The organism is Alishewanella agri BL06 (assembly GCF_000272005.1).
GTDB lineage: Bacteria > Pseudomonadota > Gammaproteobacteria > Enterobacterales > Alteromonadaceae > Alishewanella > Alishewanella agri.
Map to the genome: position 1 here is coordinate 229159 of NZ_AKKU01000026.1, position 114733 is coordinate 343891.

Genomic DNA, 114733 nt, shown 5'->3' on the forward strand with positions numbered 1-114733 from the left:
AAGAAAAGTATGTGGTGCATGTGTTTACTGACCCCAGTTGTGGCTATTGCCGCAAGTTACATCAGGAAATGAAAGATTATCTGAATGCGGGTATTACCGTGCGCTATCTGGCGTTTCCGCGGGCCGGTGTCGCATCGGAAACCGGTTTACAAATGCAGCATATCTGGTGCGCCAAAGATAAAAATGGCGCTATGGATAATGCCAAGACTGATAAAACGGTAGCTAAAGCTATGTGTCAGAATCCGGTCGCCAGTCAGTATGCATTGGCGCAGTTCTTTGGCATTAATGGTACCCCAGCGGTGATATTGCCAGATGGCAGCCTGATCCCGGGCTATATGCCGGTAGCGGCGATGCTGCAACAACTGAACACCGGAGAGTAACACCTTGCAGGTAAAACAGATCAGCCGCCGGACACTGCCGGCGCAATCTGCATCAATACTGGATCCGGCACTGCACCCGGTGCTCAGTCGTCTGTATCTGAGCCGTGGCGTCAGCTGTGCCAGTGAGCTACAACGTCAGGCTTCAGCGTTACTGCCTTTTACGCAACTAAAAGATATCGACCGCGCCAGCGCCCTGCTGGTGGCGGCGTTGACCAGCCAGCAACGTATTGTGATTGTTGGCGACTTTGATGCCGATGGTGCGACCAGCACCGCTGTGCTGATGAGTGGTTTAAAGGCCTTTGGCTTTAAGTATCTGGAATATCTGGTACCGAACCGCTTTGAATACGGCTATGGCTTAACGCCGGAGCTGGCTGAAATTGTTGTAGCACAGGGCGCTGAGCTGATTATTACCGTTGATAACGGCATCTCGGCGATTGAAGGCGTGGCATTGGCAAAACGTGCCGGTGTCAAAGTGCTGGTCACTGACCATCACTTACCGGGCAATACGCTCCCGGATGCCGATGCTATCGTTAACCCGAATCAGCCTGGCTGTAACTTCCCAAGTAAGGCGCTGGCCGGTGTTGGTGTGGCGTTTTACTTATTGCTGGCATTACGTTCGACCTTACGTGACCAGGGCTATTTTGCCGCACAGGGGCTTACCGAGCCCAATGTCGCAGAATTACTGGACTTAGTGGCACTCGGTACTGTCGCCGATGTGGTGCCGCTGGATGCCAATAACCGCATTTTGGTATATCAGGGTTTGATGCGTATTCGCGCCGGTAAATGCCGGCCCGGTATTCAGGCGCTGATTGATGTCGCCAATCGTGATGCGGCCAAACTGACCGCCAGTGATTTTGGTTTTGCACTGGGGCCACGCCTGAATGCCGCTGGCCGGTTGGATGATATGTCGCTTGGCATCAGTTGTTTACTGGCGCCAAACTTAGGTTTAGCGCGCCAATATGCCGCCGAGCTGGATAACCTGAACGCCGAGCGGCGCAGTATCGAACAAAGTATGCAGCAGGAAGCGCAGGCACTGCTGAGCCAGCTCTCCTTTGATGGCAGCAACTTACCGGAAACCTTATGTTTATACCGGCACGACTGGCATCAGGGCGTAATTGGTATTCTGGCCGGTCGCATTAAAGAGCAGTTTCACCGGCCGACCATCGCTTTTGCCAAGGGCGATAACGGCGAGTTAAAAGGCTCGGCGCGTTCAATTAATGGTTTTCATATTCGCGACGTACTGGATGAAATTGCGACCCAGTATCCGGGGTTGATTAAAAAATTTGGCGGCCATGCGATGGCGGCCGGCTTAACCATTAGTGAAGACAAGCTCGAGACCTTTGCGCTGGCATTTAACCTGACAGCAAAAAAATACCTGACAGCGGAGCAACTAACCGCCATGGTGTTAACCGACGGCGAGCTGGAAGCAGAGTGTTTTGAGCTCAGTTTTGCTCAGTTGCTGCAAAATGCCGGGCCCTGGGGGCAGGCCTTTCCGGAGCCGGTGTTTGATGGCGAGTTTCAGCTGTTAAGCCAGAAGATGCTGGCCGATCGGCATTTAAAAATGCTGCTAAAAGGCCCCGGCGGCAAGCTGGTTGATGCGATCTGGTTTAATGCCGATAACAAAGCCTGGCCTAATGTGAATATTCAGCGGGTACGGCTGGCCTACCAGCTGGATATTAACGAATATCGCGAACAACAAAGCCTGCAGCTGATCGTGCGGTATATGGAAGGACTGTAAGCAAACCTCAACAAGCCCTGGTTGAAGATTGCTGTTAAAAACTGCCCGTAGCGGCAGTTTTTTTGTTATAATCCGCGCCAATTTTTTTATCGTCCTACAGGTCGGTTTATCCCATGTTTGAAGTGAATCCGGTATATAACAGCATCAAAGATCTGACTGAACGCACTAATGTGCTTCGGGGGTATCTTTGACTACGATGGCAAAAAAGAACGCTTAGAAGAAGTCTCGCGCGAGTTAGAAGACTCCGCTATCTGGAATACTCCTGACAAAGCCCAGGCGCTGGGCAAAGAGCGCTCGGCGCTGGAGCAGGTGGTGGGTACTATCGACAAGCTGGACCAGGGCCTGGAAGATGTGCAGGGCTTGCTGGAACTGGCGGTTGAAGCCGAAGATGAAGCGACCTTTGAAGAAGCCAAAGCTGAGCTGGCCGATCTGGAGAAACAACTGGCGCTGTTGGAATTCCGCCGTATGTTCTCTGGCAAACATGATCAGAACGACTGCTATCTGGATATTCAGGCTGGCTCCGGTGGTACCGAAGCGCAGGACTGGGCCAGTATGCTGATGCGGATGTATCTGCGTTGGGGTGAAGATAAAGGCTTTAAACCTGAGCTGTACGAAGTGACCGACGGTGACGTCGCGGGCATTAAAGGCTGTACCATCAAGTTTACCGGTGAATACGCCTACGGTTGGCTACGTACCGAAACCGGCGTACACCGCCTGGTGCGTAAGAGCCCGTTTGACTCCGGTAACCGCCGCCATACGTCTTTTGCCTCGGTATTTGTGTCGCCGGAAATCGATGACGATATCGAAATCGAAATTAACCCGGCAGACTTACGTATTGATACCTATCGCGCCTCAGGTGCAGGTGGTCAGCACGTTAACCGGACCGATTCAGCGGTACGGATCACGCACTTACCGACCAATATTGTAGTGCAGTGTCAGAATGACCGCTCGCAGCATAAAAACCGCGACAATGCCTATAAGCAACTGCGCGCCAAGCTGTACGAGTTTGAGCTGCAAAAGCAAAATGCCGAAAAGCAGGCGCTGGAAGATACCAAGTCGGATATCGGCTGGGGCAGCCAGATCCGCTCTTATGTACTGGACGACTCGCGCATTAAAGACTTGCGTACCGGGGTAGAAACCCGCAATACCCAGTCGGTGCTGGATGGCGATCTGGACAAATTTATCGAAGCCAGCTTAAAAGCCGGTTTGTAATTTTTTAACTCACTCAGGAATCAACAAATGTCTGAACAGCATAACCAACATGAAGAAATTCAGGATGTTAACAAACTGATTGCTGAGCGAAAACATAAGCTGGCGGCGATTCGCGAACAGGGCATTGCCTTCCCGAATGATTTTCGCCGGGCGCATATCTCTGATGAAATTCATGCCAAGTACGATGCGTTAAGCAAAGAAGAGCTGGAAGCCAACAAGGTAGAAGTGAGCCTGGGTGGCCGGATGATGACCCGCCGTATTATGGGTAAAGCCAGCTTCTGTACGCTGCAGGATATGGGCGGCAAGTTTCAGGTGTATGTGGCGCGCGACAGCCTGCCGGAAGGCCTGTATAACGACCAGTTTAAAAAATGGGACCTGGGCGATATCCTCGGCGTAAAAGGTTACTTATTTAAAACCCAAACTGGTGAGCTGACAGTATGGGCAACGGAAATCCGCTTATTAACCAAAGCACTGCGCCCACTGCCAGACAAATTCCACGGTTTAACTGATAACGAAGCGCGTTACCGCCAGCGTTATCTGGATCTGATCTCAAACGAGCAATCTCGCAAAACCTTTTTGGTACGCAGCAAAACTGTGGCCTATATCCGCCGTTTCTTTAACGAGCATGGCTTTTTAGAAGTCGAAACGCCAATGCTGCAAGCCATTCCGGGCGGTGCCTCGGCACGGCCGTTTGAAACCCACCATAATGCGCTGGATATGCAAATGTTCCTGCGTATTGCCCCTGAGCTGTATTTAAAGCGGCTGGTGGTTGGCGGTTTTGAGAAGGTATTTGAGTTAAACCGTAACTTCCGTAACGAAGGCGTGTCGACCCGGCATAACCCGGAATTCACTATGCTGGAATTCTACTGGGCCTATGCCGACTATAACGACTTAATGGATTTAACTGAAAAGTTATTCCGTGGCTTAGCGCTGGACGTACTGGGCAGCACTGAAGTGCCGTATCAGGGCGAGGTGTTTGACTTTGGTAAGCCGTTTGCGCGGATGTCGGTGACAGAGTCGATCCTGCATTACAACCCGTCAATTACCAAAGAGCAGTTGGCGACCCGTGAGTCGGTGGCTGAGCTGGCGAAATCGCTGGGCATTGAAGTAAAAGCCAACTATGGCCATGGTCGTATTTTAATGGAAGTGTTTGACGAGCTGGTAGAAACCAAGCTGCGCCATCCAACCTTTATTACCGAATACCCGGCTGAGGTATCACCGCTGGCGCGGCGTAACGACGATAACCCGGAGATCACCGACCGCTTTGAATTCTTTATCGGTGGTCGTGAGCTGGGCAACGGTTTTAGCGAGCTGAACGATGCTGAAGATCAGGCCGAGCGCTTCCGCGAGCAGGTCGCGCAAAAAGACGCTGGTGATGATGAAGCCATGTTCTACGATGAAGACTTTGTTACCGCGCTGGAGCACGGTTTACCGCCAACAGCAGGTCAGGGTATCGGTATCGACCGCTTAGTGATGTTGCTGGCCGATGCCGCTTCAATCCGCGATGTGATCCTGTTCCCGCATATGCGTTTACATCACGATAAGTAAGCCTTAGGCGCCCAGGCGCGCTATCCGGTCTTCGGCACAGTGGCTGTCGAAGACCGTTCTCCTTCCTTGCAGCTTAGTTTTAATTAGTCTAATCTCAGTCAGTTAGCGTTCAGCAGCTTAGTGTAATGTTAGTTGTTGCTGTTGCAGATTCTGTTATTAACTACAAGGATATCGAAATGCAAAATAAGCTAATTACAGCGGCGTTACTCGCCAGCAGCCTGACGTTGGGTTTGGGTCAGGTATCGGCAGGTGTGGTCAGCTCTGAGCAAATGCTTGCCAGCCAGCAACACCACTACAACAAGCAGCAGGTATTGTCGTTTTTGGATACGGCCGAAGTGCAGCAAAAACTGGTGCAACTGGGTGTTAGCCAGCAAGACGCAGAGCAACGTATCGCCAATATGACCGATGCGGAGTTGGCAGCGCTGAATAGCCAGTTACATGAAATGCCGGCGGGTGGTGTCGTGGGTACTATCGTCACCGTGCTGGTGGTTGTGGCAGTGTTGGATCTTATGGGTCTGACCGACGTTTATCCCTTTATCCGTCCTATCCGCTCCAGGTAATGTCGGCACAAATCGCAGCGGCCAGCCTAAAGGCTGGCCTCTTGCTATTACTGCTGCTGTTATCAGGGTGCCAAAGCCCACCGCAAAGCCGGCAACTGCTGGCAGAGCCACCGGCCATCAGCCGTCAGGCCTTGCTTAGCGCAGTGCCCTTTTATCCACAGCAAGACTATTTTTGTGGCCCAACCACGCTCTCAGAAGTGGCTGCTTACTATGGGGTAGAGCACAGCGCCGATAGTATCGCCGGTCTGACTTTTACGCCGGGACTGCAGGGCAGCCTGCAAATTGAAATGGCCGCTGCCAGCCGCCAACTGGGCTTTGTCGCTTATGAACAGCGCGGCAGTTTACGTCAGTTGCTACAGCTAATTGACGAGAAAATCCCGGTAATTGTGCTGCAAAACAATGGTCTTAGCTGGTTGCCACAATGGCACTACGCCGTTGTTATTGGCTATGATTTGGATCGGCGCGAGATGATTTTGCATAGCGGTCTCAGCGCCGAATACCGGCTTCCGCTGGCTACCTTTGAGCGCACCTGGCAAAGAGCTAACTATTGGCTACTGGCGATGTTGCCACCCGGGCGCACCAGCGCGCTGCTGGACCCCTTTCTTTATACCCGAGCCTGTCAGGATCTATTGCAAACCCGGCAAACTGCAGCTGGTGTTACGGCGCTCATCAGCGCTACCCAGCAGTGGCCGGATTACTGGCTGCCGTATTTTTTACTCGGTAATCACTTTTTAGCACCAGCACCGGCCGAGGCCGCCATTTGGTTTGCTAAGGGCCTGCCGCTGGCGAAACAGCAACCGGCCTATTTAAATAATTACGCTTTGGTATTGAGTGAGCTGGGCTGCAAAGCGCAGGCGCTGAAACTGATCAAAGCTGCGCGGCAGCTGGCGCCTGACGATGCCAATATTCAGGATAGTGAGCAACAAATTAACGCTCAGACGACAACAACGAGCTGTAGTGTGACTCACTAGCTACCACATCATCGCGGTCAATTGCCATCGACCGCCGCCTGCAGGCTACTGGTCGCAGTAGGGCAGAGCAGATTGAACCGGCAGGCACAGTACTGCGTTTATTGCGCTAATATTGCCTTACTATTGTGCACTAGCGAATAACCTATCCAGGGAGAGCTCTATGCCACGTTTAACCGCCGCCGACTTTAGCCCGGAATTACTTGAGCTGTATGATTTTTATGTGCATGGCAAATTAAGCCGGCGTGATTTTTTAGAGCGGGCGGCTAAATTTGCTGTTGGCTCCATGACGGCGGTTGCGCTTTTGTCCGCACTAACCCCGAATTATGCACTGGCACAGCAGATCTCCTTTAACGATCCTGAGATTATTGCCAGCTATATCCGTTACCCATCACCCAATGGGCATGGTGAGGTGCGCGCCTACCTGGTGCGTCCTGCCAAGCTGGAGCAGCCTGCGCCAGCCGTGCTGGTGGTGCATGAAAACCGAGGTCTGAACCCTTATATCGAAGATGTGGCGCGGCGGGTAGCCAAAGCCGGCTATGTGGCGCTGGCGCCGGATGGTTTAAGCTCGGTCGGCGGTTATCCGGGCAATGATGACGAGGGCAGGGCCTTGCAGCGTCAGGTTGATCCACAAAAACTGTTAAACGATTTCTTTGCTGCACTTGAGTTTTTACTGGCCAGCGAGCTGACCACCGATAAAGTCGGCATCACCGGTTTTTGTTATGGCGGCGGTGTCTGTAATGCGGCGGCTGTTGCTTATCCGGAACTGGCCTGTGCGGTACCTTTTTATGGCCGGCAGGCCGATCCGGCGGCGGTAGCGCCAATCAAGGCGCCGTTGCAGTATCATTTTGCGGAGAACGACCCCAGAGTCAACGAAACCTGGCCGGCGGTAGAAGCAGCACTTAAAGCCGCTAATAAAACCTTCGAAGCCCATTTCTATCCCGGCACTTATCATGGCTTTCATAACGACTCGACACCCCGTTACGATGAAGCCGCTGCTAAACTCGCCTGGCAACGCACCCTGGATTGGTTTGCCCGCTATCTAAAAACCTAGCCCAGCACCACGACTCCGGTACGCTTGCCGTACCGGAGTCGGTCCTGCGATGGTAAGAAAACCACCTAACCCAAAGTTACACCACACCACGACTCCGGTATGCCTGTCGTACCGGAGTCGATCCTGCGATAGTAAGAAAACCCCCTAACCCAAAGCTACACCACACCACGACTCCGGTATGCCTGTCGTACCGGAGTCGGTCCTGCGATGGTAAGAAAACCCCCTAACCCAAAGCTACACCACACCACGACTCCGGTATGCTTGTCGTACCGGAGTCGCTCCTGCGATAGTAAGAAAAACACCAAACTCAAAACTACACCGCACCACGACTCCGGTATGCTTGTCGTACCGGAGTCGCTCCTGCGATAGCGAGAAAAACACTAAACGCAAGGCTACACCGCATCACGACTCCGGTATGCTTGTCGTACCGGAGTCGCTCCTGCGATAGTGACAGGAACACCAAACCTAAGGGGCAACACCCGAAGCGGTATAAGCCTCTGTCCCCCACAATGGCACTGTCGATAAGCCATGCTTAAAGCTGCCCGAGGTTTCCTTTGTCGAATAAGACAGATACATCAGGGTTTGATTCTGCGCATCGTAGATACGGCGGATTTTCATACTTTTAAAAAATACACTTTTCGATTTAGTGAACAGCACTTCACCGTTTTTGCTTTTATCGATTTTAGCAATCATCTCAGCGGTAATGGGGCCGGTTTGCCGGCAAGAGATGGCACTGTCAGAAGGATCCGAAAAATCCAGATTAGCCTCAATACTGGATACGTGGCAGGTTACGCCGCTAACGATAGGATCAGTAAACGCATCCAGTTTGATATCCTTGGTGGTAAAGAGCCCCAACGATACATCTCCCACTTCATTTCTGTTACAACCCGTCAGGGTCAGTGTTAGTAGCAGTAAAACGCAACCTGATATGCGCATTCCAGACTCCTTAGTTTGCTTTGCCGGCTGCTGCCAGCCCAGTGGTTAGTGGCAATAATAGCGCAATTGGTGGTTTTGCAGCAGAACGCCCAGGCCCCTAGTGGCGACAACAGCCGTTTGTTATAGCTCGGCTATGTGTGACAACGTTTCTGGATGACGCTGTACTAACTTTAAAAGGGTAACAGCTTGACCATTTGGCACACTACGACCTTGTTCCCAGTTTTCTAATGTGCGCGAAGACGTATGAAGTAGCCTCGCGAAGACGCCACGGGACATATTAAACTGCTCTCGAATACTCACGATTTCATCTGGTGAGATATTCAACTCACCCGTAGCATTCACATGATGTGTTTTTAGGGTCAACTTACCTTCTGAATGCTGTTTAGCCTCAACAAGAGCTGAGCTTAACTCTGCAAATAAATCACGAGTGCTCATTGCGCCACGCCTCCATAAAAGCCATTAATTGTTTTCTTTGAATTGCATTTAAATCGGACATTTCATTTTTGCCGTAAATGGTTAGCAAATAAAAACGCCTTTTTTCATCGAGAAAGTAATAAATAATCCGTGAACCACCGCGTTTTCCTTTACCTTTGCTGGCAACTCGAATTTTGCGCAAACCGCCAGTACCTTGAATCACATCACCCAAGTGTGGGTTTAACATTAATTCAGCTTGAAAGAGCCTATACTCATCATCACTGAGGTATTCATCTCGGTGCTTTTCAAAAATTGTTGATTCGATAAATACACTTTTCATTAAAAAAGTGTACGCAAATAACGTACAGATGGCAAGTGTCAGGTTGCGACTCCGGTACGGCAAGCATACCGGAGTCGGGGGCCGAGCATAGCGGAGTCGGGGGCCGGGAGCTGCATTGGGTCTGGCGTATTAAGCTATCTGAAGATCCGTGCATCAAAACTAAATTCAAGTTTTTCGGCTTTGGCGAGGATAGCAGGTAGCAGCGGATGCCGTGGATTGATCAGGTAGTTACGATCTCGCGGCGAAATACTTGAGGGGACCTGGAGTGCGGCGAACTCGGGGTTTTCGGCGTTAAGAAATTGATCGCCAATCAGTTGCGTCTGTTCCGGCGCCGGTATTGCCCGCCAGTTAGGTGGCAGAACTGAATTGTCCAACGGGATAATCAGCTCGTCGGGTAACTCAATGCGGTAAAGATCGTATTGCTGAATCACCTCAGGGTCGTGATTAAGGTGTACAAAAACTTCCAGGATACAAAGCGATTCAGATGCAGCGAAATACAGCGCCGCTGTGCCTTTTGAGTTCCAGCGCCCGCCAAATAATTTTGCGCCTTGCGGATTGAAGGGCGCCTCGGCGAACTTTTTTTGGGTCAGCCGGTACAGTTGCATCAAGAAAACACGCCGTGTTCGAGCCGGCCGATTAACTCTTTAACCGTTTCAAAATCGACAGTGGTCGCAATCATATCTAAGGGCCGCTTGCCATTCAGGCCATACACACTTTCACGTAACCAGGCGAGAGCGCGTTGTTCATTGCCAAAAAGCTCGGTCGCTAGTTTGATCAGCAGCGCCAGGCGGTACATAACGTCACTTTCCTGAGTGTTGAAACGTTCTCCATTTTTCAGGCGGCGCTTAATCGTGCTGATTGGGATCAGGGTAACATGGTGAAACTCGGTTTGTGACAACCGGGCTTTCGCCAGAATGTTACGATAGACCTCTGGTTTAAAGCCTTGATGAATAGCGACATTTTTTGACGTTGCCTCATCTTCTATACCAAGGCTATACCAAAAATTCGGTTGGTACAGCGGTGTGGGTTTAAAGCTTTTCACTGCGCTGACAGTCATCATTGAGCCCTTTTTGGTTCATATGGCCTTTTAAAGATAGCCCATATGGGCCAGTAGTGCAATTTTTAATGATTATCCCCCTTGCTTTTATACTGTGCGCCACCTAGTATAGGTAACTGTGTGGCGCACAGTATGCGATACACAGTATCAGGAGCAAAAGATGACGCAATCGCAACTGGACAAAATTCGGCTGGAACTGCGCCGCGGGGTGCTGGTTTTGGCGGTGCTGGCGTCGCTGAAAGAGGCGCATTATGGCTATTCGCTGCGCAAACAACTTAACGACAACGGTATTGAGATTGATGAAGGCACCCTGTATCCGCTGATCCGCCGTCTGGCAGAGCAGGGGTTACTCGACAGTGAATGGCAGCAAGGCGAAGGGCGGGAGCGGCGTTATTACCAGCTGTCTGCCAGCGGCCACAGCTTGCTTGGGCAGTTAACCGATGAATGGCAACAGCTTAATGGCGCCCTGAGTAACTTACTGGGTGTAAAGCCAGAGGAGACAGCATAATGGATTTAGTAACACGTTATATTGCTGCGGTGCAGCGCGAGTTACCCGAGGATAAACGCGATGAAATTGGCCGTGAACTGAATGCCAATATCCGCGATCAGCTGGATGCGCTGACGGAGCAAAAAGGTGAGCTTAGCGACGACGACAGTGCTGCCGTGCTGCTACAAATGGGGCATCCACGTGATGTAGCCCAGCAATTTGTGCCGCCGCAGCCGTTAATCAGCTTAAGTTATATGCCGGTGTACCGCTATACCCTGTATATGGTGCTGGGGATTTTGTTTGTCCTGCAAATTATCGCCAGTACCAGCGCCTGGTTGCACAGTCAGTTTGGTTTGCTGCTGTATCTGAAAAGCATTGCCAGTGGCTTTATCGGCGATGCCTGTCTGGCGTTTACTGCGATTACTGTGACCTATATGTTGTTATCGCGGGAGCCGACTGCAGCGGCTAAAGCAACACCGAACTGGCATCCGCGGCAGTTACCGGCGGTGGGGCCGGGCTGGCAGACGATTTCGCTGCAGAATATTTTTACCGATCTTGGCACCTATGCCTTTTTGTTGGTGATGATCTGGTATCCGCTTTGGTTTACCCCTGAGCAGTTGGAGGCGCAGCGTATCAGTCTGGCTGAACCGGCACGGCAGTTTCTCACCTGGTGTACACCGGTGTTGCTGGCCGGCATAGTGCTGAATATCGGGCAACTAAAACAACGCTTCTGGAATCGCCCGCTGCTGATCGCGAATGTGACGCTAAATAGCGCGCTGGTGCTGATTTTGCTGTATCTGGCTGTCAGTGGGCCGTTACTGGAGATCAACATGGCAGCCTTGCCCTATGTTTTTGAATGGGATTCTCTGCAGCGCACCATAGTGGTAACGCTGTTGATTACTGCCTGTTTTCCGGGATATGAATTGGTACGGGATCTGCTGCGGTTAAAGCGTCTGGCCAGAGCCTAAATATCCTGCGAGGAGCAGAGGCTGAATGCAGGTTCAGCCTCTGGCTTGTTAGTTAGTGCTACCGGTGTTGCTTAATACTGCCGGCTACGTTTGTTATCACGCACCAGCCACCAAATCAGGTAACCCAGGATCACCAGGGGTAATACGGTGAATAACAAAGTCAGGCCGATACCAATGACCGCACCGACCAGACCAATTAATAAGCCAAAGATGGTCGCAGCAATAGCGATTAAGCTTGGTAAGCAGTAAATACCCACGGCGACTAATAAAATAATAACGATTGTTCTGTTCATACTAAGATCCTTTTGTTCGAGCTATTGATTCAGGTTAGCTTAAGGTAATCAAACAGTATGCCAATAATATAGTTGTTAAATATCAATTGTTTAAGTTGTGCCATTTATCGCTGTAGAGATTTTAGACCACCTGCCTTAGCGAATTTAACCAATTAGTAGTGAAAATCTTTATCAGAGCAGGCAGTCAGTCAGCGGCAGGGCCAGCATCTGCGTTTGTGATGGCGGTAAAGTCTGGGCTGTTATGGTAAAAATAAAAACGGGCTGCAGTAAGCAGCCCGTTCCGGAGGTTGTAGGATGGTACTGTCAGAGCTTGTTAATCTGCTCTTTTAGCTGATAGGACTTGTCGGTAACAATACTCTCCAAAGTGCCCACCCGTTCCTTCAGTTTGGCAATTTCTGCCTGTAAGGCTTCGATATCAGCCTTGCCGGCTTTGCCTTTGGTTTTCATATGCGTTTCGTAGGCTGCGTAACCCAGGCCACCAATAATGGCGATAGCGGCAATTTCAAATGGACCCATTATTATCTCCTTGCTGTTTTTTTTGTAAGGAAAAGCAAGCACGATGCCATTATTTTAAGCTACTGATTAATATCAGATTGCTTTATATTCTGTGATAGTGCTTAGTGTAATATTCAAATATTTAGTCAGTTTAAACATAGTCTAGTGGTAAAATTGGCCAAAGAAAGTGAATTTTTGTAAGGCTTTATGACAGACGAACAGTGGATGCGCCATGCCATGCTACTGGCGCAGCGGGCGGAACAACTGGGTGAAGTGCCGGTTGGGGCGGTATTGGTCAAAGATCAGCAGATCGTTGCTGAAGGTTGGAACCAGATGATTAGCCTGAATGATCCCTCAGCGCATGCTGAGATGCTGGCAATTCGTCAGGCCGGCCAGAAGTTAGCCAATTACCGGCTGTTAGACTGCACGCTCTATGTCACGCTGGAGCCCTGCAGTATGTGTGCCGGGGTATTAGTACATAGCCGGATCGCACGCTTGGTATTCGGTGCCAGTGACTATAAGACGGGGGCGGCTGGCTCTGTACTGGATTTGGTGCGGTATCCGCAGTTTAATCATCAGCTTGAGGTCACGTCAGGGGTGTTAGCAGAGGAGTGTGCTACCATGCTGTCGGCGTTTTTTCAGCGCCGGCGGGCAGAGAAAAAACAGCTCAAACAGCAGGGGATTCAGCCAGATGCCGAAAGTAAGTTAAAAAACACCGACGGCGGTGATGTACTTTTTTAATCTGCAAATTACGCTTAATGCGGCGGCGGCTGGATGCCACATCCAACATCCGGCGGCGACGTTTTAACGCCGGCTTTTTCTTTTTTAGCATAGATTTATCCTGTTGTTTACCATGTTGTGAATAATATGGGCAGGGCCGGCGGGCTGCAAGCACCCCGGATGAATTTATTGTGACAGGGGCGGCGCGTCAGCAACTTGCTCCGTCTGTTCGACCAGTCGTTGCCGTTGTTGTTCCAGCTTTTGTTCCAGTTGTTGCCGCTCGTCTACTCCTACCAGGGTATCGTAATAGCGACGGATATTTTCAACATAGAGCGCGGCTTCATCGCCACGGGCAAAACCAAAGCGGGTATGTTGATACACCGATTTTTTGCGTAGCAGCGGTAAGCGTTGTTTTACTTCCAGCCATTTATCCGGATCGGCACCATCACGCTGCGTCAGACGACGGGCATCTTCCAGATGGCCCCAGCCAATATTGTACGACGCCAGGGCAAACCAAAGCCGGTCCGGCATCGGGATCCGCTCCGGAATACGGGTTAACAGCATTTGCAGATAACGGCTACCACCGTCGATACTCTGCTCAGGGTCAATACGGCTTTGTACGCCCATCTGCTGCGCGGTTGGCATGGTTAGCATCATCAGGCCACGCACCCCGGTGGGGCTGCGGGCTTTCGGATTCCAGTGCGATTCCTGATAACTCAAGGCGGCCAGTAAACGCCAATCCAGCTCACCGGCATACTCCATAAACCAGGATTTAAATTTTGGCAGCGTATCGTCAATGGCGCGGATAAAACGGATGGTATCGACGTAATCGAACTGTTCTACATGGCCAAAATACCGATCTTCCAGCGTCACCAAATCGCCGTTTTGATACACGTGGCCAAAGTATTCGATTAGCACGCTAAACAGGCTGTCGTCCAGGGTTTTGGGCAGTAACCAGCCCACCGGTAAGTTTTCGCTGACGGTAAAGCCAATCGTCAGCTGTGGGAATAAACGGCGGTTAACTGCCAGCTGATTAGAGTCTGTCAGCGTATAGTTGATACTGCCATCGACCACTTTTTGCAGTAGCTCGTCGGCATCCAGCTCCGGATCTTCCTGATAGCTCAGCCCCGGAATCTCTGCACTGAGTCGTTTCAGGGTTTCCGCATGGCTACTGTGAGCGGAGACAATCACTGGCTCAGTCAGGTCGGTTAATTGTTGCGGCCAGTTGTTGCCCTGGCGAAACACCAGCAGTTCGTTAATCCAGCGGTAGGCTGGCGCCGCCCGGAATTTTTGGGTGCGCTCCGGGGTGAGTGTCAGGCCGCCGGCAATAAAATCAACCTGACCATTTTTCAGCTTGGTTTGTAAATCATCTAAATCGAAGCTGGGGAACAGTTGCAGTTCAACGCCTAAGCGGTCGGCCAGCCCCTTAGCCAACTCATACTCAAAGCCGGTAGGGCCATCGACACCAATATAGTAACTGGTCGGGCCATGCAGGATGCCAACCCGTAATTGACCGCGCTGATAAATGTCAGCCAGCTGATTTGTTTGCTCTGGCAATGGCTTAGAGCAGGCCAGTAACAGCAAGCTCAGGCAAAGCACAGACCATAATCGCAGCATAATCAGTTCCGGTTGAGACGACTTTGCGATGTTACCGCAAACTTCTTGGCGGGAGCCAGACTTTTCACATATCACTTAGCGCGAATTTTCTTTATAATGTGGCGCCTTTTTAGGTTCCACTGTCGTTCAACCAACGGAAAATAGCCTATGTTGATCCTGCGTGGTGCACCTGCACTGTCCGAATTCCGAATTCAAAAGTTACTCGATCTTTGTGCCCAGCAAAATTTACCGGTTAACGGTATCTATGCCGAATATATGCATTTTGCTGATTTATCGGCACCACTTAGCAGCGAACAGCGCCAGGTGCTGGATCAACTGTTAACCTACGGCCCGAGCATTGCCAGCCACCAACCCAGCGGTTTGTTGCTGTTAGTGACACCACGCCCCGGCACTATTTCTCCCTGGTCTTCCAAAGCCACCGACATTGCCCGCAACTGTAACCTGCCAACGGTAAAACGCTTAGAGCGTGGTATTGCCTATTATGTTGACGCCGTAGCCTTAACTGCGGCTCAGCAGCAACAACTGGCCAGCCTGTTACATGATCGGATGATGGAAGCGGTGTTTACCGAGTTGGAGCAGGCTGCCGCGCTGTTTGCGCAGGCCGAGCCGGGTACTTTAAGCTCGGTGGATATTCTAAGCGGTGGCCGTGCGGCGCTGGAACAGGCCAACCAGACGATGGGTCTGGCCTTAGCCGATGATGAAATTGATTATCTGGTCAGCAATTTTCAGCAGCTCGGTCGCAACCCGAACGACATTGAACTCTATATGTTTGCGCAGGCCAACTCTGAGCACTGCCGGCACAAGATTTTTAACGCCGACTGGACCATCGATGGCGTAAAACAGCCTAAATCGCTGTTTAAAATGATTAAAAATACCTTCGAGCAAACACCGGATTATGTGTTATCAGCCTATAAAGATAATGCTGCGGTGATGGTTGGCTCTGAAGCCGGTCGTTTCTTCCCGACGCCGGATGGCCGCGAGTATCAGTATCATCATGAGCCAATCCATGTGCTGATGAAGGTCGAAACCCATAACCACCCCACGGCGATTTCGCCTTATCCGGGCGCGGCAACCGGCTCGGGCGGCGAAATCCGTGACGAGGGTGCCACCGGCGTGGGCTCTAAGCCCAAAGCGGGCTTAGTGGGTTTCTCGGTGTCTAACCTGCGTATTCCGGGCTTTGTCCAGCCATGGGAAAGTGATTTTGGTAAGCCGGAGCGCATTGTTACCGCACTGGACATTATGCTGGAAGGCCCACTGGGTGGCGCCGCCTTTAACAACGAATTTGGTCGTCCGGCGATCAACGGTTATTTCCGTACCTACGAAGAAAAGGTGCACAGCCATAACGGCGAAGAAGTTCGTGGTTACCATAAGCCGATTATGATTGCCGGTGGTCTGGGTAATATCCGCGAAGAGCATGTCCAAAAAGGCGATTTGCCGGTGGGTGCCAAGCTGGTGGTATTAGGCGGCCCGGCGATGAATATCGGTCTTGGCGGTGGTGCGGCGTCTTCGATGGCGTCAGGCCAGTCGAATGAAGATCTGGACTTTGCTTCGGTACAGCGCGATAACCCGGAAATTGAACGCCGTTGTCAGGAAGTGATTGACCGCTGCTGGCAGCTGGGCCAGGACAACCCTATCGTCTTTATTCATGACGTTGGTGCCGGCGGTTTATCGAATGCCTTCCCGGAGCTGGTAAACGACGGCGGTGTTGGTGGTAAGTTCGAGCTGCGTAATGTACCGAATGATGAGCCTGGCATGTCGCCGCTGCAAATCTGGTGTAACGAATCGCAGGAGCGTTATGTGATGGCGATCCCGGCCGACAAAATGCCGGTATTCGAAGCCATTTGTAAACGTGAACGTGCCCCTTATGCGGTAGTGGGTGAAGCCACCGCCGAACAGCATTTAACGCTGAGCGACAGCTACTTTGGCAATACGCCGATTGATCTGCCGTTAAACGTGTTACTGGGCAAGGCGCCAAAAATGCACCGCGAAGTGCAAAGCTTAAAAGCGCCGGCTAAGCCTTTAGACCGCTCTGCTATTACGCTTGCCGATGCGGCTGAGCGTTTATTACGCTTGCCGACCATTGCCGAGAAAACCTTCCTGGTAACCATTGGTGATCGTACGGTAACGGGTTTGGTTGCGCGCGATCAGATGGTGGGCCCCTGGCAGGTGCCGGTGGCGAACTGTGGTGTTACTGCGGCCAGTTATGATACCTACCATGGCGAAGCGATGGCGATGGGTGAGCGGACGCCGGTTGCCTTGCTGGACTTTGCTGCCTCAGCCCGTCTGGCCGTAGCGGAAGCGATTACCAATATTGCTGCCACAGATATTGGCGACTTAAACCGGATTAAACTTTCTGCCAACTGGATGGCCGCCGCCGGTCACCCGGGCGAAGATGCCGGTTTATATGCGGCAGTAAAAGCGGTCGGCGAAGAGCTGTGTCCGGCACTAAAAGTGACGATCCCGGTGGGCAAAGACTCGATGTCAATGAAAACCCGCTGGCAACAGGATGGTGAAGATAAGGCCGTTACCGCGCCTATGTCGCTGATTATCACCGCCTTTGCCCGGGTAGAAGATATCCGTAAAACCGTGACGCCACAGCTGCGCACGGATAAAGGTGCCAGCTCCCTGTTGTTAATTGATCTGGGGCAGGGCGCTAACCGCTTAGGCGGCTCGTGTTTAGCTCAGGTGTATAAGCAACTGGGCGATCAGCCTGCTGATCTGGATAGCCCACAGCTACTGATTAACTTCTTTAATGCCATGCAGCAGCTGACGCGCGAGCAGAAATTGCTGGCCTACCATGATCGCTCGGACGGTGGTTTATTTGTCACCCTGGCCGAGATGGCCTTTGCCGGTAAAGCCGGTATCGCCGCCGATATCAGCGCTCTGGGTAGCGATGCGCTGGCGGCGTTATTCAGCGAAGAGCTGGGTGCGGTGCTGCAGGTTGCCGACAGGGAACTGGCTTATGTCCAGCAGGTGCTGGCAACACATAACCTGGCAGACTTAAGTCATGTTGTAGGTAAAGTTGAACAAAGCGATCGTTTTGTGATCAGCCAGCAGGGCACAGTGGTATTTAACGATAGCCGCAGCCGTCTGCGCACCGTCTGGGCCGAAACGACTTATCAGATGCAGAGCCTGCGCGATAACCCGGCGGGCGCCAAGCAGGAGTTTGACGCCAAGGCCGATCAGCTGGATCCGGGCTTGCACGCCAAACTGACCTTTGATCCGAATGCCGATATTGCCGCGCCGATGATTTTAAAAGGCGCTGCACCCAGGATCGCGATTCTGCGCGAGCAGGGCGTTAACTCGCAGCTGGAAATGGCCGCTGCCTTTAACCGTGCCGGCTTTAGCGCCGTTGACGTGCATATGAGCGATATTCTGAGCGGTCAGGTGTCGTTAAAAGACTTTAACGGTTTAGCAGCCTGTGGTGGCTTCTCTTACGGTGACGTGTTAGGGGCCGGTGAAGGCTGGGCCAAGTCAGTGCTGTTTAACGAGCAGGCACGCAAAGAGTTCCAGACCTTCTTTGAACGGCAATCTACCTTTGCGCTGGGTGTTTGTAACGGTTGTCAGATGATGTCGAATCTGAAGAGTCTGATCCCGGGGGCTGATTTATGGCCACACTTTGTGCGCAATAAATCTGAGCGTTTTGAAGCCCGCTTCAGCCTGGTAGAAGTGCAGCAAAGCCCGTCGCTGTTCTTTAGCGGTATGGCTGGCTCGCGGATGCCGATTGCGGTATCGCACGGTGAAGGTCATGCCGAGTTTGCCTCTCAAGCTGCCTTTGCGGCTGCCAACCAAAGCGGCACTGTGGCACTGCGTTTTGTTGATAACTATGGTCAGGTTACCGAGCAGTATCCGGCAAACCCGAATGGTTCAGTGGCCGGTATTACCGCGCTGACTACTACCGATGGCCGGGTCACCATTATGATGCCACACCCGGAGCGGGTATTCCGCACCGTGGCCAATTCCTGGCATCCGGATGACTGGCAGGAAGACAGCCCCTGGATGCGGATGTTCCGCAATGCCCGGGTCTGGTTAGGTTAATTCCTAACACCACCCAATAAAAAACCTGCTGCGGCAGGTTTTTTATTGGGTGCTTTTCCCGTTGTCACGAACTAGCTATCACGGCATCACTACTGGTTTTTTTCTTCCACGAACAAGGAGCGGATCCAACCAAAACCGATATTAACGAGCCCAGCCAGGGTGTCTGCCTTTGCCGAGGGTTCCGCCTGATTAATCGCAGTTGGCGACTGCGTCTGAGATTGCTTGGCATTGTTGATCGCGCCGTCAAAGAAATCATCGGCGCCTTGTTGGGCGCTGTAAGTGCTACAGGCGCTAATCATTAAGCTAAAGGCAACGGCAGCTATAGTGGTGATTTTTTTGGTGTTGTGCAAACTTAATCCTTGTCAGTAAATAGTCGCGCATTGTTAAATTATTAGGGCAATTTGTCCAGGGTGTTGACTATCGTATCTGCTGCGACGTGCTCGCCCAGCAGCTCTGCCAGAAGGCGTAACTGCAGGTCGATGTCTCCATAATATAGAGTGGTGGTCCATTTATTCAGCTTAGGATCATGCGGTACGATGATGTATTCATATGGAAAGCGGTTCAACTCTCTACTGCTTGGGACTCGCTGAATGGTCAGTGGGCCAAGCTGCCGGCGTAGTTTGATCTTCTCCGCTACCAGCTCGGCTCTTTGTCGATCTGTTGTTTCTTGATTGAAATACTGTCTCGCCTGAGCAGCATTAAAAGCGCCAAGTTTGTGTATTTGGTCAAGCCCGGATAAATCACCGCTATGGTAGTCGATAATAAGTTGCAGCACGGGTTCACTGGCCGGGATAACTAACATTACCCTGCTATCGTTAAACGCCACCTCAGCTTGGGTGTTAGTGGTCATAATGTAACATACCAAAATGCAGGCAAAGGCTGTTGTTAGTTTTTTCATTCTGAACTCTGCTAGTGATAGATAAAAAACCCTAAAACCCGGGAAAACAGGTTTTAGTGCGTAATTAACGTCTATAAAGTGATGTGAATTTTTTTGGCAGATAACAAAACTCAGCCTTAACACTCCGTTACAGGCTGTTTGTCAGCATCTGATTAAGATCCCGGTCACCCGCGCGCGGACTTATCGATACGCAGCCGGTTGATGCATTACACTGCTGACCTCTAATCCTAAACATACTACCGTGCACATAGAGCCCGGTGCGTTTTAGTTGATGTACCATATTTGATAACATCGACTCGGTTTTGAAATCACGGCCAATCACCTGAATCACTTCAATATCATAAGCCTCCTGCAATTCTGCGACTTGCTCAATGTTATCAGGTTGCTTTGATAGCAATGCGATGCTTTGCTGTAAATACGGGCGGGACTCGTGATGGCCAACTCTTACCAGCTGTTTAAAGAGGTTAGCGGCGCCGCTGATGTCCTGATTTGCAATTTCTCCGGTCAGTTGCAAACGTGCCAGCAAAAATACCGCATCAAGCAGCTGCTTTTCACTGGCGGCTTGCAGTAATGTCAGCCCTTCTTGTTGAATAGCAGGATCCGGACTGGCGAGTTTCGGCAACGCGGTTTTATAAAGCGCCGGGGCATAACCGGCTTTCACCGCACTTTGTAACAATTCAGCGGCTTTGGCCGGGTCGGCTTCAACTACAAATCCCTGCCGATACCATTCTGACAGCAAAAATAATGCCGGCGGATGGCGCCGGTTAACGGCGCGGTTTAGCATCTGTAACGCCCGCTTTGGATCCGCTTCGCGGCCATCACCGGTGGCATAGATCATACTGAGTAAGGTAGCAGCTTCCAGACTGCCGTAACGAGCCAGATAATGTAACTGCTTGATATCCTTTTCACAGCGTCCATCCAGGCATGCTAGTTTAACCGTATTGGCAGATTGAACATGGGCTTGCGCTGGTACCAAACTGATCCCGCTTAACAGTAAACTGCTCAGAAATAAAGTGGCCAGCTTCATCGATTCATCCTGAAATATCGTGAGAGTACTTTCAGCCTAGTACCTGAAAATTAAACTTTAAATTATCATTTTGTTCACAAATTTTCACTTGTCGTACCAACAGGGAAAAGTTTTACGCAGTATTTTGCTTGCCTGAAAGGGCTTCACTAAGGTGGTAGCAGTCTTGAGCAAGGCTGGTCTGGTTTAGACCGTCGCCTGTTGTTGCGCAAGAGCGGCTTGGGATAAAAAACATTGCCGGGCCTGATTACGGCCTTGTTCTTTCGCCTCATAGAGCAGTTGATCGGCCTGATGCATCAGTTGGCCACTTTGATAGCCGCTGGCCGGATAGTTTAGGGTGACAATACCGATCGACGCTGTGACTACTGCAAAGGGCGAGTTCTGATGAGGGATGGCTAAGGCTGCCAGCTTGTCAGGTAATTGCAACAAAGAGCTGGGTATATCAGCGCTATGTTGTTCAACCAGAATAAACTCTTCGCCGCCAAAACGTACCACCAGCAGCTTAGGATCGGCAGAGAGCAGCCGGGATAGGCGTACCAAAACCAGATCACCATCCAGATGACCATAGAAGTCGTTGTAGCGTTTAAAGTAATCGATATCCAACAACCCCAGGGATAATTGCTGATCTGCCGGCAACTGCTGGAGTTTTTGCTGCAGGCGTTGTTCGAAGCTACGCCGGTTAAGCAAACCGGTTAATTGATCGGTTTCGGCTTTTTGTTGTTCCAGCCTTACCGTTTTAAACTGGCTGCGTAACAAGCGGTCGAATTGCCGCTGCCAGCTCAGGCAAAGCAAGGTTGTTACCACCAGATAAAAGACGGACCAGCCGGTATCAATAGCAGTGCAATATTTCAGGAATAACACTGCGGCGGCCAGTTGTAACCACAATAAGATTTTTTGTTGTAAGTTAAAAATCGGAATGGCGGCAATGGCGAAAGCCACGACCATAGGGCCACCTTCACCTAATTTGCCGTAGTAGAGTGATGAACCATAAAAAGTGATACTTAATAATAAGATAACCAGGGCTGAGATCCCAAGCCAACCCTGTAACCACTGCTCAGCGTTGAGTGTTTTATTCGCCAGAGCATAAAGTAAAATCAGGCCGGCCGCTGTATAGCGTGACAGATTACCCAGGCTGTACCAGCTGTCGCCAACCAGAATATCTGTGATCGAAAACAACAGCATTAATGCCACACAGACTAATGCCAGCCGCTGCGCAATATGGCGGGTACTGGCAACCAGATACAGCCGGAATTCCGCCTCGCTGGCCGGGTCCAGATAGGATAAAGATGGAAAATAGTTTTTAATCAGCTGCATAAGCAAAAGTACCCTGAGTTGCACTAAGCTTAGCAGCTAAAATTGGACCTAGAGCAAACCTTTTAGAAAAGCCACTACGCTGCGTCCGAGCGCACTTAAGGCATAACCGCCTTCCAGCATGGCGACGATACGGCCCTGGCAGTGTTTGTCGGCCAGTTGTTTAAGTTCAGTGGCAATCCACTGGTAGTCTTCTTCGCGCAACATAAAATGCGCCATCTCGTCTTCGGCATGGCCGTCAAAGCCGGCGGAGATTAAAATCAGCTGTGGCGCAAAACGATCAATAGCGGGTAGCCAGTGCTGTTTTACCTGTTCCCGCCAGGCGGTGCCGCGACAGCCACCGGCCAGTGGCAGATTGATAATATGTTCGTTATTTGTCTCAGCGCCAGTGTAGGGATACAGCGGATGTTCAAACGAGGAGCAAAATAGCACCCGTGGTTCATGTTGAAAGATATCCTCGGTACCGTTGCCATGATGTACGTCAAAATCGACGATGGCAATTCGGCTGAGCTGGTACTGGTTCAAGGCGTGCTCGGCCGCGATCGCAATATTATTTAGCAGGCAAAAACCCATTGCCTGCTCACGCGTTGCATGGTGGCCAGGCGGGCGTACCGCACAAAATGCCTGTTCATTAGTGCCCGCCATTACCTGATCGACGGCATTGATCCCGCTACCAGCAGCATGCAGGGCCGCGTTCAGGCTTTTGGGCCCCATCACGGTGTCAGGATCGAGCCAGATATGGCCTTCTCGTGGCGCTTTGGCAAACAGCTCGTCAACATAAAGTTTGCCATGTGCCAGATATAGCGCTTCTTTTGTGGCCGGGCTGGCGTCGCGCTGCATCACCACATACTCCATACCAGAGCGGATCAGCTGGTCATTAATGGCCGATAAGCGCTCCGGACATTCCGGATGGTCAACGCCATTTTCATGGTAATAACAGCTGGGGTGGCTGAAAATAGTAATAGGCATCAGCACTCTCCTGCCGGGGTTAAATCCAGTTTTAAAAAGGCTTCAGAGGGCTCGTCACTGCGCAGGCGCACAAAGCCGGCGTTTTCAAATACTCTGAGCATAGGTTTGTTTTCTGCCCGTACATAGGCCTGCATTGAGCTTAAGCCACGAATACGGGCCACATTGATCATTTCTGCCAGCAGCCGTTTGGCCATGCCTTTGCCCTGAAATTTTTCGCGGGTGACAAAGGCAACTTCGCAGCTATTCTGGCTTTCAATCAGGTAATAACGGCCGACGGCCTGAATTTCCACCACTGAGCCTTTTTGCTTAACGATACACAGCGCCAGATCTTTCGATTGATCGACGCTAACCAAAGTACAGGACTTCTCGCGGCTCATTTGCGTCGGCACGGAGTTGTAGCGCATTTGCAGTGTTTCTTTGGTGTGGGAGTAGAAAAACTCCTGCAAACGCCGCTCATCTGACGGATTAAGCGGGCGTAAATCAAAGCTTTCGCCGTTAACGGTCAGCTCTTTAAAACCCACAGGTCCCAGCTCCGGCACTTCGACCGGGGTTTGTACCTGATAATGCGGTACCCAATAATGCTTGCGCACTTCAGCTAACAGCTGATTACGGAACTTTGGATGGGCGACCCGGATCAGTTCCAGCGCCCGCTCGCGGATACTTTTGCCGCGCAGTGAGGCGACGCCAAATTCAGTGACCACATAATGCACATGTGCGCGGCTGGTGACCACGCCGGCGCCTTCCCGGATATGCGGCACGATCCGGGAAATTGAGCCGCTTTTGGCGGTAGAGGGCAGGGCAATAATGGGTTTACCACCGTTACTCATTGAGGCGCCGCGGCTAAAGTCAACCTGACCACCGACGCCACTATAAAACTGATGACCGATTGAATCTGACACCACCTGCCCGGTCAGATCCACTTCGATGGCACTGTTAATTGAGACCATGCGCTCGTTGCGGGCAATGTTGCTGGGCGAATTGACATACTCACTGGGATAGAAGCCGATATGCGGGTTTTGATGCACAAAGTCGTACAGCTGTTTGGTGCCGATACAAAAACTGGTGACGCTTTTACCGGGATGAAAGGTTTTACGCCTGTTATTGATTACGCCTTTTTTAATCAGTTCCAGTACACCGTCGGTCATCAGTTCAGTATGCAGCCCCAGATCTTTATGATTACTCAGGTAGCGGGTGACGGCTTCGCAAATTTTACCAACGCCGAGTTGGATGGTGGCGCCATCTTCAACCAGCAGAGAAACATACTGGCCGATCCGCTCGGTGCGCGGATCCAGCTCAGTCGGTTGCACTTCCGGCAGGGCCTGCTCGGCATAAAAAAAGGCGTCGATATCCTCTTTATGGATAAAAGACTGGCCGTAAGTGATGGGCATCGCCGGATTAACCTGCGCAATCACTGTTTTTGCAGCTTTGGCAGCGGCCGCAATCACATCGACGGCGACGCCCAACGAATGATAACCGTGCTCATCGGCCGGGCTGACCATAATCAGGGCGGCATCCAGCGGTAGGACGCCGTCGGTAAACAGCGCCGGAATATCGGTCATAAAGCAGGGCGTATAATCCGCACGACCTTCGGCGACGGCCTGACGCACAGTGTTGCCACCAATAAAAAAAGTATTCACTTTAAAGCGGTGTTGGAATTCCGGTCTGGCCCATTTGTTGTCAGACAGGGTGACCAGCTGCACGATTTCGATATCGTGCAGGCTTTTCGCGTTAGCAATCAGATCATCGATCAGCAGCGTTGGCACTGCGGCATGGGAACCGATAAAAATCCGGTTACCGGATTTGAGTAACTGTTGCCAGTTCAGATTGGAGACAGGGCTTGGCATAGCGACTCCGGCTATTGAACATTCTTTGACACTCTAATCCAGAAGCCGGAGCGGGGAAAGCCCCGACTTTGGTCGGAGCGCCCTGAAAAATACCGTCAACACCGAAATGTTGACGGCAAAGGGCAAGATAAAACTTACAGTGTCCAGCGCAGGCCGATCATCGCCACCAGTGGGTCGATGGCGACATCGACGCTTTGCACCGTGTTGCCATTCACCCGGACATGCGCCTTGGTGTCGATATCGATTTTGCTGATCATCAGGTGGACACCCAGGTTATCAGCCAGTTTGATATTGACGCCGGCTTGCGCCGCCAGGCCCCAGGAGTTTTTCAGTTTAATACTAACCGGGTCATTAGCGCCGGCTGCACCCAGTGCGACTAGTGTCGTTTTCAGTTCCTGGTCGGCTTCGGTGTTAAAGAAGTTGGTATAGTTCACGCCCAGCCCCAGAAATGGCTGAATATTGCTATTGCCGACATCAAAATAGTATTGGCCTAACAGCGTCGGGGGTAAATGTTTGGTTTTACCAATTTTCAGGCCGTCGATAGCGCCATCGCCACTGATTTTATGGCTAAAAGGCGTGGCCGCAATTAACTGTACACCCCAATTTTGCGTTAGCTTGTAGTCGAAAGTCAGGCCGAGCTGTGTATTGCTATTGACCTTAACGCCGGTCGAACCGGCGGGTAAACCGGCAACGGTCTCTACCACATTCAGGTTGCCGCTACTGTCGTCTGGCATCACGCTAATGGCACCAACGTTGACCGAAAATTCAGCCATGGCCGGTGCAGCCAATAAACCTAAACCCAGAGTAACTGCAGATAACATGGTTTTCATTTGATTCTCCCATTGAGTAGTTGCCGCCATTTTGCGCGTTGCAGCGACATTTACTTTGGGCTGGATCAAAAAAGCCCGCTCAGTTGCGGGCCTTTTGTCAGAAGTATTGTTCCATATCAACAAAGAGGTAGGGCGTGTTGACGTTTGCTGCTTGTTTTTGCAGCCGTTTGGCTGGTGTTTATACAAGGCAGAGCTTGTGATGTGTAGTTATTCTACATGAACAAGCGATAACGCAGTAGAAACGCCAGCCAAACGCTGCCCGAAGGGTTCGCGCTGGCGGTGCTTTGCTCTTTGGGGCCTGCATGGATGCAGGTCAGGGGCGAGAGCAGGACGCGGTAGCTTCACTCGTCACTTATTTAGAATAACTAAACTGCGTTCCTCGTTTCGCGATCAAAGCACCGCCAGTGCGAACAAAATCTGAGCAGCAAACGTCAACACGCCCTAGCACGATGTTACTGCATTTGCTCGCGCCGCGACTCAAATCTGGCTGAGCGTTCCGAGACTGAACGCTGTGCCTGGGCAGGGCGCTGCTCGGCTGCAGGTCTTGATACGGTCTGCATCCGTTGTTCAGCCTGAGGGCGTTGGTATTGAACCCGTTGCGGCTCTGGCTGTGGCCGGCTGACGGGTTGTACCCGCTGCTCAGGTTGTTGACGCTGATACTGTACCCGCTGCGTCTCTGGTTGTGGCCGGCTGACGGGTTGTACCCGCTGCTCAGGTTGCTGGCGCTGATACTGCACGCGTTGCGTCTCTGGCTGTGGCCGGCTGACAGGTTGTACCCGCTGCTCAGGTTGCTGGCGCTGATACTGCACGCGTTGCGTCTCTGGTTGCGGCCGGCTGACCGGCTGCACCTGTTGCTCAGGGCGTTGCCGCTGATACTGTACCCGCTCGGTTTCGCGTTGTGGCCGCTGCGGCCGTTGTGCTGTCTCCGCTGGCTGGATCGGCTGGATCCGTTGCTCGTTTTCTGCCCACTGCTCAGCTATCCGGCCGCGTGGTGCCGGTTCAGGCCGGTTGCTTTGTTCAAACCGCTGTGGTCGCTGTTCTGTGTTACGTTCAGCATATTGCTGCTGGCGGTTTGATGGCCGCAGATTGCTGTCTCTGGGAATAAAGCGATCTGACTGTGGCCGCTGCGCTTGTTGCCGCTCTGCCCGCCACTGTTCGCGGCTTCTTTGGTTATAGCGGTCATCATAGTTACGTGGCCGGTCAGGACGATGCTGATAGTCGGGTTTATCCCGCAAATAGCTGTGCCGGTAGTGCACACCACGCCGGTGGTATTGGTCATGACTCCAGCGTGGCGCATCATGGAAGTGATGGCGTCTTGGATAATAACGCGGCGGTTTGTGATAGTAATGGTGATGTACTATGACATGATGGCGATGCCAGTCGAAGATACTGAAATAAAAAGACGGACGGATCCGGAAACCCGAGCTCCAGTAAAAACTGACCTGACTGCGATAGCCATGGGGCTCATACCAGTATACCGGTGGATAGGCTGGCCACCACCAGTTACCATACACTACACGGGTGTCATAATAAGGTACATAAATGACTTCGCGGCGGGCCGGCTCTATCACGATAACTTCGCGTTCCCGTTCGACCACCACATGCTCCATCTTATTTAGCGTGCCCTGAGCATAGGCACGCTGGCGCAGACGCTGAATACTGGCCATTAATCCCGGTTCATCGGCCAGAAAGGTTTCGCCTAGCCGTTGAGTCCAATCCAGGTCGTCATTTAAACGCTGGATTAATTGTGGAAACGCGACCAGTGCCTGCACGCTGGGATCCCAATCCTGACTCTGGGCAGCATCCACAGCATCCTCACCGGCTAAATTGGGATTTTGCTCTAACCAACGCGCGGCCTGCACAATCTCCAATGGATAGGTTGAGGCAATTAACACATGGGTTAGCACTGAATCCGGATAGAGGGCAATCGGTGCCAGCATCTGGTCCAGCTCGGCCTCGGTATTGCTGCTGGTACGGCTTTGCGCCTGGCTGGCGCATGCCGTCAGTAACAGTAGCAGCGCCGCCAGCAGTAATTGCGAAATCTGACGTTGTATCGACATAGCGTACTCCTTACTACTGGCGGGATCTGGTGGTTTCCAGCTGCCGGCAGCGGTGTGGACATTAAGTATACAACTTATAGGCTGGTGGGGCTGAATCGCAGCTGAACTTTACCGGATCTTTACACTCGCTACCAGTGTCCGGCTTACTCGAGATAGCGGGCGCGCTTTTGCACTTTAACCTGGGTTAAATCCACCAGTACCAGGCCATCAATACAATCGGCAAAATCCGGATCGGTACCAAAGGCCAGAAACTTTACACCACCCGGCTCACACAGTTCGCTGTACTGTTTATAGAGGGTGGGTATACTCACGCCCATATTGGCCAGTAAATGTTTAAGCTGCACAAAGTCTGCCGCATAATCCTGACCGGTAAAATGTTGCTGCAGCTGTTGTAACATCGGCTGCGGCAGTTGATAGGGTTGATTGGACACCGCCCGTTGTTGCTCATCCTGAAAATACAGCGAGTAAAAATAAACCATCAGATCCCGCGCTGCCTGTGGGTAGCTATTCGATAAACTGACGCCGCCAAACAGATACCTGATATCCGGCGATTGTTTTAAGTAGGCACCGATACCAACCCAGAGATAGTCGAGGCTACGTTTGCCCCAGTAACGGGGTTGTACAAAGCTGCGGCCAAGTTCCAGCCCCTGTGCCAGATAAGGCTGCATGTGACTGCTGAACTGAAACAACGAAGCGGTATAAAGTCCGGTCTGTCCATGTTCGGCGATGACCTTGGCGGTCTTAGCAAAACGATAAGCCCCGACGATCTCCAGATCATCTTTATCCCATAAAATCAGATGCTCATAGTGACTATCAAAGCGGTCGATATCCCGGCGCAGGCCGCTGCCCTCGCCAACGGCACGAAAAGCCAGTTCCCGCAGCCGGCCAATTTCGCGCATGATGGGCGAACTTTGCTGATGCTGATAAAGGTATATTTTTTTGCCGTCACTGGTGTCGCCCAATAGCTGACACTGTTCTATCGCTCTTTTTAATACTGCGCGCTCCTCCGGATGTGCAACGGCACTCTGGGTTTTAAACAGTGGGCTTTTGTCCTTTGCCAGCCGGTACAGATGCTTTTTGAATAGCTTGACCTTGGCCGGTAGCTCCAGCTGTAAACCATTGAAGCTTTCAAACGGAATTAATTCACCAATCCGCATCCCAATCGACTTGCGCCGCTGTTTAAACATTTCCTTGACCAGCAATGCGGTTGCCAGCGGCTTGTAAACTAATGACGCGCTATAAAACAAAGCAGAATTGCGACCATCGATATAGATCGGTAACACCGGTGCTTTATTCTGCGTCGCAAAACGTAAAAAGCCGCTATGCCATTTGCCATCGCGGATACCGTTTGGTTTCAGACGGGAAACTTCGCCGGCCGGAAATAAGATCAGCGCACCTTCCGCCGCCAGATGGGCACCGATAGCGTCTAAGCGTCGCCGCTCAGTGCCGCCACTCATATTATTAACCGGCAGCAGCAGTGAATGCAGTGGCGGTAATGCCATCAGTAACTGATTGGCCAGAACTTTCACGTCGGGCCGGATTTCGCTGACCAACTTCAACAGTGCCAGGCCATCAAGTGAGCCAATCGGATGGTTGGCGATAATCACCACCCGGCCACTGCTGGGGATCCGTTCCAGCTCGTTATCGCGAACGGCATAACTGAAGTTAAAGTAATCCAACACCTGTTCGACAAACTCTAATCCCTGCAAATGCGGGTAGCGCTCAGCAAAGCGCTGAAAATCCTGTTCATGTAACAGGTAGCTCAGTAGGGATTTCACCGGGCGATATAACCAGCTTTGCTGATCGACCTGTGGCAGTTGTTGTTGGATCATTTGTTCGACATTCAGCATGGCGTTAACTCCTGAAAACGATTGCTGAAGATGAGCCTAAGCGCTTTGCATGACAGCTGTTTGGCAATTTTATGGCAGTTTAACGACAGCCACGCCGCGGCTGTTTTGTGCTAAGGTAAGCGCCTGCCACTACGTCGGAGTATGCCGTGACTATTGCCCTGATTATCCCTGACCGTAAACTTGAAGATTTACAACAACGCCTGCGTGCCGCGCTGCCAGGCGTAGCAATTGAGATCTGGCCGCAGCTGTCCGATCCGGCTGCGGTGACCTTTGCAGTACTTTGGAAACAACCGGCGGGAATACTGGCACAGTTACCGAATTTAAAGGCATTACAAAGTTACGGTGCCGGGATCGACAGCATAGTAACGGATCCGGATTTACCGGCTTTACCGCTGGCTCGGGTGGTTGATCCGGCCTTAACCGAGTCAATGTTGCGTTATCTGGCGGGTATCGAAAGTTATTATCGTTTACGCCTGGACCAATTTAACCGCCAGCAGCAGCAAGCGTTGTGGAAGCCGAAAAGTCCACGCACGCTGCAAACACTTTGTGTACTGGGGCTGGGGGAGCTGGGAGCCGCTACTGCGCGATATTTTCAGGCGCAGGGTTATCAGGTAACCGGCTGGTCACGAACTGTAAAAGATATTCCGGGTATCCGCTGCTTTGCGGGGGCAGATGGCCTGGCGCCAGCCTTGCAACAGGCTGATCTGGTGATCTGTTTATTACCTTTAACGCCGGCAACGACACAGCTACTGGATCAGCAGGTGTTAGCGCTGATGAAACCTGGCGTGATTTTAATTAACGTGGCCCGTGGCGCTATTATTGATGATCAGGCGCTGCTGGCGGCGCTAGAGTCCGGGCAGGTACAGGCTGCTTGCCTGGATGTATTCAGACAGGAGCCGTTACCCGCAACGGATCCTTACTGGCATCATCCGGCAGTGACGATAACACCACATATCTCCGCGGTCACCCGGGTCGAGTCGGTCGTGGCACAAATTGCCGAGAATTATCGCCGGGCGGAGCAGGGCCTGCCTTTACTTAACCAGGTTGACCTGCAACAGGGATACTAACTGTTTAAAATTACAGCGTTGCCAGAGGGTTACGAACTGATTACACTATTTTTCGTCGCAGGTAGTTGACCGCTTATCTCATGGTAACCGGCAGCTGTGACAAATAATAACAAGAATAGTGTTGAGGTTGGTTTATGAGTAAAGCGTCCAATCGTGGTTTTGGCTTTACCACACTTGCTGTAGCAGTGCTGTTGTTGGCTTTGTCAGCATTTCTGACCCGGGCAGAGGCATTTTGCTGGGTATGCTAAAAACTAAGGGCCGCAGTTGCGGCCCTTAGTTTTTTATCGCTTAGTATGGCGTTCGCGATTTTCGCGTTTTTGTTCCGCATTCTTCTGCAGTAAAACATAGGTCGCGCTATAACCGCCGTGTTGCCGCTGTGCGGTATGTGCCGCCAGCACCACGCTAAACGCCGGTAACCACTTGAACACATAGCTGCGTAAAATAGCCGGGTGCGGCTTGCTGTCGCGGCCCATACCATGTTGGATCAACAGCGTTCGCACGCCGCGTTGATGACAGTCGGTGATAAATTGTTGCAGTGCGCTGCGTGCTTCAACCAGGGGTTTACCCAGTAAATTCAGGGTGGCGTCTAACTGATACTTGCCCAAGCGCAGATTACGGTACACACCCTGTTGTACACCGTCTTTGCAATAGGCAAACACATCGTCGGGTTTCACCAGTTCGACGTATTCCATACTCAGGTAATGTGGATCGTACTCCATTTCCTGTTCAGCGGCTTTACGTCTGGCCTGTTGTGCCAACGTAGGACTGAACTCACCACTGGCTTGCAGCACAGCATCCTGAGATATTGGCTTTACATCAGCCATTTCAGAAAGAAACAGCTCGAGATCATCTTCCTGCATAGCGGTCTCCGCAACTTAAGCTGGTCTGGTTAGCTCTACGTTATACAGAGCTAACTGGCTCAGACCTGAAGACCGCCAAGTATAACGGGAGTCAGGGTGGGACAAAAGCGCCTTATTCAGCTTGTGGTTTCAGGGCGGCCGGAGCTACGTCTGTGTTAGCGGCTTTTTTCCGGGCGGCAGCAAAGCGCAGCAAGTAGTAGGCATTAATCAGCAATACCAACAGGTTTGAGATCACACCTTGTGGAATGGCGATATGGCTGTAATAGACAAATAGCAGGCTACAACCTATTAATGTAGCTAATCTAAGCCAGAACACATCTTTAATAAAAAACGCGCCGATACAGATCGTCAGGCCAACCCAGCTGATAATGTCGTAAATCAAGTTTTCCATCTGCAGGCTCCATATTGCGGCAGGTTAATTGCGCGCATTATGAGCAGTGTGGAGTTTTTACTCAACTGAGGAATATTGTAAGTTTCAGATTAAATTTTTTAATAGATGTAACCCTGCTGTCATAATGCTGACAGCAGGGGGAGGGGGAGGTTATTGACGTAAATCAACGCTGCTATTGGCGATAGCCCGGGTCATAATCAGCCAGGCTTCCAGGTTTTGCCGTAGTGCCGTTGGATCAATTTTATCCAGCGTATCATTGGGTGTATGGTGATAATCAAAGTAATCGGTACCGTCCTGCATCAGTGTTGCTACCGGTACGCCCTGTGCTTTTAAAATTGATACATCAGGACCACCCGAGGCCGTATTCGGGCCCATGCTGATCCCAAGTGGCGCCAGTTTTTGCTGCACCTGGCGGGCAAAATTCAGTGCCTGCTCGCCCATACCGGTATCAAAACGCCAGATCCGGCCAGCGCCAAAGTCAGACTCTGAGGCAAACACATGCTTGTGTAATTCCTGATGATGGCGGGTGGCATAAGCACGGGCGCCAATCAACCCGCCTTCTTCGTTACCAAAGAGCACCACCCGAATAGTGCGCTCGGGCTTTTCCTGCTTTAATAGCGCCGCTGCGGCCATCACGATACCAACACCAGCACCATCGTCCAGCGCCCCGGTACCTTCGTCCCAGGAATCCAGGTGAGCACTAATCAGCACAATTTCATCTGGTCTTTTGCTACCGGTGATTTCGGCAATGACGTTATGGCTGGTTACCTTGCCGGGTAGGTTATTATTCATTTGCAGATTCAGGCTGACTTCCGGGTTGCGGCTGAGGATCTTACTTAATTGCTGCGCGTCAGGTACCGAGATGGCGGCGGCAGGGATCCTTGGTACGCCCTCCTCGTAACGCATTTGGCCGGTATGGGCAAAGCGGTTATTGCTGCTGCCAACCGAGCGGATTAACAGGGCTTTCGCGCCCAGTTTCGCGGCTTCAACCGCACCCCGGGCGCGGCCACCGACCACCTGACCGTAAAAACCACCACGAATATCTTTTTCCAGCGCATGGTTAATAAAGACGATGCGATCTTTGACCTGAGCCGGGTCGGCTGCGATTAGCTCATCCAGCGTATTAAACATCACCACCTGAGCGGCGATACCATCAAAAGGCGTGCCGACTGAGCCACCCAGGGCGGTGAGGACCAGTGCCTGATTAAAAGGCGCGCCCACCCGCAGACTGGCAGCGCCGCGCTCCCAATACAGCATGTCAAAGGGCTCGCGCCAGACTTTATCAAAGCCTAACTGTTTAAAGTGTTGTTCCGCCCATACCACCGAGCGCAAATCGGCTTCGCTGCCGGCTAGTCGCGGACCCACTTCCACCGTTAACGACTCGACCAGGTTATACGCCAGATCTTTATCCAGTGCTAAAGGGGCTGCCTGCACATTCAGGCTAAAAGCTGCTATGATAGTTGAGAACCACAGTTTCATTGTTATTGTTTGCCTTGTGATGATGGTTGTCAGGCAAATTTAACAGCTTTAACGGATTAAACCCAGCTTACGCGGCTAAACCCCATTTTAGCCCGATTAACGGATACAGGAGCTGCCACAGGGATGCAAGGGCTAGAACAAGGAACCATACCAACAGGCCTGACGGCGCTGGTGGTCGATGACACCTTAGCGAGCAGACATTATTTAAAGCAAATCTTACAGTCGCTTGGTGTGTCAGTTGTACATGAGGCCGCAGATGGCGCCAGTGCTGAAGCATTGTTTTTGCAGCAGCACCCGCAACTGGTATTTTTGGATATTCAGCTGCCAGACATCAACGGTAAGGTACTCTTACAACGTTTCCGGCGTGTCGATCAGCAATCGCACATTTTTATGGTATCCGCTTACTCAAGTGTCGATAACCTGAAAGCTGCGGTGGCCGGTGGTGCCAAGGCCTTTGTCGTAAAGCCATTTTCGGCAGAACGAATTTATAGTCTGGTGCAACCTTTGCTCTGATTATTGGTCAGAGTCTGGTCTGAAGCGCTAAGCACTTTGATTTTCAGATTTAACCAGTCAGGTAATGGTAACGACAGATGAATTTAGAGGATATGCTGAAAAATTCAGCGCAAGCTGTGAAGTTGCTAAAAGCAGTTTCGAATGAGCGGCGGCTGATTATTTTATGTCACCTGTTAGAAGGTGAAATGTCGGTAGGTGAGATCAACGAAAAGCTGGATTTAAGTCAGTCAGCCCTTTCGCAGCATTTGGCACTGTTACGAAAGCATAAACTGGTGAAAACCCGCAAAGAAGCACAAACCGTATTTTACCGCCTCAATAGCGCCGAGGCAGAGGCCTTGATTGCGTTGATGCACAAATTGTATTGTTCAGAATAAAGGTTGCTGCGGCAGCCTTTATTTTTGGCCGTTATCAGGGTTTGTTGACCTTTATTATGTAGAATCGCATAAAACAAAAAAGCCAGCTAACGCTGGCTTTTTTGTCGAACTCTGACAGTTAAGCGGCTTTTAACGCTTTAACATGTGCATTTAAGCGAGCTTTATGACGAGCTGCTTTGTTCTTGTGGATCAGACCCTTGGCCGCCATGCGGTCAATTACCGGAACCATTTTGTTGAATGCTTCCTGAGAAGCAACTGCGTCAGCAGTTAACACCGCTGCGTAGGTTTTCTTGATGAAAGTACGCATCATAGAACGTTGACTGGCGTTTTGCTGACGACGTTTTTCTGATTGAATTGCGCGCTTCTTAGCAGACTTAATGTTAGCCAAGGTAACACTCCTAAAAACTAAACCGGACTCTTTAAAGGCCGCATAATATGCCTATTTACTGTGCCATTGTCAAATGCTTTCCGCGAAAAGGCCAGCAATTTAATTGGGATTACCGCTGGTAATTGGCGCCCCGAACAGGTGAAAATAGCGACGCATTATACACAGGAGTTTCAGGTGTCGGGAAAATTATTAAAGTCAGGGCTGATTGTGAGTTTTATGACCCTGATTTCACGGGTATTGGGGCTGGTCCGCGATGTGGTGGTCGCTAATTTTGTCGGCGCCGGTGCGGCGGCCGATGTATTCTTTTTTGCCAACCGCATTCCAAATTTCTTACGTCGTTTATTTGCCGAAGGCGCTTTCTCGCAGGCCTTTGTGCCGGTATTAAGTGAGGTGAAAGCGCAGCATGGCGATGATGCGGTGCGCGAACTGGTGGCAAAAGTCGCCGGCACACTCGGTGTGATTGTCACACTGGTAACCCTATTTGGTGTCATTGCCTCACCGCTACTAGCTCTGCTGTTTGGTATGGGCTGGTTTATCGAATGGCTTAACGATGGCCCGGATGCGCATAAGTTTGAGCTGGCCTCGTTAATGCTGAAAATTACCTTTCCCTACCTGTGGTTTATCACCCTGGTTGCCTTGTCGGGTGCCATTCTAAATACCTATAACCGCTTTGCGGTGGCTGCCTTTACGCCGGTCTTTTTAAATATTGCCATTATCGGTAGTGCGCTCTATCTGGCACCGACGCTGGATGAGCCTGCGCTGGCCCTGGCCTGGGGTGTGTTTATCGGTGGCGTGGTGCAGCTGTTGTTTCAACTGCCGTTTCTGGCCAAAGCCGGTTTGCTGGTGATGCCAAAATGGGGTTGGCGCGATCCGGGCGTGACGAAAATCCGCACCCTGATGTTGCCGGCGCTTTTCGGGGTGTCAGTCAGTCAGATCAACCTGCTGTTGGATACCGTGATCGCGTCGTTTTTATTAACTGGTGCGGTCAGCTGGCTGTATTACTCGGATCGCTTAATTGAATTTCCACTGGGTTTATTCGGTATTGCGATTGCCACTGTTATTCTGCCGAACCTGTCACGCCATCATGCCACCGCCAATGCGGAGCGTTTTTCGCAGACGCTGGATTGGGCGATCCGTTTTGTGGTGATGTTTGGTTTACCGGCGATGCTGGCGCTGATGGTACTGGGCCAGCCCATTATCAGTGTGCTCTTTATGCGCGGCGAATTTACCCAGCAAGATGTGCTGATGGTGTCTTACAGTCTGGTGGCCTATAGCTGTGGTTTGCTCAGCTATATGCTGATTAAAGTATTGGCGCCTGGGTATTATGCGCGGCAGGATATTAAAACCCCGGTAAAAATCGGCATTATTGCTATGGTCGCTAATATGGTGTTTAACCTGATGCTCGCACCGTTTTTAAGTTATGTTGGCTTGGCGCTGGCGACCGCCATGTCGGCCAGTTTAAATGCGTATTTACTGTATCGGGGTTTAAAGCTGGCCGGAATTTATCAGCTTAGCCGGCAAAACTGTTGGTTCTTAGCCAAATTTACGCTTGCTGCGCTGTTAATGGCGGCAACCTTGTGGTGGTTAAGTCCAGAATTGAATGACTGGATTGCCCGGCCACTTACAGTACAAATTCTGTTGTTAAGTAGCCTTTGTGTCGGCGCGGTGCTGCTTTACTTCGCCTTGCTGTTGCTTTTCGGGGTACGTTTGTCGGATTTTAAAGCGAAATCTGTTGCTGAAAGCCGTCACTAATCCGGTTATAATCCGGCGTTTACAGGCACCAGAGGCATTATTGCAGGCATGGAGTTAATTCGCGGTATCCATAATATTCTGCCGCAGCATCAAGGCTGTGTACTGACTATTGGCAATTTTGATGGTGTGCATCTGGGGCATCAGGCGGTGCTGGCAAAGGTGCAGCAGTTAGCGCAGTCACTTAAGCTGCCATCCTGCGTGATGGTATTTGAGCCGCAGCCGCTGGAGCTGTTTGCTGGTAACGCCGCACCAGCGCGCTTAAGCCGCTTTCGCGAGAAATATCAGGCGCTGGCCGCGGTCGGGATTGACCGCATGCTGTGTGTGAATTTTAACCGCAGCTTTGCCGCTCAGGATCCGCAGCAGTTTATCAAAACCCTGTTGCTGGATAAGCTGGGCGTGCGGCATCTGATCGTAGGCGATGATTTTCACTTTGGCAAAAATCGCAGTGGTAATTATGCCTTACTGGCCCAGGCCGCGGCGCAATATGGCTTTGGTTTAAACAGTACTTCCAGTTTAAAACTGGGCGAGCAGCGGGTCAGCAGCACCTTAATTCGTGAAGCGCTGCAGCAAGACCAACTGGACAGAGCCGCCGCCATGCTGGGGCGGCCTTTTACGCTAAGCGGCCGGGTGCGCCATGGCCGTAAGCTGGGGCGGGATCTGGGTTTTCCGACGGCCAATGTCTGGCTTTACCGGCGTAAGCTACCGGTGTCGGGCGTGTATGCTATTACGGCGCATACTTGTTATGGTGTTTTTAACGGTGTCGCCAATATTGGCAACCGACCGACAGTGCAGGGCAGTCGTGAGCAGTTAGAAGCCCATTTATTTGATTTTAATCAGGATTTATATGGCAGCCAGATCCGGGTAGCGCTACGGCATAAACTTCGAGCCGAGCAACGTTTTGCCAGTCTGGATGCATTGCAACAACAAATTGCCGCCGATGTTGCGGCAGCACAACAGTATTTTAGTGAGGCCGCGTCCACGCAGGCCCCGACAACCTAACGGAACCGAAACGGATGAGCGATTACAAGCATACCCTTAACTTACCGGAAACGGCCTTTGCCATGCGCGGTAATCTGGCGCAGCGGGAACCGCAAATGCTGGCCAAGTGGACGCAGGATGATCTCTATGGTCAGATCCGCAGTGCAAAAAAAGGCAAGAAAACCTTTATCCTGCACGATGGCCCGCCCTATGCGAATGGCAATATCCATATCGGTCATGCCGTTAACAAAATTTTGAAAGATATTATTGTTAAAGCCAAAACCCTGTCTGATTTTGATGCGCCCTATGTCCCGGGCTGGGATTGCCATGGCCTGCCGATTGAGCTGGTGGTGGAGAAAAAATACGGCAAGCCGGGTACCAAGCTGACACCGGCGGAGTTTCGTGACAAATGCCGCGAGTATGCGTTAACGCAAATTGACGCCCAGCGCACGGATTTTATCCGTTTAGGCGTACTGGGTGACTGGCACAACCCCTACCGCACCATGGATTATGTGACTGAAGCCAATATTATCCGCAGCCTGGGCAAAATTATCGGCAATGGCCACTTACAACAGGGCTTTAAGCCGGTGCACTGGTGTACCGACTGTGGTTCGGCCTTGGCCGAAGCCGAGGTGGAATATCAGGACAAGGTCTCCCCCGCGATTGATGTGCGCTTTAAGGTACTGGATGACAGCGTCGCCGCTAAGTTTGATCATCCGGCCGGTCATGCCGGGCAGGGCCCGATTTCGGTGGTGATCTGGACCACCACTCCGTGGACTATTCCGGCGAACCGTGCCGTGGCCCTCAACGCTGACTTACAGTACTCGCTGGTGCAGGTTGAGCAAGGCCCGAATGGCGCAGAGCGCTTAATTCTGGCCACTGAGCTGGTGAAAGACGTGATGGCGCGCGCCAATATCGAGCATTACCATGCGCTGGGTTTCTGTCAGGGCGCTGCGCTGGATTTAGTGCAGCTGCAGCATCCGCTGTATGACTTTAGCGTGCCGGTGGTATTAGGCGAACACGTTACGACGGACTCAGGTACCGGCTGTGTGCATACGGCACCGGGTCACGGTCAGGAAGACTTTGTAGTTGGCCAGAAATATGGTCTGGAAGTAGCAAACCCGGTTGGTGCCAACGGTGTCTATCTGCCGGATACGCCGCTGTTTGCCGGGCAGCATGTATTTAAAGCCAATGAAACGGTAGTTGAAGCGTTGAAAGAGGCCGGAGCTTTATTGGTGCATAAAGCCTATAAGCACAGTTATCCGCATTGCTGGCGCCATAAAACGCCGATTATCTTCCGTGCTACACCGCAGTGGTTTATCAGCATGGAGCAACAAGGCCTGCGCCAGACATCATTAGCGGAAATTGAGCAAACCCGCTGGATCCCGGATTGGGGTCAGCAGCGGATTGAAAATATGGTCGCCGGCCGGCCAGACTGGTGTATTTCACGCCAGCGCACCTGGGGCGTACCGATTGCGCTGTTTGTGCGCAAAGATAACAGCGCCTTGCATCCGCGTACGGCTGAACTGATTGAGCAGGTGGCGCATAAAGTTGAGCAGGCGGGGATTCAGGCCTGGTTTGATCTGGATGCTGCTGAGCTGTTGGGCGCGGATGCTGCCGATTACGTTAAGGTTACCGATACCCTGGATGTCTGGTTTGACTCTGGCGTGACCCATGCTGCAGTCGTAGATGCGCGGCCGGAATTTCATGGTGCCGAAATTGACCTGTATTTAGAAGGTTCGGATCAGCACCGTGGCTGGTTTATGTCGTCACTGATGACTGGCGTCAGTATTAAAGGCAAGGCGCCGTATAAACAGGTACTGACACATGGCTTTACCGTCGACGGTGAAGGCCGCAAGATGTCGAAATCACTGGGTAATGTGGTGTCACCGCAGGATGTGATGAACAAACTGGGTGCCGATATTCTGCGCTTATGGGTCGCGACCACGGACTACACCTCGGAGATGACGGTATCGGATGAAATTCTGAACCGAGCTGCAGATAAATACCGCCGTATTCGGAATACCGCGCGCTTCCTGCTGGCCAACCTGAATGGCTTTAACCCGCAAACGGATGCACTGCCATTTAATGAACTGGTTGAGCTGGACCTGTGGGTCGTAAACCGGGCGGCGAAGTTACAACAAGAAATTATCGATGCGTACGATAATTATCAGTTCCATCAGGTAAGTCAGAAACTGATGAATTTCTGTACCGTGGAGCTTGGTAGTTTCTATCTGGATGTGATTAAAGATCGCCAGTATACCGCGCACACCGAGTCCAAAGCCCGCCGCTCCTGCCAGACTGCGCTCTATCATATCGCCCAGGCGATGGTACGCTGGATGGCACCGGTAATGAGCTTTACCGCGCAAGAAATCTGGGAAGCCTTACCGGGCCAGAGCTCGCCTTATGTGTTTACCGATGTTTGGTATCCGGGTTTTGCCAACTTACCGGTAGGTAAATTCAGTGACGCTTTCTGGCAACAGCTGTTAGAAGTTCGCGATGAAGTCAACAAGGTGCTGGAAGCAGCGCGCCGCGAAGAAAAACTCGGCGCCTCTTTACAGGCCGAAGTGACCTTGTTCGCCGGTGCTGAACTGGCGCAAGCGCTGTCACAGCTGGGCGACGAGCTGCGTTTTGTGCTGATTACGTCAACCGCTAAGGTGAGTGCGGAGCAACCGGCTGCCGCTGCGGTGGCCACCGCCATTAAAGGCTTAAGTGTGCTGGTGGAAGCCTCTACCGCCGCCAAGTGCGAGCGCTGCTGGCACCACCGTCACGATGTCGGCGCCGATGCCGCCCATCCGGGCATTTGTTTACGTTGCGTCAGTAACGTAGAAGGTAGCGGTGAACAGCGGGAATTTGCCTGATGCAGTTGTTTAATAATACCGCCTGGCGCTGGTGGTGGCTGATCCTGCTGTTAATCGGTCTGGATCAGCTGACCAAGCAGCTGGTACATCAGAATATGGCCCTGTACGATTCGATTGAATTACTGCCATTTTTTAATCTGACCTATGTGCGTAACTATGGCGCGGCCTTTTCGTTCTTAAGTGACGCCGGTGGCTGGCAGCGCTGGTTCTTTACGATTCTGGCGGTGGTAATCAGCACTGTGATTGCGGTCTGGATGAGCCGGTTACCACGGCAGCAGATTAAGCTGGGGTTGGCATTAAGCCTGGTGTTTGCCGGCGCTATCGGTAATTTAATTGATCGCAGTATCTATGGTTACGTAATAGACTTTTTCCATCTGTATTACCAGACCTGGCATTATCCGGCCTTTAATATTGCCGATTCGGCGATCTGTATTGGCGCCGCCCTGATTATCTGGGACAGTTTTAGCAGTGATTCTGAGGCAAAAAAATGAGCGAAATTCAGGCCAAAAGTACGGTAATCTTCCACTTTGATATCACGCTGGCCGATGGCAGTGCCGCCGAGAGTACCCGGGTGCACAACAAGCCGGCAAAATTACAGATGGGCGATGGCAGCTTATCACCGGCATTTGAAGCCCAGTTATTAGGCATGTCGGCCGGAGAGAAAAAAAGCTTTACCCTGGCCCCGGAAGACGCCTATGGTATGCCGAACCCGGATAATATTTATTACGTTGACCGCAGTAAATTCTCGGCTGATGCGCCGGCTAAAGTTGGTGCCATTATTGGCTTTGCGATGCCGGATGGCTCGGAATTGCCGGGCTTAGTGCGGGACGTGGTAGGCGATTCGGTCACCGTTGATTTTAATCATCCGCTGGCGGGTCAGACTCTGACCTTCAACGTCGAAATTGTGCAGGTAAGCTAAAGATGGATATTTTACTCGCTAACCCGCGGGGCTTTTGTGCCGGTGTTGATCGGGCGATCAGCATTGTAGAACGGGCGCTGGAGCTGTTTCCGCATCCAATCTATGTGCGGCATGAAGTGGTGCACAACAAATTTGTAGTGGACGGTTTACGCCGTCGCGGCGCGGTCTTTGTGGATGAGCTGGACGAAGTGCCGGATAGCCATATTGTGATTTTCAGCGCCCATGGTGTGTCGCAGGCGGTACGTGAAAATGCACGGCAGCGCGGCTTAAAGGTGTTTGATGCCACCTGTCCACTGGTAACTAAGGTACATATGGAAGTGACCCGCGCCAGCCGCAAAGGTACCGAATGTATCCTGATTGGTCATGCTGGTCACCCTGAGGTAGAAGGCACCATGGGCCAGTATGATAATGCTGCAGGTGGTATCTATCTGGTGGAGTCGGTCGAGGATGTCGAAAAACTGCAGGTTAAAAATCCGGCACAGCTGTGCTACAGCAGTCAGACTACCTTGTCGGTAGACGACACCGCTGATGTGATTGATGCGCTGCGCGCTCGTTTTCCGCTGATCGAAGGGCCGCGCAAAGATGATATTTGCTATGCCACCCAGAATCGCCAGGATGCGGTGCGTGAGTTGGCCGCCAAGGCTGAACTGATGCTGGTGGTCGGTGCCAGAAACAGCAGTAACTCCAACCGCTTACGCGAGCTGGCGGAGAAGCTTGGTTGTAAAGCCTATTTAATTGATACCGCCAACGATATTCAGCAAAGCTGGCTCGATGGTATCAGCCGGGTTGCCGTTACCGCCGGTGCTTCTGCACCGGAAATTCTGGTGCAGGATGTGATTAGCCAGCTGAAAATGTGGGGCGGTAAAACGGTGACCGAAACGACCGGCCGCGAAGAGAATGTAGTGTTCGCCATTCCGGCAGAGCTAAGATAACGTCTTCAGACAGGGAGGTCAGCTGATGTTAAACCAGCCAACTCAGGTTAACAGACGCCTCCCTGATTTTCGTAGCCCGGTGCAGTTATTACGGGTGATTGTGTTCACTCAAGGCCTGGCGTTATTGTTAGCCTTCGCGCCATTTTCTATCGACTCTTCGCCTTGGTATCGCCTGGGTTTTATCAGTCTGTTTTTACAGTGGATCGCTTTAATTAGTTGTCTGACATTTAGCTGGTTCACGCCACTGTTAAGCCGGGCGAGTTTTTGGCAGTTGGCGCTGTTGATCCAGGGGATTCTGCTGACTATTACCGCCGGCTGCACGATAATTAGTTTTTGGTATTTTCAGCAATTAGCCCCTACTCTTGAATTACCCGCGTTACTCATTAATAACCTGCTGATTTGTTTTGTGGTGGCCTTACTGGTGATCCAGCTACTGATCATGTCGGATGAACAAAGCAAAAGTATCACCGCGCAAAGCCGGGCTGAACTGATAGCACTGCAGGCCAGGATCCGGCCCCACTTTTTATTTAACACCTTAAATTCTACTGCTGAGCTGGTACACCAGAATGCCGCTGCTGCAGAGCAGGCATTGCTGGATTTAGCGGCATTATTTCGTGCGGCGATGCAAACAGCGGAAACCATCTCTCTGACAGAAGAGTTGGCGCTCTGCCGGCGTTATTTATCGTTAGAGCAATGGCGGTTAGGCGAGCGATTAAAGGTGAATTGGCAGCTGCCAGAGCCAATGCCTGAGTTACAGTTGCCGGCCTTAACCTTGCAACCCCTGCTGGAGAATGCGGTGCTACACGGCATTGAGCCGGCAGCTGCGGGTGGTGAGATCCTGATTAAGATGACGCAGACGGCTCAACAGTTGCAAATCGTCATAACAAACCCTTATCCGCTGCAGGGCAGTCGTCAGCCACACAATGGTATGGCGCTGCAGAATATTCAACAGCGATTGGCCTATGTATTTGCCGAGCAAGCACAAATGGTGATCAAAGACCAAAATCAGCAGTTTAGTGTTACCTTGGTATTGCCGCTGGTCTGGGAACAAAGATGATGAATATTTTAATCGTTGATGATGAGCCGCTGGCCCGCAGCCGGTTGCGGCGCTTACTCGCCGAATGCGCAGTTAATGCAGTGGTAACGGAAGCAGCATCGGCAGAGCAGGCCAGGCAGCTGGCAGCTAGCTTGCAACCGGATCTGGTGCTACTCGACATCTCGATGCCCGGTGAAAGTGGTTTGCAATTGGCAGAGGCCTTTGCCAGTAGCGCGTTGCCACCGGCGTTGATTTTTGTTACCGCTTATCCTGAACATGCCCTGGCGGCGTTTAATGTGCACCCGGTTGATTATTTACTTAAGCCGGTCAGCTTAAGCCAGTTGCAGCGTAGCTTGCAGCGTGCCTGTCAGCTTAATCGTCTCCAGCAACAACCGCCCAAATTGCCGCTGGTCAGTTATCAGCAAGCGGGCTTACAAAAAACGGTACCTCTGACGGAGGTGCTGTTTTTTGCTGCGGAAGACAAATATGTCCGGATGCAACTTACTGAACAGAACATCTTGCTAGATAAAAGCCTGCATCAGCTCGAAGCGGCGTATCCGCAGTTACTACGGATTCACCGCCAAACACTGATTAATCCGCTGTATTTGACGGCTATCCGCCAGCCAGCAACGGGCCCGGCCCTGGCGGAACTTGAGAATGGGAAGTATAAATTACCAATTAGCCGGCGCGCGCTCAGCGCGGTTAAGCACGCCCTGCAATCCTAAGATGACAAAGGTGGGTAATTTCATAACCGCTGGTCAGAAAAATTTACCTTTTATCCGTTACAACTCGCACTAAACTTAATAAATGATATGGTTAATTCAGAGGTTTATATGACATTTTGGAAGCTTATGCAGTACAGATCCGTTAAGCCTGTAAAGCAGTTTGGTTTTACCTTGATCGAAATGATGGTAGTAGTAGTGATCATAGGTATACTAGCCTCGATCGCTTACCCGTCCTATCAAAATTATGTACTGAGATCAGGCAGAACGGATGCCAGAGATGCTTTGCTTAATATTGCGCAGCAGCTCGAACGGCACTATACCCAAAATAATTCTTACACGAGCTATACGCTGGCTTCCACCAGTTCGCAGGCTGGTTTGTATACCATATCACTGACAAAAGCAGCCAATACCTACATAGTCACTGCGGTTCCTGCGACAGGTTCCCGGCAAACCAAAGATACCTGCAGCAGTTTTTCCATTAATCAGGCAGGTGTGAGGACATCCAACCCTGCTACAGGCTGTTGGTAAAAGTTATGAGAAAAAATATCAAAGCTTTTACTTTGGTTGAGTTGATGGTGGCGGTTGCAGTATTGGCAATAGTGCTTGGTATTGCTGCACCATCGTTTCTTGAAATGCTGCGGCAAAATACACTGAGAAGTCAGGCAAATGAATTACTTGGCGTGATGCATTATGCCAGAACGGAAGCAATAAAGCGCCGGGTGAATGTGACGGTAAACCTAACACCTGGCACTGGCTGGAAAGCAGAGGTTATTCAGCCTGGCACAACAACTGTGTTAAGGGCAGTAGATAAAACAGCGACCTCTGTTGCTTTAAATGGCTCTGGAACTATTGCTGTTGTTTTTGATCTTCGCGGTCGGCGCCAGAGTGCCGATAATTGCTTTCAGCTTTCTTATTATGGTAACCAGCGCCAGTTGATAGTGGAAACCGGCGGTGCTTTGAAGATCGAAGCCGGTGCGTGTGGAGGCTCATAATGGTGAAAAAAAGACTAATAACAAGCCACTGTTCGCGAGGTTTCTCGCTGTTAGAAGTGCTTATTGCTGTACTAGTGATAGCCTTCGGTTTATTGGGCATGGCAGCATTACAGCTGAAAACAGTACAGAACAGTCACTCTGCTTTTCAACGAACGCTTGCCAGTGTCATAGCCATGGATGCGTCCGAACGGTTGTGGATTAACCTTGGTGATTCTCCAGCCAAAACGGCAGCCACTATTCAAACGGAATGGTTAACGGCTTGGAATGGCGCCCTACCTGCTGCCAGTACTGCAAGTTCAATCGAAGATCTGGGCGGTGGTAAATGGCGAATCTCGGTGCGTTGGCAAGAAAATCGGCTAGCGGATACTAATGCGGTAGAAACCTTTGTTTATGAAATGGACTTGTATCCATGATGAAAAAAATTACGAGATTGCAAAAACGCTACCTGAGAGGTGTCACTTTAGTCGAGCTGCTGATAGCTCTCACCCTTGGGATAGTGGTGCTGGGTGGTGGAATCCAGATTTTTATCAGTGGGCAACAAGCTTACAACGAAGCCCAACGCTTTAACCGCTTGCAGAGTGACCTCAGTTTGATCACTGACTTACTTGCCAGTGATATTCGAGCAGGAAATATTGTTGCTACGGCACCAAACTTGATTGTTGCGGGTGTCGCCGGGAATACCGAGTACCGTTTGGAAGCCGATAATACCTTGGTCCGTCAAGTTGGCGCTGCAGCGGCAGAAATCCTGTCACAGGACATTATTACTTTTAACAGTAGTTGTATTTCTGTTGGTGGAAACGATTGTCCGACTGCAATTGGGATCAATTTGCAGTTAACGATGAGAGCGACAGACACAAACAATATTGCGTTAAATTTCCGGGTCGGTGTTAGGAATAATATCTTAACTAATAAATTTGAGAGTTAAGAGTGAGGTTTGAAATGAGAGTCTATCAGCGAGGTTCAGTATTAATAGTAAGTTTATTACTGCTATTGATTATTACAATCGTCGGGGTGTCCGGTGTCAGCAACTCAATGCTTGGTGATCGACTTGCATCAAATCAGCGCCAACTTTCCTTGGCTTTCATGGCTGCAGAGAGTGGCTTGGTAAATGCTAAACAATGGTTTGACGATACCAGCAATCTTGCTTCATGGGGAGACACAGCAGCAACTATAGATGGAATTAATGATCTTGCTGTGGCAGGCTCAGTCAATGACTTGAGCTGGCAGATTGAATCAGCGACATTTAATGGGGACGAGGTGACTATTGTCAGCTGCGGTACTGTAGGTGACACAGGTGTTAATAGATGTCTGACGAGTATTTATGTTAAAGCGTCCGGTGGCGGCAATTTAGCTGCGATGAATATTATTGGTAATATTAAGACCTTCGATACTGCCAATAGCAACTCCTTTCAAATAATTGGAGCTAAGGATAATTCGGGTAATGCAATTGGCCCTGCCTTAGCGACCAATACCAAAGCCAATGCTGATTTAATCCTGCAGGATATTAATAATAAAGGCCGGATAGACAACTATATCGGAGGCATTGCGCAGGTCGAATTCGATGATCCTTTTGGCGACCCGGAAAAAATGAATGAATTTATTACAGGCATTAAAAACGAGTGGAGTGCTATGCCGGCAAATGACCCGAGAAAAGGTATAGCGCCGTCCAATATGGGAACGCCTTCAACATCCACTACTCCAGCCGTAATGAAGATCACTTATCATGAAGGTAATTTGGAATTAAAAGGTACATCAAAGGGCGCGGGAATTTTGGTTGTTAAAGGTAATTTGACGATCTCGGGAAATAATATTCAATTCGAGGGGTTAGTTATCGTTACCGGACAGTCATTTGTAATGAAAGGGGGCGGGAGTAGAGATATGTTAGGTGCCCTAGTCTTTGCTAACCCTATTTTAAACTCTAATAGTGAATGGGCCTTTGGTCAGGCGGAAGCCACTTTCGAGTTTGATATCTCAGGTGGTGGTAATGCGTCATTTACCTACGATTCGCAAGTTCTGAAAAAAGCGTGGACAATACTTGGCGATAGTAATATTGCCAAAACCCTATGGCAGGTTGAAGAGAGTGTTAGCGGCAGCGCGTCTGAGAGCAGAATGTATGGTTGGAATGAGTACATTAAAAATTGATATATGGACAGGACTCGCAGTTACATTAAAGTAACAGGAATCAGGCAGTCTAAGTTCGCGTTATAGAGCTAATCAGGTTTAATTGGCAAATTCCTTATCTCTTATGTAAAAAAATAGATAAATATTTTTGACTTTTTTGGTGGTTGATCTATGGTTATTTTCCCAAGGGTAAATAACCGAGGTCACCATGACTCGTCAGCGCGGAGCAACTTTAATTGAAGTACTCATTACGCTACTCATCCTGAAGGTAGGGTTATTAGGCGTATTGGCGACACAATTACAGGCACTGCGTCTGGCTTCTGAGGCGACACAGCGTACCACTGTTGTCGCCTTATCCCGCGATATTCTGCAACAACTGCGCTTTTATCAGCAACCTGTAGCAACACATAACTATCAAGTCTCCGGGGCATTAAATGCTGTTAACTGTTCTGCGGCGGCACCTTGTCAGCATTATAACAGCAAGCAATTTTTAATCCGGCACTGGCAACAACAATGGCTGGCAGATCAGGGCTACGGTTTACTGCTCCAGCCCGCGTTCTGCCTGCACCAGCAACAAGGCAAGTTACAGCTTGAAGCCAGTTGGCAGGCCAGAGTGCAACCGCTATCTGTCGCCCACTCCAGCTGTCAGGCCGGTGCTGGTCGGGGGCTGTTTCATCTGGGCTTACCGGAGTGAGCTATGAGGCGGCATGGAGGCTTCTCACTCACGGAACTGATGATAGCAATGGTGCTGGGTTTATTGCTGTTGGGGTTGACACTAACCGCCTTTAGTTCGCTAAGTGCCTCGTCCAGTCAAAGCCGGCAACTGGCTTTTCTGCAACAAAATGGGCAGTTGGCAATCAACTTGCTATACAACGAACTGCAAAACACCGGCTTTTTTGGTGGCCAGACGCTGGCGGCGATGCAGCGTGCGGTGAGTAACCAGGCCCCACCTGCCGCTGATTGCTTTGTTGATGGCATGGATAGCGGTAGCTTTCCGCATGCCAATTTGGCTTACTTAAATGTATTTGCCGGACAAGCACTTCCTGGCCGGGTATTAAATTGCCTGAATAATCTGGCGCCGCAGACCGAATATATCCAGATTAAAAGAGCCATCGGCGCCGCCGCTACACCGGCAACTATGCGCCATAATCGCTTTTATTTGCTCCCGGACTGGCAGCAAAGCCGCTTTGTTGATCACACTAACGTGCCCGCCACAGTAGATACAGTCTACCCTTACCAGCATTTGGTGCTGTATATCCAGTTACAACGTCAGGCTGGTGAAGATGTGCCGGTATTAATGCGCAAACGGTTAATCAGAAATAGTGCCGGACATGCCAGTATCAGTACAGATTCGATGTTAGATGGGGTAGAGCGCCTACATTTTGAGTTTCTGATTGATAGTGATCTGGATGGCGTACCCGATTATCTGCTGTCTACTGCTGAAATGACGGCCTCGCATTGGTTACAGCAGGAAAGTCGCATTCTGGGTTTGAGGTTTTATGTACTGATGCGGACTTTGACACCGGATCGACGTTATCGCAATGACCGTTTATATCAGATGGGTAAGCATAGTTTTCAGGCGCCAGGTGATCATTACCGCAGATTACTACTCAGTGGCGCAGTAAAGTTTGATCTTACGGCTGAGCCGGCAGGTTAATCTGAGCAGTAAAGGTTCACACATCCTATATGAGGTACTGATACATCAGTTAATTTAGTTACTGAAACTACGGAGGAGCTATGAGAGAGCGAGGAATGGTTTTACTCAGTGCACTGTTGTTTTTAGTGGTTATGTTATTAGTGGTGGCCAGTAATCTGGTTTTAAGTCAGTTAAGCCTGAAATCGGCACAAACAGCCCAACAGCAATTACAATTGGAATTTCGCACACTGGAGCAGCATTTAAAGCAGCTCAATGGCCTGGCGCCAGACGAAGTCCCGGAAAGTACGCTGGCCTTACCTTCCTGTCCCGGTATTTATGCGGCTTGGTCGGATGCGACACTACAGTGCGATTTAATGTTAATCGAAACCAGTGAACAGACCAGGCAGCCGCCGGCGTTTACCCGATATAACAGTCTGTTATTACGCAAACAGCTGAAATTATCGGAGCCTGCACCATGAAAGCTTTATTATTGCTTCTGACGTTGTTCAGTCCCGTGGTTGCGGCCTGGTGCCCGTTACTGCCGAATCATCCGGTAAGAGTTACCATTAATCATGCCGAGCAAAAGCGTCAGGCTGACGCTTATATCCGTACGCTTGCTGTCGACGCTCTGCGGTTACAGCTGGTGGCTGCTGATACTGGCTATGATCTCTCGGGGCTGGATTTATCTGCAGCGGGCATCCAGGGCTCTATCCAAGCCAGACCACTAGCTGAAGATGCCAATCTGGACGGTGCAGCAGACCATTTCTGGTTAGTGACCAGCACCGGCGAGGTTTGGCGTGTGCCATGGCAGCAAAGCCAGTTTGGACAGCCGTTATTGATGGCCGATTTATCCGATGCCGGGTTGCATTTTCATACCGCAGTTACCCTGATTCGTGCCCGTTTACCGTCTCAGTTAGCTCCGATGTCCTGGCAAAATTTGGAACAGCATCAACTACTGCTACTCGGTACTGAGCCTGACAGTGGCCAGGATGTATTGTTTAGCCTGCGTTTTCCGGTTGGCGGGCGGCAACCTTATGTGATGAAAAGTAGCCAACTGGTTGATCGGACGACACTGAGCGATGCAGAGCTGCGCCAGCAATACAGCGCTGCAGATTGGCGGGTGTTATTAAGTGCCGCTGGTTGGAGACTGCGTTTGTCCGGTCGCGTCAGTAGCTTACCTACAGTGATCGCCGGGGTAATTTATGCCCCAGCCATTATCGTAAAAGATGCCAAGAGTTGTCAGTTTGATAAAACAGAACAGCAACTTTATGCGGTACAACTTTATACCGCCAGTCAGATTTATCCCAAACGCAGTTGGGCTATTCCTTATCTGGAGCAAGCGGCCCTGCGCATAAGAGAGCAGCCGGATAAGCGTTTGATCTTAGTGTTGGCCGATGAGCGACAGTCGGTAGCCTTAGTTGACACCCTGTTGAAAATCACCACGGATTGCCATCAATGCACGGCGCCCTTAACACTGGACAAGTTCCCTCTTTGGCAGCGTTTGGCGACCTATCGCGATGAAAGGGGGGCATTCTGATGCGCAGCCGGGGCTTCAGTTTACTGGAAATGTTGGTTACGCTGGCTATTGTCGGCATTCTGATTGCGGTGAGTTATCCATCGTATCAGCAGTATGTGTTAAGAAGCTATCGGGCAGAGGCCGTCACTGCTCTGCTCGAACTGGCAACGAAACAAGAGCAGTGGCTGTTAGAGCAAGGCCGTTATAGCAATCAGCTCACGGATTTAGGTTTCACGCAGCCTGTTACCGCCTCAGGCCGCTTTCGGATCGAGCTGACGCAGGCTGATCCGGCTCAGTTCTTACTCAAGGTAAAAGCGCAGGGTCCACAACTGCAGGATAAAACGTGTTTGCAGTACAGCCTGAATCATTTTGGGCAGCGTAATGTCGGCCTAACTGAGTCTTTAAGTTGCTGGGATTAATAGTAATTTTGATGCCGATTAAGCCGGGCAGGGCTGAGTATAGTGCTGCAAACGACCCCGACCGGCTTGGTTCAGTACCAGCCGGTAATGCCAGTTGAAACGTCCGGGGGGGCAATAATAAAAAGTCCCGTTTTCCAGCGCGTCCAAACTGCCATCCCGCCGAAATTGCAGTTGTTGCCGGTTATAAGTTAGTCGATGGCCGTCAGGTAACCTAGGTAGCTCACGCAGTAATTCAGCCTGTTGATCAACAGGATTAAGCAACATCAGCTTCACGGGATCTTGCTGCCAGTTACCCTGACAGTGGTTAGCCAGCACCGGACAAACGCGGACCGGCTGTTGGCTGCTACTGGCCTGGACGCGAGCGTAATGTAGATGACGGTCGAATTGTTGCAGGTAACTACTGGCACGCTGTTGATGGATAAACTCATCCATCGCCGGTGTAGCGATAGTGATTAAGATCACCAGGATCACCAACGCGATGAGTAATTCGAGTAAGGTCAGGCCTTGTTGCTGCATCACTAGACTCCAATTATTGCTTATTGAAGTCTAGTTCAGACAATTGTTTTGTGAAATAAATGTTATTTATGTTGCTGGGTCGGGCTATAAATGCCGGTTTACTTAATCGTAAACTGTTGGAATAGGCTGGCGCTTATGCTGAGTTTTCAGGTAAATCTGCACCAAACGCTCACTGACGGCAGTGTCGACGGCTTTACCTTCCAGAAAATCATCAATCTGCTGATAGGTCAGACCTAACGCCGTTTCATCTGCTTTTTGTGGCGCCATACACTCCAGATCAGCTGTTGGTGTTTTCTCGACCAGTAATTCCGGTGCACCCAGCTGCCGCGCTAATGCCCGTACCTGACGTTTACTTAAGCCAAACAGCGGTGCTAAATCACAGGCACCATCGCCCCATTTAGTATAAAAACCAGTAATATTCTCGGCCGAATGATCGGTTCCCAGTACCAGGCCGCCCTGCAGCGCTGCAATATGATACTGTGCCACCATCCGACAGCGGGCTTTAACGTTACCTTTAGCAAAATCCTGCTGCGCGTCGCCAGGTAATGGCAGGCCTTCGATCCCCAGCAGCGTACTTTGATGCAATGCATCAGCCGCTGCTTTGATATTTACCGTAACACTCTGGCTTGGTTTAATAAACGACAGGGCCAGCTGAGCTTCGGCTTCGTCCTGTTGCACGCCGTAAGGCAGGCGTACCGCAATAAACTGATAACCTGAACTATGCTGGTTTAATTCATCCACCGCCAGTTGTGCCAGGCGGCCACAGGTCGTGGAGTCAACCCCTCCGCTGATCCCCAGGACCAGTGTTTTTAAACCCGATGCCTGCAGGCGGGTTTTGATAAAGTCGACGCGGCGGCGGATTTCAAATTCAACATCAATCTGCGGCTGTACCCGCATTTCCCGGATTATTGCTTGCTCGATACTCATAGCGGCCTCACTGTTAGTTGCCAATATCTTAACGGATTTAATGCAGAAAGGATCAATAAATTGTCTGCTGACAGCGGCTTTTATCTGGCGCACAAAGGTGCACCGCCGGGTGGATTAAGGTTATACTTCGGCCACCGGCAAGCAAAGCAATGAGTCTTACCATGAAGAAAATTGAAGCGATTATCAAACCCTTTAAACTGGATGATGTGCGCGAGGCACTGGCTGATATCAATATTACCGGTATGACGGTAACCGAAGTGAAAGGTTTTGGCCGGCAAAAAGGCCATACCGAACTCTATCGCGGTGCTGAGTATATGGTTGATTTCCTGCCGAAGGTAAAGTTGGAAATCGTGGTGACCGATGAACAAGTCGAGCGCTGTGTCGAAGCTATTATGAAAACAGCACAAACCGGTCGTATTGGTGATGGTAAGATCTTTGTATTTGAAGTGGAGCGGGTGATCCGGATCCGCACGGGTGAAGAAGACGAAGACGCGATTTAAGCTGGCAGACGTAAATCGCTCTAGTCAAACAAACCTAATTGCGTTGATGTTTTGCGGGCGCGTTGCGCCTTAGGACGGTTGCGACTGGCATGACGCTGAAATACCTGACGTTTTTCCAGTTCAAATGCCTGGCGATGTTGGGCAAGCCATCGGCTTAATCTGGCTCTGGCCGCAGTTACCGCCTGACTGGCCGCCACGACAGGTGCCGGATAATCGCGGCCAATCACACAGCCAAATTGCTGTTGTAAGGTAGTGCTCATCAGCCAGGGCTGGTGTAGCCAGCTATCCGGCACCCGCCGCAGTTCCGGCAACCATTGCCGGATAAACTCGCCCTTCGGATCCTTTTGCATACTCTGCTTTACCGGGTTGTACATCCGGTTCGGATTAATGCCGGTGGTGCCAGCCTGCATTTGGATTTGCGGGTAATGGATGCCTGGCTCATAGTCGACAAAACATTGCGCCAGATGCAGTGCCAGTGGCCGCCAGTGCAGCCACAAATGGTAGCTGGCGAAGGCCACCAGCATGGCGCGGCCGCGAAAGTGCAACCAACCGGTACTCAGTAATGAGCGCATGGCGGCGTCAATCAGCGGATAGCCGGTTTGCCCGCTGGCCCAGGCCTGAAATAACCCCGGTTCAAAAGCGTCTTCACGCAGACCATCAAAACCGCGATGCATATTGCGCACCTCAACTTCCGGCTCATCTTCCAGTTTCTGAATAAAGTGACAATGCCAGCGCAGCCGGCTATAAAAAGCCTGTAAGCCACGTTGCTGCTGTGCCGATGTGCTTTGCTTGCGTTGTCGTTCCGTTTGCTGCTGCAGCTCCCGGATACTGAGCTGGCCATAAGCCAAAAACGGGCTGAGCCGCGAGCAACTTTTTACAGCGCGGGCGGCGAAGGAAATGCCGCCATGGTATTGCTGGCTGCGCTGTTCTAAAAAACTTTGCAATGTGTGTTGTAGTTGCCAGCCATGTTGTCGTTGCTGGCAGGTTGGTAAATCCCGGTTGCGTTTGGGGGCGGTAAGTGGTGCTTGCCAGTTACTGGCACAAATAAAGGGTAAGCTTTGTGGTGTTGGATACAGTCTTTGGCTTAACCAGTTATCGGCTTCGGCAAACCACAGATCACGATTGGGGAGTTTGCGAATCACGGCAAATTGCGGATATTGATGCCAGGGGAGAGCCAGTTCGCTCAGTAAACGCGCCACGGCAAGATCGCGCTGATAACTCCATAAGTTACCGCTTTCCTGATGGCTGTACACTGCGCTGATCGGAAAGCGGGCACAGAGCTCCCGTAATACCCGGGTGGCCGCACCGTAGTAAACTAGTAATGGTTGCCCCAGCGTAGTCAGCTGCTGCTGCAGTGATGTCAGGGCTTCAGCCACAAAAGCCCAGTGCCGCAATGAGACATCGGGTTGCTGCCAGTAATCTGGCTCGACGATATATACCGGTAACACAGCGGTGCCTTGCTTAGCTGCGTGAAATAAGGCGGCATGATCGGTAAGGCGTAAATCGCGTTTAAACCAGAGCAGATGCATGATGGCTTACAGTTCGTCCAGCCAACTGCGCCATTGCGGCAAGAGCCGAGCGTGCGGTGCCGGACGATGTGCAGCTTTACCGGCGGCGCTGATCTGCGGCAGTTTCTGCCGCACAAAATCAGCATTTGGATCGTACCACAGGGCTTGCTTAATCGGATTGAAGGCACGGGCCTCACTGTTACCGACACCGGCAATATAGGCCCAATTGCCCCAGTTGCTGGCACAGTCATAATCCAGTAAGCGCTGTTCAAAGTAAGCGGCACCAAGGCGCCAGTCCAGCTCCAAATCATACATTAAATAACTGGCGGCATTTTGCCGGCCGCGGTTACTCATTAAACCGGTTTGATTTAACAACTGCATATTGGCATCAATAAAGGGGACACCGGTATCGCCAGCGCACCAGGCGGCAAAGCGCTGCTTTTGTGTGGCTGTTAAACGTGGCGAGCTAAAATCGGCAGGGCCGGCAATCCCGTTTTTACTAAACCAGCGGGCCTGGTATTTACGCATTTGCCAGCGAAAGAATTCCCGCCACAGCAGCTCAAACTTCAGCCAATAAGTTGAATCATTGGCTTTGACTTGCTGTTCAAACTGTTCGATTTGCTGCCAGCAGCGCCGTACCGACAAGGTACCCAGGCTGAGCGGGGTGGAAAAGAAGCTGGCGTAGTCTGTACCACAGAGCGCATTGCGACTGTCTTTATAATGCAGGATATGTTGTCCCTGCCAGATAAAGTAGTGCAGCCTGGCATGGGCACTGCCTTCATCCCAGCAGCCTTCACGCCAGGATGTGGCTGCAGTTTGCCCAAGCCATTGTTGCAAAACAGACTGTTGCGATAAGCCCGCTACCTGATCCGGGCTTAGCCAGTTAGCCGCTCGGGTATGTTCCGGTTCCGCTGCAGTCACCAGTAACAGCGGTTCAAGTTTTTTCCGAAAGCTGGTAAAACGATCCGATAAAGTGGCTAAATCTGGCCTTAGCTGTTGCGACAGCAGGCTATTGCCATCAATCAGTTGGAGTTTGACGCTTGCCGGTAAATGCTGCAGCGCCCGGTATTCATCTGGTGCCGTTGGCTCACTGGCCAGTAGTTGCTCTGCGCCTAACTTTAAAGCCAGTTCACATAATTGGCTGTGAGTATCGCCAAAGCGGATAATCAGACCAATTTGTCGCTGTGCCAGCTGTTGCGCCAAATGTTGGATGGCCTGCAGATGAGCTCGTAAACGCAACAAATTACTGCGAAACAGTCCGTACTGGCGGCCAAAATAAGCCTGCTGATCGATAATCACCAGGGCGGCGGCTTTACCGCGTGCCTGACTGAGTAACGGATTATCGTCGACACGCAGGCAGCCGTTGAGGAGTACCAGGCTGGTCATAGTTGTTCAAGCTTTATTAACCACTGCGCAGCCTGCTCGCGGATAGCTTGTTGCTGTTCAGCGTCTTTGTTATGCCAGTTCTTATAGGCGAGTTGCATCCTGGCATTCTGACCAAGTTGTGACTCGTTACGGGCTAAAAAATCCCAATACAAGGCGTTAAAGGGGCAGGCTTTAGCACCTGTTACTGCTTTTACCTGGTAATAGCAGTTTTTACAGTAGTTGCTCATCCGATTGATGTAGGCACCACTGGCAGCATAAGGCTTGGAGGCCAGAATACCGCCGTCGGCAAATAATGCCATGCCAAGAGTATTGGGTAGTTCTACCCACTCATAAGCATCGACATACACGGCAAGATACCAGTCGGTCACCTCGTCAATGGCTAAACCGGCCAGTAAGGCAAAATTGCCGGTAACCATCAGTCGCTGAATATGGTGCGCGTAACCATGCTGCAGGGTTTGACTGATAGCCTGTTGCATGCAGCGCATGTTAGTTTCACCATGCCAGTAGTATCCTGGTAGTGGCGTTTTAGCCTGCAGAAAATTGTGCTGGCTATAGTCGGGCATCAGCAGCCAGTACAAACCGCGGACATACTCACGCCAACCAATAATTTGCCGGATAAAGCCTTCGGCGGCGTTTAAGCTGACGTACTGTTCACGCCAGGCCGCTTCGACTTTTTGACACATCCAGCGTGCATCCAGTAACCCGGCATTTAAATACATCGAGCAGATACTGTGAAACAGAAATGGCTGCTCCAGCAGCATCGCATCCTGATAGTCGCCAAAATTAGCGAGCTGCTGTTCGACAAAGTGCAGAAACGCTTGCCGCGCATCTTTACCTGTCACTGCATAGTGAAATTCGCCGACGCTACCCGGATGATCGTGAAATTCAGTTTCTACCAGCGTCATCACCTGTTGCGTGATCGCATCCGGCGTAAATTGTAGCGGGGGAATTTGCTGCAGATCAGGCGGACAGGCTTTACGATTATCTTTATCGTAGTTCCATTGTCCCCCAACCGGTTGTTGTTTGGCATCCATCAGTAAGCCAGTGTAACGGCGCATCTGCCGGTAGAAAAACTCCATCCGCAATTGCTGACGGTCGGTCGCCCACTGTGCAAACATAGTTTGCGAGCAGATAAAGCGGTCGTCTTCCAGCACTTCCAGCGGCAGTTCGAAGGTGTCACGCCAGCTCAGAATTTCCTGTTGCAGCCGGTATTCGCCACATTCAGTAATCAGCAGTTGTGAGAACGGACGTTGTTGCAGGGCGAAGCGTACTGCGTCGGTCATACTATAAATACCCGGCTGCTCGTCGTAGCTCAGATAACAAACCTCAAAGCCCTGTTGACGCAAGGCTGCGGCAAAATGGCGCATGGCACTGAACAGCAAAATAATTTTATGTTTATGATGTTTCACGTAGCGGGCTTCAGTTTTCACTTCGGCCAGCAGAATAAGATCGTCAGGTTCGGCCTGACGTAAGCCGGCAAGGGCCGGACTTAGTTGATCGCCCAGAATAACAATTAGTTTGCTCATAGCAGCCACTGGTTAGGTAAGTATCGGTACTTACGTGAATGCCCACCTTGTCGATCAGCGGTGGGCATTGCAGTGATATAAAAACTGAGTATGATGTGACACAATAACAATTAAGGAGATCGCAATGTCGTTCAAACTTAGCTCACTGTTAATTCCGGCCTTGCTGGTTAGTACTGCCAGTTTGGCGCAAGCACACCCCAAGCATGCACCAGATACTGAGCCGGAGCAGCAACAGCAGCACTCACATCAGCACGCCCACGAGCATGGCGATGAGCATCAACATGATGACGAATTTACTCAGCTCGGTACTCATGTGCACGGCGCCGCTACTCTGACTATGGTGCTGGAAGGTAATGAGTTGCAGCTGGCGCTACAATCGGCAGCCTTTAATATTGTTGGTTTTGAGCAGGCGCCGAAAACCAGCGAACAAAAGCAGGAAGTGGCGTTAGCGCTGGATAACCTGGCACAAGGCAACTGGTTTAGTGTCAGTAGCGAGGCAAACTGTGAAATTCAGGGCGCGGATGCTAATACCGATTTAACAGAGCCTGGCTACAGCGGTCATGGTGACTTTTATGCCAATGTCAGTTTGCTGTGCCAAAGCCCGGCACGCTTGCATCAGCTTGATCTGAGCTTGTTTAACCTGACGCCGGCACTCGAAAAAATTGACGTGCAATGGGTGCTAAACGGTCAGCAAGGTGCTGCGACGGCAACCTTAAGCAATAGCCGTATCCAGTTTTAAAGGTTACTGAGCTGCAACAACAAAAAAGCCGGCGTCTCAGCCGGCTTTTTGCAAGCATCAACACTGACTACCAGGTATATTCTTCGACTTTATCAGCTTTAATACTGTAAGCCGCATTCGCTAAATCATGTGACATTGCTTCGGTGGTAATGGTACCGGTGATCCAGAACGGGGAGTAAATCATGTCTGCTTTCAGGTTAGAGGCGCCGGTAACATAAATAATCTGGTTTGGTGGCGGTGGCGGTACGTGAATACAAGCACCGAAATAGGGCACCAGAAAGAAACTGGTGACATTCTGCTTGTCGTCAAACTCCAGCGGCACGATAAAGCCCGGGATCTTGACCTTAACATTATTATATTCCGGTTTTACTTTGGCGGATTGCAGAATTTGCTGCCATGCCTGCGCTGTAGGGTCATCACCATTATAGTTATCGTCAAACGGAGACGGCTGGCTGTAGTCATGCGCTACTTCCGGCATTGCCATCAGTGCCTTTAAGTCCTCTTCCGGCATTAAATCAGTCCATTCAATGGTTTTTACTTCAGCCGCTTGCAGGCTGAACGCCAGCATTGCGGTAAGTACCATAGAAAACGCAACAGACAACTTGTTGAACATTGGAGCTTCGCCTCTTAATTAATGCATAATACAGCGGTTTATGTTGCGCTATCATAGCATGCACAAAGGAGTACCTGTGACCACCAAGCCGAAAATTCCTGCGATTGAACTCAAAGATCTGACATTTTGGTATCGCGCTGATGGCTGGCAATTGCATATTCCGGCCCTGTCACTGGCCAGTGGCCAGCACCTGTTTGTCCGGGGTGCTTCTGGTAGTGGTAAAACCACCTTATTAAATTTACTCTGTGGCATTACGGTGCCCAACGCCGGCGAAATTTGGCTTAATGGTCAGGCGCTGCACCAGTTAAGCGCTGCCAAACGCGATAAGTTACGTGCGGCGGATATCGGCGTGGTGTTTCAGCAACTCAATCTGATCCCTTATTTAAGTGTACTGGATAACGTATTGCTACGTGCTGCCTTTGCTAAAGCGCCTGCCGCCGTAATGCAACAACGGGCACAAGACTTGTTAACTGCTTTAGGTTTGCCGGCGTCTTATTGGGCGCAGCCAGCCAGTCAGCTGAGTGTTGGTCAGCAGCAAAGGGTCGCGATTGCCCGCGCCTTGTTAACTCAGCCCACCCTGCTGATTGCCGATGAACCCACTTCTGCGCTGGATGCGGATAATCGCGATGCTTTTATGCAGGTGCTGCTAGCTGAAGCTGATAAAAGCGGTACTACCGTGATTTTTGTCAGCCACGATCAGCAGTTACAACGCTATTTTCATTATCAGTTGGCGATGACTGACTTAGCTAAAGGGGTAGTAGCATGTTAATTAAATTAGCCCGTCTGAGCTTATGGAATCGCCGCGGTACAGCTTTACTGACCCTGTTATCGTTGATTATTAGCCTGGTATTGTTGTTAGGTATCGATCATATTCGTAAAGAAGCCCGCAATAGTTTTACCAATACGGTGTCAGGTACTGATTTGATTGTTGGCGCCCGCTCCGGGCAGCTAAACCTGTTGTTATATTCGGTATTCCGGATTGGTAATGCGACTGCCAATGTCAGCTGGCAAACCTATGAGCGGATCGCGCGCCATCCGCAAATTGCCTGGACTATCCCGTTATCGCTGGGTGATTCGCACCGCGGCTACCGTGTGCTGGGCACTAATCAGAGTTATTTTGAGCATTATCGCTACGCGTCATCGCAGCAGTTGCAATTTGCCGAGGGCGCTGCATTTCAGGGCGTTTACGAAGCTGTGCTGGGTGCCGAGGTGGCGCGGCAGCTCGGTTATACGCTGGGGCAGGAAATTACGCTGGCGCATGGTATTGGTGCGGTCAGCTTTTCTGAACATAAAGATAAACCTTTCACCGTTACAGGTATTTTGGCACCGACAGGTACGCCGGTTGATCAAACCGTGCATGTTAGCCTGGAAGGTATTGAAGCCATTCACCTGGACTGGCAGCAGGGTGCACCGATGCCCGGGCGACAAATCAGTGCTGAACAGGCTCTGGAGATGGATTTAACGCCCAAGGCGATTACAGCTTTTATGGTTGGTTTAAACTCGCGGATGGCAACCTTCGTGGTGCAGCGTCAGGTTAATGAATTCCGTGGAGAGCCGCTAACAGCGATTTTGCCGGGCGTGGCACTGGCTGAACTGTGGCAAATGCTCAGTATGGTGGAGAATATACTGCTGCTAATCACCTTACTGGTGCTGGTGGCAGGGCTGGTAGGTATGATGACAACCTTGCTGGCTTCGATGCGAGAGCGGCAGCGTGAGGTCGCTATTTTGCGCGCCGTCGGCGCCAGCCCCTGGTATCTGTTCTGGTTAATTCAGCTGGAAGTGCTGTTGCTGACCTTAATGGCGATGCTGGGCGCCGCCGGATTATTAGTCGCCGCACTCTGGGGTGTGCAGGACTGGTTGGCCGCAAACTATGGCCTCTTTATCAGTATCAACCCTTTTAGCTGGTATACATTATATTGGGCGGGCGGCATCCTGCTCTCTGCTGCGGTATTAGCCTGTATTCCGGCGCTGGTGGCCTACCGGCGTGCGCTGACTGATGGTTTAAGTATTCGTTTATAAGGATAACAAATGCAGCTTTTTCTGGTTTATTTGGGCGGCACTGCGCCGGGGGCTAATATCGAATTGCATGATGTGCGCTTTGTCGTTGGCAAGCGGATTGAGGATACCTATCCGCAGTTGCGGCAACAATGGTTTGGTACCCAAAAAGGGCTGCATTTAGACAGCTATTTAGCACTGCATAATATTGACGGCTACCAGATCCGTTTATCAACTGCGCCGGTGCAACAGCAAGTAAAGCTGTTTTTTGTCAACTTTGGCGGTTACTACCCGGGTAAAATCGCCGAGCAGCACGATTTTATGCTCTGTGTTGCCGGCTCTGCGGCCGAGGCCAAGACGCGGGCCAAAGCACAGCTACTGACAGATGCTGATAGCCCACATAAGGATGATTTGCTGCAACTGGACGATTGCCTGCAGCTGGAGCAGGCTAGTGGCTACTATATTGAGCTGGTTCCCGGTGGTCAGGCGCAGGCGCTGCGTCCGGATTGGTCGGGTTATGAGGTAATTGGCTAGCGGCACTTTGTTCACCGGTTAGCGTGCGCCATACCCATTGCAGCGTATCGCTCAATTGCAGATTACGTGGCAGGCGCACAACGGTTTGCTCAGCCTGGGCTGGCACCACAAAACTAAAGGCATAGTTTTGTTGTTGGCCCATTCGTAAATCTGTCATGATCACCTGCTCGCCTTGCTGCTCCAACGCATAAAATCCCTGGCTAAAAGCGGCCAGCGTCTGCACATCGGGGTGTAACTGATAACGCTGATACAGCGCCGCGTCCAGCGGATAACGCTGAAAACTGATAGCTGTATTCTTCTCCAGCAGCGAATAAAAGCCTTCGTAGTAGGCATTATCGTCGATTAATAAAATACGCCAGAGCAGAGTATTCAGTGCAGTCGGAACCACCAGGATGCGGCTGTTTTCATGTGCCTGACTTTGCTGCGTCGCCACCTGTAATACATGCTGCTGCGCCGCTACGCCCCATAACAAATAGCAGCAGGAAAACACCAGTGCCGCGGTATTAGCCGCCAGCGCGCGTTTACCGCGCCACAACACCCAAATCAGACCAATTAATAACGGCAGAGTGTAGAGCGGATCGATAATAAAAATACTACCCACCGCAAACGGATAATTACTGAACGGTTGTGCCAGCTGCGTGCCGTAAATGGTCATCGTATCCAGCAGCGGATGAGTTAGCAGCACCAATGCAATGGCAACAAGCCAATGCCGGTACAACGCCATTTCTTTATGTATTTTGCAAATCAGTAGCGCCAATAGCGGCGAGACCAGGCTGAGATAAAACAGTGAATGACTAAAGCCGCGGTGATACACCATATTACTTAGCGCATCGCCATAATCAATAAAGACGTCGAGATCAGGCAGGGTGCCGGCAAAAGCTCCCCACAGCGCCGCTTTTTTTACTGAGCTGCGGCGACCGACTACGGCCACCGCAACGGCTGAGCCCAGCGCAATTTGCGATAATGAATCCATAATAAGACAATACCAGCAAGAAGTTAGCGGATACCTGACATACTTACCTGTGCTAACTGCGCAGCTAAAACCTGCCGCAGTAATTTATAGTCATCGCACAAGGTATGTAGGCTACTATTTACGTCCAGATAATAGGCTGCACGTGAGCCGTTAAGTTCAATAGCGTTACTAATTTGCTGAAATTGAAAGCCTACCCGGTTTAACATTCTGGCCAACGCGGGGGCCACTAAGGCGTAAGCGTGGCTGATGCCTTCGTTAAAAGCCTGCTCCAATGCAGCCAGATAAAGGCCGGCCGCCAAATAACGGTAATGGCTTTGGCTCTGGGTCACCTGCAGCGGATTCAGCTGACTCAGTGCCGGGTTATGGTTTAGTTGTTGGCGCCGAAAATCATTGGCAAGTGCAAGTCGTGATAATTCACAGACACTGTCAAATGCAAAGGCGCTTGGTGCTAAGTCAGGCTTGTTAAAACCAGTTTGGAAATAACGTGTTAAGGGTAGTTTGTCGTCAGGTTGTCGGCAATAGACCATGCGCATCGTACCTGCCAAACTGTCAGTTTGCCGGTGTTGCAGTAAGTAATGCGATGCGCGTGCATCATAATGATCTTGTTCAATGGCGCTGCTATTGGTCGGTTCAAATCCCAATTCTTCACAGTAAACCAGATGCCGTAACCGAAAACACTGTAACTGTTCAGCGGCGGTGAAAGCACGTTTAATCTGAAAATCACGTTGAAACAGCAAAGTCCAATGGCCGTTGTGATGTTGAGCCTGTAGCTTAGACACAACATCATCGTGCAGGCGTAACGCTAAAGTTGCCTGAGAAGTAGAATGCATGGCGCAACCCTGAATAATTCTGAGTTAATTTAATAATTGATGGCAGCTACCCTGCTGCTGCGAGCGAAAATGACGCATTCTCCCTTGTCCTTAACACTATGCAGATTTTGTAAAAAGAGATCAAACTTCCAGATGGCTATTTTCGCGGATTTTGGCGCTAAATAGCGCTAAGATGATGATAAATACTTATAAAATATTTTTACTAGATTTCGCAGCGACTGCATGCCAGATACTCAACGTATCTACCTATAAATCCGGCGGCGAGAATTTTAGGAAATAAAAAAGCGGCGCTAATGCGCCGCTTCTCTAGTTGGTGGAGCTGGCGGGAGTTGAACCCGCGTCCGAAAAACCTACATCGTCGGTACTACATGCTTAGCCAGTTATTTAGTTAACCCTATGAGCGCCAGCTGGCAGGCTATCGTCGGGCGAGCCTGATTGGTTTTAACGTTTTGTCTCCAGGCGAAGACGCGACGCGATCCTGTTAGGGGTGATCTTCCAGAGTCTCAGCTTACAGGCATGCGTGAGGGGAAGAGCTATCTACTGCTTATTAGGCAGCGATTGCGTAAGTTTCGTCGTTTGCGACTATTTAATTGAGGCTTTTTTACGAGGCCTACCTCACCTCGGCATGCACCTAAGAGTTCGTGAATCCCGTCGAATCCAGAATCAGCCCCGAATTCTGTGGAAGTAACACTCACTTTCAGTGTTTGGCTATTGTACGCAGCCTGGTTGCTTTACACAAGCGGGCTTTGTGTTTTAGCCGTTTTCCTGTCGCCCTAATTAGATGGGGCCAGGCGGTAAAAGTTTCAAGAGGACTTTAGTGTTTACTGTGTTTCATCATGCGCTCTTTCTCGCGTGACCAGTCGCGGTCTTTAATATCGTCACGCTTGTCATAGCTTTTCTTACCCTTGGCTAAATGAAACTCCAGCTTTACCCAGCAGGCTTTCCAGTACATGGCGGTGGCGACCAGGGTATAACCTTCGCGCTCTTTCAGGCCAATAAGTTTACTTAGCTCGCGCTTGTGCAGCAGCAATTTGCGGCTGCGCTCGGGATCGCATACTACATGAGTAGAGGCGCTGTTGAGCGGCTGAATCTGTGCGCCGAGTAAAAAGGCTTCACCGTTATGCAAAATAACATAAGAGTCGGACAGGTTTACCTTACCCTCGCGGATACTTTTTAACTCCCAGCCTTGCAGGGCCAGGCCGGCTTCATAGCGGTCTTCTAAAAAGTACTCGTGCCGCGCTTTGCGGTTTTGCGCTATGGTACCGTTTTTGTTTTTGGTTGCTTGTTTTTTGCTCATAATTCGTTGTTTGTCGCAGCTCAGTGTTGGATGTCAGCGATGGCTCATGCCTTGTTGCAGCGCGTTATTCTGTTACAATCGGCGGCGAGTTTAAAGGGGAGTGAGTATGCCACAAATTGAACGCAGTGCGTTGGTTTTTTACAGCGCGCAGCAGATGTATGACCTGGTTAATGCTGTGCCGGATTACCCGCAATTTTTACCCGGCTGTACCAAAGCCACGGTGATCCGCCACACTGAACAGGAAATGGTGGCAAAGCTGGAAGTTTCCAAGGCCGGTATTGGCCAAAGCTTTACTACCCGCAATATTTTATATCCGGCACAGCGGATCGATATGCAGTTGGTCGACGGCCCTTTTAAACGTTTACAGGGCGGCTGGCAGTTTGTGCCGCTAAATGAGCAGGCCTGTAAGGTGATCTTGCAGCTGGAATTTGAATTTTCTAATAAGTTGGTGCAGTTTGCTTTTGGCAAGATTTTTCAGGAGCTAACCGCTGCCATGGTCAATGCCTTTACCCAAAGAGCGAAGCAAGTGTATGGTGAATAACAGCGCGGGTGCCGCCATTTCCGATACCATTACCGTTGAAGTGGCTTATGCTTTACCGGAGCGTCAGGCTTTGCTGACGATTTCTGTTGCCGCGGATACCTGTGTCGAGCAGATTATTCGTCAGTCAGGTATTTTGCAGCAATTTCCACAGATTAATCTGAGCGAACAAAAAGTTGGCGTCTGGAGTCGCACGGTGAAACTAAGCGATACCGTAAAAGATGGCGATCGGATTGAAATCTACCGGCCACTTATCGCTGATCCGAAAGATTTGCGCCGGCGTCGGGCCGAAAAAGCCAAAGAAGAAGGGCGGGCTAATAAGGTAACTGGCGGTCAGGTTTAACATTAAACATTTGAGCAGTACCAGATATAAAAAACAGAAAAGCCGCGATTGCGGCTTTTTTGGTTACTTTTCGTCTGTTACTAAGCGCTATCAGATATCCAGTGGCTTATCAAAATCAGCGTGTTTCTCAAAGTCACCGCTGATATTAACCAGCCGGTCGTCTTTAAACTCCACGACTAAGCGCTTTTCAAAATTATTGCCACGGCCACCTTTCAGGGCATAAAAGTAATGCCAGGTGTCATGGTCAAAGGGGTTGGCGGCCACCGGATTACCCAGTACAAACACCACCTGCTCCTTAGTCATAGCGACCCGCAGCTTGTCGACATCTTTTTGTTCTAAAAAGTTACCCTGCGGAATATCAATCCGGTATACCCAGCTGCTACAGGCGCTAAGGCCCAGTGCCGCAACCAGTACGGCGATTTTTACTACTGCTTTCATAGATGCCATTAATTCAACCTAAGTGTCGCCATCATACCCCAGGATGCGGAAGCAAAAAACCTGTTTCTGAGCGCTGTCTGTTAAAGTATTGCTGACGTATTGTCTGAAGCGGCTTTGCCAAAGAGAGCCTAAGACCGCCTGAAAACAAACAAACTGCAACTCAGACTGAAGGCGTACACAAAAGTTCCCGCGCATTGGCCAAGGCATTGGCACTAATATTCTCACCGGCCAGCAGGCGGGCAATTTCCTGGATCCGCTCATCATCACTGAGCTGGCGCATCCGGGTTTCAGTGGCGATACCATCGGTATATTTCTCAACAAAAAGTTGTTGATGTCCCTGACTGGCAACCTGCGGCAAGTGAGTCACACAGATAATCTGAGTGCTCTGGCCTAACTGGCGTAATAAGCGGCCGACGCCGGCTGCTACCGGGCCGCTGATGCCGACATCCACTTCATCGAAAATCAAGGTAGGGGTTGTGACCTTATCCGCCAGTATTACCTGTACTGCCAGACTGATCCGCGATAATTCACCGCCGGAGGCGACCTTGCTTAAGGCTTGCAGTGGCTGGCCCGGGTTAGTCGATACCTCAAAACTGATCAGATCCAGGCCGTTGGCGCTGGCCTGCTCTAACGGCAAGGTTGAAACATTGATAGCAAAGCGGGCATTGGCCATGCTCAGTTCATGCATATTTTTGCTAATCAGCTCGCTTAGCTCTGATGCAGCCTGCTGGCGGGCGGCCGTTAAAACTGCTGCTGCCTGCTGATATTGGCGACTGGCTTGCTGAATAGCCAGCTCCAGCTCAGTCAGTCGTTGCTCTGAACCGGTTAATTCGGCCAGCTCGGCAGCTAGCTGTTGGTGGCGTTCTGCCAGTTGCTCATTGGCGATCTGATGCTTTCGCGCCAGATTCAGCCACTGTGCCAGCCGCTCGTCGACTTCGGCCAGACGTTCCGGATCCAACTCTACCTTGTCGGCGTAACGGCGCAGTTCACGGCTGGCTTCTTCGGTTTGCAGCAGTGCTTCACTGAGCATTTGCTGTACACCAGCCAGAGCCGGATCCAGTGCTTGTAATTGTTCCAGCTGATAGGTTACCTGAGATAACGCGCGATAAATGCTTTGTTCATCATCATCGTACAGTTGCTGCAGGCATTGCTGGCTTTGCGACAGCAGCATGTTACCGTGCGTCAGCCTGCTATGTTCGGCTTCCAGTTCGCTAAATTCATCAGCCTGTGGCGCAAACTGATCCAGCTCTGCCACCTGATATTCCAGGAGCTGGCGCTGTGCATCGCGTTGCTGCTGTGAATGTTGCAGGGCCTGATGTTCCTGCTGCAGTTGTTGCCAGTAGCGATAGCTTTGCCGGCATTGCTGCTGCAGCTCGCTATTGGCGACATAGGCATCCAGTAACTGACGCTGATAATCAGCCTTTAACAGCAGTTGATGCGCATGCTGGCCGTGGATGGATAGCAGGTATTGCCCCAGTTGCTTTAGTTGCTGCGCCGGTACCTGTACACCATTAATATAACCGCGGGAACGGCCCTCATTACTGACAACGCGCCGCACAATACATTCGTTACCCATCAACAAGTCTTGTTGTTGCAGAAAGTCGCGCGCGGCGGGTAGGGCAGAGATATCAAAGGTGGCAACAATATCGGCTTTATCTGCGCCGGGGCGCACTACTGCGCCGTCGGCCCGTTCGCCGAGACAGAGTGCCAGCGCATCAATAGCAATGGATTTACCGGCACCGGTTTCACCGGTAATGGTTGACATGCCGCTTGCCCAGTCAATTTCCAGCGCGCGGACGATAGCAAAATTACTGATATGAAGATGGCAAAGCATAAAGCACCCGATACTGTTTATAGTTACAGTGTAAATTTATACAGTAAAAGTGACTTTAGCAAGTCGGGTGCTGATTTTTTTTAATACAGCTTGCTGCCCCAGCCCAGTTTATTGCGCAGCACGTGATAGTAGCTATAGCCGGGCGGATGCACCAGCCGTAGCGGGTTAGGGTGTTTGCGGATAGTAATATCATCGCCTGGCATTACGGCCAGAATCACATGGCTATCGCAACTAATTTGCAGATGTGCATCGTTAGTTTCAGCAACTTTCAGCCGGATTTCGCTATTTCCTGACACCACCAGTGGCCGACTACTTAGCGTATGCGGAAACATTGGCACCAGACTCATCGCATCCAGATCCGGAGTCAGAATGGGGCCACCGCCGGATAAAGAATAAGCGGTAGAACCGGTGGGAGTACTGATAATCAGCCCATCTGAGCGTTGGCTGTAGACAAATTCGTTATTGATATAGGCTTCGAATTCAATCATGTGCGCGACTTTGTCGGCGTGCAGTACGGCTTCGTTAACGGCACTATTACTGCTTTTCACACTGCCGTGACGATGCACGGCGATTTCCAACAGGTTACGCTTTTCGGTAACAAAATTACCGGCCAGCACTTCAGTCAGTGGCTCGGCAAAGCTTTCCGGTGCCAAATCGGTTAAAAAGCCCAGATTGCCGCGGTTAACCCCCAGTACGGCGACGTCAAAACGAGCCAGTATCCGCGCTGCACCGAGCATATTACCATCGCCGCCGACAACAATTGCCAGGTCGCAGGTTTTCCCGAGTGTCACCAGGTCCAGTACTTCGGCACCGGCGATCGGCAGGCTTTGTGCTACCCGCTCTTCGACATAGACGCTCAGCCCTTGCTGCTGTAAAAACTGATACAGGCTAAGCAGTGTTTGGTTGGCGCCGCTATGGTGCGGTTTACCAATTAATCCCACTTTGTTAAAGGCAAGACTCATAACGTTTCCGTGTTGAAAGGCCGGTCAAGCACCGGTCAAAAAGCTTTAGCCACCCTGACGGCGGCCAGACTGTTGGCTCAGTATAACGGCTACCGGCTTTAGTGTCCTGAGCTGCTTGAAATTTTTTAGAAAGGCCCCATCATAATCAACAACAGAATGCAGGTGTAGGCGCATGACCGAAACATTAAGCAGAACCGAACTGATTTTAAAACTGATCGTTGAGCAGTATCTGCTGGATGGTTTACCGGTATCCTCAAAAGCGATTGCTGAAAATCAGGCGCTGTCAGTCAGCTCGGCCACGGTGCGCAATACCATGGTGCTGTTGGAACAGCAGGGGCTCATCCGCTCACCGCATACTTCAGCCGGACGAGTTCCGACTACCTCTGGCATCCGCTTATTTATCGATAAAATGTTACAACTGCAACCGATCAGTGATAGCTGGGCCGCCGAAATTAAAAAGCGCCTGGCACCACAGTTGCCGGTGTCATTATTATGCCAGCAAGCCGGGCAGTTATTGGCAAACCTGACCGGTTGTGTGGCGATTATCAGTGCGCCCAAAGCCAGTGGTCGTGAAGTGCGGCAAATTGATTTGGTCCGCCTGGCCAGCGATCGCCTGCTGTTGGTGGTAATAGACGAAGACGGCGATATTTTGCACCGGGTTTTGCAATGTGAGCAAAGTATTGATTCTGCAACCTTAAGCAAGGTGTTGTGCCTGTTAAATGCGGCGTTGTCCGGTGGGCAGTGGCAGGATGGTATTGCCCGCCTGGGTAATTTATTACGCAGTGAAACGGGGCTGGCGCAGGCGCTGTTGCAAAAAGTATTAGGCCAGCTGAGTCTGGATGAATTTATGCAACATCAACCGCTGATTTTTGGTCAGCATCAGTTGTTACTGACACCAGACTATCAGCAAAACCCGGCTTTGCAGCAGGTGGTGCAAATGCTCGAGCATCCGGCCGGCTTAATGCAGCTGTTGGAACTGGTTACTAATGATAACCAACCTAAACTGATTCTGGGTAAAGAGTCGGGCTTTGTCGAGCTGTCACAGCTTAGTGTCATTGCGCAAAGTTACCAGCGGCAGCCGCACCGCTTTATCGCCCTGCTGGGTCCCCGGCGGATGAATTATGCCCGGTTAATCCCCTTGGTTGAGTCCTGCGCCGCCCAGTTAAATTTAAACTTGAATCGGCCAAATTGATCCCCATAATACCCCTACGCTAAATTGGAGTATTGTAACAATGACTGAGCAACACAAGCCTGCAGAAACCCCTGAAGAGCTGAACCAGACTTCCGATAGCCATGCCGATACAGTGGAGCTGTCGTCGGAGCAAACCATTATTACCAAACTGGAAGAAGAACTGGCAAAAACACAGGCACAGCTGGCTGAACAGCATGACCTGATGCTGCGCATTAAAGCCGAAGCGGATAATGCCCGCCGCCGTGCCGCGCTGGATGTGGAAAAGGCGCACAAGTTTGCGCTGGAAAAGTTCGCCTCTGATTTACTCCCTGTGGTGGATAACCTGGAGCGGGCGCTGAACTTTATCAACCGTGAAGATGAAGCGTTCAAAGGTGTCATTGAAGGTATTGAGCTGACGATGAAGAGTTTCCTGGATACGGTTGCAAAATACGGCGTGATCCAGCTGGATCCGGCCGGTCAGCCATTTAATCCGGAGCAACATCAGGCGATGACGATGCAGCCAACTGCCGATTTGCCACCCAATACTGTGACCTTTGTGATGCAAAAGGGCTACGAGTTAAACGGCCGGTTATTGCGTCCGGCGATGGTTGGGGTGTCAAAAGCGCCGGATTAACCGCGTTACATGGTTCCTGCCAAATCTTAGTTTGCAACGCCCGGCCTCTGCCGGGCGTTTTTATAACAGTTCGCGGTAAATATAATCTGCCAGCGGATGTTGCTGCCGCTTTAACTCCCGCACAAATAACTGCGCAATCTTAGCGGCCCCCTGTAGTGTCAGGTGCGTGTTATCAATGGTGCCGTTGGGAAACTTGCTGTAAAGATCAGCCGGGATCTGGATAAAATACGGCTGGCTGCCGGCAGGGCCAGCGTTCGCAATAAAATCACAGCTTAGCTGCTGTAAATCAAAAAAGCTCACGTCAAGTTGCGCTGCGACCTGCGCCGTGGCTTGGGCATAAGCCGCTAGATCTCTTACCAATAAAGCATCACTGTTAAAGTTGCGCCGGCAAATCGAACTTGCCAGTAACGGAGTGGCGTTTTTGGCGCGAATATCCGCCACAAACTGGCGTAAAAACGCCGGATAGTCGCTATCTGCTGCCGCATAGCGCGCCGGATCAGCAATCTTCTGGTCATTATGGCCAAACTGGATCAGCACATAGTCGCCGGCGCCCAGCTCGCTTAACAGCAACTGCCAGCGGCCCTCGTTTAAAAAGCGCCGGGTGCTACGGCCATTCGCAGCATGATTGATAATCGTAAGTTGCGGCAGCATAAAGGCCGGTAGCAACTCGCCCCAACCCCGTTCCGGGTAGGCCGGGTTGATCTTAACCGACATCGTCGAGTCACCGACCAGATGCAGCCGCGCTGGTACCGGGTTGTTGGCGAAACTCTGGGAAGCGAACGACAGGCTTAGCAACAAACACAGGCAAAGGATTAGTCGATTCATGGTTGTTGTTCCAGGAGTTGATACAGACGTGCCAGCTCAGCCTCGGGATCCCAGCGACCGTCAAAGGTCCACTGTGCGGTGATCTGCGCCGCGCTAAGGTTAGCCGGATGCGTAGCCAGATTATCTGCCAGCCACGGATAGCGCGGTGCGCTGTCAGCGCCTTGGCTAAAAACGCTCTGGCTAAAGTAGTAGCGATCGCCCCATAAATTGGCCCGGTCACGTTCCGGTTGTTGCGGATAGGTGTGACGGAAGATTGGCCGGTCAGCCATCTTCGGGCTGTAGCTGTTATTGATCAGATAAAACTGCGCATCGTAGTGGCGGCGGCCCAGCAAAAAGCCGGGTACACCATCGAAGTGCGAATTGACCACCACCAGTTTTTGCGCTGGGTCCAGTTCACCGTCATGCCACAGGGTGGCATAGGCTTTCTGGTTGTAAAAAGTGACGTTGTCAAAAAAAGCCCAGCCACGTGGGCACACCATATCGGTATGGCCTTCGATATAGCAGTTGCGGTGGTAGTACATGCCGTCGGTCTTATTCCACAAACTTAGGGTATCGGCACCGCCGGCAATAATGGCGCAGTCATCAGTAATAATCCGGCTGGCATGCTCAAAGCCACGGATCGCGAACTGATGTTCATGATCGCCGGTTAGTTCACCGTAGCTGTTTTTAATTGTCAGGCCGAGCAGGGCAATGTCGCTGGCGCGGATATTTACCACGGCGCTGCCCCAGTCATCCGGATGGGACGCCAGCCAATTTGTCCGCAGTTCAGCATATTGAATGATGGTCTGAGTGCGGCCCTGACCAACCAGAGCCACCTTATCCCGTGTCAGGTACAGCTTTTCCTGATAGATACCCGGCTTAATCTGAATAATTGCCTGCTCAGCAGTGGCCGGCAGGCTATCCAGTGCCGCCTGAATAGTTTGAAACTGCGCGCTGCCATCCTGTGCGACGCTTAAGCGCAACACATTGCTGGCTAGTGTCATGTTTGGTAGCAAAAGAAAAATCAAAGCTAATAAGACGTTATGCATCAAAGTCTCTCGAACAAGTGCCGAAAAAAGAGCCGGCAGTTGCCGGCTCAAACCACAGGAGAGGGAGAAGTCCTCTCGTACTCCAGGGCCAGCGTGTGCTGCACCCTGCTGCCAGGCAGTTGTTACTGGTTAACCGGGTAGCCCAGAAGTTTTGCCATTTCGACTGCCGCCATAATAAAGGGGCCGTTGGCCTTGGCGTCGTTACGGAATACCGGCTCGCTCATATAGTAGTGGTAGCTGCCATCGCGGCCAAAGCCCAAACCCGCTACCTGCACCGTATTAACCAAACTGACTAAACCATCCGGATGCACCAGCATAAATTCGCGCACTAACCCCTGATAGGCTTTCAGCGCTGTGGCTTTATAGCTCGGTGGCAGATAGCCGTTGTTTATCGCTTTAGCATAGAAATAGGTAAACATGGCGCTACCGGATGACTCCAGATAGTTACCTGTCGCCTCGGGCCGATCCAGAATTTGATACCAGACGCCACTGTCATGCTGAAAGCGCGGCAGGGTTTCGGCTAACTCAGTAATCATCTGCAGCAGTGGTGCCCGCAGCTCGGTCTGTTCGGCGGGGATATAATCCAGCACATCAACCAGCGCCATAGTTAGCCATCCCAGACCGCGGCCCCAGAAATGCGGTGACAAGCCGGTTTCAGGGTTAGCCCAGACCTGCTGTTTCGCTTCATCCCAGGCGTGGAAATACAGACCGGTATTCGGGTCGCGTAAAATATCGCGGGTCAGCTTAAATTCTTTAACGACCTCCGGCAGGCCCTGACCTTGCTCAAACTGACTGGTGTAAAAGGCGTAGAACGGCATGCCCATATAGACGCCATCCAGCCACAGCTGATGCGGATAAATTTGCTTATGCCAGAAGGCGCCATCCTGAGTGCGCGGATGCTCGGCGACCTGACGACGCAGCAACGCCAGCGCCTTGCGCGCCGGTTCATTCGGCTGGCGCAGATAATCGCGCAGCAGCATATTGCCGGTATTCAGGCTATCGATATTGTATTTTTTAAGATCATAAGTGCGGATATCTCCTTCAGGTGTGACAAAGGAGTTAACAACGTCGCTTATCACCTGCTGCCATTCGGCGTTAGGTTTAAGCTGTAGTAAGTCATCATAGGCTTGCAGCAAAAGACCGGTGGTGTATTCAAAGGTTGCCGGACGTTGACGCTCATAATCCCAGCCGCCGTAAGCGTAGTAGGGAGTTTGCCGTACCATCTCACTTTGGGCCAGTAGCTCGCCCCAATACAATGCGTGCTCAGCAGTGAGCGGCGGCTGCAGTTTCGCGGCAGTAGCGGCGGTATGCAGGCGTTGCCGCGGTGTCAAGGTTAATTGTTCGGCTTGTTGCTCAAGGTAGGCAATAAATTCCGCTTCGGTTTTGATGCCGTCTGCTTCACCATCCCAGGCGGCTAAAAAGTAATATTCCAGCTGGCTGCCAGCCGGTTTCATCACGCTGACATGACTATGTTCATCCTCGGTTTGCGCCGTGCGCTGGCCGCGTTTAAACAGCAGTGCCATCCCGAGCTTGCTGTCGGGTGCCGACAGGCTTTGCTGGCCCCAGGTCGCGACATAGGTCCAGGCGTGACCGGTGATCTCCACTTCGCCCTGAATCAGTTTGGTATCCGGCAGTTTTACCAGACCGATAGCAAGGTTATCCAGCTCTTCGGACAGCTGTAACCGGGTATTGACCAGTCGGCTGCCGGCAGTCATCGATAAGTCGGCTGTTAGCGTCACGGTTTTACCGGCAATTTGCCAATCCTGATAGGTTATCTGTAATGCGGAGTAGAGCGGGCCATTTTCAATCACTTTAGCGGTATGTTGGCCAACCCTGGACACACGCTCAACTTTCTGACCATCCCAGTAGCCATAACCACCGGCGCCCAGTGATTGCCCGACTTTCAGCAGATCCATGCCCCAGTCGGCCATTTCATGGTACGACTGATAGCCATCCTGGCCGACATCCTGCAGCACCAGCTGTGGTTTGGTTTTACCAAAGACATCAAAGCCATTACGCCAGTCCAGATAAATCCGATAGCCAACCTGATCCGATTCGATACCTGGGCCTTCATAACGGATCCACTCGGAGTGATCGATATATTGTGACGGCGGTGTCAGCTGCTGCACGTTCTGAAAGGTGCCGCCAATATATTTGGCACCTTGCCATTCGCCACCGACTTTATGCGAAATTTCGGCCTGAGTTTGCGCCCGCAGTTGTAGGGCTGCCAGGGCGGCAGCATCATGTTCAATTTGTAGTTGCAGTTGTTCGGCTGGCTGAAAATCTAAGGCTAAAAACAGCGTATCGCGCTTGCCGTCACCGCTACGATCCAGATGCTGCAGTGGCACCAGCTGGCCAGCGCGACGGGCAACCAGATCCTGCGCCTGCTCAGTGGTTAACCCAAGATCATAGTAACTCAGGTAAACCGGCTGCTGGCTGCGGACAAAGTCAGACGGATTGGCAATCAGTAATTCGGCTACCGCAGGCATGGCGGCCAAAGTTGACGGCTCAGTTGTGCTCTGATTTGCGGCAGGCGGACTGGCAGGTTGACCGCAGGCCGCCAGTAGTAAACTGCTAAGCGTAACAAGAGGAAGAGTTTGCAGAAGACGCTTGTTCACGATAGTTACCCTGTTAAATAGAATTGGCACTTGCCTGTGGGTGATTCGGGCCTTCCGTGGCACGCGAAATGGGTTGCGCCTGAGGTAGGCAGCAGACCGCACTTAAGCGGCAGTGTGCCGCTTAAGTGTCAGATGGGTGCTTAAAACTTATATTGCGCACCCAGGTAGTACTGCCGGCCTGTGGCATGGTAGTAAGTTAAACGGTTGCCGCTGGAATCAACCCACTGATCATCTACTTCGTTGGTCAGGTTCAGCGCTTCAAACGTCAGCTTCCAGTTATCAGTTATCTGATACGACATTGCGGCATCAATATTACGGGTGGCGTTAGTGCCTTCCATATCATTATTATCGCGGCCGATAGCATTAGTCAGATAACGCGCACGATCTGCCAGTGACACCCGGGCAGAGAATTTTTCGTCCTCGTAGTACAGGGTGGCACTACGGGTATTCTCGGACAACCCCTGCAGGTCACGGGTGGCCAGCACCACACCGGTATTATTGATGTAGTCCATCTGGGCTTTAACATAGGTATAGTTACCGATAAAGCCAAAGCGGTTCCAGAATTCCGGCAGGAAGCTAAACGGCATCTGGTACTGCACTTCAAAGCCGTACAGATTACCACCCGGACCATTTAATGGCGTGTTAGTTTGCCATTCAATGTTTTCGTTACAGTCAGTGCCATAGCCCGGGCCTGCATTACAGGCATCGATAGCCGCCTGGATCGGTAAACCGGTTTCAGTAAAGAGTTTGGTTTCCCGTAAGCCCTGCACATAGCTGTCGATATCTTTCCGGAAAACCGCCACACCTAATAAGGACTCATTATCAAAGTACAGCTCTAAACCTAAATCATAGGTTTTGGCTTTGGTCGGCTCCAGCGTTGGGTTACCACCGCTGATTGAGCGTGAGCCGCCCGATACTGAAACGGACACGTTTGGTCTGATACTACCCAAACCAGCACGGGCCATCACTTCAGCATAACCAAAGCGAATTATTACATCGTCCAGTGGTTCGAACACCAGGTTAAGTGATGGCAGGAATTCGTTATAGTCGTGCTCAGCGGTAACCAACTGCTGGGTTGAACCTAAGGTCGCCCAGGCAGTAGAGGATTGATCCGTTTTCACGAAACGACCACCGATATCACCGCGTAGTCCGGTATCACCCAACTCGGTGTCGAATGCCAGCTGCACATAAGCGCCCAGCGTTTTTTCTTCGGCGGAGAAGTTATCGACGCGGCGGAAATCCCGGCTGACCGTAAAGGCACCCGTGTTGCTGTAGATATCGTAACGGGCATCGATAGCGGCCAGATCCGGTACTAACCAGCTGCCATAAGGGCCAACGCCGGCACCGTATTGACGGATCAGATCCGGGCTCATTACCACTCCCGCCGCATTTTCACTTTGCCGGCGTGCTTCGGTCGTTTCAAACTGGAATTTCTTGTAGTGCAAGCCACTGCGCAGTGTTAGTGCTTCGGTTAATACATATTCGACGTTAAAAGCGGCGCTGTCGAAGGTGTTTTCAGCGCCTAATGGCCGTAAACGCACGCTATTCGTGGTCCAGCCATTCGGATCAAACACACCGGCGCCAAACAGCAGCTCTGGATTGTCACGTTTGCTGCCCCGGTAGTCATAACTAAAGGTTTGACCGCCTTTCTCCATAACGACAGTCGTTTGAATCGGGTTATCAAACTCTGATTTCGCCCGGCCGACCATGGCATCAATCTTCAGATTATCAGTTAGCTGATGCTGGCCACTTAGGGTAAATTGTAGGAAATCAGTGGAAAGTTCGTCATAGCGCAGTTCGTTACGGATTAATGCATTTTCAAACGAAGCATAAGTGACGGTGTTGGTGCTATCGATTTCATAGTCCAGCACATTCATCGGCCCGGTTTGACCGTTGCCATTCAGAATACCCTGCATAAAGGCTTCCTGACGGGTCGAATCATCCTTAGAGTACAACACATCCAGATTAAAACGGGTTTCCAGACTGGGGCGGTATTCTAATGCGGTCGCGACACCGGTACGTTTTACATTATGCATATAGGAATCGTAACGCGGTAAGCGCGGCCGGAAGCCATCGTTGATGGCCTGCAGCTCTGCACCGCTGGTTTGACCGCGGTAGCTACCAAAGTCATTAACGTTGTTCCAACGCACGGTAGAGTAACCCTCATCCAGAATGTCGCGCTCTGAAAATGCGGCGGAAATCAGATAACCAAAGGTGCCGTCTTCGTTGATGTTACTAAACAGGAACGAGCCTTTCGGATCCACTTCTTCTGATTTGTCGTTATAACCGGCCTGAATGTTGGCAGCAAAGGTTAAACCATCATAGTCGAACGGACGGGCAGTACGCATATCTACTGTGGCGCCAAGCGACCCCTCCTCGACATTGGCTGAGGCTGTTTTGCGTACTGTCAACTCGTTAAACAAATCAGAAGAAAAGGTATTAAAGTCAAAGCCCCGACCACGGTTAGCCCCACCGATGGCATCTGTACCGCCACTGGTAGATTGTGCTTCCATACCGTTAATTCTTACCCGGGTGAAATCCGGGCCCAGGCCACGCACAGAGATCTGTCGGCCTTCACCGGCTACCCGGCTAATGGCTACCCCCGGAATACGCTGCAGCGATTCGGCCAGGTTCAGATCCGGGAAATCAGCGATATCTTCTGCCTTGATGGTGTCAGTGGCACCGGTTTCAAAGCGTTTCTGGTTTAGGGCGCTGGCCAGACTGCCACGGAAGCTACCGACAACGGAAATCACTTCAATCTGTTCTTCCGCTTTTTGCTGTTCGGTCTGTTCAGCCTGTTCAGTTTGCTGTGCCAGCGCCTGAGCGCTGAATAAGGTTGCCAGACCGGCCAGGGTTAATGCCCGGCAGACTTTACTGGGGCGAAAGGGTGTTCTGCTGTTTACCATCTTGTTCACCTTGTCCTGAGTGTTTATCTGTTGCCAGCTTAACTGGCTATTCTCGTCTTTGTCAGGAACCTATACCCGTTGTCTGTAACCTGACAGCGTAAAAAGCTGTGCGGTTATCGTGCCGGGTATATTGCTCCCCTGTTGATAATTCGGCGACTGTTAAAGCATAGTTGTCTTGTCTACCGGTGGCAAAAAAAGCTTGCAATTTTGTGCCACCGATGGCAAAAAGCTAACACCAAGCAGTAAATCCTGTCAATTAATGATGCAAATTAAATCAGTTTTCGACAGGCGCTTTATGTGGTTTTGTGGTTTAACTTAATGAATTTATTGCGTTTGATTGGTTTTTTAAAATTCAGGTTGTTCCATATTTGAACATTATTCCTGACGATAACACCACAGATGCCGCAGCAACAAACCGACAAAATAGGAGTGACAGATGACGAGCTTATTTACCCTGAGCGGCCAAACGGCCCTGGTTACCGGTGCCAGCCGGGGTTTAGGCCAGGCGATTGCTAAGGCGCTGGCTGCAGCGGGGGCCAAAGTGCTGTGTGCCTGTTCCAACAGCGGTGGCGCAGCCGCAACGGTTGATGCCATTCTGGCCAATGGTGGCCAGGCGCAGGAGTTGGTGGCGGATCTGAGTAACGAACAGGCCGTGCGGGATCTGGCTGCCGCCGCGCTGGCAGCAGGGCCGGTGCAGATCCTGGTGAACTGTGGTGGCACCATTTTCCGGGCGCCGGCACATGAGTTTCCGATGAGCGAGTGGCATAAGGTGATCGCAGTCAATCTGGATGCGGCCTTCTTATTGTCGCAATTGCTGGGCGCCGAGATGATAAAACGCCAGAGCGGTAAGATTATTAATATCGCCTCGATGCTTTCCTACAGTGGTGGCATCACGGTACCGGCCTACACTGCCAGTAAACATGCGATTGCCGGAGTCACCAAAGCGCTGGCCAATGAATGGGCGCAGCATAATATTCAGGTTAATGCGATAGCCCCGGGCTATTTTCGCACCGATAACACCGCCGCGTTACAGGCCGATGCACAGCGCAATGCCGCTATTTTGGGGCGGATCCCGGCCGGGCGCTGGGGTGAGCCGGAAGATTTAGCCGGTGCCGCCGTATTTTTGGCGAGTGCGGCCAGTGAATATGTGAATGGCCATGTGCTGGCCGTCGATGGCGGCTGGCTGGCGCGCTAAAGCGCTAAATCACAAGACAGCCAGAGCGCAGCAACCCATTAAACAGAGGACTAATGATGAGCGTAATTTTTGAAAGCCGTTATCCAACCCACCCGGATGATGTAAAGCGGTACGATACTGAGCAGCTACGGCAGCATTTTCTGGTCGATAACCTGATGCAGCCTGACCAGTTGGTACTGTGCTATACCCATTACGAGCGGGTAATTGTCGGTAGTGCGGTGCCGGTGACTGGTCCGGTACAGCTTGAGACGGTAGCAGCGTTAAAAGCTGACTATTTTTTACAGCGTCGCGAGCTTGGCATTATTAACGTCGGCGGCAGTGGCGTAGTTGAAGTTGATGGCCAGCGTTATCCGCTGCAAAACAAAGAAGCGCTCTATGTGGGTATGGGCGCACGGCAGGTTAGTTTTTACAGCGACAACGCCGCTACCCCGGCTAAGTTTTATCTGAATTCGGCGCCGGCACATCACAGCTATCCGACCAAACATCTGACTATGGATAACTGTACTGTGCTGCAAATGGGGGCCCAGGCGACATCGAATGAACGGGCGATCCACCAGTTAATGATTAATGATGTGGTAGAGACCTGTCAGCTGCAAATGGGCCTGACGGTACTAAAGCCCGGCAGTGTCTGGAATACCATGCCGGCGCACCAGCATGACCGCCGGATGGAAGCCTATTTTTACTTTGATTTAGCGCCGGAGCAGGGCGTTTGTCACTTTATGGGCCAGCCACAGCAAACCCGGCATATTTGGGTCGCCAATGAGCAGGCGGTGGTGTCGCCGGCCTGGTCGATTCACAGCGGCTGCGGTACCAGCAACTACGCCTTTATCTGGGGGATGGCCGGTGAAAATCTGGATTATCACGATATGGATAAGTTTCCGGCCAGCGCCATGCGCTAACGGCAGCAGCCAACGTTAGGCCGGCACAGACCGGCCGACCGGCTACCACAGTAGCCAGCATAGGATTAACAGGGTAACAGTATGAAGAGACGAACACAGCAAAGCCGGATGCGCTGGGTGCTGGCGGCAGCGGCCAGTTTGCTGCTAAGCGCCTGTCAGCCGGAGCAGGAGGTTAAAGTGCTGAGGCTGGCGCATACGCTGGATCAGGAGCATGTGGTGCATAAAGCCATGGCGCTGATGGGCGAGCGGCTGGCGGAATACTCCGGCGGCAGTATGCGGATTGAGATCTACAGTGGTGGTCAGCTCGGTAACGAGCGGGAGCTGGTTGAGTTGCTGCAGATCGGCAGTCTGGCGATGACCAAGGTGTCGGCCAGCCCGCTGGAAGGCTTTGTGCCGGCGATGCAGGTGTTCAGTGTGCCCTATATTTTTGACGATAACGCGCATTTCTGGCGGGTATTGGAAAGCGAGATCGGTCAGGGCTTACTGCAGGAGATCCAGGTTGCCCGTCTGTATGGCCTGGGTTATTACGATGCCGGCAGCCGCAGTTTTTATTCCAGTAATACCCGTATCGATAGCCCGGCCGATTTACGCGGCAAAAAATTCCGGGTGCTTAACAGTCAAACCGCAGTGCGGATGGTGGAAGCACTGGGCGGCGCCGCTACCCCGATTGACTGGGGTGAGCTTTACACTGCCATCCAACAGGGGGTGGTGGACGGCGCCGAGAATAACCCGCCCAGTTTCTATTTATCCCGCCACTATGAGCTGAGTAAATACTTCTCGTTGGATGAACACACCGCGGTACCGGATGTGCTGATTATGAGCCTGCATGTCTGGCAGGATCTGACACCAGAGCAGCAGCAATGGGTGCAGCAGGCCGCTAATGATTCAATTGTCTATCAGCGTGCTGCCTGGCAGCGAGCGTCGGGAGAGGCGCTTAATGCCGTTAAAGCCGCAGGGGTGACGGTTATTTACCCGGATAAAGCCCCCTTCCGTCAGGCGGTCGCGCCCTTCTATCAGCAAATGCTGCAAACCCGTATTGGCCCCTTGCTGGAACAAATTGCGGCCATGCGTGAGGTTAGCCCGGAGGTAAAGGATGACTAAATTATTATTTTGGGTTGATACGGTGCTGAAGTGGTTTCTGGCGCTGCTGATGCTCAGCATCGTGCTGGTGGTTAGCTGGCAGGTGGTATCGCGTTATCTGCTGCAAAGCCCAAGCTCGGTCACCGAAGAGTTGTCGCGTTGCCTGTTGATTTGGATAGGCATGATTGGCGCAGCACTGGCCTATCGTACCGGCGTACATCTGGGGCTGGACATTGTTACCCGGCGCTTTGACGCTGAGTTACAGCGGCGGTTGAATATGTTGCTGACCAGTGCCGTAGTGCTATTTGCGTTGGCAGTGATGGTGGTCGGTGGCGGTAATCTGATGGCGCTGACTTTTGAGTTAAATCAGATGTCAGCAGCACTGGGGATTAAGATGGCCTATATCTACAGCGTGATCCCGCTATCAGGTTTACTTATTGCGTTTTATGGCTGTTGCCAGCTGTATCATCTGGCGCTGCGACAGCCAATGCCACAAGTCGAGGGGCTGCACTAATGGAAATCTCAATTCTGGTTCTGTTGCTGGTCTTTTTCTCACTGCTACTGCTCAATGTCCCTATTTCGTTCTGTATCGGGTTGGCAACGCTGGCCACCATGTTGATCAGTATCGACTTTATGCCGGCGGTCACGACGATGGCGCAGCGGATGGCCGGTGGGATTAACAGCTTTGCGTTACTGGCGATTCCGTTTTTTATTTTGTCCGGTTTGATTATGGGGCGCGGCGGCATTGCCAAGCGGCTGATTGAATGTGCCATGGCATTGATCGGCATGCTGCCGGGCGGCCTGGCACTGGTCAATGTGGTGTCCTGTATGTTCTTTGGCGCCATCTCCGGCTCGGCGGTAGCCGCCACTTCGGCGATCGGCAGCTTTATGCTGCCAGAGATGAAAAAGCAGGGTTATGACGTTAACTTCAGTGCCGCTGTAACCGCTTCTGCGGCGACCACCGGCATGTTAATTCCACCGAGCAATATTCTGATTGTCTATGCCATTGCCAGTGGCGGGGTATCGATTGCCGCGCTCTTTGTGGCCGGCTATTTACCCGGCATTTTGCTCGGCGTGTCGCTGATGCTGGTTTGTGCCGGCTATGCAAAGTTAAAAGGTTATCCGGTCGGTGCCCGTTTGCCGCTGAAATTAGTGGCGCAGAAAGTGGCGGCCGCCTTACCCAGCCTGTTTATGATTTTCCTGGTGATTGGCGGCATTATCGGTGGCATTTTTACCGCCACTGAGGCTGGCGCCATCGCCGTGATCTATTCGTTGATTCTCGCTGTTGGCCTGTACCGTGAAGTGAAAGTCAGTGAGCTGTCGGGTATTTTAATGAAAGCGGCCGAAACCACGGCCATAGTGCTGGCGTTAATTGCGACCTCGTCGGCGATGTCGTGGATCTTGTCTTATGAGCAAATTCCGCAAACCATCAGCGCGGCGATGCTGACCATCAGCGAGAACCCTTTGTTGATCCTGCTGATGATTAACCTGATTTTATTGATTGTCGGTGCCTTTATGGACATGACGCCGGCGGTGTTGATCTTTACCCCAATCTTTTTACCGGTGGCGGTTGAGCTGGGTATGAGCCCGCTGCACTTTGGCATTATGATGGTGTTGAATTTGTCGATTGGTCTGGTATCGCCGCCGGTTGGCAGTGTGCTCTTTGTCAGCTGCGCCATTGCCAAAACGCGGATTGAAGCCATTATCCGGCCGATGTTGCCGCTATATCTGGCAATGTTTGTGGTACTGATGCTGGTAACCTATATTCCAGCGATCAGCGAGTTTTTACCGGCCCTGTTTGGGTTGTAAAAAAACCAAGGAGCAATGCGATGGGTAGTTATGTGATCCCCAATCTGGCTAATGCCTGCCGGGTCTTGGCCCTGGTGGCTGAATCGGAGCAAGGCTTAAGCTTAACCGAGCTGGAGCAACGGCTGGCGGTGCCACGCACGACCACCTTTCGCATTTTACAGACGCTGTGTCAGCAGCAATTGCTGGAAAAGCAGGGTAAGCGCTATCTGGTAGGCGCGGCGCTGTTTAAGATGAGCTGCCAGCTGGTGAGTACTTCTAAACTGAGCCGGGAAGCCTTACCTTTCTTGCAGCGCCTGACACTGGCAACCGGCATGAGTGTGCAATTGGTGCTGCCGCACGCCGAAGGGGCACTGATCACTGAGGTCTGTGATTGCCCAAACCCACTGCGGTTGGCAGCAAGGCCGGGTACGCTGGCCTATTTTAATTGCTCGGCAGCGGGTAAACTATTTCTGGCGTTTTTACATTTCGATGCACTATCTGAGCTGGCTGCGAAGGGCTTGTTTCGGACACAAACGCCACAAAGTATCGTAAGTTGTGCCGATCTTCGCTTAGAATTGCAACGTATATTAGGCCGGGGTTATGCAACGGATGATTTAGAATACCATCCGGATGTACGTTGTTTAGCTGCGCCGATCCGTGATGAACGCGGTATAGTGGTGGCAGCAGTGTCGGTAACAGCACCGGCCACGCTGTTTCCCCGGCAACAGATAGCCGATGTGGCAGCTAAAGTGAAGAAAGCAGCCATAGATATCGGCTTAACCGTATACCGGCCGCAACTGGCGGCCAATCATAAATAACCCGGGATGGTAGAAGAACAGGCTTATGCAGAAACAGTCCACAATCAATGATGTCGCCCGTATTGCCGGTGTCTCCAAACGCACCGTATCCAGGGTTATTAACGGCTCGCTTAGCGTGGGTGAAAGTACCCGTTTAAAAGTTGAGAAAGTGATTAATGAGCTTAAGTACTCGCCGAATGCTCAGGCGCGAGGTCTGGCATCCAGCAGATCTTACCTGCTCGGTTTAATTTACGACAACCCCGATGCCTTATATCTGGATGATGTGCAACGTGGGGTGCTGGAAGTTTGTTCAAATCTGGGCTACGAATTAGTCGTACATCCTTGCCGCTATCAAAGCGAAAGTCTGGTTAATGATTGTCTGCGTTTTATGCGCCGCTCCAAGTTGGATGGCGTGATCGTACTGCCGCCAGTATCTGAATCAGAAACCCTGGCTGCCGCATTGAAAGAATCCGGTAGTCCTTATGTCCGGCTTAGCTCGGTGGCACTGGATAGCCAGGAACATATTGTAGTGTCGGACGATCGTGCGGCTGCAGCTGAGATGGCGCGCTATTTCGCCCAGCTTGGGCATGAAAAAATTGCCTTTATCAGTGGCCCACAGCGTTACAAATCTTCCACCGAGCGGATGGAAGGCTTCCAGCTCGGGCTCTCGGTCTACGGCGTTAAGATTGCACCGGATATGATTCTGGAAGGCAACAACACCTTTGAAACCGGTATAGAGTGTGCCCGGCAATTACTGCAACGTGACGAGCTGCCGACGGCGATTTTTGCCAACAATGACCAGATGGCAGCCGGCGTATTAAAAGTTGCCAACAGTCTGGGGATCAAGGTGCCGGAACAACTTTCGGTAGCGGGTTTTGACGATAATATGCTGGCTTCCCGGATGATTCCGGCCTTGACCACGATTCGCCGGCCGGTGCGACAAATGGCGTTATTGGCGACCACTAAAATGATCATGTCAATTGAGCAGAATCATAAGGCGGCATTAAATGTAGCTTCTAAGGTTGCGCCAACCCTGGTGGTGCGGGAGTCAACCGGCCCATGTAAAACGGCGGTTGTCGCTAACAATGCGGCAGCGCTGGTGGCTGCTCGCCGGAGTTGATGTGGCGTAGCACTAAAAAAGTTGCCAACGGTGGCAATTTTTTTAGTGAAATGCTTGCCACCGGTGGCAAATTGGTTATTATAACAACCAGACCCCGGTAATTGTCGAGCGACTGCCTCGACGTACGCAGTAGGTATTGTTCCCTGTTGCCAACAACAAAGGATACAAGATGACAGATCTGAAGAAACGTAACAGCCTGAAACTTTTTACCGCCGCCTCGGCCAGTCTTAGTCTGTTAAGCGTCAGTGGTTGCCAGAGCGTTACTGCACTGCCTGTTAGTGCCAAAGACGCCGACGACTTGCGGCAGTGGCAGCAGGCCGATCAGATTATTGCTGCCATCAAGCCGGTTAAGTTTCCGGATCGCAGCTTCTCAATTACTGATTTTGGCGCTGCAGCCAAAGCCGGCTTTGATAATACGGCCGCCATTGCTGCGGCTATTGCTGCCTGTGCTGCTGCCGGCGGTGGCCGGGTACTGATCCCGGGCGGCCGTTTTGAAACCGGTGCGATTCATCTGAAATCGAACGTCAATTTACATCTGGCTGATGACACTGTGCTGTCGTTCTATACCGATCGCGAGCATTACCTGCCTTATGTGATGACCCGCTGGGAAGGCGTTGAGTTAATGGGCTATTCGCCGCTGATCTATGCCTATCAGCAGGAAAATATTGCGCTGACGGGTAATGGCATCCTTGAAGGTAATGGTGCGGTAGACGCCTGGTGGCCGTGGAAAGGTCAGTGGGAGCGTCGCAACTGGGATTATGATGCCAGTGTTGATCAAGTGAAAACCCGCTCACCGCTGTTTGAGATGGCTGAACGCGGCGTACCGGTCAGTGAGCGGGTGTTTAACGAAAACTTTTTACGACCACCTTTTATTCAACCTTATGGCTGTAAGCGGGTATTGATTGAAGGAGTGACCATCCGTAATTCGCCGTTCTGGTTAATCAATCCGGTGTTATCGGAAGATGTGATAGTGCGTAATGTCAATTGCATCAGCTATGGCCCGAACTCGGATGGCTGTAACCCGGAGTCCTGCAACAGAGTACTGATTGAAAACTGCCTGTTTGATACCGGCGATGACTGTATCGCGCTGAAGTCCGGTCGCAACAATGACGGCCGTCGCCTGGCAACACCGGTACAAAACGTGGTGATCCAGGATTGTATTATGCGTGCGGGTCATGGTGGCGTGGTGATGGGCAGTGAAATCTCTGGTGGTGCCCGTAATATCTTTGCCCGCCGTTGTCGGATGAGCAGCCCTAATCTGGCGCGTGGTATCCGGATCAAAACCAACTCGGTCCGTGGTGGCCTGATTGAAAATGTCTATATCCGGGATATCGAGATTGGTGAAGTGCGTGACGCTATCGTGATTAACTTCTTCTACGAAGAGGGCGATGCCGGCAACTTTATGCCACAAGTTAATAATTTACATATCAGTAATCTGACGGTGCAAAAGGCGCAGCGGGCTTTTGAGCTGCGCGGCTTCGAACGGGCGCCAATCAGCGGCGTTACCCTGCATCATGTGCAGTTTAACAACACAGCAGCGCTGGGCGTGCTGGAAAACATTGCTGGTATTGATCAGTTAGACGTCAGCCTGAACGGCCGGGCGATTAGCATTTAATTTTTGTTTTTATTGCCACCGCTAGACAAGGTTGGCGCAATACAGGTAACAACAGATGACAACAGAGCAGCAAGCCGGATGCAGTATCCGTTTACCGGAACAAAGCAGTGCAGCCCAGCTGGCGGTATTGCAGGTGCACCAGCGCGATAATGTGCTGGTGGCGTTGCAAGCGCTGCAGGCGGGCGAGCCGTTACCGGCGCCGTTTTCACATCTTAGCGCGCAAACCGCAGTACCGGCCGGGCATAAGCTGGCGCTGACGGCAATCGCGGCCGGTGAGCCGGTGCTGAAATACGGTTTTGCGATTGGCCGAGCCACCCAGCCGATTGCCGCTGGTGAGCATGTGCACTCGCACAATCTGGCGACAGCACTGAGTGGCACCATTGAATACAGCTATACCGGCTGTCAGGCACCGGCGCTGAGTTTTCCGGCTGACTTGCCGCAAAGCTTTCAGGGTTACCGGCGCAGCAACGGTAAGGTGGGTACCCGCAATGAGCTGTGGATTATCAATACGGTGGGCTGTGTCAACCGCGCGGCAATGCGGGTCGCCGAGCAGGCGCGTCAGCACTATGCCGATTTGTTGGCACTTAAAAATATCGACGGTATTCATGCTTTTACCCACCCTTTTGGTTGCTCGCAACTGGGCGATGATCTTGATCATACCCGCCAGTTACTGGCCGGCCTGATCCAACATCCAAACGCCGGTGCGGTGCTGATCCTGGGACTTGGCTGCGAGAACAATCAGTTGGCCAGGCTGCTGCAAGCTTGCCCCGATGTTGATAGCAGCCGCATCCGCGCCTTTAATGCCCAGCAGGTTGAAGATGAAGTGGAGCAGGGCCTGGCTGCAGTGGGGGAATTACTGCAGTTGATGGCCAACGACCAGCGCTCGGCCTGTCCGGTATCAGAGCTGGTACTGGGCATGAAATGCGGTGGCTCGGATGGTTTTAGCGGCCTGACAGCTAACGCCCTGGTAGGACGTACCGCCGATTTGCTGGCCGCGGCTGGCGGCAAGGTGGTGCTGACTGAAACCCCGGAAATGTTTGGCGCCGAGCAGGTGTTTATGGCCCGTGCCGCCAATCAGCAGGTATTTGCCGATCTGGTCACTCTGGTTAATGACTTTAAACAGTACTTTATCGACAACCAGCAACCGGTGTATGAGAACCCGAGCCCGGGCAATAAAGACGGCGGTTTGACCACGTTGGAAGAAAAGTCGCTGGGTGCCATTCAAAAAGGCGGCTCTGCCGTGGTGCAGCAAATTATCCGCTACGGCGAACAAGCGCATGCCGCCGGTCTGACCTTGCTGGAAGGGCCGGGGAATGATGCGGTGTCCTCGACGGCGCTAACGGCAGCCGGTGCCACCTTACTGCTGTTTACTACCGGTCGTGGCACACCGCTGGGCTTCCCGGCACCCACCGTCAAGATCGCATCGAATTCCAATCTGGCGGCGCGTAAGCCGCAATGGATTGACTATGACGCCGGCCAGTTGTTGCAGGTCGGGCAGGATGCGCAGCAGTTTACCGGGCAATTTTTCCGTTATTTGCTGGCGGTGGCCTCGGGCGAGCGCACCCGCAACGAAATTTCTGACAACCGTGAAATCGCTATCTGGAAGAACGGTGTCACGCTTTAACCTATGCTGCGGCCAGGCCGCAGTCAGTATGCTTACAGGATCTTAATTATGGCTCAGACCACGCCTTTAACCTTACATCCGGACCGCTTATTCCCATCCGATCCGCTGGTACGCGATATTGCCCGCCGGCTGTATCAGCAAATCAAGGATCTGCCTATTGTCAGCCCGCATGGTCATACTGATCCGCGTTGGTTTGCCGACGATGCCAACTTTGATAACGCCACGACCTTGCTGCTGCTGCCGGATCACTATGTGTTCCGCATGCTGTATAGCCAGGGGATCAAACTGGAAGAGTTGGGGATCCGGCGTAAGGACGGCGTGGCGGTAGAAACTGATTACCGTAAAATCTTCCGTATTTTTGCCAGGCACTATTATTTGTTTCGCGGCACGCCATCGCGGATCTGGCTGGACAGCGTGTTTCACGATGTGTTTGGCCTTGAGGTCGCGCTGAGCGAAGAGACCGCCGATCACTATTACGACAGTATCAATGCCCAGCTGGTAAAACCGGAATTTAAGCCGCGCGCCTTACTGGATCGCTTTAATATCGAGCTGATTGCTACCACCGAAGGGGCACTGAATGACCTGCGCCACCATGCCAAACTAAAAGGCACCGGCTATGAGCATAAAGTGATTACCACCTTCCGGCCGGATGATGTGGTCGATGCGGATCGTGCGGATTTTGCCGCCAACATCGCCAAACTGGGGGAGTTGACCGGCGAAGATACGCAAAGCTGGCCGGGTTATCTGGCGGCACTGCGAAAAAGACGGGCTTTTTTCCGTGAACATGGCGCGACGGCAACCGATCATGGTCATCCGTCGGCTATTACCGCTGATTTAGCGCCAAGCGAGGCCGCAGCCTTGTTTCAACGTTGTCTGGCCGGTACTGCAACGCCTGCAGAAACCGAGTTATTCCGTGGCCAGATGCTTACCGAGATGGCCGGCATGAGCCTGCAAGATGGCATGACGATGCAAATTCATCCCGGCGCGCACCGCAACCATAATCAGGTGATCTTTGAGCGTTTTGGGCCCGATAAAGGCGCTGATATTCCAAGCCCGACCGAGTTTGTCAGTAACCTGAAACCACTGCTGCAAAAATATGGCAACGAGGCCAGCTTAAACATCATTCTGTTTACGCTGGATGAAACCACCTATGCCCGCGAGCTGGCGCCATTGGCTGGCCATTATCCGGCGTTAAAGCTGGGTCCGGCCTGGTGGTTCCATGATAGCCCGGAGGGCATGCTGCGCTTCCGGCATCAGGTTACCGAAACGGCTGGTTTCTATAACACTGTCGGTTTTAATGACGATACCCGGGCTTTCTTCTCGATCCCGGCCCGGCATGATGTGGCGCGGCGTATTGACTGCCGCTTCCTGGCCGGTTTAGTGGCTGAGCACCGCCTGACCGAAGCAGAAGCCGCCGAGTTGGCCTACCAGCTGACTTATGGCCTGGTGAAACAGGCTTATCAGCTGAAGTAACAGCACTGCCTAACTCAGGGTGACGGTGGCAGGCACTTGCCGGCATACCGTCATCAGGCTTAACGCGAACAGCAGGCAAACTATGACATTATTAAGCAATAACACCCTTGCCAGTTTGGCCGGCAAACTGCCACTGCCCGCCTACCGGCTGGCACCACAGCAACCCGGTATCGGCATAGTGCATCTGGGGCCCGGCGCGTTTTTCCGCGGCCATCAGGCCTATTACACTGATCTGGCACTGCAGCACGGTGGTGACTGGGCGATCAGTGCGGTTTCGATGCGCTCGCCGGATGTCAGTCAGGCGCTGACCCCGCAGGATGGGCTCTATACGCTGGCAGTACTGGATAGCGACACCCGTTATCAGGTGATTGGCAGTGTGCAGGAAGTGCTGATTGCCAGTGAGCGGTATCAGAGTGTACTGGCACGACTCAGCGACGCAGCGACCCGCTATGTCACCCTGACGATTACTGAAAAAGGCTATTGCCTGAATGCGCAGGGCGAACTGGATTTACAGCATCCGCAAATTCAGCAGGATCTGAGCGGCGGCCAACCGGCGGTCACTGCTATCGGCTTGCTGGTTGCCGCCCTAGCAGCCCGCTATGCTAAGAATGTGGCGCCTTTTTGCGTACTCAGTTGCGATAACCTGACCGATAACGGCCATAAGCTACGCAGGGCGCTGATTGGCTTTGCGGCGCAAAAGGCGCCGGCCCTGGCCAACTGGCTGGAGCAGCAACTGATCAGCCCCTGTACCATGGTCGACAGTATTACGCCGGCAACCGACGCTGCGCTGCGTGCTCAGGTCGCGGGGGTACTGGGCGTTAACGACAACTGGCCGATTAAACGCGAAGCCTTTGTGCAGTGGGTAATTGAAGATATTTTACCGGCAGAGCGGCCAGCGTGGCAGCAAGCCGGGGTGATCTATGCCGCCGATGTCAGCGCCTTTGAAAAAGCCAAGTTACGGTTATTAAATGCTCCGCACTCGACACTGGCCTATATCGGTTATCTGCTTGGCTATGAAACCGTGTATGACGCCATGCAGGATAAAACGCTGCTGAATTTACTGCAGCAAATGGTGCAGCAGGAAATTATGCCATCTTTTACCGCACCGGCTGAGCTGGATATTCAGCAGTATAGCCAGGCGATTTTTGCCCGCTTTGAAAACCCGGCGATCCGCCATCTGCTGGCGCAAATCGCCTGGGATGGGTCGCAGAAAATGCCGATGCGTATTCTGCCGGTGATCCGCGATAACCTGGCGGCCGGGCGCAGCATCAGCAAACTGAGCTTTTGTCTGGCAGCTTGGTTCTTATTTATCCGCCGCCGGCTGGCAGAAGGCCAGCCGCTGGTTGACCCCTTAGCCAGCAGCCTGACTGCGGCAGCGTCCACTTGTCGCGGTGAGGCGCAGCATGATGTCGCCCGCTTTCTGGCGATTGAGGCCGTGTTCGGCACTGAGCTGCCAAAGCAAGATACCTTTAGCCAGGCCGTGACTGCGGCCTATCAACAACTGACGACCCTGGTATCCGAACAGCCAGTGGCGCGCGGAGTAGTCTAATGTCGGCGTTATCTCACGTTTTACAAGGCCCAGCCTTATTACCCATTATTCAGGCTGAGGTACCAAGCACTGCAGTAGCTATTGCTCAGGCGATGCAGCAGGGCGGTATTGGTTCGGTCGAGGTGGTACTGCGCACGCCAAAAGCTTTGGATTGTATCAGTGCTATTCGCAGCGCCTTACCTGAGCTGTTGGTGGGCGCCGGTACCATTTTATCGGCGGCGGATGCCCAGGCAGCAAAAGACGCCGGTGCGCAGTTTCTGGTGAGCCCGGCCAGTACGCCCAAACTGTTACAGGCCATGCTGGATACCGGACTGGCGCTGGCGCCGGGGGTATCGACCCCTTCAGAAATTGCGCTGGCACTGGAAATGGGCATTCGTGAACTGAAATTTTTTCCGGCCAATTTATCCGGTGGCAGCGCCATGTTAAAGGCACTGAGCAGTATTTTTCAGCAGGTACGGTTCTGTCCGACCGGCGGCATCAGCCAGCAAAATCTGGCTGAATATCTGGCGTTGCCAAATGTGTTTGTGGTCGGTGGCTCCTGGATCTCGCCGGCCAGCGCCATTGCCAGCGGCGACTGGGCACAGATCACGGCATTGTCGCACCAAGCCTGTAGCCTGGCCCGGCAATTAAAACAGGCGGCATAGGAGAAAGACCATGAGCAAACGTATTGTCATTATGGGCGAGTGCATGGTGGAGCTGTTTCAGCTGGTGGAAAATGTCTATCACCAGGCCTTTGCTGGCGATGTGTTTAATACCGCTGTTTATCTGAAACGCTGTGCTGAGCAACCTATTGAGGTGCAGTTTTTTACTGCGGTCGGTACCGATCTGATTAGCGACAAGCTGGTGCGGGCGGTGGAGCGCGAAAAAATTGATACTCAGCTGATATTACGCAGCAAAACTGCGCGCCCCGGCCTGTATATGATTAATACCGATGCCTTTGGTGAGCGCAGCTTTGTGTACTGGCGCGATACGTCGGCAGCGAAACAGGTGCTGCAACTGGCGAGCAGTCAACAGCGGTTGGCGGAGCTAACGGGAGCAGAGATGTTTTTCTTCTCCGGCATCACGCTGGCCATTTTGAATGACAGCGACCGCGAAGCGCTGTTTGCGCTGGTGGCAGAGTTAAAAGCCAGCGGCAGCCGGATCATCTTTGACCCTAACTACCGACCGGCGCTGTGGCCAACAGCCGAAGCGGCAAAAGCAGCATTTTTGCGTGCCTATGCGTTGGCTGATGTGGCCCTGCCGGGGCTGGATGATCATAAGGTGTTATTTGCCGCCACTTGCACCGAAGAGGTGGTAGCCCAGCTTTCCGCCCTAGGCGTGGAAGAGATCGTGGTGAAAAACGGCAAGGACGGCATCAGTGGTCGTTATCAGGGCCAGGATTTCAGCGCCCTGGCACATCCGGTAAAAAAAGTGGTGGATACTACAGCGGCCGGCGATTCCTTTAACGGCGGTTATCTGGCGGCCCGGCTGGGCGGTATTGCGCCGGCGCAGGCGGTAAAGTTTGCGGCGCGGCTGGCGGGCTTTGTGGTGGAGCATACCGGTGCCATTGTTGGCAAAGAACATTTTAATGGCTTTTGGGCTAAGAACCGGCCATCGCAATTTCGATAACAACAATATTGTGGCGGACAAACCCGCCCGCTAACAATAAGATCTGATCGATCAGACAGTACCCCTACAACCAGGCAAACTTTAATTGAATGGGAGTAAGGTATGAGTATAACGACATTGTTTCCGCAAGCGGCGGAGATCCCGGCAGAGTTTGCCCAGCAGCGGCTACTGGAGCAACGCGACTATCTGTTAAATGGTGAGCTGGTTAGCTGGCCAGGTGAGCTTAGCCCGGTAATCAGCCCGGTACAGCTGCGCCATGGCGATACCCTGACACCGGTATTACTGGGTTATACGCCGCTGCTTGATGCCGAGGCGGCACTGCAGGCATTGGATGGCGCCGTTAAGGCCTATGATCTGGGGCGTGGCGCCTGGCCGAGCATGCCGGTGCTGGAACGGATCAGGCATGTTGAAACTTTTTTAGGCCTGATGCAGCAGCAACGCACCGAGGTGATCCGGTTGCTGATGTGGGAAATTGGTAAGAATTATCCGGATGCGGCCAAAGAGTTTGACCGCACCTGCGATTATATCCGCGATACCATCGCCGCCTTGAAGCAGCAGGATCGGGACGCCAGCCATTTTATTATCGAACAGGGCGCACTGGGCAAGATCCGCCGGGTCCCGGTTGGGGTGGCGCTGTGTATGGGCCCCTTTAACTATCCGCTTAATGAAACCTTTACTACGCTGATCCCGGCACTGATTATGGGTAATACCGTGATCTTTAAACCGGCGAAATATGGTGTGCTGCTGATCCAGCCGTTGTTACGCGCCTTTGCGCAAAGCTTTCCAGCCGGGGTGATTAATATTATTTATGGCCGCGGCCGGGAAACGGTCGGGGTGCTGATGGAAAGCGGCAAGATCGATCTGTTTGCCTTTATCGGCACCAACAAGGGCGCCAGCGATTTAAAACGGATGCACCCTAAGCCGCACCGGCTGCGCGCTGTACTGGGGCTGGATGCGAAAAATCCCGGCATTATTCTCGCGGATGCCGACTTAAAGCGCACTGTCGCTGAGGTCGTCGCCGGCGCCTTGTCGTTTAACGGCCAGCGCTGTACCGCACTAAAAATTCTGTTTGTTGAACGGCCTTTGGCGGCGGCCTTTGTCAAAGCGCTAAGCCAGGCGGTAGATCAGTTGCAGCTGGGCATGCCCTGGCAAGCGGGTGTACAGATCACACCGTTGCCAGAACCCGGTAAAACGGCTTTTCTTACCGCCTTACTCGAAGATGCAATCGCCAATGGTGCTCAGGTACAAAATGCCCAGGGTGGTGTCTGTGCCGGCTCCTTATTTAAGCCGGCGGTGCTGTATCCGGTGAACGCCAGCATGCGGCTCTATCAGGAAGAGCAGTTCGGCCCGCTGGTGCCGGTCGTGCCTTTTGACAGCATCGACGAGGTGATTGACTATGTGGTGAACTCCAACTTTGGCCAGCAGCTGAGTATCTTTGGGCAGGATCCGCGACAGGTCGGCGAGCTGGTCGATATTTTTGCTAATCAGGTTGGCCGGATCAATATTAACGCTCAGTGTCAGCGCGGGCCGGATAGCTTCCCGTTTAACGGCCGCAAAGACTCCGCCGAGGGCACTTTGTCGGTCGTGGATGCGCTGCGGCAGTTTTCCACGCCAACATTAGTCGCGACCAAGTATCAGGATCCGGATGTCGGCTTTGTAAAACAGATTATCCAGCAGCGCGCCTCGCACTTTCTGGCGACGGATTTTTTGTTCTAGGTGAGCTGCCGCAGTTTTGCTAATTGCCGCCGAACCGATTAAGCTGCTGCCAAGCCTGTAACCGTTGGCAGCAGCGCGATCTTTGCTGCTTACCAGCCGCTATACTTTGAGGTTGATATGCAGCCGCAGTTTCTGCACGCCGTACAACAGCTTATTCCTGCTGAGCGCTATTTCGATGATCCGCTCAGCACGCTGGCCTTTGGCACAGATGCCAGTTTTTATCGGTTAACACCTAAGTTGGTACTCAGGGTTGAAAGCGAACAGGAAGTGATCGCCTTATTAAAGCTGGCAGGTCAGTATCAGGTGCCGCTAACCTTTCGCGCGGCGGGCACCAGTTTATCCGGGCAGGCGGTGACGGATTCGGTGTTGTTGGTGCTGGGCGAAAACTGGCAGCAATATCAGATTTTTGAGCTCGGTGAACGGATCCGGCTCGCCCCCGGGGTGATAGGCGCGCAGGCGAATCAATGGCTGGCGCCCTATGGCCGCAAGATTGGCCCGGATCCGGCATCGATTAACAGCTGCAAAATTGGCGGCATCGTCGCCAATAATGCCAGCGGCATGTGCTGTGGTACCGCGCAAAACAGCTTTAATACCCTGCACGGTATGCGTTTGGTGCTCGCTGACGGCACAGTGTTGGATACGGAAGATGCAGCAAGTGTCGCGGCCTTTCGGCAGTCCCATGCGCCACTATTAGCCGAGCTTAGCACCCTGGCCCAGCAAACCTGTGACAATCCCGAACTGCTGGCCAAGATTCGCCATAAATACCGCTTAAAAAATACCATGGGCTTTTCGCTAAATGCTCTGACGGAGTTTAGCGATCCTATCGATATCTTAAGCCACTTAATGGTGGGATCAGAAGGCTGCCTCGGCTTTATTAGCAGTGTTACCTATCAGACGGTGCCGGAGCATCCGCATAAAGCCAGCGCACTCTATGTGTTCCCGGATATTGCCAGTTGCTGTCAGGCGGTAACCTTGCTAAAAGACACGCCGGTGGCGGCTGTTGAGCTGCTGGACCGGCGCAGTTTACGCTCGGTACAACATAAAGCCGGCTTGCCGGCCTGGGTGGCGACCTTGTCAGAGGGGGCAGCGGCACTGCTAATTGAGAGTCGCGCTGCTACAGTGCCGCAGCTGGAGCGTCAGATAGCGACAATACAGCAGCAACTGGCGGCCTTTGAACTGGAACAAAAAGTAGAGTTTACCCGCGAGCCGGCAGTCTGTGAGCAATTGTGGGCGATCCGCAAAGGTACTTTTCCGGCGGTCGGCGCGGTACGCGAAACCGGTACCACGGTGATCATTGAAGATGTCACCTTCCCACTGCCACGCCTGGCAGAAGGGGTATTAGCTTTACAGCGGTTGTTTGATCGTTTTGGTTATCACGAGGCCATTATTTTCGGGCATGCGCTGGAGGGGAATCTGCATTTTGTGTTTACCCAGAGTTTTAACAGCGCCACCGAGATCCAGCGTTATGCTGATTTTATGCGTGAGGTGGCGCAGCTGGTGGCAGTAGAATTTGGTGGCGCGTTAAAGGCTGAGCATGGCACCGGCCGTAATATGGCGCCCTTTGTGGAACTGGAATGGGGTACTGAGGCTTATCAACTGATGTGGCGGATTAAACAGCTATTGGATCCGCAGCATATTCTTAACCCCGAGGTAGTGCTAAGCCGCGATAGTCAGCTGCATCTGAAGCATTTAAAAGCGCTGCCGGCGGCGGATCCTTTGGTTGATAAATGTATTGAATGTGGCTTTTGTGAGCCGGTTTGTCCCTCGCGTAAGCTAACGTTAACGCCGCGCCAGCGCATAGTGGCACAGCGTGAGATCTCACTACTGCAGCAAAGCGGTGAGGATAGCGCGCGCTTAGCCGCGCTGCAGCAAGCCTATCAGTATGCCGGCACCGATACCTGTGCCGCCTGTGGCCTGTGTAGCACGGCCTGTCCGGTGGGTATTAATACCGGCGATCTGACAAGGCAACTGCGTGGCCGTGCCAATCAGCGTTTTCAGGGGCTGGCGAACTTTGCCGCGAGTAAGTTTAGTGTTATCAGCAGCCTTGGCCGCACCGCGCTTAACATCGGCCAGCTCGGCGCCCGTATGTTAGGCCCGGCCATGCCACTTTGGCATCAGGCGATGCCAACTGCGGCCCGCGCCTTTCAGTTACCGGATCAGCCGGATCTGGACTCAGGCTTAATACCGGTATTGTATTTTGGCAGCTGTAGTGGCCGGGTAATGGGGCCGCAGCAGCACAGTCAGGATTTGCGCAGTTTGGCTGAGGTAAGTGCCAACTTACTACAAAAAGCCGGTTATCAGTTATTTCAGCCGCCAAAGCTGGCCCAGCAATGCTGTGGCATGCCGTTTCAGTCCAAGGGGCAATTTGCTGCCGCCAAGCAGCTGCAGCAACAATTGCATCAGTGGTTAATGCAGCACAGTGAGCAGGGCCGGATTGCAGTGTTTTGCGATAGCAGCCCCTGCAGCTTAACTTTACGCGAAGCCTTAGATCCGAGATTGCAGCTGTTTGATAGCATCGACTTTATCTATGACAAGGTTCTGCCGAAGCTAAAGCTGAACAAACAGGCCGCGCCACTGGCGCTGCATATCAGTTGCAGCGCGCAGCAGTTGGAGCAGGGCCGCAAGCTGACTGAACTGGCCGCCGCCTGTACTGAACAGCTGGTGATCCCCGAGGGCATCAGCTGCTGTGGTTTTGCCGGTGACAAGGGCTTTTTCTTACCGGAGCTTAATGCGTCAGCATTGTCTGATTTAGCGCGGCAGGTAAGTAAGTGCTCACGGGGGGTATCCAGCAGCCGCACTTGTGAAATTGGTTTAAGCCGGCACAGTGGCGTCGAGTATCAGCATTTACTGTATTTACTTGATGCACAAAGTGACTAATTGTTTTTGTTATGGCAAGCTGAATTCAGATTAATCTGAATCAGGTGTCGGGTATGCGGGTATTACATGTTGAAGATGATGAAGATATCAGAGCCGTAACCGAAATTGCTCTGGTTCAGCTAAGTGGTTTTCAGGTGCTAAGTTGCGAGTCTGGTCAGCAAGCCCTGACGCAAGCAGAGCGTTTTGCGCCACAGCTAATATTATTAGATGTGATGATGCCGCAAATGGACGGGTTGCAGACGTTGGCAGCGTTACGACAGTTGCCTGGTCTAGCTGGGGTGCCGGTGATTTTTATGACGGCCCGTTTACAAGAAGCCGAGCAGCAGCGCTATTTATCTGCCGGCGCTATTGCGGTGATCGAAAAACCCTTTGATCCCTTAACGCTGGGAACACAGTTACGCGAGCTTTGTCAGACCAAGCTTGCCGACTCCCGGCTGTCAGATGTTTGACCATAAGGTTACAGATCCCTATGCAGTCAGCGGTAAAACCTGAAAATGAAGCAGCGCGTCTGGCTGCGCTCTATGCCAGTGCGCTATTAAATACCTTACCAGAGCCACGTTTTGATCGGCTAACCCGGTTAGTGCAGCAGGCGCTGCATACCCCTATAGTATTGATTTCACTTCTGGATGAAGAGCGGCAATGGTTTAAATCCCGCCAGGGGTTGGATGTTTGCGAAACTGCGCGCGATATTTCATTTTGTGGCCATGCAATTTTAGGCGAGGGAGTATTTCAGATCACTGATGCCTTGGCCGACCCGCGTTTTGCCGATAACCCCCTGGTAACCAGTGCGCCTTTTATCCGCTTTTATGCCGGAGTGCCGTTAAAAGTAGCAGCGCAGCCAATTGGCACTTTATGCATTATTGACTCTGAGCCCCGGACCTTATCAGATGCGGAAACCGCGATGCTGATTGGTTTCGCCGAACTGGTTGAGCAGGAAATTACCGACCGTTTGCATGAACAGGCTCACCTGCAACTGGCGGCAAGTGAGCTGATGTATCGCTCTGTACTCGAGGGTACGCGGATTGGCACCTGGCAATGGAATGTGCAAACTGGTGAGACCGTCTTTAACGAACGCTGGGCCGAGATTATTGGTTATCAGCTGGCCGAGCTGATGCCAATCTCGATTAGCACCTGGCAGCATTTTGCTCACCCTGACGATTTAGCCTTGTCTGCGTCTTTACTAACACAGCATTTTAATGGTGAGCTGGCATTTTATGATTGTAAATGCCGGATGAAACATAAAAATGGCCATTGGGTTTGGGTGCATGACCGCGGCAAAGTGATTTCCTGGACCGCTGATGGTAAGCCGCTAATGATGTATGGCACTCATGCGGATATCACTGAACAAAAACAAGCCGAGCAGGAACTTAAAGCCAGTCGCGATCAGTATCAGGCTCTGGTAAATAATATCCCTGGTATCACTTATCGGTGTTTGGCCGATAGCGATTGGACCATGTTATATATCAGTGGCAGTATCGACCCGTTATCGGGCTATCCGGCAACTGACTTTATCAACAATCAGGTTCGCAGCTACGCCAGCGTTATTCTGGCGGAGGACCGTAACCGGTTGACGAAAATAGTAGAACGGGCGATAGCTGAGCGCCGTAGCTGGCATGTGCAGTATCGGATCACTCATCGCGATGGCAGCGTGCGTTGGGTCGAAGAGCGCGGCACACCCGAGTTTTCAGAACAAGGTGAGCTACGCTATCTGGATGGTTTTATTCTGGATATTAACGCCGAAAAGCAATTAAAACGAAAGTTAATTTCTCTGACCGCACAGCTGCCGGGGGTGGTGTACCAATATCAGCAGTGGCCTGATGGTCGGGCGGCCTTTCCTTATGCCAGTGCGGCTATTGAGCAAATCTATGGCGTGAAACCTGAAGACGTGACGGCAGATGCTTCCAAAGTGTTTGCTGTTATTCACCCTGAGGATATGCCTGCAGTCGTTAACAGTATCCAACAATCGATGTCGACACTGTCACTCTGGCGCTCTGAATATCGGATTGTCAGTAAACAAGGTGACATAGTGTGGCTACTTGGCAGCGCCACACCCGAAAAAATGCCGGATGGCAGCGTGTTATGGCATGGTTATATTCAGGATGTCACCACGACTAAACAACATTACCTGGCGTTGGAGAAAGCCAACCAGGCACTACAGGTGGCACGCGAGCGCCTTGATACCGCCAGTGAACAGGCGCAAATGGGCTTCTGGCAAGCGTCATTAAAAACCGGTGCGCTCTGGTGGTCACCGGTGATCTACCGGATTTTTGGTTTTGACGAAGCTAGTACCGTCCCCAGTGTTGCCTTGTTTAAAAGCACCATTCACCCTGATGATCGGCAAAAAGTGGCCCAGAGTGAACTGCAAGCAGCCCAAACTGGCGTCCATGATGTGATCCATCGGATCATCCGGCCGGATGGCACTATTCGCTGGGTGCATGAAACCGCCAGAATGCTGCCAGAGGCAGAAAACCCGGAGCTGATTATGGTTGGTTCGGTACAGGATATTACCGAGCGCATCAAGTTACAGCAGTTAAAGGATGAGTTTATTTCGACGGTCAGTCATGAGTTAAGAACGCCGCTTACCGTGATAAAAGGTGCTGTTACGCTGTTAAATTCCGGCATGTTGGGCGAGCTAGCCGCACCGGCACAAAAACTGCTGTCAGCAGCCCAGCATAACAGTGAGCGTTTATCACATTTAATCAACGATTTATTAGATATCGAGAAGCTGGTTGCTGGCAAAATGCCTTTTTCTTTTCAACAACTAATCGTTGCAAAAGAGCTGGAGCAGGCGACACAGGCGTTAATACCGTTCGCGGAACAGTATGGCGTTACCCTGCAGTTGGAACCGGTGTTATCCGTTTTGCGCGTCAGGTCCGACGCACTGCGGTTGCAACAAACACTGACTAATCTGCTGTCTAACGCTATTAAGTTTTCTACGTCAGGCAGTAAGGTGCGGCTGCGGGCCTATCAGCACGACAGCCTGGTTCGGTTTGAAGTGCAAGATAGCGGTCAGGGCATCCCGGAAGAGTTCCAACCACAAATCTTTGAACGTTTTGCACAAGCAAAAACACCACAAGGTGAATCTAAAGGTGGCACGGGCTTAGGTTTGGCGATATGTAAAGAATTGGTCGAACAGATGGGCGGTAGTATCGGTTTTAGCTCTTTACCAGCACAAGGCACCACCTTTTATTTCCAACTGCCGGTGGCTGGCAGTGAAAAATAGAGAACACGAATAAGATGATTCCAACAGACAATAACAAAACTGACTTACGAGCTGCATTCAGTCTGGTACGACAACGCTTCGAGCAATCTTTGCCAGCCCGGGCCAGTGCCATGCAGGCCTTGTTGCAAGCGGATGAAACCACCGCTCCGGCGTTAAACCAGCTGATCAGTGAAGCGCATAAGCTGGCCGGCGCCTGTGGCACCTTTGGTTTTGGTTTGTTGGGTAGTCAGGCCAAAATGTTAGAGCAACTGGCCAGGACCATACAGGAAAAACCGGCATCTGAGCAGCGTTATGCATTGCTTAGCTTACAGTCTGCAGTACAAGACTTTTTACAAAGTGTGCAAGAGGCCTTACGCAATAGCTCAGATGCCAGCACAGTAGCGTTATTACAACCCAGGCCGGAGAACAGTATTTGGTTGTTACTGGAAACGCCAGCGTTGATTGCGGAGTTAGATACTCAGTTACGGGCGTTTGGACATCAGGTTCTTATCTTTAATAGTTATGACAGTTGTCTGGAGGCCTTATCGCAGCAAGCGCCTGCCGTATTATTTACAACCATTGCGCTGCAAAATGGCCAGTCGTTGTTTAAACAAAAATTGTTGTTAGATCGCTTAAACCAGCAGCAAAGCCGGCTAATGTTGTATTCGGATCAAGATAACTTTGATTTACGGGTTAAAGCTGCACAGCATAGCGCTGATGCCTTTTTTGTGTCGCCGGTTGATGTACCAAATATGATTGCGACGATCAGCGAGTTATTGGAGCAGACGTTTGGGCAACATGGCCGGGTATTTATTGTTGATGACGATAAATTGCTGGCGGAGCATTACGCGCTGGTACTCAAAGCTGCCGGCATTGAAACCCGGATTTTGCAGCAGGTGACTCAACTTGTACACGAAATACTAAGCTTTCAACCAGATTTAGTACTGATGGATATTTATATGCCGGACTATTCCGGAACTGAACTGGCCGGTGTACTTAGGCAGTATCAATCGCTGAAACGTTTACCCATTGTTTATTTATCCTCCGAAGCAAATAAGCTGCTGCAGATGAAGGCGATGGCGCAAGGCGCCGATGACTTTTTAACTAAGCCTATTTCTGACAATGAGCTGGTGCAGGCAGTTAAAGCCCGGTTACGCCGCAGCCAGCAGATTCGGCTGCTGATTGAAAAAGATGGTTTGACCTCGCTGATTAAGCACAGTGCGATTAAAGAAGCCGCCGCCCTTGAGTTGGAGCGGGCGACCCGCTTCGATAAACCATTGAGTATCGTTATGTTGGATATTGATTATTTTAAAAGTGTTAATGATCAATATGGCCACGCCACTGGCGATATCGTGATTACCGCCCTGGCAACTTTGTTACGCAAAAGAATTCGTAAAACGGATAAAGCCGGCCGTTATGGTGGCGAGGAGTTTATGTTGGTATTGCCCGACTGTAACAGCTTGCAGGCGCGGCAACTTACCGAGAATATTTTGCAAAGTTTCCGGCAATTACAATTTAGTGCTGGCAATTCAGCATTTAGCTGTAGCTTTTCTGCCGGCGTGGCCTCAACCAGTGATAGTAGCTATGCCCATGCGGATGAACTGATTGCAGCGGCGGATACCGCGCTTTACCAGGCTAAGCAGGCTGGCCGGAATCGAGTCTATTAAGGCTGAATTCAGTCAGGCCTGTTAGAGTCGAAGGGGCAATAAGGAGCGTTAAAATGAAATCATTAATGTTAGGTACTTTCTTATTAACGAGTATTTCTTTTCTGGCTCTGGCCGACGACGACCGGCCACCAGCCGATGCATTGAAATTATCTGAGGTGGTGCAAAAGCTGGAGCAGCAGGGCTTCTATCCCATCGTCGATATTGAGTTTGATGATGGCGTTTGGGAAATCGATGCCTACCGTGGCGCAGATAAGCGTGAGTTACAGGTTGATCCGCGTACCGGCAAGGTATTACGCGATCGGGATGATTAATCCACTCTTACAATCCACTTTGGCGTTGCGGGGGTTGGCGGTTATCACCGCCAACCTTAAGTTTTAGTGGTTACAGCTTTTGCAATACTTCGGCGGGTAACGCCAGCTCGTCGTTTCTGTTCACACCTACACCGCGCGTTAAAATGTTCTGCGCGATCTGTTTCGCTTCATCCAGCGAATGCATTTGCGCGGTGCCACACTGATAAATATTCAGTTCCGGAATATCATTCTGACTGGCGACTTTTAACACATCATCCATCGCCGCCTGCCAGGCTTTAGCTACCCGTTGTTCATCCGGTGTACCAATCAGGCTCATATAAAAGCCGGTACGGCAGCCCATAGGCGAAATATCAATAATTTCCACATCCTGGCCATTTAAGTGGTCACGCATAAAACCGGCGAACAGATGCTCCAGCGTGTGAATGCCTTTTTCAGACAGAATTTCTTCATTTGGCACGCAAAAACGTAGATCAAATACGGTAATGGCATCGCCTTTGGGCGTAGTCATTTTTTTAGCAATGCGCACGGCCGGCGCTTTCATAATGGTATGGTCAACAGTAAAACTATCGAGTAATGGCATGTCAAATCCTGTAAGCAACTTAGAGATGGTTTGATTATAGCGCTGGCGGCAGCGGAAAGTTAACCGCTTTTGACCATGACGGCTATAAACAACACAAAATGCATCAAAAGCTAAAATTTTACTTTTGATAACCTTGAATAGATCAGGGCTAATCCCCACTAATCGGTCATCGCAATGTTTCATTGTTCAGAATATAAGTGGAGAGATGTTATGGGTAGAATTATTGGTATTGACTTAGGTACAACCAACTCTTGTGTGGCTATTTTGGATGGTGACAAGCCAAAAGTGCTGGAAAATGCCGAAGGTACACGGACCACGCCTTCCATTATTGCTTACACCGAAGATGGCGAAGTGTTAGTGGGTCAGCCAGCCAAGCGTCAGGCGGTGACTAACCCAAAAAATACCTTATTCGCTATCAAGCGCTTAATTGGTCGTCGTTTTGAAGACGAAGAAGTGCAGCGTGATATCAAAATCATGCCATTCCAAATTGTTAAAGCCGATAATGGTGATGCCTGGGTAGAAGTTAAAGGCAAAAAATTAGCCGCGCCGCAAATTTCAGCGGAAGTGCTGAAAAAGATGAAGAAAACGGCTGAGGATTATCTGGGCGAGCCAGTAACTGCGGCGGTTATCACCGTACCGGCATACTTTAACGATGCTCAGCGTCAGGCGACCAAAGACGCCGGCCGGATTGCCGGTTTAGATGTAAAACGTATTATCAACGAGCCAACTGCTGCGGCACTGGCTTACGGTATGGATAAGAAGAAAGGCGATACCAAGGTTGCGGTATATGACCTGGGTGGTGGTACTTTCGATATTTCTATTATCGAAATTGATGATGTTGATGGCGAGCAAACCTTTGAAGTGTTGGCTACCAATGGTGATACGCACTTAGGTGGTGAAGACTTCGATAACCGCGTGATCAACTATCTGGTTGAAGAATTTAAGAAAGAGCAAGGTATTGACCTGCGTAACGATCCGCTGGCGATGCAGCGTTTAAAAGAAGCCGGTGAAAAAGCCAAAATTGAACTGTCTTCTGCGTCACAAACGGAAGTGAACCTGCCTTATATCACGGCTGATGCCACAGGTCCGAAACACCTGAACATCAAATTAACCCGTGCTAAGCTGGAATCACTGGTCGACGATTTAGTGCAGCGTACTTTAGAGCCGCTGAAAAAAGCGCTGGCTGATGCTGACTTAAGCGTAAGTGACATCAACGAGATTATTTTGGTTGGTGGTCAGACGCGGATGCCAAAAGTACAAGAAGCGGTAACGGCTTTCTTTGGTAAAGAACCACGTAAAGACGTGAACCCGGATGAAGCGGTAGCTGTGGGTGCGGCTATTCAGGGTGCGGTATTATCTGGTGATGTGAAAGACGTTTTACTGTTAGACGTTACGCCTCTGTCACTGGGTATCGAAACCATGGGTAGCGTGATGACCACGCTGATTGAGAAGAACACCACTATCCCGACTAAGAAGTCTCAGGTGTTCTCAACTGCTGATGATAACCAGTCTGCAGTAACTATTCATGTGCTGCAGGGTGAGCGTAAACGCGCCTCTGACAATAAGTCATTAGGTCAGTTTAACTTAGAAGGTATTCGTCCGGGTCGCCGCGGCGAGCCACAAATCGAAGTAACCTTCGATCTGGATGCGGATGGTATTCTGCATGTATCGGCCAAAGACAAAGATACTGGCAAAGAGCAGAAGATCACTATCAAAGCCTCTTCTGGCTTAAGCGAAGAAGAAATCCAGAAAATGGTGCGTGACGCTGAAGCGCATGCTGAAGAAGATAAAAAGTTCGAAGAGCTGGTGCAGGCGCGTAACCAGGCCGATGCCATGGTTCACGCTACCCGTAAGCAAATCGAAGAAGTCGGTTCAGCGTTAGCGGCTAACGACAAAGAAGCTATCGAGACCGCTATTGGCGAGCTGGAAAAAGCCATCAAGGGTAATGATAAGTCAGAGATCGAAGCCAAAACTCAGGCGTTGATCCAGGCTTCTCAGAAACTGATGGAAGCCCAGCAGGCGAAAGGCCAGGCCGGTGACGCTGGCCAGCAAGCCGGTGGCGCTGACGACGTAGTCGATGCGGAATTCGAAGAAGTTAAAGACGACAAAAAGTAATTAACGCTAAAACAGGCTGCAGCTTTGGCTGCAGCCGTTAACTGAGAAATAAGCACAGATCTATGTCCAAGCGTGACTATTATGAAGTACTAGGTGTCGCTAAAGGCGCCGATGATAAAGACATCAAAAAGGCTTATAAACGCCTCGCCATGAAATTTCACCCGGATCGTACCCAGGGTGATAAAGATATGGAAGAGAAGTTTAAAGAAGTACAGGAAGCCTATGAAGTTTTGTCTGACGAGCAGAAGCGGGCAGCCTACGACCGTTACGGCCATGCCGGAGTAGATCCGAATCGTGGTGCCGGTGGTTTTGGTGGCGCCGGTGGTGCCGACTTTGGCGATATCTTTGGCGATGTGTTCGGCGATATCTTTGGTGGTGGCCGCCGCGGTGGTGGTTCGCGCTCGCAACGAGGCGCTGACCTGCGCTACAACCTGGAGTTGTCGCTGGAAGAAGCGGTTAAAGGTAAATCGGTCGATATTAAAGTACCGACCATGGTCAGCTGTGACAGTTGTGATGGTTCAGGCGCCAAAAAAGGCACTTCAGCCAAGAGCTGTCCAACCTGTAACGGTGCCGGTCAGGTTACGATGCGTCAGGGCTTTTTTGCGGTACAGCAAACCTGTCCTACCTGTTCTGGACGTGGCAAAATTATTCCGGATCCCTGCAGCAAGTGTCATGGTGAAGGTCGCGTAGAAAAGACCAAAACGCTGTCGGTTAAGATCCCTGCCGGTGTTGATACTGGGGATCGCATTCGCTTATCTGGCGAAGGTGAAGCCGGCATGCATGGTGCACCTGCGGGTGATCTCTATGTCCAGGTGTCAGTAAAAGCGCACCCGATCTTCCAACGTGATGGCAATAATCTGTACTGTGAAGTGCCGATGAGCTTCGCTACCGCCGCCTTAGGTGGCGAGATTGATGTGCCAACGCTGGATGGCCGCGTTAAGCTGAAGATCCCGGCAGAAACGCAAACTGACAAGATGTTCCGCTTGCGTGGCAAGGGCGTACAGTCGGTGCGTGGCGGCGGTGTCGGTGACCTGGTGTGTAAGGTGGTGATTGAAACCCCGGTTAAGCTATCAGAGCGGCAAAAAGAGCTGCTGCGCCAACTGGATGAAAGTATGACCGGCGAAGGCGAAGCCACACACCGGCCGAAGTCAAAAGGCTTTTTCGATGGTGTGAAAAAATTCTTTGACGATCTAACCAGCTAGTTTGACGGTTTAAACAATGAAATCACAGAAACCACCCGTTTTGGGTGGTTTTTTTATGCTTAAAAGGTACACTTAAGCCACAGTGTTATTGTTTCCAACGGACTGCTTATGTTAAAGAAAATTCTGGTTACTGCGGTATGCGCGCTGTTGCTTGGTTCTTGTGCCGAGTCTCCTACCGGCCGCAAGCAGGTGATGCTATTTGATAACAAGCAATTGAATACTATGGGCGCCCAGACTTTCGAGCAAATGAAGGCGGAGCAAAAGATTAGTAGCGATCCGGCGACTAACCGTTATGTGCAGTGTGTCGCCAATGCTTTATTAAAAGTGACACCAGATGAATACCAGCAATACAACTGGGAAATCGTAGTATTTGATAGCGAGCAGGTAAATGCCTTTGCCTTACCTGGTGGCAAGATGGGCGTTTATACCGGCCTGATAAAAATCGCAGAAACGCCTGCCCAGCTGGCAGCTGTAGTAGGCCATGAAATTGGTCACGTTATGGCCGGGCATAGCAATGAACGCTTATCAACCAATCAGTTTTTACAGCTTGCCTTAGCTCTTGGTGACGCCGGCACTAAAGCTTATGGTGTGCGTTATCAGCAAGAGTTAATGGCGGCGCTGGGGCTGGGGGCTCAGGTTGGCGTAGCCTTACCTTTTAGCCGCACCCATGAAACCGAAGCCGATGTAATAGGTCTGGAATTAATGGCCAAAGCCGGGTTTAATCCTGAAGATTCGGTTGCCTTATGGCGCAATATGGCAGCGGCAGGCAGTGGCGGTGTGCCACAGTTTTTATCCAGCCACCCGGTGCCAGATACCCGCATTCGCACTTTACAGCAAAAAATGCCAGAAGCTGCTACACTTTATCAGCAGCGAAGACAGCAAGGAAATTTGCCAGCTTGCCGCAAGCCTTGATGTCAGTATTTTTTACAGTTTAAATGGTAAAGCAGCTTCTTGAAGCTGCTAGCTGCAAGTGAATCAAAGGCTTGCATATGATGGTGTGATACTTGCATCGTCAACAGTATTATCGATATTGGTTAACCTACGGAAGTTGCTATGCAAGGACATGACCAGAAAGAACAAGATACCGCCAAACTAAATCGGCGTAAGTTTTTAACCCGGGCCGGTGCTGGCTTGGTTATAGCGTCATTACCGGCGAAGTCTGTGTGGGCTGGTTCCAACGGTTTAGCGGGATCAATTATAGCGTCAGGACATGGCTCTGATTTCGCAGGTGGAAAACCGCTGGTGCTAAAATCATCCGGATTTTTCGGTAATTCGGGTGGTGGTTCTAAAGCCAGTTCTGGTTTTGGTATTACGTCAAATTACTTCTGTAATATTTTCCCCGGCAATCCGCTACCTACGATTGCACCAGAAGATCTTCAAAAGGAAGATAAGTCTCTTGAAACGTTGACGATGAGAGATATTCTGCAGACCAACAACCTGAAGTTCCATGGTGATGGTAAGGTCAATCGCTTTATGGCAGCGACCTATATGAACGCAATTTTTCATGGTCAGTTTGGTATTTATTTCCCGGTAATTGGAAGTTCTCCAACGTTTCAAACCCCCCAAGATCTTGCAGAATACTTGTATCTTAACGGCCTAAACAATGGAGAGTTATTTGGTTTAGAATTACAGGAGCTGTTTGCAGCCTATGCCGTCTAGATGGAACCTGGATTAAGTGTTATTGAAGCAGGAAGTCCTTGTTAAAAGTTTTAAGGACGGTTCAGGTATTGTGCTTTTTGACACTAACACCGGTGAAACTATCGGATTTTCGAAGTCTTTTGAAGAGTTGGTCGCTTTGGAGTTAGATCGTCATCTTGAAAAAGAGCTGAAACCCTATGAGTACAAGCTATTTAAAAAGATGCTAACTCAGCAATGAACGCCACTTTGACTCGAATCTGATGACAGAAAATTTTCGTCTGCGACTCCCGCCTTTCAACTTTTCTATTCAATCTGATATCGGATTGGTTAGCGAGAATATCCATAAAATTTACGCTCCAGCGCTGGAAATATTTCGCCCCGTTTATCCTGATTATTGTCTAAGTGTAAAGCAAACTGCCGGGCTACGTAGGTATTGGAAACCTCAAGCCCGATTCCTTGCTGATCAACAGGAGCCTTTTCAACCTTTAACTTTGCAGCAAGGTTACGCAATGTTGGAGTGGGGCATGAATTGGTGTATCGCCAGTCACGAAATGCAATATGTCATTTTACACTCTGCTGTTTTAGCGAAAAATGATAAAGCGATAGTCTTTCCAGCACCACCAGGCTCTGGGAAAAGTACCTTAACAGCCTACCTGGCATTCAATGGCTGGCGTTTGTTATCCGATGAAATGGCGCTGATTTTACCTTACAGTAAGAGGGTTCAACCTTTTGTACGACCAATTTGCCTTAAGAATCAATCCATAAATTTGGCAAAAAAATGGTTTCCGGACGGTGTTTTCTCAACTATTGCATCGGACACTCATAAAGGCGATGTGATTCACCTTTCTCCGCCACTTAACAGTTGGCTGGGTGCTGAACAACAGGCTGAAATTGTTGGAATAGTTTTCCCGCAGTACGTCCCACAAGTTGAATTAGATATTTATTCTCTTAATCAAACTCAGGCATTTATGCAACTTGCACAAAACGCATTTAACTTCGGCGTTATCGGTCGTGAGGGTTTTGAGACTTTAACAACTATTATTGAGCAAGTGCCGGTTTTCGATATTCAGTATAATGATCTGGTTGCGGTAGAGGATTTTTTAACAAACGAGGTGTTGTCTCGTGTCGCTTCGTGAGCTAATAGTGCGAATTTTCGCTCGGCCAGTGCTTGCTTTATCGATTAATGAGCCGCAGTGGGTAGAGATAATTCGTATCTTGCGTCAACAGCAACAACTGGCCCGTTATGCTTACCTATTTCGGCAAGCAGATGTTTTTATGCAGCTGCCTCAGTACGCTCGCCATCATTTGCGCAACGCTGAAATTATTGCTGATAAACAATTACGTCAAGTTAGTTCTGAAGCTATTGAACTTACGAAGTTACTGGCGCCATTGAATGTCAGGCCAGTATTTCTCAAAGGCGCTGCCTATGCATTAATGCGGGAACTGCCGGCCGGAATCGGACGTACCTTTAGCGACCTGGATATTCTGGTTCCCAAAGAACAAATTACAGCAGTAGAGCAACGGCTGTCGGTATTTGGCTTTTTACCTGAGCCGGTGAGTGCTTATGATCAGCATTATTACCGTAAATGGACGCATGAGATCCCACCGTTACGGCATCATAGCCGCGGCACTATTCTGGATATTCATCATAATTTGATCCCCCCCGTTTCGGGCCGGGCACCGGATATTCGCCGTTTCTGGCAGCATCTTGATCTGACGGACGATGGCTATCAGGTACTGAGCTTACCGGCTATGACCTTACATAGTCTGATCCATCTATTTTTTAATGAGGACTTCAAAAAGGGCTTTCGGGATCTGACCGATCTGCATTTGTTATTTGCTGGTTTTAGCGAGCAAGATTGGGAGCAATTGCTGCAACTGGCCGAGCAGACCGGTTTTATGTTTGAATTGATGCTGGCTTGCCGCTATAGCCATTCACTGCTAACTACACCCATTCCTGCTTGGGTGATGCAACAAACTGAGCAGTACCAGCCGTCAAAACTGCGCCTACAGCTACTGGATTTTATCTTCCTGCGATTGTTAAGTCCGCAGCACCCGTTATTAAACACTTATCTGGATCAGCTGGCTGCATTGTTAGCACTGATCCGTGGTCACTGGCTGAAGATGCCGCCGCAGATCCTGCTTGGGCACCTGAGTGTAAAAGCCTTTTGTGCAATCCGAGACGCGTTATTTGGCAAACACCAATTTAGCCCGAAACGACCGGGGTAGTTTGTCGGCGCAGTAAAACCACAGTTAAAGCGATCATCAATAGGATCAAACAATAATAGTTGTATGTGATGACCTGCCACGGCGATAAGCCAAAACTTGCCCCGAGCAGTAAGGCCTGAGCACCATAGGGTACTAATCCCTGACTGATACAGGCAAAGATATCCAGCAAACTGGCGCTGCGCCGTGGGCTGATTTGATGTTGCTGTGCCAGGTTGCGGCTAACATCTCCGGTTAATACTATAGCCACCGTATTATTGGCAATACAGAGGTTGCTGATAAAGGCCAAGGCGGCAATGGCCAGCTGCTGGGCTTTATTGCCGGCAAGTCGCAGCTTAGCGGTAATAGATTGGATTTTATTAGAAATCCACTGTAAACCACCTTGTTGTTTAATAAATTCACTGAGGCTACTTACCAGCATCGCCAACAGAAAGATCTCCTGCACATTAGCAAAACCGGTCGCAATATCCTTACCCAGGTTGCTGATTGCATAATCGGCAAGCAGACTACCCTGCAGCGCAGCCAGGGCGATACCGAGCAGCAATACGACAAACACATTGAGACCTAAGACTGCCAGTACCAGAATGGCGGCATAGGGCAAAATACCCGTCCAGTTATAGGCTTCGGTGCTAATTTGCGGGGCATCTGAAGTCAGTAGGCTATAGGCCAGAATGGTCAGTAAGGCCGCAGGCAACGCAATTTTGATATTTTCTTTAAATTTATCAGCCATATTGGCGCCCTGGGTGCGGGTAGCAGCAATAGTGGTATCTGAGATAATCGATAAGTTATCTCCGAACATAGCGCCACTAAGCAGTACCCCAGCGACAATCGCAGGGTTCAGTTCCGCCTGATTGGCGATGCCCACGGCTATCGGCGCCAGGGCGCCGATGGTCCCCATCGAGGTACCCATAGCAGTAGAAACCAGAGCGGCAATAATAAATAAACCCGGTAAAATAAAAGCAGGTGGAATAATACTTAAACCGGCGTTGACTACGGCATCGACACCACCACTGGCGGTCGCCACGCTGGCGAAGGCGCCGGCTAATAAGTAAATCAGACACATGGTAATAATATTGCTATTACCGGCGCCTTTAATGATCACGTCGATAGATTGCGTCAGAGGGGCGCGATGCAGCCACACAGCCAGTATCAATGCCGGCAGAATGGCGACATGACCAGGCAGTTGGTAGAACGCGTACTCAACATTCTGGCTTTGAAAATACAGGCCACTGCCTAAAAACAGCAGCACAAAACACAGTAATGGCAGTAACGAGCGCTTCGCGCCGGATGTAATGATAGTGTCCACTAGAGCAACCTCAGCAAAATGGCAGCGCAATATATAGATGTCCAGACGTCTTGTCAATCTGGCGTGAATTCAGGCATGTTTAAGTTAGGATTTAGTTAGCTTGCCCCTGTGTTGTTTAACATAGGGTATTTCGACTAAAAAACATACTGTTAGATGATAAGAATCATTATTGACTTAACGCGGAGGCACGGATGGCAGCAAAGCAGATTATTGGTAGCAAGCGATTTCTGCCATTCTTTTTGACCCAGGCGCTGGGCGCCTTTAACGACAATGTCTTTAAAAATGCGCTGATGTTGCTGCTGACCTTTAGCGCGGCCAGTGCTATGCCCTGGAGTGTTGATGTCAGTATGAATCTGGCCGCCGGGCTCTTTATTCTGCCGTTCTTACTGTTTTCAGCTACCGCCGGCACCCTCGCTGATAGTGTTTGTAAAACCCGGCTGATCCGCTGGCTTAAATTACTGGAAATCGGTCTGATGCTATTGGCGGCAGCCGCATTCTTCTTTGAACAATATTTGTGGTTGCTCGGACTGTTGTTTTTGATGGGGAGTCAATCTGCCTTTTTCGGCCCGGTTAAATATGCCATTTTGCCGCAGTTGTTAACTGATCGACAACTATTGGCAGGTAATGCCTGGGTAGAAATGGGAACCTTTATTGCAATTTTGTTGGGTACCATTGTCGGAGGCTTACTGGTTGGTATAGCCAATGCCATGCTGTGGATCGGCAGTTTAGTGGTGTTGTTTGCCGTGTTTGGCTATCTGGCCAGTTTACAGATCCCGGAAGTTGGGGTCGTCGCTGCCGGTCCGCGCTTTCAATTTGCGCCCTGGCGGCAAAGCCTGGAAACCGTCCGCATCAGCTATCAAAACCGTACCCTGTATCTGGCAATTATGGCAATTAGCTGGTTTTGGTTTTTAGGAGCCAGCTATCTGACCCAGTTTCCGAATTTTACCAAAAGCCATTTAGCCGGTGATAACACTGTAGTAACGGCCTTGCTGGTGGCCTTTTCGGTTGGGGTAGGCATAGGTTCGATGCTTTGTGAGCGTTTATCCGGCGAAAAAGTGGAATTGGGGCTGGTGCCCATTGGTTCTATTGGTCTGACGGTATTTGGTATCAGTTTGTATTTTAGTACGCCGGCTGTTATGCCAGCGGAGTTGTTATCACTAACTCAGTTTTTGGCCACTGCCTTTGGCTGGTGGGTACTTTTTGATTTAACTTTGGTCGGTGTTTTTGGCGGGCTCTTTATTGTGCCGCTGTATGCAATGTTACAGCAGCGGGCCGAGCCGGCGCAGCGGGCGAGGATGATCGCCGCCAATAATATTTTTAACGCGCTCTTTATGGTGGTTGCGGCGCTGGCGGGGATGTTATTTCTGGCTGGGTTTGGCTTAAGTATCCCAGAGTATTTTCTGATCCTGGCCATTATGAATGCGGTGGTCGCGCTCTATGTTTACAGCACTGTGCCGGAATTTGTGCTGCGGTTTGTGATTTATCTGCTTAGCCATACTATGTACCGGGTGAAAGCACAGGAGCTGGAACATATTCCCGAGGAGGGGCCGGCGGTACTGGTGGCCAACCATGTTAGCTATGTTGATGCGCTGTTGATTGGCGGTGCAGTACGCCGGCCGGTGCGTTTTGTGATGTATAAAGGGATTTACCAGATTCCGGTGGCGAACTGGCTGTTTAAAGCCGCCAAAACCATCCCAATTTGTGGCAAGCAACAGGACGAGAAGATGTATGAGGCGGCCTTTGCGGCAATTCGACGTGAGCTTTCAGAGGGCAATCTGGTTTGCATTTTCCCGGAAGGACGTTTAACAAAGGATGGTGAGATTGATGCCTTTCGCACCGGCATTGAACGGATTATCGCCGAAACCCCGGTGCCGGTGATTCCGATGGCGCTGCAAGGCCTGTGGGGCTCTTTTTTTAGTCATCATGGCGACGGCGCTTTTAAGTTTAAGGGGCGGTTTTGGTCGAAGATTAAGCTGGTGGTTGGCGAGCCGGTGGCAGCTTCTGCAGTAACCGCAGCGAACCTGGAACAGCAGGTCAGAGCGTTAAGAGGTGCTGAGCGCTAGTCGAAATAAGCAGCAAACAATAGTTAAATGGCCATTTAACTTGATCCGGGATGCCCGAAACCCCATAGCATTGAGACATTTCGTCTGACAGCTATGGAGCTTGTGCATGTTTAACTTTTCCTATCAAAACGCCACTCGTATTGTGTTTGGTAAAGACCAAATCAGTGAACTAGCGCATCTGGTACCCAAAGATAAAAAAGTGCTGCTGATCTACGGCGGCGGTTCGATTAAACGTAACGGTGTGTATCAGCAAGTTGTGAATGCGCTGTCAGGGTTGAGTGTGGTTGAGTTTGCCGGGGTTGAACCCAATCCTGCTTTTGAGACGCTGATGCGGGCGACAACGTTAGTGAAAGAGCAGGGGATTGATTATATTCTGGCAGTTGGGGGTGGCAGTGTCGTTGATGGTGCCAAATTTGTTGCTGCTGCTGCGGTATTCCAAGGCGATCCTTGGGACATTCTGGCTAAAGGTGCCAAGATAACTGCAGCTTTACCGCTTGGCTGCGTTCTTACACTGCCAGCTACCGGCTCTGAGAGCAATGGTAATTCAGTTGTTACCCGCTATGAAACCCAGCAAAAACTGGCCTTTAGCAGTGAGCTGGTGTTCCCGCAATTTGCTATTTTGGATCCGACTGTCACGTACAGTTTGCCACCGAAGCAGGTTGCCAATGGCGTGGTTGATGCTTTTGTGCATGTGATGGAGCAGTATCTGACCTATCCGGTCAATGCACCGGTACAGGACCGTTTTGCTGAAGGCTTACTGCAAACCCTGATTGAAGAGGGCCCGAAAGCGTTGGCGGAACCAGAAAACTATGACGTGCGCGCTAATGTGATGTGGGCCGCGACCATGGCACTGAATGGCCTGATTGGCCAGGGCGTGCCGCAGGATTGGGCCACTCATATGATTGGCCATGAAATTACTGCGCTCTATGGCTTGGATCATGCACAAACCCTGGCGATAGTGTTACCGGCACTGATGCAGCAACAACGCGCCACTAAAGGCGCCAAGTTACTGCAATATGGTCAGCGGGTCTGGCAACTACAGCATCAGGACCAAGAGCGGCTGATTGACGAGGCCATCAGCCACACCCGGCAATTCTTTGAGCGGATGGGCGTACCTACCCGTCTGGCTGACTATGGTATCAAAGCCGATGCCGTCGATAAGCTGGTCGACAAACTGGTGCAGCATAAGATGATTAAGCTCGGTGAACACCGGGATATCACGCCGGAAGTGAGCCGCAGTATCCTGCAACGGGCGCTGTAACTTAGAATAAACAGCCGTTTTTCCTTAAAGACGGCTGTTTTGCTTTTGTAATCTGCCGGCTTTTGGTCTAATAGCGGTCATTAAGAACAATGATTGATTGAAGAGTGCAGAGCATAATATGACCTCAATTGGGATCTTTGGTGCCAATGGCCGTATGGGCCGGGCTTTGGTGACAGTAGCAAAAGAACAGCAATTACAGCTCACAGCAGCCACAGTAAGATCCGGTTCAGAGTTAGTGGGGCTTGATGCCGGCGAACTGGCCGGCTGCGGTAAAATCGGGCTGGCGCTAAGCGCTACTGCCGCCGCGGCAGTGCAGCAAGCTGACGTCTGGGTCGATTTTACCATGCCCGAGCCGATGTTAGCCCAGCTGGCACTCTGCGTGGCTGAACGTAAAGCCATGGTGATTGGCGTCACCGGCTTAACCGATGCCCAGTATCAGCTGATTCAGCAAGCCAGCACGCAGATCCCGATTGTTTGGGCGCCTAATATGAGTGTTGGCGTGAATTTGCTGCTACATCTGGCACAAACCGCTGCCAAGGTAATGGGGAATACGGCGGATATTGAGATTATCGAAGCGCACCACCGTTTTAAAAAGGACTCGCCGTCGGGT

Annotated in this window: 109 protein-coding genes and 1 other RNA gene (2 of these 110 running past the window's edge); 70 read left to right on the forward strand and 40 right to left on the reverse strand. The window is 51.3% G+C overall.

Annotation, left to right across the window (positions count from 1 at the left end; genetic code table 11):
- The 7 genes from dsbC to yghX all read left to right on the forward strand — a co-directional run.
- Positions 1-380, forward strand: the 3' portion of a protein-coding gene (gene dsbC, locus AGRI_RS14675) for a bifunctional protein-disulfide isomerase/oxidoreductase DsbC (protein WP_008985667.1). 352 nt of this gene lie to the left of the window's left edge; 380 of the gene's 732 nt are visible here — the last part of the coding sequence; the start codon falls outside the window, past its left edge; its stop codon occupies positions 378-380.
- A gap of 4 nt (positions 381-384) precedes the next feature.
- Positions 385-2118 carry a single-stranded-DNA-specific exonuclease RecJ gene (gene recJ / locus AGRI_RS14680; RefSeq protein ID WP_008985668.1) on the forward strand — a complete coding sequence of 578 codons (1734 nt, stop codon included), beginning with the start codon at positions 385-387 and terminating at the stop codon, positions 2116-2118.
- Between the two features lie 113 nt (positions 2119-2231).
- Positions 2232-3330 (forward strand): peptide chain release factor 2 gene (gene prfB / locus AGRI_RS14685; protein WP_162098375.1). Its coding sequence is split into 2 segments (ribosomal slippage): positions 2232-2306 and positions 2308-3330, totalling 1098 coding nucleotides; the frame shifts between segments, so codons are not numbered across the junction.
- Between the two features lie 27 nt (positions 3331-3357).
- On the forward strand, positions 3358-4878 hold the full coding sequence (gene lysS, locus AGRI_RS14690; protein WP_008608940.1) for a lysine--tRNA ligase: 1521 nt from the start codon (positions 3358-3360) through the stop codon (positions 4876-4878).
- 176 nt (positions 4879-5054) lie between these two features.
- Positions 5055-5438, forward strand: coding sequence for a PA2779 family protein (locus AGRI_RS14695; RefSeq protein ID WP_040292143.1), 384 nt, complete (start codon positions 5055-5057; stop codon positions 5436-5438).
- Positions 5438-6409: a PA2778 family cysteine peptidase gene (locus tag AGRI_RS14700; protein WP_008985670.1), complete on the forward strand. Its 972-nt coding sequence runs from the start codon at positions 5438-5440 to the stop codon at positions 6407-6409. Before AGRI_RS14695 ends, AGRI_RS14700 begins: the two co-directional genes overlap by 1 nt.
- Before the next feature lie 160 nt (positions 6410-6569).
- Positions 6570-7460 carry a YghX family hydrolase gene (yghX, locus tag AGRI_RS14705; protein ID WP_008985671.1) on the forward strand — a complete coding sequence of 297 codons (891 nt, stop codon included), beginning with the start codon at positions 6570-6572 and terminating at the stop codon, positions 7458-7460.
- A 465-nt stretch (positions 7461-7925) separates the two neighbouring features.
- On the opposite strand, the gene AGRI_RS14710 is transcribed toward yghX, so the two are convergent.
- The 5 genes from AGRI_RS14710 to parS all read right to left on the reverse strand — a co-directional run bounded on the left by AGRI_RS14710 (position 7926) and on the right by parS (position 10210).
- Complete coding sequence (locus tag AGRI_RS14710) at positions 7926-8396, reverse strand: CreA family protein (RefSeq protein WP_008985672.1); 471 nt, start codon at positions 8394-8396, stop codon at positions 7926-7928.
- 120 nt (positions 8397-8516) lie between these two features.
- Positions 8517-8831 (reverse strand): helix-turn-helix domain-containing protein, encoded by a 315-nt coding sequence (locus AGRI_RS14715; RefSeq protein WP_008985673.1) that lies wholly within the window; start codon positions 8829-8831, stop codon positions 8517-8519.
- Positions 8818-9150, reverse strand: a complete 333-nt coding sequence (locus AGRI_RS14720) for a type II toxin-antitoxin system RelE/ParE family toxin (protein ID WP_008985674.1) — start codon at positions 9148-9150, stop codon at positions 8818-8820. The genes AGRI_RS14715 and AGRI_RS14720 overlap by 14 nt, the downstream gene beginning before the upstream one ends.
- 134 nt (positions 9151-9284) lie before the next feature.
- Positions 9285-9755 carry an RES family NAD+ phosphorylase gene (locus tag AGRI_RS14725; RefSeq protein WP_008985675.1) on the reverse strand — a complete coding sequence of 157 codons (471 nt, stop codon included), beginning with the start codon at positions 9753-9755 and terminating at the stop codon, positions 9285-9287.
- Positions 9755-10210: a type II RES/Xre toxin-antitoxin system antitoxin gene (gene parS, locus AGRI_RS14730; RefSeq protein WP_008985676.1), complete on the reverse strand. Its 456-nt coding sequence runs from the start codon at positions 10208-10210 to the stop codon at positions 9755-9757. Before parS ends, AGRI_RS14725 begins: the two co-directional genes overlap by 1 nt.
- A 157-nt stretch (positions 10211-10367) precedes the next feature.
- Here parS and AGRI_RS14735 point away from each other — a divergent pair, with 157 nt between their 5' ends.
- Together AGRI_RS14735 and AGRI_RS14740 are read left to right on the forward strand one after the other, a co-directional pair.
- Positions 10368-10715, forward strand: coding sequence for a PadR family transcriptional regulator (locus tag AGRI_RS14735; protein WP_008608924.1), 348 nt, complete (start codon positions 10368-10370; stop codon positions 10713-10715).
- Positions 10715-11662, forward strand: coding sequence for an HAAS signaling domain-containing protein (locus AGRI_RS14740; RefSeq protein ID WP_008985677.1), 948 nt, complete (start codon positions 10715-10717; stop codon positions 11660-11662). Before AGRI_RS14735 ends, AGRI_RS14740 begins: the two co-directional genes overlap by 1 nt.
- A 71-nt stretch (positions 11663-11733) precedes the next feature.
- On the opposite strand, the gene AGRI_RS14745 is transcribed toward AGRI_RS14740, so the two are convergent.
- Complete coding sequence (locus tag AGRI_RS14745) at positions 11734-11955, reverse strand: hypothetical protein (protein ID WP_008949994.1); 222 nt, start codon at positions 11953-11955, stop codon at positions 11734-11736.
- Positions 11956-12258: 303 nt separating this feature from the next.
- Positions 12259-12471 (reverse strand): coiled-coil domain-containing protein, encoded by a 213-nt coding sequence (locus AGRI_RS14750; RefSeq protein WP_008608921.1) that lies wholly within the window; start codon positions 12469-12471, stop codon positions 12259-12261.
- 186 nt (positions 12472-12657) lie between these two features.
- Here AGRI_RS14750 and tadA point away from each other — a divergent pair, with 186 nt between their 5' ends.
- Positions 12658-13191 (forward strand): tRNA adenosine(34) deaminase TadA, encoded by a 534-nt coding sequence (gene tadA / locus AGRI_RS14755; protein WP_008985678.1) that lies wholly within the window; start codon positions 12658-12660, stop codon positions 13189-13191.
- 165 nt (positions 13192-13356) lie between these two features.
- On the opposite strand, the gene mltF is transcribed toward tadA, so the two are convergent.
- Positions 13357-14787, reverse strand: coding sequence for a membrane-bound lytic murein transglycosylase MltF (gene mltF / locus AGRI_RS14760; RefSeq protein ID WP_008985679.1), 1431 nt, complete (start codon positions 14785-14787; stop codon positions 13357-13359).
- A 147-nt stretch (positions 14788-14934) separates the two neighbouring features.
- Here mltF and purL point away from each other — a divergent pair, with 147 nt between their 5' ends.
- Positions 14935-18825 carry a phosphoribosylformylglycinamidine synthase gene (gene purL, locus AGRI_RS14765; protein ID WP_008985680.1) on the forward strand — a complete coding sequence of 1297 codons (3891 nt, stop codon included), beginning with the start codon at positions 14935-14937 and terminating at the stop codon, positions 18823-18825.
- A gap of 89 nt (positions 18826-18914) precedes the next feature.
- Here the strand turns inward: purL and AGRI_RS14770 are convergent, their stop codons facing one another.
- The 9 genes from AGRI_RS14770 to olsF all read right to left on the reverse strand — a co-directional run bounded on the left by AGRI_RS14770 (position 18915) and on the right by olsF (position 29611).
- Positions 18915-19175 (reverse strand): hypothetical protein, encoded by a 261-nt coding sequence (locus tag AGRI_RS14770; protein ID WP_008985681.1) that lies wholly within the window; start codon positions 19173-19175, stop codon positions 18915-18917.
- A gap of 41 nt (positions 19176-19216) precedes the next feature.
- Positions 19217-19723: a hypothetical protein gene (locus AGRI_RS14775; protein ID WP_008985682.1), complete on the reverse strand. Its 507-nt coding sequence runs from the start codon at positions 19721-19723 to the stop codon at positions 19217-19219.
- A gap of 127 nt (positions 19724-19850) precedes the next feature.
- Positions 19851-20750, reverse strand: a complete 900-nt coding sequence (locus tag AGRI_RS16245; RefSeq protein ID WP_008985683.1) for a tetratricopeptide repeat protein — start codon at positions 20748-20750, stop codon at positions 19851-19853.
- Between the two features lie 183 nt (positions 20751-20933).
- Complete coding sequence (locus AGRI_RS14785; protein ID WP_008985684.1) at positions 20934-22061, reverse strand: diguanylate cyclase domain-containing protein; 1128 nt, start codon at positions 22059-22061, stop codon at positions 20934-20936.
- A gap of 48 nt (positions 22062-22109) precedes the next feature.
- A complete protein-coding gene (locus AGRI_RS14790; RefSeq protein WP_008985685.1) occupies positions 22110-23027 on the reverse strand; it encodes a histone deacetylase family protein in 918 nt (305 codons plus the stop codon).
- On the reverse strand, positions 23027-24871 hold the full coding sequence (locus AGRI_RS14795; RefSeq protein WP_008985686.1) for a bifunctional acetyl-CoA hydrolase/transferase family protein/GNAT family N-acetyltransferase: 1845 nt from the start codon (positions 24869-24871) through the stop codon (positions 23027-23029). The genes AGRI_RS14790 and AGRI_RS14795 overlap by 1 nt, the downstream gene beginning before the upstream one ends.
- Before the next feature lie 134 nt (positions 24872-25005).
- Complete coding sequence (locus AGRI_RS14800; protein ID WP_008985687.1) at positions 25006-25701, reverse strand: OmpW/AlkL family protein; 696 nt, start codon at positions 25699-25701, stop codon at positions 25006-25008.
- A 452-nt stretch (positions 25702-26153) separates the two neighbouring features.
- Entirely contained in the window at positions 26154-27761 is a 1608-nt protein-coding gene (locus AGRI_RS14805) for a DUF3300 domain-containing protein (protein ID WP_008985688.1), read from the reverse strand.
- A gap of 143 nt (positions 27762-27904) precedes the next feature.
- Positions 27905-29611 carry a bifunctional ornithine lipid synthase OlsF gene (olsF, locus tag AGRI_RS14810; RefSeq protein WP_008985689.1) on the reverse strand — a complete coding sequence of 569 codons (1707 nt, stop codon included), beginning with the start codon at positions 29609-29611 and terminating at the stop codon, positions 27905-27907.
- Between the two features lie 146 nt (positions 29612-29757).
- Here olsF and AGRI_RS14815 point away from each other — a divergent pair, with 146 nt between their 5' ends.
- Complete coding sequence (locus tag AGRI_RS14815) at positions 29758-30678, forward strand: 2-hydroxyacid dehydrogenase (protein WP_008985690.1); 921 nt, start codon at positions 29758-29760, stop codon at positions 30676-30678.
- 281 nt (positions 30679-30959) lie between these two features.
- On the opposite strand, the gene smrA is transcribed toward AGRI_RS14815, so the two are convergent.
- From smrA to AGRI_RS14830, 3 genes are all read right to left on the reverse strand, one after another.
- A complete protein-coding gene (gene smrA, locus AGRI_RS14820; RefSeq protein WP_008985691.1) occupies positions 30960-31538 on the reverse strand; it encodes a DNA endonuclease SmrA in 579 nt (192 codons plus the stop codon).
- Between the two features lie 112 nt (positions 31539-31650).
- Positions 31651-31929, reverse strand: a complete 279-nt coding sequence (locus tag AGRI_RS14825) for a hypothetical protein (protein WP_008985692.1) — start codon at positions 31927-31929, stop codon at positions 31651-31653.
- 150 nt (positions 31930-32079) lie between these two features.
- Positions 32080-33408 carry a M20/M25/M40 family metallo-hydrolase gene (locus AGRI_RS14830; protein ID WP_008985693.1) on the reverse strand — a complete coding sequence of 443 codons (1329 nt, stop codon included), beginning with the start codon at positions 33406-33408 and terminating at the stop codon, positions 32080-32082.
- A 123-nt stretch (positions 33409-33531) separates the two neighbouring features.
- Between AGRI_RS14830 and AGRI_RS14835 the strand changes: the two genes are divergently transcribed.
- Together AGRI_RS14835 and AGRI_RS14840 are read left to right on the forward strand one after the other, a co-directional pair.
- Complete coding sequence (locus AGRI_RS14835; RefSeq protein ID WP_008985694.1) at positions 33532-33921, forward strand: response regulator; 390 nt, start codon at positions 33532-33534, stop codon at positions 33919-33921.
- Positions 33922-33998: 77 nt separating this feature from the next.
- Positions 33999-34295 carry an ArsR/SmtB family transcription factor gene (locus AGRI_RS14840; RefSeq protein WP_008949981.1) on the forward strand — a complete coding sequence of 99 codons (297 nt, stop codon included), beginning with the start codon at positions 33999-34001 and terminating at the stop codon, positions 34293-34295.
- Positions 34296-34413: 118 nt separating this feature from the next.
- Here the strand turns inward: AGRI_RS14840 and rpsT are convergent, their stop codons facing one another.
- Entirely contained in the window at positions 34414-34683 is a 270-nt protein-coding gene (rpsT, locus tag AGRI_RS14845; protein WP_008608893.1) for a 30S ribosomal protein S20, read from the reverse strand.
- A 174-nt stretch (positions 34684-34857) separates the two neighbouring features.
- Between rpsT and murJ the strand changes: the two genes are divergently transcribed.
- The 18 genes from murJ to AGRI_RS14935 all read left to right on the forward strand — a co-directional run bounded on the left by murJ (position 34858) and on the right by AGRI_RS14935 (position 50570).
- On the forward strand, positions 34858-36435 hold the full coding sequence (gene murJ, locus AGRI_RS14850; protein WP_193353441.1) for a murein biosynthesis integral membrane protein MurJ: 1578 nt from the start codon (positions 34858-34860) through the stop codon (positions 36433-36435).
- Positions 36436-36483: 48 nt separating this feature from the next.
- Positions 36484-37434 (forward strand): bifunctional riboflavin kinase/FAD synthetase, encoded by a 951-nt coding sequence (gene ribF / locus AGRI_RS14855; RefSeq protein ID WP_008985696.1) that lies wholly within the window; start codon positions 36484-36486, stop codon positions 37432-37434.
- Between the two features lie 14 nt (positions 37435-37448).
- Positions 37449-40274, forward strand: coding sequence for an isoleucine--tRNA ligase (gene ileS, locus AGRI_RS14860; protein ID WP_008985697.1), 2826 nt, complete (start codon positions 37449-37451; stop codon positions 40272-40274).
- Entirely contained in the window at positions 40274-40765 is a 492-nt protein-coding gene (lspA, locus tag AGRI_RS14865) for a signal peptidase II (protein WP_008985698.1), read from the forward strand. The genes ileS and lspA overlap by 1 nt, the downstream gene beginning before the upstream one ends.
- A complete protein-coding gene (gene fkpB, locus AGRI_RS14870) occupies positions 40762-41193 on the forward strand; it encodes an FKBP-type peptidyl-prolyl cis-trans isomerase (RefSeq protein ID WP_008949977.1) in 432 nt (143 codons plus the stop codon). The genes lspA and fkpB overlap by 4 nt, the downstream gene beginning before the upstream one ends.
- Positions 41194-41195: 2 nt before the next feature.
- Positions 41196-42125 (forward strand): 4-hydroxy-3-methylbut-2-enyl diphosphate reductase, encoded by a 930-nt coding sequence (gene ispH / locus AGRI_RS14875; protein ID WP_008985699.1) that lies wholly within the window; start codon positions 41196-41198, stop codon positions 42123-42125.
- A gap of 25 nt (positions 42126-42150) precedes the next feature.
- The gene (locus AGRI_RS14880) at positions 42151-43182 is read left to right on the forward strand and encodes a sensor histidine kinase (RefSeq protein WP_008985700.1); all 1032 of its coding nucleotides are present in this window, start codon (positions 42151-42153) and stop codon (positions 43180-43182) included.
- The gene (locus AGRI_RS14885; RefSeq protein ID WP_237713101.1) at positions 43179-43886 is read left to right on the forward strand and encodes a LytR/AlgR family response regulator transcription factor; all 708 of its coding nucleotides are present in this window, start codon (positions 43179-43181) and stop codon (positions 43884-43886) included. Before AGRI_RS14880 ends, AGRI_RS14885 begins: the two co-directional genes overlap by 4 nt.
- Before the next feature lie 108 nt (positions 43887-43994).
- Positions 43995-44414 carry a type IV pilin protein gene (locus AGRI_RS16735; protein WP_008985702.1) on the forward strand — a complete coding sequence of 140 codons (420 nt, stop codon included), beginning with the start codon at positions 43995-43997 and terminating at the stop codon, positions 44412-44414.
- A gap of 5 nt (positions 44415-44419) precedes the next feature.
- Positions 44420-44878: a GspH/FimT family pseudopilin gene (locus tag AGRI_RS14895; protein WP_008985703.1), complete on the forward strand. Its 459-nt coding sequence runs from the start codon at positions 44420-44422 to the stop codon at positions 44876-44878.
- Positions 44878-45291 carry a type IV pilus modification protein PilV gene (gene pilV / locus AGRI_RS14900; protein ID WP_008985704.1) on the forward strand — a complete coding sequence of 138 codons (414 nt, stop codon included), beginning with the start codon at positions 44878-44880 and terminating at the stop codon, positions 45289-45291. Before AGRI_RS14895 ends, pilV (AGRI_RS14900) begins: the two co-directional genes overlap by 1 nt.
- On the forward strand, positions 45288-45803 hold the full coding sequence (locus AGRI_RS14905) for a PilW family protein (protein ID WP_008985705.1): 516 nt from the start codon (positions 45288-45290) through the stop codon (positions 45801-45803). Before pilV (AGRI_RS14900) ends, AGRI_RS14905 begins: the two co-directional genes overlap by 4 nt.
- Before the next feature lie 14 nt (positions 45804-45817).
- Complete coding sequence (locus AGRI_RS14910) at positions 45818-47020, forward strand: PilX N-terminal domain-containing pilus assembly protein (RefSeq protein WP_008985706.1); 1203 nt, start codon at positions 45818-45820, stop codon at positions 47018-47020.
- 187 nt (positions 47021-47207) lie between these two features.
- Positions 47208-47693: a type IV pilus modification protein PilV gene (pilV, locus tag AGRI_RS14915; protein ID WP_008985707.1), complete on the forward strand. Its 486-nt coding sequence runs from the start codon at positions 47208-47210 to the stop codon at positions 47691-47693.
- 3 nt (positions 47694-47696) lie between these two features.
- Positions 47697-48656: a PilW family protein gene (locus tag AGRI_RS14920; protein ID WP_040292074.1), complete on the forward strand. Its 960-nt coding sequence runs from the start codon at positions 47697-47699 to the stop codon at positions 48654-48656.
- An 80-nt stretch (positions 48657-48736) separates the two neighbouring features.
- Positions 48737-49114 (forward strand): hypothetical protein, encoded by a 378-nt coding sequence (locus AGRI_RS14925; protein ID WP_231728960.1) that lies wholly within the window; start codon positions 48737-48739, stop codon positions 49112-49114.
- Positions 49111-50172, forward strand: a complete 1062-nt coding sequence (locus tag AGRI_RS14930; protein WP_008985710.1) for a hypothetical protein — start codon at positions 49111-49113, stop codon at positions 50170-50172. Before AGRI_RS14925 ends, AGRI_RS14930 begins: the two co-directional genes overlap by 4 nt.
- A complete protein-coding gene (locus AGRI_RS14935; RefSeq protein WP_008985711.1) occupies positions 50172-50570 on the forward strand; it encodes a type IV pilin protein in 399 nt (132 codons plus the stop codon). The genes AGRI_RS14930 and AGRI_RS14935 overlap by 1 nt, the downstream gene beginning before the upstream one ends.
- Before the next feature lie 18 nt (positions 50571-50588).
- Here AGRI_RS14935 and AGRI_RS14940 read toward each other — a convergent pair whose 3' ends face one another.
- Together AGRI_RS14940 and nadE are read right to left on the reverse strand one after the other, a co-directional pair.
- Complete coding sequence (locus AGRI_RS14940; protein ID WP_008985712.1) at positions 50589-51086, reverse strand: GspH/FimT family pseudopilin; 498 nt, start codon at positions 51084-51086, stop codon at positions 50589-50591.
- Between the two features lie 102 nt (positions 51087-51188).
- Entirely contained in the window at positions 51189-52013 is an 825-nt protein-coding gene (nadE, locus tag AGRI_RS14945; RefSeq protein ID WP_008985713.1) for an ammonia-dependent NAD(+) synthetase, read from the reverse strand.
- 161 nt (positions 52014-52174) lie between these two features.
- Between nadE and glnB the strand changes: the two genes are divergently transcribed.
- Positions 52175-52513, forward strand: a complete 339-nt coding sequence (glnB, locus tag AGRI_RS14950) for a nitrogen regulatory protein P-II (protein WP_008985714.1) — start codon at positions 52175-52177, stop codon at positions 52511-52513.
- A 20-nt stretch (positions 52514-52533) separates the two neighbouring features.
- Here the strand turns inward: glnB and AGRI_RS14955 are convergent, their stop codons facing one another.
- Genes AGRI_RS14955 through AGRI_RS14965 form a run of 3 tightly spaced genes read right to left on the reverse strand, consistent with a single transcriptional unit; the run spans position 52534 to position 56933 of the window.
- The gene (locus tag AGRI_RS14955) at positions 52534-54042 is read right to left on the reverse strand and encodes an FAD-binding domain-containing protein (RefSeq protein WP_008985715.1); all 1509 of its coding nucleotides are present in this window, start codon (positions 54040-54042) and stop codon (positions 52534-52536) included.
- 6 nt (positions 54043-54048) lie between these two features.
- Entirely contained in the window at positions 54049-55407 is a 1359-nt protein-coding gene (locus AGRI_RS14960) for a DASH family cryptochrome (protein ID WP_008985716.1), read from the reverse strand.
- A complete protein-coding gene (locus AGRI_RS14965; protein ID WP_008985717.1) occupies positions 55404-56933 on the reverse strand; it encodes a cryptochrome/photolyase family protein in 1530 nt (509 codons plus the stop codon). Before AGRI_RS14965 ends, AGRI_RS14960 begins: the two co-directional genes overlap by 4 nt.
- A gap of 124 nt (positions 56934-57057) precedes the next feature.
- Here AGRI_RS14965 and AGRI_RS14970 point away from each other — a divergent pair, with 124 nt between their 5' ends.
- Complete coding sequence (locus AGRI_RS14970; RefSeq protein ID WP_008985718.1) at positions 57058-57672, forward strand: ZrgA family zinc uptake protein; 615 nt, start codon at positions 57058-57060, stop codon at positions 57670-57672.
- Positions 57673-57739: 67 nt separating this feature from the next.
- Here AGRI_RS14970 and AGRI_RS14975 read toward each other — a convergent pair whose 3' ends face one another.
- On the reverse strand, positions 57740-58285 hold the full coding sequence (locus tag AGRI_RS14975) for a DUF3299 domain-containing protein (protein ID WP_040292076.1): 546 nt from the start codon (positions 58283-58285) through the stop codon (positions 57740-57742).
- Between the two features lie 76 nt (positions 58286-58361).
- Here AGRI_RS14975 and AGRI_RS14980 point away from each other — a divergent pair, with 76 nt between their 5' ends.
- From AGRI_RS14980 to AGRI_RS14990, 3 genes are read left to right on the forward strand one after another with little or no spacing between them, the layout of a single operon-like run.
- Positions 58362-59054 (forward strand): ABC transporter ATP-binding protein, encoded by a 693-nt coding sequence (locus AGRI_RS14980; protein WP_008985720.1) that lies wholly within the window; start codon positions 58362-58364, stop codon positions 59052-59054.
- Entirely contained in the window at positions 59048-60304 is a 1257-nt protein-coding gene (locus tag AGRI_RS14985) for an ABC transporter permease (RefSeq protein WP_008985721.1), read from the forward strand. The genes AGRI_RS14980 and AGRI_RS14985 overlap by 7 nt, the downstream gene beginning before the upstream one ends.
- A 9-nt stretch (positions 60305-60313) precedes the next feature.
- Positions 60314-60814, forward strand: coding sequence for a DUF1543 domain-containing protein (locus tag AGRI_RS14990; RefSeq protein WP_008985722.1), 501 nt, complete (start codon positions 60314-60316; stop codon positions 60812-60814).
- On the opposite strand, the gene AGRI_RS14995 is transcribed toward AGRI_RS14990, so the two are convergent.
- From AGRI_RS14995 to smpB, 4 genes are all read right to left on the reverse strand, one after another.
- Positions 60729-61787 (reverse strand): metal-dependent hydrolase, encoded by a 1059-nt coding sequence (locus AGRI_RS14995; protein WP_008985723.1) that lies wholly within the window; start codon positions 61785-61787, stop codon positions 60729-60731. The two genes, AGRI_RS14990 and AGRI_RS14995, sit on opposite strands and share 86 nt — an antisense overlap.
- 23 nt (positions 61788-61810) lie before the next feature.
- On the reverse strand, positions 61811-62617 hold the full coding sequence (locus AGRI_RS15000) for a PEP-CTERM/exosortase system-associated acyltransferase (RefSeq protein WP_008985724.1): 807 nt from the start codon (positions 62615-62617) through the stop codon (positions 61811-61813).
- A 311-nt stretch (positions 62618-62928) separates the two neighbouring features.
- Positions 62929-63288, reverse strand: a transfer-messenger RNA (tmRNA) gene (ssrA, locus tag AGRI_RS16450).
- Between the two features lie 143 nt (positions 63289-63431).
- On the reverse strand, positions 63432-63914 hold the full coding sequence (gene smpB / locus AGRI_RS15005) for an SsrA-binding protein SmpB (protein WP_008985725.1): 483 nt from the start codon (positions 63912-63914) through the stop codon (positions 63432-63434).
- 106 nt (positions 63915-64020) lie between these two features.
- Between smpB and AGRI_RS15010 the strand changes: the two genes are divergently transcribed.
- Both AGRI_RS15010 and AGRI_RS15015 read left to right on the forward strand, forming a co-directional pair.
- Complete coding sequence (locus tag AGRI_RS15010; protein ID WP_008985726.1) at positions 64021-64455, forward strand: type II toxin-antitoxin system RatA family toxin; 435 nt, start codon at positions 64021-64023, stop codon at positions 64453-64455.
- Entirely contained in the window at positions 64445-64795 is a 351-nt protein-coding gene (locus AGRI_RS15015; RefSeq protein ID WP_008985727.1) for an RnfH family protein, read from the forward strand. The genes AGRI_RS15010 and AGRI_RS15015 overlap by 11 nt, the downstream gene beginning before the upstream one ends.
- Before the next feature lie 90 nt (positions 64796-64885).
- On the opposite strand, the gene AGRI_RS15020 is transcribed toward AGRI_RS15015, so the two are convergent.
- From AGRI_RS15020 to nadK, 3 genes are all read right to left on the reverse strand, one after another.
- On the reverse strand, positions 64886-65242 hold the full coding sequence (locus tag AGRI_RS15020; protein ID WP_008985728.1) for an outer membrane protein assembly factor BamE: 357 nt from the start codon (positions 65240-65242) through the stop codon (positions 64886-64888).
- A 151-nt stretch (positions 65243-65393) separates the two neighbouring features.
- Entirely contained in the window at positions 65394-67067 is a 1674-nt protein-coding gene (gene recN / locus AGRI_RS15025; protein WP_008985729.1) for a DNA repair protein RecN, read from the reverse strand.
- A gap of 80 nt (positions 67068-67147) precedes the next feature.
- Positions 67148-68029, reverse strand: coding sequence for an NAD(+) kinase (nadK, locus tag AGRI_RS15030; protein WP_008985730.1), 882 nt, complete (start codon positions 68027-68029; stop codon positions 67148-67150).
- A gap of 172 nt (positions 68030-68201) precedes the next feature.
- On the opposite strand from nadK, the gene hrcA reads away from it, so the two are divergent.
- Together hrcA and grpE are read left to right on the forward strand one after the other, a co-directional pair.
- The gene (hrcA, locus tag AGRI_RS15035; RefSeq protein ID WP_008985731.1) at positions 68202-69221 is read left to right on the forward strand and encodes a heat-inducible transcriptional repressor HrcA; all 1020 of its coding nucleotides are present in this window, start codon (positions 68202-68204) and stop codon (positions 69219-69221) included.
- A 40-nt stretch (positions 69222-69261) separates the two neighbouring features.
- On the forward strand, positions 69262-69834 hold the full coding sequence (gene grpE, locus AGRI_RS15040; RefSeq protein WP_008985732.1) for a nucleotide exchange factor GrpE: 573 nt from the start codon (positions 69262-69264) through the stop codon (positions 69832-69834).
- Positions 69835-69894: 60 nt separating this feature from the next.
- Here grpE and AGRI_RS15045 read toward each other — a convergent pair whose 3' ends face one another.
- The 4 genes from AGRI_RS15045 to AGRI_RS15060 form a co-directional block, all read right to left on the reverse strand.
- On the reverse strand, positions 69895-70659 hold the full coding sequence (locus tag AGRI_RS15045) for a rhamnogalacturonan acetylesterase (RefSeq protein WP_008985733.1): 765 nt from the start codon (positions 70657-70659) through the stop codon (positions 69895-69897).
- On the reverse strand, positions 70656-71642 hold the full coding sequence (locus tag AGRI_RS15050; RefSeq protein WP_237713103.1) for a pectinesterase family protein: 987 nt from the start codon (positions 71640-71642) through the stop codon (positions 70656-70658). Before AGRI_RS15050 ends, AGRI_RS15045 begins: the two co-directional genes overlap by 4 nt.
- A 167-nt stretch (positions 71643-71809) precedes the next feature.
- A complete protein-coding gene (locus tag AGRI_RS15055; RefSeq protein WP_008985735.1) occupies positions 71810-74305 on the reverse strand; it encodes a glycoside hydrolase family 88 protein in 2496 nt (831 codons plus the stop codon).
- Positions 74306-74445: 140 nt separating this feature from the next.
- Positions 74446-77211 (reverse strand): TonB-dependent receptor, encoded by a 2766-nt coding sequence (locus AGRI_RS15060; protein ID WP_008985736.1) that lies wholly within the window; start codon positions 77209-77211, stop codon positions 74446-74448.
- A gap of 436 nt (positions 77212-77647) precedes the next feature.
- Here AGRI_RS15060 and AGRI_RS15065 point away from each other — a divergent pair, with 436 nt between their 5' ends.
- The 19 genes from AGRI_RS15065 to AGRI_RS15155 all read left to right on the forward strand — a co-directional run bounded on the left by AGRI_RS15065 (position 77648) and on the right by AGRI_RS15155 (position 101732).
- Positions 77648-78406: an SDR family oxidoreductase gene (locus tag AGRI_RS15065; protein WP_008985737.1), complete on the forward strand. Its 759-nt coding sequence runs from the start codon at positions 77648-77650 to the stop codon at positions 78404-78406.
- Between the two features lie 56 nt (positions 78407-78462).
- The gene (gene kduI, locus AGRI_RS15070) at positions 78463-79305 is read left to right on the forward strand and encodes a 5-dehydro-4-deoxy-D-glucuronate isomerase (protein WP_008985738.1); all 843 of its coding nucleotides are present in this window, start codon (positions 78463-78465) and stop codon (positions 79303-79305) included.
- An 81-nt stretch (positions 79306-79386) separates the two neighbouring features.
- Positions 79387-80406 carry a TRAP transporter substrate-binding protein gene (locus AGRI_RS15075; RefSeq protein WP_040292081.1) on the forward strand — a complete coding sequence of 340 codons (1020 nt, stop codon included), beginning with the start codon at positions 79387-79389 and terminating at the stop codon, positions 80404-80406.
- Positions 80399-80899, forward strand: coding sequence for a TRAP transporter small permease (locus AGRI_RS15080; RefSeq protein WP_008608820.1), 501 nt, complete (start codon positions 80399-80401; stop codon positions 80897-80899). Before AGRI_RS15075 ends, AGRI_RS15080 begins: the two co-directional genes overlap by 8 nt.
- On the forward strand, positions 80899-82194 hold the full coding sequence (locus tag AGRI_RS15085; RefSeq protein ID WP_008985740.1) for a TRAP transporter large permease: 1296 nt from the start codon (positions 80899-80901) through the stop codon (positions 82192-82194). The genes AGRI_RS15080 and AGRI_RS15085 overlap by 1 nt, the downstream gene beginning before the upstream one ends.
- Positions 82195-82214: 20 nt before the next feature.
- Entirely contained in the window at positions 82215-82991 is a 777-nt protein-coding gene (locus tag AGRI_RS15090) for an IclR family transcriptional regulator (protein ID WP_008985741.1), read from the forward strand.
- Positions 82992-83016: 25 nt separating this feature from the next.
- Entirely contained in the window at positions 83017-84090 is a 1074-nt protein-coding gene (locus AGRI_RS15095; protein ID WP_008985742.1) for a LacI family DNA-binding transcriptional regulator, read from the forward strand.
- A 169-nt stretch (positions 84091-84259) separates the two neighbouring features.
- Entirely contained in the window at positions 84260-85705 is a 1446-nt protein-coding gene (locus AGRI_RS15100) for a glycoside hydrolase family 28 protein (protein ID WP_008985743.1), read from the forward strand.
- A gap of 55 nt (positions 85706-85760) precedes the next feature.
- A complete protein-coding gene (locus tag AGRI_RS15105) occupies positions 85761-87329 on the forward strand; it encodes a UxaA family hydrolase (protein ID WP_008985744.1) in 1569 nt (522 codons plus the stop codon).
- 48 nt (positions 87330-87377) lie between these two features.
- Positions 87378-88802, forward strand: coding sequence for a glucuronate isomerase (uxaC, locus tag AGRI_RS15110; RefSeq protein ID WP_040292160.1), 1425 nt, complete (start codon positions 87378-87380; stop codon positions 88800-88802).
- 82 nt (positions 88803-88884) lie between these two features.
- Positions 88885-90351, forward strand: coding sequence for a mannitol dehydrogenase family protein (locus AGRI_RS15115; protein WP_008985746.1), 1467 nt, complete (start codon positions 88885-88887; stop codon positions 90349-90351).
- A complete protein-coding gene (gene eda / locus AGRI_RS15120) occupies positions 90351-90995 on the forward strand; it encodes a bifunctional 4-hydroxy-2-oxoglutarate aldolase/2-dehydro-3-deoxy-phosphogluconate aldolase (protein ID WP_008985747.1) in 645 nt (214 codons plus the stop codon). The genes AGRI_RS15115 and eda overlap by 1 nt, the downstream gene beginning before the upstream one ends.
- A gap of 10 nt (positions 90996-91005) precedes the next feature.
- Entirely contained in the window at positions 91006-91959 is a 954-nt protein-coding gene (locus AGRI_RS15125; RefSeq protein WP_008985748.1) for a sugar kinase, read from the forward strand.
- 102 nt (positions 91960-92061) lie between these two features.
- On the forward strand, positions 92062-93675 hold the full coding sequence (locus AGRI_RS15130; protein WP_008985749.1) for an NADP-dependent glyceraldehyde-3-phosphate dehydrogenase: 1614 nt from the start codon (positions 92062-92064) through the stop codon (positions 93673-93675).
- 117 nt (positions 93676-93792) lie between these two features.
- Positions 93793-96552: an FAD-binding and (Fe-S)-binding domain-containing protein gene (locus AGRI_RS15135; protein WP_008985750.1), complete on the forward strand. Its 2760-nt coding sequence runs from the start codon at positions 93793-93795 to the stop codon at positions 96550-96552.
- Positions 96553-96605: 53 nt separating this feature from the next.
- On the forward strand, positions 96606-97001 hold the full coding sequence (locus AGRI_RS15140; protein WP_008985751.1) for a response regulator: 396 nt from the start codon (positions 96606-96608) through the stop codon (positions 96999-97001).
- A 20-nt stretch (positions 97002-97021) separates the two neighbouring features.
- Positions 97022-99775 (forward strand): PAS domain-containing protein, encoded by a 2754-nt coding sequence (locus tag AGRI_RS15145; protein WP_008985752.1) that lies wholly within the window; start codon positions 97022-97024, stop codon positions 99773-99775.
- 14 nt (positions 99776-99789) lie between these two features.
- Positions 99790-101421 carry a diguanylate cyclase gene (locus AGRI_RS15150; RefSeq protein ID WP_008985753.1) on the forward strand — a complete coding sequence of 544 codons (1632 nt, stop codon included), beginning with the start codon at positions 99790-99792 and terminating at the stop codon, positions 101419-101421.
- Between the two features lie 53 nt (positions 101422-101474).
- A complete protein-coding gene (locus AGRI_RS15155; protein ID WP_008985754.1) occupies positions 101475-101732 on the forward strand; it encodes a PepSY domain-containing protein in 258 nt (85 codons plus the stop codon).
- Between the two features lie 70 nt (positions 101733-101802).
- Here the strand turns inward: AGRI_RS15155 and luxS are convergent, their stop codons facing one another.
- Positions 101803-102312, reverse strand: coding sequence for an S-ribosylhomocysteine lyase (gene luxS / locus AGRI_RS15160; protein ID WP_008985755.1), 510 nt, complete (start codon positions 102310-102312; stop codon positions 101803-101805).
- A 210-nt stretch (positions 102313-102522) separates the two neighbouring features.
- On the opposite strand from luxS, the gene dnaK reads away from it, so the two are divergent.
- From dnaK to AGRI_RS15195, 7 genes are all read left to right on the forward strand, one after another.
- A complete protein-coding gene (gene dnaK, locus AGRI_RS15165; RefSeq protein WP_008985756.1) occupies positions 102523-104427 on the forward strand; it encodes a molecular chaperone DnaK in 1905 nt (634 codons plus the stop codon).
- A 62-nt stretch (positions 104428-104489) separates the two neighbouring features.
- Positions 104490-105629: a molecular chaperone DnaJ gene (gene dnaJ / locus AGRI_RS15170; RefSeq protein ID WP_008985757.1), complete on the forward strand. Its 1140-nt coding sequence runs from the start codon at positions 104490-104492 to the stop codon at positions 105627-105629.
- A 108-nt stretch (positions 105630-105737) separates the two neighbouring features.
- Positions 105738-106541 (forward strand): M48 family metallopeptidase, encoded by an 804-nt coding sequence (locus tag AGRI_RS15175; RefSeq protein ID WP_008985758.1) that lies wholly within the window; start codon positions 105738-105740, stop codon positions 106539-106541.
- A gap of 141 nt (positions 106542-106682) precedes the next feature.
- The gene (locus AGRI_RS15180; RefSeq protein WP_008985759.1) at positions 106683-107288 is read left to right on the forward strand and encodes a hypothetical protein; all 606 of its coding nucleotides are present in this window, start codon (positions 106683-106685) and stop codon (positions 107286-107288) included.
- Between the two features lie 22 nt (positions 107289-107310).
- Entirely contained in the window at positions 107311-107505 is a 195-nt protein-coding gene (locus tag AGRI_RS15185; RefSeq protein WP_156808402.1) for a hypothetical protein, read from the forward strand.
- A gap of 22 nt (positions 107506-107527) precedes the next feature.
- The gene (locus AGRI_RS15190; RefSeq protein WP_008985761.1) at positions 107528-108403 is read left to right on the forward strand and encodes an HprK-related kinase A; all 876 of its coding nucleotides are present in this window, start codon (positions 107528-107530) and stop codon (positions 108401-108403) included.
- 28 nt (positions 108404-108431) lie between these two features.
- Positions 108432-109496, forward strand: coding sequence for a nucleotidyltransferase domain-containing protein (locus tag AGRI_RS15195; RefSeq protein ID WP_237713108.1), 1065 nt, complete (start codon positions 108432-108434; stop codon positions 109494-109496).
- Here the strand turns inward: AGRI_RS15195 and AGRI_RS15200 are convergent.
- Complete coding sequence (locus AGRI_RS15200) at positions 109474-110799, reverse strand: Na+/H+ antiporter NhaC family protein (protein WP_008985763.1); 1326 nt, start codon at positions 110797-110799, stop codon at positions 109474-109476. The genes AGRI_RS15195 and AGRI_RS15200 overlap by 23 nt on opposite strands.
- Positions 110800-110990: 191 nt before the next feature.
- Between AGRI_RS15200 and AGRI_RS15205 the strand changes: the two genes are divergently transcribed.
- From AGRI_RS15205 to dapB, 3 genes are all read left to right on the forward strand, one after another.
- The gene (locus AGRI_RS15205; RefSeq protein WP_008985764.1) at positions 110991-112862 is read left to right on the forward strand and encodes an MFS transporter; all 1872 of its coding nucleotides are present in this window, start codon (positions 110991-110993) and stop codon (positions 112860-112862) included.
- A gap of 106 nt (positions 112863-112968) precedes the next feature.
- Positions 112969-114123: an iron-containing alcohol dehydrogenase gene (locus AGRI_RS15210; RefSeq protein ID WP_008985765.1), complete on the forward strand. Its 1155-nt coding sequence runs from the start codon at positions 112969-112971 to the stop codon at positions 114121-114123.
- A gap of 118 nt (positions 114124-114241) precedes the next feature.
- Positions 114242-114733, forward strand: partial view of a 4-hydroxy-tetrahydrodipicolinate reductase gene (dapB, locus tag AGRI_RS15215; RefSeq protein ID WP_008985766.1) — the 5' portion only. 318 nt of this gene lie beyond the right edge of the window; 492 of the gene's 810 nt are visible here — the first part of the coding sequence; it begins with the start codon at positions 114242-114244; its stop codon lies beyond the right edge, outside the window.

What these genes read in the sequence shown, in the direction of transcription:
- purL (WP_008985680.1), top strand. Translation starts at nt 14,935, where the DNA reads ATGTTGATCCTGCGTGGTGCACCTGCACTGTCCGAATTCCGAATTCAA.
- AGRI_RS14735 (WP_008608924.1), top strand. Translation starts at nt 10,368, where the DNA reads ATGACGCAATCGCAACTGGACAAAATTCGGCTGGAACTGCGCCGCGGG.
- AGRI_RS15135 (WP_008985750.1), top strand. Translation starts at nt 93,793, where the DNA reads ATGCAGCCGCAGTTTCTGCACGCCGTACAACAGCTTATTCCTGCTGAG.
- parS (WP_008985676.1), bottom strand. Translation starts at nt 10,210, where the DNA reads ATGATGACTGTCAGCGCAGTGAAAAGCTTTAAACCCACACCGCTGTAC.
- AGRI_RS14920 (WP_040292074.1), top strand. Translation starts at nt 47,697, where the DNA reads ATGAGGCGGCATGGAGGCTTCTCACTCACGGAACTGATGATAGCAATG.
- dnaJ (WP_008985757.1), top strand. Translation starts at nt 104,490, where the DNA reads ATGTCCAAGCGTGACTATTATGAAGTACTAGGTGTCGCTAAAGGCGCC.
- hrcA (WP_008985731.1), top strand. Translation starts at nt 68,202, where the DNA reads ATGACCGAAACATTAAGCAGAACCGAACTGATTTTAAAACTGATCGTT.
- AGRI_RS15210 (WP_008985765.1), top strand. Translation starts at nt 112,969, where the DNA reads ATGTTTAACTTTTCCTATCAAAACGCCACTCGTATTGTGTTTGGTAAA.
- AGRI_RS15140 (WP_008985751.1), top strand. Translation starts at nt 96,606, where the DNA reads ATGCGGGTATTACATGTTGAAGATGATGAAGATATCAGAGCCGTAACC.
- AGRI_RS15080 (WP_008608820.1), top strand. Translation starts at nt 80,399, where the DNA reads ATGACTAAATTATTATTTTGGGTTGATACGGTGCTGAAGTGGTTTCTG.
- AGRI_RS14750 (WP_008608921.1), bottom strand. Translation starts at nt 12,471, where the DNA reads ATGGGTCCATTTGAAATTGCCGCTATCGCCATTATTGGTGGCCTGGGT.
- AGRI_RS15095 (WP_008985742.1), top strand. Translation starts at nt 83,017, where the DNA reads ATGCAGAAACAGTCCACAATCAATGATGTCGCCCGTATTGCCGGTGTC.
- AGRI_RS14960 (WP_008985716.1), bottom strand. Translation starts at nt 55,407, where the DNA reads ATGACCAGCCTGGTACTCCTCAACGGCTGCCTGCGTGTCGACGATAAT.
- AGRI_RS15015 (WP_008985727.1), top strand. Translation starts at nt 64,445, where the DNA reads ATGGTGAATAACAGCGCGGGTGCCGCCATTTCCGATACCATTACCGTT.
- dnaK (WP_008985756.1), top strand. Translation starts at nt 102,523, where the DNA reads ATGGGTAGAATTATTGGTATTGACTTAGGTACAACCAACTCTTGTGTG.
- AGRI_RS14745 (WP_008949994.1), bottom strand. Translation starts at nt 11,955, where the DNA reads ATGAACAGAACAATCGTTATTATTTTATTAGTCGCCGTGGGTATTTAC.
- AGRI_RS14830 (WP_008985693.1), bottom strand. Translation starts at nt 33,408, where the DNA reads ATGAAACTGTGGTTCTCAACTATCATAGCAGCTTTTAGCCTGAATGTG.
- ispH (WP_008985699.1), top strand. Translation starts at nt 41,196, where the DNA reads ATGGATATTTTACTCGCTAACCCGCGGGGCTTTTGTGCCGGTGTTGAT.
- nadE (WP_008985713.1), bottom strand. Translation starts at nt 52,013, where the DNA reads ATGAGTATCGAGCAAGCAATAATCCGGGAAATGCGGGTACAGCCGCAG.
- AGRI_RS14715 (WP_008985673.1), bottom strand. Translation starts at nt 8,831, where the DNA reads ATGAGCACTCGTGATTTATTTGCAGAGTTAAGCTCAGCTCTTGTTGAG.
- fkpB (WP_008949977.1), top strand. Translation starts at nt 40,762, where the DNA reads ATGAGCGAAATTCAGGCCAAAAGTACGGTAATCTTCCACTTTGATATC.
- AGRI_RS15075 (WP_040292081.1), top strand. Translation starts at nt 79,387, where the DNA reads ATGAAGAGACGAACACAGCAAAGCCGGATGCGCTGGGTGCTGGCGGCA.
- AGRI_RS14785 (WP_008985684.1), bottom strand. Translation starts at nt 22,061, where the DNA reads ATGCAGCTGATTAAAAACTATTTTCCATCTTTATCCTATCTGGACCCG.
- yghX (WP_008985671.1), top strand. Translation starts at nt 6,570, where the DNA reads ATGCCACGTTTAACCGCCGCCGACTTTAGCCCGGAATTACTTGAGCTG.
- pilV (WP_008985704.1), top strand. Translation starts at nt 44,878, where the DNA reads ATGGTGAAAAAAAGACTAATAACAAGCCACTGTTCGCGAGGTTTCTCG.
- AGRI_RS14975 (WP_040292076.1), bottom strand. Translation starts at nt 58,285, where the DNA reads ATGTTCAACAAGTTGTCTGTTGCGTTTTCTATGGTACTTACCGCAATG.
- smpB (WP_008985725.1), bottom strand. Translation starts at nt 63,914, where the DNA reads ATGAGCAAAAAACAAGCAACCAAAAACAAAAACGGTACCATAGCGCAA.
- tadA (WP_008985678.1), top strand. Translation starts at nt 12,658, where the DNA reads ATGACAGACGAACAGTGGATGCGCCATGCCATGCTACTGGCGCAGCGG.
- lspA (WP_008985698.1), top strand. Translation starts at nt 40,274, where the DNA reads ATGCAGTTGTTTAATAATACCGCCTGGCGCTGGTGGTGGCTGATCCTG.
- AGRI_RS15115 (WP_008985746.1), top strand. Translation starts at nt 88,885, where the DNA reads ATGACATTATTAAGCAATAACACCCTTGCCAGTTTGGCCGGCAAACTG.
- AGRI_RS14880 (WP_008985700.1), top strand. Translation starts at nt 42,151, where the DNA reads ATGTTAAACCAGCCAACTCAGGTTAACAGACGCCTCCCTGATTTTCGT.
- olsF (WP_008985689.1), bottom strand. Translation starts at nt 29,611, where the DNA reads ATGCTGAATGTCGAACAAATGATCCAACAACAACTGCCACAGGTCGAT.
- AGRI_RS14905 (WP_008985705.1), top strand. Translation starts at nt 45,288, where the DNA reads ATGATGAAAAAAATTACGAGATTGCAAAAACGCTACCTGAGAGGTGTC.
- AGRI_RS14835 (WP_008985694.1), top strand. Translation starts at nt 33,532, where the DNA reads ATGCAAGGGCTAGAACAAGGAACCATACCAACAGGCCTGACGGCGCTG.
- AGRI_RS14720 (WP_008985674.1), bottom strand. Translation starts at nt 9,150, where the DNA reads ATGAAAAGTGTATTTATCGAATCAACAATTTTTGAAAAGCACCGAGAT.
- AGRI_RS15205 (WP_008985764.1), top strand. Translation starts at nt 110,991, where the DNA reads ATGGCAGCAAAGCAGATTATTGGTAGCAAGCGATTTCTGCCATTCTTT.
- AGRI_RS15145 (WP_008985752.1), top strand. Translation starts at nt 97,022, where the DNA reads ATGCAGTCAGCGGTAAAACCTGAAAATGAAGCAGCGCGTCTGGCTGCG.
- ribF (WP_008985696.1), top strand. Translation starts at nt 36,484, where the DNA reads ATGGAGTTAATTCGCGGTATCCATAATATTCTGCCGCAGCATCAAGGC.
- AGRI_RS15100 (WP_008985743.1), top strand. Translation starts at nt 84,260, where the DNA reads ATGACAGATCTGAAGAAACGTAACAGCCTGAAACTTTTTACCGCCGCC.
- recN (WP_008985729.1), bottom strand. Translation starts at nt 67,067, where the DNA reads ATGCTTTGCCATCTTCATATCAGTAATTTTGCTATCGTCCGCGCGCTG.
- AGRI_RS15000 (WP_008985724.1), bottom strand. Translation starts at nt 62,617, where the DNA reads ATGCATTCTACTTCTCAGGCAACTTTAGCGTTACGCCTGCACGATGAT.
- luxS (WP_008985755.1), bottom strand. Translation starts at nt 102,312, where the DNA reads ATGCCATTACTCGATAGTTTTACTGTTGACCATACCATTATGAAAGCG.
- AGRI_RS14965 (WP_008985717.1), bottom strand. Translation starts at nt 56,933, where the DNA reads ATGAGCAAACTAATTGTTATTCTGGGCGATCAACTAAGTCCGGCCCTT.
- AGRI_RS14885 (WP_237713101.1), top strand. Translation starts at nt 43,179, where the DNA reads ATGATGAATATTTTAATCGTTGATGATGAGCCGCTGGCCCGCAGCCGG.
- AGRI_RS15180 (WP_008985759.1), top strand. Translation starts at nt 106,683, where the DNA reads ATGCAAGGACATGACCAGAAAGAACAAGATACCGCCAAACTAAATCGG.
- AGRI_RS14710 (WP_008985672.1), bottom strand. Translation starts at nt 8,396, where the DNA reads ATGCGCATATCAGGTTGCGTTTTACTGCTACTAACACTGACCCTGACG.
- AGRI_RS14910 (WP_008985706.1), top strand. Translation starts at nt 45,818, where the DNA reads ATGAGAGTCTATCAGCGAGGTTCAGTATTAATAGTAAGTTTATTACTG.
- uxaC (WP_040292160.1), top strand. Translation starts at nt 87,378, where the DNA reads ATGGCTCAGACCACGCCTTTAACCTTACATCCGGACCGCTTATTCCCA.
- AGRI_RS14955 (WP_008985715.1), bottom strand. Translation starts at nt 54,042, where the DNA reads ATGCATCTGCTCTGGTTTAAACGCGATTTACGCCTTACCGATCATGCC.
- smrA (WP_008985691.1), bottom strand. Translation starts at nt 31,538, where the DNA reads ATGCAGGAAGATGATCTCGAGCTGTTTCTTTCTGAAATGGCTGATGTA.
- AGRI_RS14725 (WP_008985675.1), bottom strand. Translation starts at nt 9,755, where the DNA reads ATGCAACTGTACCGGCTGACCCAAAAAAAGTTCGCCGAGGCGCCCTTC.
- AGRI_RS14925 (WP_231728960.1), top strand. Translation starts at nt 48,737, where the DNA reads ATGAGAGAGCGAGGAATGGTTTTACTCAGTGCACTGTTGTTTTTAGTG.
- AGRI_RS15125 (WP_008985748.1), top strand. Translation starts at nt 91,006, where the DNA reads ATGAGCAAACGTATTGTCATTATGGGCGAGTGCATGGTGGAGCTGTTT.
- AGRI_RS14775 (WP_008985682.1), bottom strand. Translation starts at nt 19,723, where the DNA reads ATGAAAAAACTAACAACAGCCTTTGCCTGCATTTTGGTATGTTACATT.
- AGRI_RS14695 (WP_040292143.1), top strand. Translation starts at nt 5,055, where the DNA reads ATGCAAAATAAGCTAATTACAGCGGCGTTACTCGCCAGCAGCCTGACG.
- ileS (WP_008985697.1), top strand. Translation starts at nt 37,449, where the DNA reads ATGAGCGATTACAAGCATACCCTTAACTTACCGGAAACGGCCTTTGCC.
- AGRI_RS14935 (WP_008985711.1), top strand. Translation starts at nt 50,172, where the DNA reads ATGCGCAGCCGGGGCTTCAGTTTACTGGAAATGTTGGTTACGCTGGCT.
- AGRI_RS15060 (WP_008985736.1), bottom strand. Translation starts at nt 77,211, where the DNA reads ATGGTAAACAGCAGAACACCCTTTCGCCCCAGTAAAGTCTGCCGGGCA.
- AGRI_RS15050 (WP_237713103.1), bottom strand. Translation starts at nt 71,642, where the DNA reads ATGACACTAGCCAGCAATGTGTTGCGCTTAAGCGTCGCACAGGATGGC.
- AGRI_RS15155 (WP_008985754.1), top strand. Translation starts at nt 101,475, where the DNA reads ATGAAATCATTAATGTTAGGTACTTTCTTATTAACGAGTATTTCTTTT.
- AGRI_RS15010 (WP_008985726.1), top strand. Translation starts at nt 64,021, where the DNA reads ATGCCACAAATTGAACGCAGTGCGTTGGTTTTTTACAGCGCGCAGCAG.
- eda (WP_008985747.1), top strand. Translation starts at nt 90,351, where the DNA reads ATGTCGGCGTTATCTCACGTTTTACAAGGCCCAGCCTTATTACCCATT.
- glnB (WP_008985714.1), top strand. Translation starts at nt 52,175, where the DNA reads ATGAAGAAAATTGAAGCGATTATCAAACCCTTTAAACTGGATGATGTG.
- AGRI_RS15190 (WP_008985761.1), top strand. Translation starts at nt 107,528, where the DNA reads ATGACAGAAAATTTTCGTCTGCGACTCCCGCCTTTCAACTTTTCTATT.
- AGRI_RS14990 (WP_008985722.1), top strand. Translation starts at nt 60,314, where the DNA reads ATGCAGCTTTTTCTGGTTTATTTGGGCGGCACTGCGCCGGGGGCTAAT.
- AGRI_RS14995 (WP_008985723.1), bottom strand. Translation starts at nt 61,787, where the DNA reads ATGGATTCATTATCGCAAATTGCGCTGGGCTCAGCCGTTGCGGTGGCC.
- AGRI_RS15020 (WP_008985728.1), bottom strand. Translation starts at nt 65,242, where the DNA reads ATGGCATCTATGAAAGCAGTAGTAAAAATCGCCGTACTGGTTGCGGCA.
- AGRI_RS15130 (WP_008985749.1), top strand. Translation starts at nt 92,062, where the DNA reads ATGAGTATAACGACATTGTTTCCGCAAGCGGCGGAGATCCCGGCAGAG.
- AGRI_RS14825 (WP_008985692.1), bottom strand. Translation starts at nt 31,929, where the DNA reads ATGGAAAACTTGATTTACGACATTATCAGCTGGGTTGGCCTGACGATC.
- AGRI_RS14800 (WP_008985687.1), bottom strand. Translation starts at nt 25,701, where the DNA reads ATGAAAACCATGTTATCTGCAGTTACTCTGGGTTTAGGTTTATTGGCT.
- AGRI_RS15150 (WP_008985753.1), top strand. Translation starts at nt 99,790, where the DNA reads ATGATTCCAACAGACAATAACAAAACTGACTTACGAGCTGCATTCAGT.
- AGRI_RS15045 (WP_008985733.1), bottom strand. Translation starts at nt 70,659, where the DNA reads ATGAATCGACTAATCCTTTGCCTGTGTTTGTTGCTAAGCCTGTCGTTC.
- AGRI_RS15090 (WP_008985741.1), top strand. Translation starts at nt 82,215, where the DNA reads ATGGGTAGTTATGTGATCCCCAATCTGGCTAATGCCTGCCGGGTCTTG.
- AGRI_RS14740 (WP_008985677.1), top strand. Translation starts at nt 10,715, where the DNA reads ATGGATTTAGTAACACGTTATATTGCTGCGGTGCAGCGCGAGTTACCC.
- AGRI_RS14700 (WP_008985670.1), top strand. Translation starts at nt 5,438, where the DNA reads ATGTCGGCACAAATCGCAGCGGCCAGCCTAAAGGCTGGCCTCTTGCTA.
- AGRI_RS16245 (WP_008985683.1), bottom strand. Translation starts at nt 20,750, where the DNA reads ATGAAGCTGGCCACTTTATTTCTGAGCAGTTTACTGTTAAGCGGGATC.
- AGRI_RS14940 (WP_008985712.1), bottom strand. Translation starts at nt 51,086, where the DNA reads ATGCAGCAACAAGGCCTGACCTTACTCGAATTACTCATCGCGTTGGTG.
- AGRI_RS15175 (WP_008985758.1), top strand. Translation starts at nt 105,738, where the DNA reads ATGTTAAAGAAAATTCTGGTTACTGCGGTATGCGCGCTGTTGCTTGGT.
- grpE (WP_008985732.1), top strand. Translation starts at nt 69,262, where the DNA reads ATGACTGAGCAACACAAGCCTGCAGAAACCCCTGAAGAGCTGAACCAG.
- nadK (WP_008985730.1), bottom strand. Translation starts at nt 68,029, where the DNA reads ATGAGTCTTGCCTTTAACAAAGTGGGATTAATTGGTAAACCGCACCAT.
- lysS (WP_008608940.1), top strand. Translation starts at nt 3,358, where the DNA reads ATGTCTGAACAGCATAACCAACATGAAGAAATTCAGGATGTTAACAAA.
- AGRI_RS15065 (WP_008985737.1), top strand. Translation starts at nt 77,648, where the DNA reads ATGACGAGCTTATTTACCCTGAGCGGCCAAACGGCCCTGGTTACCGGT.
- AGRI_RS16735 (WP_008985702.1), top strand. Translation starts at nt 43,995, where the DNA reads ATGACATTTTGGAAGCTTATGCAGTACAGATCCGTTAAGCCTGTAAAG.
- AGRI_RS14795 (WP_008985686.1), bottom strand. Translation starts at nt 24,871, where the DNA reads ATGCCAAGCCCTGTCTCCAATCTGAACTGGCAACAGTTACTCAAATCC.
- AGRI_RS15085 (WP_008985740.1), top strand. Translation starts at nt 80,899, where the DNA reads ATGGAAATCTCAATTCTGGTTCTGTTGCTGGTCTTTTTCTCACTGCTA.
- pilV (WP_008985707.1), top strand. Translation starts at nt 47,208, where the DNA reads ATGACTCGTCAGCGCGGAGCAACTTTAATTGAAGTACTCATTACGCTA.
- AGRI_RS14985 (WP_008985721.1), top strand. Translation starts at nt 59,048, where the DNA reads ATGTTAATTAAATTAGCCCGTCTGAGCTTATGGAATCGCCGCGGTACA.
- AGRI_RS14805 (WP_008985688.1), bottom strand. Translation starts at nt 27,761, where the DNA reads ATGTCGATACAACGTCAGATTTCGCAATTACTGCTGGCGGCGCTGCTA.
- kduI (WP_008985738.1), top strand. Translation starts at nt 78,463, where the DNA reads ATGAGCGTAATTTTTGAAAGCCGTTATCCAACCCACCCGGATGATGTA.
- AGRI_RS14970 (WP_008985718.1), top strand. Translation starts at nt 57,058, where the DNA reads ATGTCGTTCAAACTTAGCTCACTGTTAATTCCGGCCTTGCTGGTTAGT.
- AGRI_RS15105 (WP_008985744.1), top strand. Translation starts at nt 85,761, where the DNA reads ATGACAACAGAGCAGCAAGCCGGATGCAGTATCCGTTTACCGGAACAA.
- AGRI_RS14930 (WP_008985710.1), top strand. Translation starts at nt 49,111, where the DNA reads ATGAAAGCTTTATTATTGCTTCTGACGTTGTTCAGTCCCGTGGTTGCG.
- mltF (WP_008985679.1), bottom strand. Translation starts at nt 14,787, where the DNA reads ATGCTGCGATTATGGTCTGTGCTTTGCCTGAGCTTGCTGTTACTGGCC.
- AGRI_RS14895 (WP_008985703.1), top strand. Translation starts at nt 44,420, where the DNA reads ATGAGAAAAAATATCAAAGCTTTTACTTTGGTTGAGTTGATGGTGGCG.
- AGRI_RS14840 (WP_008949981.1), top strand. Translation starts at nt 33,999, where the DNA reads ATGAATTTAGAGGATATGCTGAAAAATTCAGCGCAAGCTGTGAAGTTG.
- AGRI_RS14790 (WP_008985685.1), bottom strand. Translation starts at nt 23,027, where the DNA reads ATGCCTATTACTATTTTCAGCCACCCCAGCTGTTATTACCATGAAAAT.